Consider the following 83960-nt stretch of genomic DNA (forward strand, 5'->3'; position numbering starts at 1 on the left):
CCGTATTCGCGGGTAAACCCGCTCCTACGCCAATGCGCAGACCGTCGTAGGAGCGGGTTTACCCGCGAAAGGGCCTGCAGCCCTCACACAGCAACCAGCGCTTTCAACGCCCCATCCAGGTCCTCGACCAGGTCACGGTAATCCTCGATACCTACCGACAACCGCAGCAGGTTCTCGCTGATCCCCATCACCCCTTTCTGCTCCGGGCTCAGCGAGCAGTGCGACATGCTCCAGGAATGGTTGATCATGCTCTCCACCCCGCCCAGCGAGTCGGCCAGGACAAAGATCTGCAGCGCCTCCACCAGGCGATTGAGCGCGGCGCGGTCGCCTTTCACTTTCATCGCCACCACCGCCCCGCCACTGCGCATCTGGCGTTTGCACAGCTCATGCTGAGGGTGGCTTTCCAGCCCTGGGTAATACACCTGCTCGACCTGCGCGTGACCTTCCAGGAAGCGTGCCACCTGCAGGGCATTGCCGCACTGGCGCTCCATGCGCACATCCAGGGTCTTCAGACCGCGCAGGGCCAGGTAGCAGTCGAACGGCCCCTGCACCGCACCAATCGCCATGCTGATACGGCGCAGACGTGCCAGCAACGCATCGTTGGCCGCCACCACCACACCGCCGGTGAGGTCGGAGTGGCCACCGATGTACTTGCTGGCCGAGTGCATCACCAGGTCCACACCCAGGGTGATCGGACGCTGGTTCCACGGCGAGCAGAAGGTGTTGTCGATGCAGGTGAGGATGCCCTTGGCCTTGGCCAGGTCGCACACCGCCTTGATGTCGACCAGGTGCAGCAACGGGTTGGTCGGCGACTCGATCCAGATCAGCTGGGTTTGCGGCGTGATCGCAGCCGCTACGGCCTCAAGGTCGTTGAGATCGACATAGGTGGTGGTCAGCCCCGAGGTGCGGCTGCGGTAATCTTCCATGATGCGGAACGTGCCACCGTACACGCCGTTCATCACCACCACGTGGGCATCCTTGGGCAGCAGCTCAAGCACGGTTGCGGTGGCATTGACCCCCGAGGCGCAGGCCACAGCGCCCACGCCTTCTTCCAAGGCCGCGACACAGGTTTCGTAGGCATGCCGGGTGGGGTTGCCGACGCGGCTGTAGGAATATTCCGGTTTATCGTCCAGGCTGCGCTTGGTGAACGAACTGGCGGTGACGATGGCCGGAAAAATGGCGTTATCGGCAACGCTGAACTGCTCGCCGGCGTGAATGGTACGGGTGGCGAAATTGCGCGGCTTGTCGGACATGGTCAGGCCCATTGGCAGAATGAAAGCTGCAACTATCGCACAACCCAAATCGTCTGGCCTTGGGGTAATCTGTGAAATATTTTTCTGCACGGCCAGCGCACGATATGGACAGTTTCGACCAGCACATTCTTACCCTGCTACAGCGTGATGCCTCGATCTCGCTGAAGGACCTGGCCGAGGCCGTCAACCTGTCCACCACACCGTGCTGGAAGCGGGTCAAGCGCCTGGAGGAAGATGGCTATATCCTCGGCCGTGTCGCCCTGCTGGACCCCGAACGGCTGGGGTTGGGGCTTACCGTGTTCGTCCAGCTCAAGACCCAGCGCCACGACAGCGCCTGGCTGGAGCAGTTTGCCGCGACCGTGACCGGGTTCGAGGAAGTGATGGAGTGCTACCGCATGTCCGGGGACTGGGACTACATGCTGCGGGTGGTGGTGGGCGATATCGCAGCGTATGACCGGTTCTACAAAAAGCTGATTACCCGTACCGATGGGCTATCGAACATCACCTCCAGTTTTGCCATGGAGCAAATGAAATACACCACGGCTTACCCGGTGCATCGCGCCTGACCGGTGCTGGATGCTTCGCGGACAAACCCGCAGGATCACCTCAACCTCAAGCGCTGAGGGGTCCCGTAGGAGCGGGTTCACCCGCGAAGAGGCCAGCACAGGCACCCCATCAATCCGAGGCCAACACCGCCGCAATGCGGTTCCCCGCCTTGGCTTTCTCAACCTTGATCGCCACAAATTTCGAGGTCGGGGTGTAGGTGCCCTCGCCATAACTTTCCAGCGGTACCAACGGGTTGGTTTCCGGGTAATACGCCGCCGCCTGTCCCTCGGGCACGTCATACGCCACCAGGCGGAAGCCCGACACCCGCCGCTCCACGCCATCCTCCCACAGCGACACCAGGTCCACCTGCTCACCCGGCTCGAAGCCCAGGCGACGGATGTCGGCCTCATTGACGAACACCACTTCACGCAGGCCGAACACCCCCCGGTAGCGGTCGTCCAGGCCATACAGGGTGGTGTTGTACTGGTCATGCGAGCGCAGGGTCTGCAGGATCAGGTCGGGTTTGTCACCCCGGGCCAGCACCTTGGCATTGACCAACTCCTCGGGCAGCGCGTGGGGCATGAACCGGGCCTTGCCCGTGGCCGTTCGGAAGTTGCGATCGGCGGCGGTATTACCCAGGTGGAAACCGCCCGGCTGCTGCAAGCGCTCATTGAAGCTGGCGAAACCAGGGATAACGTCTGCGATCATCTGACGAATACGGCTGTAGTCGGCCACCGCAAACTCCCAGTCTATCGGCTGGTTGCCCAGCGTAGCCTTGGCCATGCCGGCGATGATCCAGGGTTCCGAGCGCATATGCGGCGAGCGCGGGCGCAACTGGCCGTTGGAGATGTGCACCATGCTGAAGGTGTCCTCCACGGTCACGCCTTGCGGCCCTTCGGCCTGCAGGTCGATTTCGGTACGGCCCAGGCACGGCAGGATCAGCGCATCGCGGCCGGTGACCAGATGCGAGCGGTTGAGCTTGGTGGAAATCTGCACGGTCAACGCGCAATTCTGCAGCGCCGCGTGGGTGCGCGCGGTGTCCGGGGTGGCTTGGGCAAAGTTGCCGCCCAAGCCGATGAACACCTTGGCCCGCCCCTCTTCCATGGCTTTGATCGCCAACACCGCGTTGTGCCCATGGGTACGCGGCACACTGAACTGGAAGCGTTTTTCGATGGCATCGAGCAGCGCCGCCGACGGCTTCTCGTCGATACCCATGGTACGGTCACCCTGCACGTTGCTGTGGCCACGCACCGGCGACAGGCCTGCGCCGGGTTTGCCGACGTTGCCGCGCAGCAGCTGCAGGTTGACGATTTCCTGCACGGTCGGCACCGAATGGCGATGCTGGGTGACGCCCATGGCCCAGCACATGATGACCCGCTCGGCCTTGCGATACATGCGTGCGGCCAGCTCGATCTCGGCCAGGGTCAAGCCCGACTGCTTGACGATGTGCTCCCAGGACGTGGCGTCCACCGCCGCCAGGTAATCGTCGACGCCGCTGGTGTGCTCGGCGATGAAGGCATGGTCGAACACCGCCGGCTCGCCCTTGGCCTGCGCCTCGCGCTCCCATTGCAACAAGTACTTGGCAATACCGCGCATTGCCGCCATGTCCCCACCCAAGGCCGGGCGGAAGTAGGCGCTGGAGGTCGGCTCGGAGCCGTTGCTGAGCATTTCGAACGGGTGCTGCGGGTGCTGGAAGCGCTCGAGGCCACGCTCTTTCAACGGGTTGAAGCAGACTACCTGGGCACCACGCTTGACCGCTTCCCGCAGGGGTTCGAGCATGCGCGGGTGGTTGGTGCCGGGGTTCTGGCCGATGACGAAGATCGCGTCGGCCAGCTCCAGGTCGTGGAACACCACGGTGCCCTTGCCCACCCCAAGGGTTTCCGACATACCCGCGCCGCTGGCTTCGTGGCACATGTTCGAGCAATCAGGGAAGTTGTTGGTGCCGTAAGCGCGCACGAACAGCTGGTAGAGGAACGCCGCCTCGTTGCTGGCCCGGCCCGAGGTGTAGAACTCGGCCTCATCTGGCGACTCAAGCGCACGCAGATGCCTGGCGACCAGCTCGAAGGCCTCCTGCCAGGTGGTTTCGACATAGTGGTCGGTGGCGGCGTCGTAACGCATCGGGTGGGTGAGGCGGCCCTGGTATTCCAGCCAGTAGTCGGTCTGTTCCTTCAGCGCGCTGACGCTGTACCTGGCGAAGAATGCCGGGTCCACCGAACGGCCAGTGGCTTCCCAGTTGACCGCCTTGGCGCCGTTTTCGCAGAACTTGACCATGTCGCTTTCCGGCGACTCGCCCCAGGCACAGCCGGGGCAGTCGAAGCCGCCGTTCTGGTTGGTCTTGAGCATGGCCCGCAGGTTCTTGAAGGCGTTGTCGCTGCCCAGCCAGCTCTTGGTCACGCTTTTCAGCGCCCCCCAGCCGGCGGCGGCGCCCTTGTAGTCCCTGATGTGTTCGTCCTGGCTCATGCGATGAATCCTCACGCTTCGATGCTTTTTTCCAGCCTATGGAGCGTGGGGAGGCCGCGTCCAATCGAAAGATCTTACGGCGTGATAAGCGGTTTCGATCAGGGGCCGCCAGATGCCATACCAAGCGATAGAGGCCATCGATCAACCGGTCAGGCAAAGCAATTTGACGGCCCTGCGGCCAGGTTATAGCTTGGAGTCATGTCCCAACCCATTCGAGTGCGAACGTGGAACAGAACAGCCGGGCCCTGATCGACGGCTTCAACCGGAAAATCGACTACCTGCGGATGTCGGTCACCGACCGTTGTGACTTCCGTTGCGTGTACTGCATGGCCGAAGACATGCAGTTTCTGCCGCGCCAGCAAATCCTCAGCCTCGAAGAACTGTTCCAGGTGGCCGAACGCTTCGTCGCTCTGGGCACCCGCAAGATCCGCCTGACGGGTGGCGAGCCACTGGTACGCCAGGGCATCGTCGACCTGTGCGGGCGCATCGCCGCCCTGCCCGGCCTGCGCGAGCTGTGCCTGACCAGCAACGGCTCGCAACTCGGGCGCCTGGCTCAGCCGCTGTTCGACGCCGGGGTGACACGTCTGAATATCAGCCTGGATAGCCTGGATGCCGACCGTTTCAAGCAACTGACCCGCACCGGCGACCTTACCCAGGTAATCGCCGGTATCGACGCCGCACGCCAGGCGGGTTTCAAACGCACCAAACTCAACTGCGTGGTCCTCAAAGGCCGCAACGACCATGAACTGGTCGATCTGGTGCGCTTTGCCATCGAACGCGAGCTGGACATCACCTTCATCGAGGAAATGCCGCTGGGGGTGATAAGCGAGCATGAACGTGGCGAATCGTTCTGCTCCAGCGATGAAGTACGGGCACGCCTGGCCGAGCAGTTCACGCTGATCGAATCGACCGAATCGTCCATGGGGCCGGCCCGTTACTGGCGCCTGGCCGAAGCCGCGAATACGCGGGTCGGCTTCATTTCACCGCACAGCCACAACTTCTGCGCCACCTGCAACCGCGTGCGCCTTACCGTCGAAGGCCGCCTGCTGCTGTGCCTGGGCAACGAACACTCGGTAGACCTCAAGCACGTGCTGCGCGCCCACCCTGGCAACCCCGAACGCCTGGAAAAGGCCATTCGCGACTCGCTGCACCTCAAGCCCTATCGCCATCATTTCGAAGTCGGTGGCGATGTGCAGATCCTGCGCTTCATGAACATGACCGGCGGCTGAGCAGCCGTCTCTGGATTTCCATGATCGTCCCCCCCTCCACCGATGTGTTGCGCGTGTTGTTCACCCTCAAGGGGTCGATCGTCAAACGCATTGCCCTGCGTTGCCTGATGGTGACACTGCTAGCCGCGCTGATCGTGCTGGTCGAGCGGCATTACCCGGCGTATTTCTACCCGGTCAGCGCCACGCCGTTCACCTTGCTGGGCCTGTCGTTGTCGATCTTCATGAGCTTTCGCAACAACGCGTGCTATGACCGTTGGTGGGAGGGGCGCAAGGCCTGGGGCAAACTGATTATCGAAACCCGCTCGTTCGTGCGGGAAAGCGTGGCGATTGCCGACGAAACACTGCGCACCGAACTGCTGCGCAACTTGTGTGGTTTCGCTCATGCACTCAATGCCCGGCTGCGTAACGAGGACGAACGGGCAGCTGCCAGACCGTGGCTGGCCCAGGCCGATGCGATCAGCCCGCACAATGTGTGCGACGGCATCCTGCGTGAAATCGGTGGACACTGTTCACGGTTGGCCGCGCAGCAACAGATCAGCGAATGGCGCTACAACCTGCTGGAACAACGTCTGGTGGGCCTGACCGAAGTGCAGGCCACCTGCGAGCGGATCAAGGGCACGCCTTTGCCGTTTCCCTACACCCTGCTGCTGCACCGTACCATCTACATTTTCTGCCTGCTGCTGCCGTTTGCCCTGGCCGAGCCGCTGGGCTGGCTTGCACCGCTGTTCACCACCATCGTGGGGTACACGTTCTTCGGGCTGGATGCGATCGGCAACGAGCTGGAAGACCCGTTCGGGCGCGATGAGAACGATCTGCCGACCGATGCCATGGTGCGGACGGTGGAGCGCGATGTGCTGGCCGGATTGGGGGAGCAGCAACTGCCTCCCGCCTTGTTGCCGGTGGGGTATGTGTTGAGCTGACCGTGGGTGGTTGCCTGTTCTGGCCTCTTCGCGGGTAAACCCGCTCCTACATCGGCAACAGGTGTTTGACGAAGTTGCATGGCCGGTGCCGTGCATCCAGCTGCTCGGCCAGAATCCCTTCCCAAGCGGCGCGGCAGGCCCCAGTCGAGCCCGGCAGGCAACACACCAACGTGCGGTTGGACAACCCGGCCAACGCCCGGCTCTGCACGGTCGAGCTGCCAATATCGAGAATCGACAATGCCCGGAACAACTCGCCAAACCCATCGATACGCTTGTCCAGCAGGCACTCGACCGCTTCGGGTGTGCTGTCGCGCCCGGTAAAGCCGGTACCGCCGGTGATCAGCACCACCTGCACCTGTTCATCAGCAATCCAGCTGGCCACCTGAGCGCGGATCTTGTACAGGTCGTCCTTGAGCAGCGCTCGCGCCACCAGCCGGTGACCGACCTCGACCGAGCGGTTGGCCAGCAGCTCGCCGGAAGTATCGTTGTCGTAGGTACGGGTGTCGCTGACAGTCAGCACGGCGATGTTCAGCGGTACGAAGACCGCATCAAGTTGGACGCGCACAATGAAGCTCCTTGAAGGGCATTTTCACCACGCTAGAGGCATAGCCCCAGGTGCGTCCAATCGATATGGCGTACCGGCCGATCAATGACATCTATCGCAGACGTGGGTTATGGTCTGCACAATCAGACGCCAGGCACTTCCATGGACATCAAGCAGCTCAAGTTCCTCATCGCACTCGACCAGACCCGCCACTTCGGCCAGGCGGCGGCGCTGTGCCATATCACCCAGCCGACGCTGTCCATGCGCCTGCGCAACCTGGAGGATGAGCTGGACCTGGTGCTGGTCAAGCGTGGCCAGCGCTTCGAAGGCTTCACCGAGGCCGGCGAGCGCATCCTGGCCTGGGCCCGCACCCTGCTCGCGGCCCACGACGGCCTGCAGGCCGAGGCTGCAAGTTGCCGTGGCCAAGTGGTCGGCAGCCTGCGCCTGGGCACGGTGCCGCTGGCCAGCTTCAATCCCATGCACCTGCTGCTGCCCCTGCGCGAAAAATACCCCGAACTGCACTTTCAGCTTAGCTCGCTGAGTTCGGAACAGGTCCTCGACGGCCTGAGCCGCAACCAGCTCGACCTGGGTATCTGCTACCTGGACCAGGTCAACACCAGCTTCTTCGAAGTGATCGAACTCGGCACCACCACCATGGGCCTGCTGCACGACACGCGGCACTTCCAGTTCGCCAGCGACCGACTGCGCTGGGACGAGCTCGGCGACATTCCGCTGGGGCTGCTGAGCAAAGGCATGCACTACCGCCAGTCGCTGGACCTGAGCTTCCGTAGCCGTGGTCTTGAACCCAATGCGGTGCTTGAGAGCGACTCGAGCTTCCAGCTTATCCAGGCCATCAACACCGGCATATGCTGCGCGATCATGCCATTGGACTGCGGCCTGGAAGACCTCAGCGAGCACCTGCGAATCCTGCCGGTGGCCGACGCCGCCATCCTTAGCCCGGTCGGGCTGCTGCTGCGCCGTAGCGAGCCGCGCTCGGCGATTGCCGAGCAATGCTTTGCCGAGGCGCGTGGGCTGTTTCAGGCCACCTGATTGGCGGTAGCCTGGCGGTACTGGCGCGGCGTGAAGCCGGTCAGTTGCTTGAACTGGCGGCTGAAGGCGCTGTGATCGGTGTAGCCGCAGCGCATCGCCACTTCAGTGATCGGCAGCTCCGAATGCAGCAGTCGGTGGGCGTGCTCCAGGCGTGCCTTGTGGATCATCTGCCGGGGCGTGAGGTGGAACACGCGCTTGCAGTAGCGCTCCAACTGAGCCACGGAGATACCAGCGATGCGGGTCAGCTCGCCCATGCTGATCGGCTGATGAAAATGCCGGCGGATGTGCTCGTCCACCGCAGCCAGGCGCTGATAGGCGGGGTGGCTGTCAGCGGCTGACTGCAAGTCGACCGAGATGCCGACCAGGCCGATGATTTCGCCAGCAGGGTTGTACAGCGGGCGCTTGTGGGTCAGGCACCAGCCGGGCTCACGGCTGCCGTAGAGGTGCAGCTCCAACTGGTCCTCCAGCACCAGGCCTTCCTTGAGAACACGTCGATCCTGCTCGGTATAACCGGGGCCAAACTGTGCCGGAAACACCTCGGCGCTGGTCTTGCCCAGCAGCGGTTGCAGGCGCTTGAGGCCACAGCGCTGGACCAGTGTGTTGTTGGCCAACGCATAGCGGGCGGCAGAATCCTTGATGAAGATCGCGGCGTTGGGGATGGCGTCGAGCATCGGCAGCAACAGCGATACACCGGCGAGCAGGGCCTCAAGGGTGGCGGGGCGGTGCTGGTCCAGGGACTGGTAGAGGGTTGCGGCGTCGGTCATCTGTCGGTTCTCTGCTGGCTGGGCCGGCCTCTTCGCGGGTGAACCCGCTCCTACAGGGCCCCCACAGATTTCGAATTCTACGCCGTACCTGTAGGAGCGGGTTCACCCGCGAAAGGGCCGACACTAGCACTGCATCTCTCAAACCCTTATCCGGTATGGCTTTGAGCCTATCCCCCCGCTTTGCGCCTTACCACTTTTTTTCTGCAACTGTGCCGATTTCGTCATCCCCTCTGCAGAAAACCATCAAGAACCGCCGCCCCGACCAGTTCACTCTATGCCCCACGCAAGCCGCCCAAGTCCTACAAGAGCGCGGCCCCAAAAGCCGCATCTCGTGACATCAGACCTGCCTATCCAATAACCAACAAAAAGGCGAACCCATGTCAGGCAAATTCAAAAAACAGTTATCACTGCTGGACCTCACCTTCATCGGCCTAGGCGCCATCTTCGGCTCCGGTTGGCTGTTTGCCGCCAGCCATGTCTCGGCCATCGCCGGCCCGGCCGGCATCCTCTCCTGGTTCCTGGGCGGGTTCGCCGTACTGTTGCTGGGCATCGTCTACTGCGAGCTGGGCGCCGCCTTGCCCCGCGCCGGTGGCGTGGTGCGCTACCCGGTGTACTCGCACGGCCCGCTGTTGGGCTACCTGATGGGCTTCATCACCCTGATCGCCTTTTCCAGCCTGATCGCCATCGAAGTAGTCGCCTCACGCCAATACGCCGCCGCCTGGTTTCCCGGGCTGACCAAGGCCGGCTCCAGCGACCCGACCGTGCTCGGCTGGCTGGTGCAGTTCGCCTTGCTGGGGCTGTTCTTCTTCCTCAACTACCGCAGCGTGAAAACCTTCGCCAAGGCCAACAACCTGGTCAGCGTGTTCAAGTTCATCGTGCCGCTGCTGGTGATCGGCGTACTGTTCACCTTCTTCAAACCGGAAAACTTCGAGGTCCAGGGCTTTGCCCCGTTCGGTCTGTCCGGGGTGGAAATGGCGGTATCCGCCGGTGGCATCATCTTCGCCTACCTGGGCCTGACGCCGATCATTTCGGTGGCCAGCGAGGTGAAGAACCCACAACGCACCATCCCCATTGCACTGATCTTGTCGGTACTGCTGTCCACCGCCATCTACGCGCTGCTGCAACTGGCTTTCCTTGGCAGCGTGCCGACCGAAATGCTGGCCAACGGCTGGGCCAGCGTGACCAAGGAATTGGCCCTGCCCTACCGTGACATCGCCCTGGCCCTGGGTGTGGGCTGGCTCGCCTACCTGGTGGTGGCCGACGCAGTGATCTCGCCAAGCGGCTGCGGCAACATCTACATGAACGCCACCCCGCGCGTGATCTATGGCTGGGCGCAGACCGGCACCTTCTTCAAGTACTTCACCCGCATCGATGCAGAGTCCGGCATCCCGCGCCCGGCCCTGTGGCTGACATTTGGCCTGTCGGTGTTCTGGACCCTGCCGTTCCCATCGTGGGAAGCGCTGATCAACGTGGTGTCCGCTGCCCTGGTGCTGAGCTACGCCGTGGCCCCGGTCAGCGTCGCCGCCCTGCGCCGCAATGCACCACACATGCCGCGTCCGTTCCGGGTCAAGGGCATGGCCGTGCTCGGCCCGCTGTCGTTCATCATCGCTGCCCTGATCGTGTACTGGTCTGGCTGGAAAACCGTGTCGTGGCTGCTGGCCCTGCAGATCGTGATGTTCGTGCTGTACCTGCTGTGCAGCCGTTTCGTACCCACCCAACACCTTTCGCTGGCCCAGCAAGTTCGCTCGTCGGCGTGGCTGATCGGGTTCTATGCGGTGACCATCCTGCTGTCGTGGCTGGGCAGCTTCGGCGGCCTGGGGGTAATCGGCCACCCGCTCGACACCGTGGTCGTGGCCGCCTGCGCGCTGGGCATCTACTACTGGGGCGCCGCTACAGGCGTGCCTGCCCACCTGGTACGCCTGGAAGGCGACGACGAAAGCGAAGCCTGCGCTGAAACCTCTAACGGCCGCCCTGTTGCCGTCGCTTCCTGATCTTTTACGCAAGGGACAAGCCCATGAAACAGATTCACGTCATCGACTCCCACACTGGCGGCGAACCGACCCGCCTGGTGATGAAGGGCTTTCCGCAACTGCACGGCCGCAGCATGGCCGAACAGCGCGACGAACTGCGCGAACTGCACGACCGGTGGCGCCGCGCCTGCCTGCTGGAGCCACGCGGCAACGATGTGCTGGTTGGCGCACTGTACTGCCCGCCAGTGTCGGCCGATGCCACCTGCGGGGTGATCTTCTTCAACAACGCCGGTTACCTGAACATGTGCGGCCACGGCACCATCGGCCTGGTCGCCTCGCTACAGCACCTGGGCCTGATCACGCCGGGTGTGCACAAGATCGACACCCCGGTCGGCCAGGTCAGCGCCACCTTGCATGAAGATGGCGCCATCACCGTCGCCAACGTGCCCTCCTACCGCTACCGCCAGCATGTGGCGGTGGACGTGCCCGGCCATGGCGTGGTGCGCGGCGACATCGCCTGGGGCGGCAACTGGTTTTTCCTTGTGTCCGAACACGGCCAGAGGATCGAGCTGGATAACCGCGAAGTGCTGACCGAGTACACCTGGGCCATGCTCAAGGCCCTGGAAGCCCAGGGCGTCACCGGCGAAAACGGCGCGCCCATCGACCACATCGAGCTGTTCGCCGACGACTCCAAAGCCGACAGCCGCAACTTCGTGATGTGCCCCGGCAAGGCCTACGACCGCTCCCCATGCGGCACAGGCACCAGCGCCAAGCTGGCCTGCCTGGCTGCCGACGGCAAGCTAGCCGAAGGCCAGACCTGGGTGCAGGCCAGCATCACCGGCAGCCAGTTCCATGGCCGCTACGTGCGCGACGGCGAACGCATTCGCCCGTTCATCACCGGCCGCGCCTATATGACCGCCGACAGCACCCTGCTGATCGACGAACAAGACCCGTTCGCCTGGGGCATCTGACCCCGGTCTTTTCCCGACTGAACTTTGCCAGGAGTGACAACAATGAATGACAACATCTTCACCGGCACCATGCCCGCCCTGATGACCCCGTGCACCGCCGAGCGCAAACCGGACTTCGACGCCTTGGTGCGCAAGGGCCGCGAGCTGATCGAGGCCGGCATGAGCGCGGTGGTGTACTGCGGTTCGATGGGTGATTGGCCGCTGCTGACCGAGGCCGAGCGCCAGGAAGGCGTGGCGCGCCTGGTGGCGGCCGGCATCCCGACCATCGTCGGAACGGGCGCGGTGAACACCCGTGAGGCGGTTTCGCATGCTGCACACGCCGCCAAGGTTGGCGCCGCCGGCCTAATGGTCATCCCCCGCGTGCTCAGCCGCGGTGCTTCGCTGATCGCCCAGAAGCACCATTTCTCGGCCATCCTCGCTGCCGCACCGAAACTGCCGGCGGTGATCTACAACAGCCCTTACTACGGCTTTGCCACCCGCGCCGACCTGTTCTTCGAACTGCGCAGCGAGTTCCCCAACCTGATCGGCTTCAAGGAGTTCGGCGGTGGCGCCGACCTGCGCTACGCCGCCGAACACATTACCTCCAAGGATGACGATGTCACCCTGATGGTCGGCGTCGACACCCAGGTGGTGCATGGCTTCGTCAACTGCAACGCCACCGGCGCCATCACCGGCATCGGCAACGCGCTGCCGCGCGAAGTGCTGCAACTGGTGAGCCTGAGCAAACAGGCCGCCAAAGGCGACGCCCGTGCCCGCCGCCTGGCGCGCGAGCTGGAAGCGGCGCTGGCGGTGCTGTCGTCGTTCGATGAGGGCTGCGACCTGGTGCTGTATTACAAGCACTTGATGGTGCTGAACGGCGACACCGAGTACAGCCTGCACTTCAACGAGACCGACGTCCTGACCGACGCTCAGCGCAACTATGCCGAACAGCAGTACGCGCTGTTCCGCAGCTGGTACGCCAGCTGGTCGGCTGAGCAGAACATCGCCTGAGCAGCCACTGCTCTACCTGTGGGAGCGGGCGTGCCCGCTCCTACAGGGGGCGTAATCCCCCCCATGCATCTGCATTAGATTTCCAAGGAGGCTCCATGACCCTCACAGGCAACCTGCTGATCGGCCAGAGGCCGGTAACCGGCAGCCGCGAAGCCATCCGTGCCATCGACCCAACCACCGGTCAGGCTCTGGAACCGACCTACCTCGGCGGCACAGGCGAACACGTGGCCCAGGCCTGCGCGCTGGCCTGGGCGGCATTCGATACCTACCGCGAAACTTCGCTCGAACAACGAGCAGAGTTCCTTGAAGCCATCGCCATACAGATCGAGGCCCTAGGCGATGCCCTGATCGACCGCGCCGTGGCCGAAACCGGACTGCCCATGGCGCGCATTCAGGGCGAGCGTGGTCGTACCTGCACCCAGCTACGCACCTTTGCCCGTGTGGTGCGGGCCGGCGAATGGCTGGACGTGCGGGTCGACAGCGCCCTGCCTGAGCGCCAGCCCCTCCCCCGCGCTGATTTGCGCCAGCGCCAGGTGGCCCTGGGGCCAGTCGCCGTGTTCGGCGCCAGCAATTTCCCGCTGGCCTTCTCGGTGGCCGGTGGTGACACCGCGTCGGCACTGGCCGCTGGCTGCCCCGTGGTGGTCAAGGCACACAGTGCCCACCCCGGCACCAGTGAGCTGGTCGGCCAGGCAGTGGCTCAAGCAGTGAAGCAGTGCGGCTTACCGGAGGGTGTGTTCTCGCTGCTTTATGGCTCCGGCCGCGAAGTGGGCATTGCCCTGGTCAGCGACCCACGTATCAAGGCCGTTGGTTTCACCGGCTCGCGCAGCGGTGGCATGGCGTTGTGCCAAGCCGCCCAGGCGCGCCCGGAGCCCATCCCGGTGTATGCCGAAATGAGTTCAATCAACCCAGTGTTCCTGTTCGACGCCGCCCTGCAAGCCCGTGCCGAAGCACTGGCACAAGGTTTCGTCGCCTCGCTGACTCAGGGCGCTGGCCAGTTCTGCACCAACCCCGGTCTGGTAATCGCCCGGCAGGGGCCGGCATTGCAGCGGTTCATCACTGCAGCCGCCGGGTACGTGCAGCAGGCCTCCGCCCAAACCATGCTCACCCCCGGCATTTTCAGTGCCTACCAGGCCGGTATCGCAGCCCTGGCAGACAACCCCTGTGCCCAGGCCATCGCCAGTGGCCAAACCGGTCAGGGCCCCAACCAGTGCCAGGCACAGTTGTTCGTAACCCAGGCCGAAGCGTTTCTCGCCGACCCGGCGTTGCAGGCTGAAGTGTTCGGTGCAGCGTCGCTGGTCGTTGCCTGCACCGACGATGAGCAGGTCCGCCAGGTAGCCGAACAGCTGGAAGGTCAGCTGACCGCCACCCTGCAACTGGACGAGGCCGACATCGACAGCGCTCGCGCCCTGCTCCCCACCCTTGAGCGCAAGGCCGGGCGTATTCTGGTCAATGGCTGGCCGACCGGCGTCGAGGTGTGCGATGCCATGGTCCACGGCGGGCCGTTCCCGGCCACTTCCGATGCACGCACCACCTCGGTGGGTACGGCGGCGATCCTGCGATTCCTGCGCCCGGTTTGCTATCAGGACGTCCCCGATGCGCTGCTGCCGCAGGCATTGAAACACGGCAACCCGCTGCAGCTGCGGCGCCTGCTTGATGGTAAACGGGAAGACTGAGCATGGTCGAAACCGCTGAAACCGATATCGCCGTGGTGGGCGCCGGCATTGTCGGCGTCGCCTGTGCCCTGCAACTGGCCCGCCAGGGCCATCGGGTAACGCTGGTCGACCGCCAGGCGCCCGGCCTCGGCGCGTCCTTCGGCAATGCCGGGCACCTGGCAACCGAGCAAGTGTTCCCGATTGCCGACCTGTCGATCCTCAAGCGCCTGCCGCGCATGCTGCTCGATCCGATGGGCCCGCTGCGCCTGGACTGGAAATACCTGCCCAAGGCCATGCCGTGGTTCACGCGGCTGCTGCTCAACCTGCGCCCGGCGCCGTTCCAGCGCAGCGTGGCTGGCATCCGCACATTGAACGAAGGCAGCCTGGGCGCCTGGCACCGGCTGTTGAGCTCGATCGGACGCAGCGAATTGTTTCAAGAGGATGGTTCGTTGCTGGTGTTCGAGAAACCTGAGTCACGCCAGGCGCTGGAGGCGTTGCGCACACGCATGCAACAGCAGGCGGTGCCGGTGGACTTCTGGTCCGCCGAAACCGTGCGCGAAGCGGCGCCGCAGCTCAGTCCGTCACTGTTGGGCGGACTGTTCTTTCCACGCACCGGGCACTTCATCGACCCTTATCGGGTGGTGTGCGAATTGTTCGAAGCGGCCAAGGCCAGCGGGGTACGCTTTGTCCAGGCGCAGGTCGATGGCGGGCAGCTACACAGTGCCGGCGTGAGCCTTGCCAGCGACCAAGGCATGCTCAATGCCCGCCAGGTACTTGTCAGCTGTGGTGCGCACTCTGCGAAACTGACCGCCGCGCTGACAGGCAAGCGGGTGCCGCTGGATACAGAACGCGGCTACCACCTGATGTTGCCAGGTGAGCACCAACGCCTGCCGTTTGCCGTCACCTCGCTTGAGCGCAAGTTCATCATGACGCCCATGGCCGAAGGCTTGCGCCTGGCTGGCACTGTGGAGTTTGCCGGGCTTCAGGCACCGCCGAGCATGCAGCGGGCTTGGCAGTTGCACCGGTTGAGCAAGGGGTTGTTCCGTCACGACTTGAGCGTCGAAGGGGCAACGCCGTGGATGGGTTTCAGGCCTTCGTTGCCAGACTCATTGCCAGTAATCGACAGGGTGTGCAATGGGCGGGTGCTGTTGGCGTTTGGGCATCAGCACCTGGGGTTGACCCAGGCGGCGGTGACGGCGGAATGGGTGGGGCGGTTGGCTGAGCAGGCTGGTGGGCCTGAGATGAGTGCATACCGACTGGATCGGTTTTAGCCTTTACCGGCCTCTTCGCGGGCAAGCCCGCTCCCACAGAGAGGGTGCAGCATCTGACACCTGTGGTGTCTCTGTGGGGACGGGCTTGCCCGCGAATGGGCTGCAAAGCAGCCCCTCCAAGCCTCAGCGGTAACGCTCGAGCCAGTGCGCATACGGTGCCGGCAAGGTCCAGGACGCTTTTTCCACCCCCAGCTCCTTGGCCGCAAAGTAAGCCCAGTGCGGGTCGGCCAGGTGCGCGCGCCCTACCGAAACCAGATCCAGCTGGTTGGCCTGCAATGCGGCCTCCGCCAACTGCGGCGTACCAAAGCCCCACGCCGACGTCACGGGCAGCTTCGCTTCGCGGCGCACGCGCTCGGCAATCGGCCCCATGAACGCTGGCCCCCAGGGGATGTTGGTGTCGGGAATGGTGAAGCCGACACTCACGCTCAGCAGGTCGAGCCCACCGGCCTTGAAGCGGCGGGCCAGTTCGATCGACTCTTCCAGGGTCTGCTCATCGCGGCCATCGTATTCCAACACACCAAAGCGCGCGGTCAGCGGCAGGTTCTCCGGCCATACTTCGCGCACGGCGGCGAGTGTTTCCAGCAGGAAGCGGCTGCGGTTGTCGAAGCTGCCGCCATAGGCATCGGTGCGCTTGTTGGAGTGCTCGGAGAAGAAGCTCTGGCCCAGGTAGCCATGGGCAAAGTGCAGTTCTATCCACTCGAAGCCGGCATCACGCGCACGGCGGGCGGCATCGACGAAGTCCTGCTTGACCCGGGCGATATCGTCCAGCGTCATTTCCCGTGGCACCTTCGGCAGGTGCGCGCCAAAGGCAATGGCAGACGGGGCAATGGTCTCCCAGCCACGTGCATCGTCGGCGGCAATGTGGTCGTCACCCTCCCACGGGCGGTTGGCGCTGGCCTTGCGCCCGGCGTGGGCGATCTGGATGCCCGGCACGGAACCGGCAGCCTTGATGGCCTGCACCACCGGTACGAACGCCTGAGCGTGGGCATCGCTCCAGATACCAGCACAACCGGGCGTGATACGCCCTTCCGGCGCCACAGCAGTGGCTTCGACCACCAGCAAGCCCGCACCACCACGGGCCAGCCCGGCCAGGTGCACATGGTGCCAGTCGTTGATCATGCCGTCTTCGGCCATGTATTGGCACATTGGCGGAATGGCAATGCGGTTACGCAGGGTGACGTCTTTGAGGGTGTAGGGTTCGAACAGTGCGGACATGGGAAACTCCGGGCTCATTTGATTACTGTTGTTCGATCATAATCGAACTATGGCAATTAATGAAACCCCCGTTATCATGTCAACCATGCGAGCCTATAAACATCCCAACCCCGAAGACCTTATCCTTGAACGCCTGCTCTATGCGCTCAGCGACCCCGTGCGCCTGGAAATCGTCCGTCACCTGGCCGGCGTGGCCGAGGCCAGCTGTGGCGAGCTGGACGGAGGCCGGCCGAAGTCGAGCATGTCCCACCACTTCCGTGTGTTGCGTGATGCAGGGCTGGTGCAAACCCGCAATGTGGGGACTACCCATATGAATTCGCTGCGTAGCGAGATGCTGGATAAGCGGTTCCCGGGGTTGCTGGAGTGCATACTGCGCCAGCAGTGATACCTGTGCAGGCCTCTTCGCGGGTGAACCCGCTCCTACCAGGGATGGCGATAAGCCCGAGGGTTGCGCTGTGCTTGGCAAAAAAAAGCCACGAGGTCTCCCCCGTGGCTAGTTTCACAACAATGGCCGATTACAGCGCCATGTCGTTCTCGGGCTTGCTCTCAACCGGGTCGCTCGCCGCGCCACCGAACTCAACGCTGGCGTCGATCACCGGCGGTTTCCCCAGCTGCAGCACTTCAGCGGTGTAGTTCCACTCTTTCTGGGTGGCCGCTGCCGAATCGTTCAGCTTGGTGCCGTAGCTGGGCACGATTTCCTTGATCTTGGCCTGCCACTCTGGGGTAGCGACCTTCTCCTTGAACACCGTTTCCAGCACGTGCAGCATGATCGGCGCAGCAGTCGAAGCACCCGGCGAGGCACCCAGCAGGCCAGCGATGGTGCGGTCTTCGGACGCCACCACTTCAGTGCCCAGCTTCAGCACGCCGCCCTTCTCGGCATCACGCTTGATGATCTGCACACGCTGACCGGCCTGCCACAGGCGCCATTCTTCTTTCTTGGCGTTCGGGAAGTAGGCGCGCAGGGCTTCGAAGCGATCATCGTCAGACAGCATCAGCTGGCCCGCGAGGTACTCGACCAGTGGGTACTGGTCGATACCGACTTTGGTCATCGGCCACACGTTGTGGGTGGTGGTGCTGCTCAGCAGGTCCAGGTACGAGCCATTCTTCAGGAACTTGGTCGAGAAGGTGGCGAACGGGCCAAACAGGATCACGCGCTTGCCATCCAGCACACGGGTGTCCAGGTGCGGGACCGACATGGGTGGCGCACCGGTCGAGGCGATACCATAGGCCTTGGCCATGTGCTGCATGGCCACGGTCGGGTTCTCGGTCACCAGGAACGAACCGCCCACCGGGAAGCCTGCGTATTCCTTGGCTTCCGGAATACCCGACTTCTGCAGCAGCTTCAGCGCGCCGCCGCCGGCACCGATGAACAGGAACTTGGCGTCGGTGGCCGACTCGGTACCGTCCTTCAGGTTCTTGTATTCGACGTGCCAGGAGCCGTCCTTGTTGCGGGTGATGTCCTGCACTTCGCTGGACAGCTTCAGGTCGAAGCCTTTCTGGGTCTGCAGGTGGCCAACGAACTGGCGGGTGATCTCACCAAAGTTGACGTCGGTACCGATTGGCGTCCAGGTCACGGCCAGCTTCTGCTTCGGGTCGCGGCCTTCCATCATCAGCGGGACCCACTTGGCGATCTGCGCGTGGTCCTCGGAGTACTGCATCGGGCGGAACAGCGGGCTGGTCTGCAGTGCGTCGTAGCGTTTCTTGAGGAACTTGATGTTGTCATCGCCCCACACGAAGCTCATGTGCGGGGTGGTGTTGATGAACGAGTGCGGGTTCTTCAGTACGCCCTGGCGTACCTGCCACGACCAGAACTGGCGGGAAATCTGGAAGGCTTCGTTGATTTCGATGGCCTTGGAGATGTTGACGTTGCCGTCTTTGTCTTCCGGGGTGTAGTTCAGCTCGGCCAACGCGGAGTGGCCGGTACCGGCGTTGTTCCAGCCGTTGGAGCTTTCTTCGGCCACGCCATCCAGGCGCTCGACCATTTCCATCGACCAGCTTGGCTCCAGCTCGTGCAGCCACACGGCCAGGGTCGAACTCATGATGCCGCCGCCGACCAGCAGCACGTCTACTTTCTTGGTTTCTGCAGCGTGCGCTTGCATGACGCTTGCAGCGACCGCCAGACCCAGCAAGGTCTTGCCAGCTTTCTTGAACATTGATCATTTCCAGTCAGGAGAACAGAGTGAGGGCCTGTGGCTGGCCCCGGTAAAGCGTGTTCTTCAGCGCAGGCTTGTTGTTGATCATTGTTCAGCAGCCAGAGAACCAGAAAACGACTCGGCCTTTGGTCGAATTGACCGACAAGGCTGAATCGTTTTTCCGATTGTATCTGAAATGCCAGCACAAACAAATTGCAGGCCGGGGCGTCAAGGCGACCGGTTGCCCCAGCGGCAGAATGTCACGCTAAAAACAAAAACCCCCGACCATGTACATGACCGGGGGCCTTGGATCACGCCGCACGCGTCGCGATCAGGGTACCGCCAAGATTACTGCTGCTGAGGCAGTTTATCGATCGGGCCGCAGCCACCGATGATCTTGGAGATGGAAACCGAAGGGTGGAACAGGTAGTCGTAGGTGCAGTTTTTCGGTTGGTTGTAAACTTGGCCAGTGCAACCCGACAGCAGGGCAACACCCGATACGACAGCAACGGCTACGGTGGCCTTGAACAGCTTTTTCATTACTCAGTCCTTTAAATGAATCATCTTCGACCATCGTCTGATGGCGGCCGAATGATACAGAACCCAGGCAATGGATCCAAGTCACAAAGTGCAATGACTCGTTGCAGGCGAGCAACAAAAAGCCCAGCTGCGTAGGGCCCTTTAGAGTGCGAAACGAAGGCCATGAATATGGCGCCTATCACCAGCCCCCTTCAAAGCGCCGCCCTATGAACAGCCCAATCCCGACACCCAGTGCAATAATTGACAGAGTTACCATTTTCAACCCTGACCCTCCATCTTCGCTGGCAAAGACGCCGAATGCCCCGCCCGCCAATACCAGCGCCAGCCATTTTTTGCCGGTGTACAGGAAAGTTCGTTCGAACTTCATTTCACGCATCCCTTCGTGACAACACCGAGAATTTTTCACGCACCGGGCTTGGATGCCAACCCGCTTTTCTAGCGGCCATTTTTGGCAGCCGACGATTTAGCGCTGTGACAACTTCGCAGTGTTCTATCAACGAATGCTCGGCGTCCTGCTCGTGCGGCGCAGAACCATGTCGAGACAGCCTTCTTGCAATTGCAGATGTAGGCACATTCACCGGCGGATCTGCGCACTTTTTACTTCCGAACCTTCATACCGACTCAAGGTCACCCAGCACACTTCCAGGCGGGCGCACTCCCCGTGCATGAGCGACCTTGAGTCACGATGAGGCTCAACTTGCTTACATATCAAATGCTGACGGCAGAACGATCATGTCCCGAATGGTCACGTTGCGCGGGCGGGTGAGCATATACATCACCGCATCCGCGATGTCGTCGGGCTCGATCAGGCTGCCGCTCTCCTTGGCCTTGCGCAGGTTTTCTTCCGGCCAATCGGCCAGCAGGGCGCTGCTGACCGGGCCAGGCGAAACCGCCCCCACGCGGATACCATGGTGCTTTACCTGCCGCCGCACAGTCTGCACAAAGCCATTGACCGCCCACTTGGAGGCCGAGTACACCGGTTCCCAGGGCACCGGGAAATGGCCCGCCACCGAACCGGTCACCACAATGTCACCCTGGCCGCGATCGATCATGTGCGGCAGCACATCATGCACGTTCCTGACCACGGCATTGATATTGAGATTCAGCATGCGGTCGATGGCTGCCACGTCGTTTTCAACGAACTCCCCGCCCACATAGCATCCAGCATTGGCGTGCAGGATATCGAGCTGGCCGGCAACTGCCAGGATGCCCGGCATCAGGGTCGCGCAGCTGTCAGGGACGAGCAGATCGATCACCAACGGGATGGCAGCCTCACCCAACTGCTCACAGGCCTTGGCAAGCAATTGCTCGTCACGGTCAACCATAACCACCCTGGCCCCTGCTGCCACCATCGCCGTGGCGGTTGCCAGGCCTATTCCGGATGCAGCACCGGTCACGGCCGCCACTTTACCCTGCAGGTGCATTCCCATCAGGCATCTCCCCGCGCCCGCTCAAGGGCGCTGTTGTCATTATTATGTAGACGTTTACATGCAGCATCACATGCGTGCCGCCATATCTGATGCCAGGGTGCATAACGATGTCAACGTCTACATTTGCATCGAAATATGTAGGCACGTCTGGCCTGCGGGGTCAGAGCAGCAACTGGCCTTCGATTATCTGGCTCTGTGGTGACAGCGAAGGGTCATCTATCTGGTCCAGCAACATGTTGATTGCTCCAATCCCCAGTTTCGCGCTGCTATGGCTGATGCAAGGGATAGGTTGGCCGTAGATTTCGGCATAGCGCACCTGGTCAATGCTGAACAGCGCAATGTCGTCGCGGCTCAAGCCCAATTCGCGCATTGCCTGCAGCGCGCCCAGGGTCATCAGCGCGTTCAGGCCGAAAATGACATCGGGCCACTTGCCGCTCTGCAGGTAGTTGCGCACCGCGTCCCGGGCCGGCGCCTGGACGAAGTCGCCGTGCACAACCTCCAGAACGGTCGGTTCTGGCCACTGTTCCAGTGCCCGACGGATCCCGGCAAGGCGCGACAAGGAGATGTTGGAGCGTTGCGGCCCGGCCACTACCAGCAGCCGGCGCAAGCCCTGTGCAAGCAGCGCCCGAGCGCCCTGGTAACCACTTTGCTCGTTGTCCAGGTACACGCCGGCGAATGGGGCGCCAGTCAGCTGACGGTCGATCTGCACCACCGGGATCGACGACATCAGCAGCTTGGGCAGGTAGCTTGGCTGGTAGGTATCATCATCGCTGATAGCCGACAGGATCAGCCCCGCCACCTGATAGCTGAGCAGCGTATCGATCGCCCGCGCCTCCAGCTCTTCGGAGCCATCGGTATCGAACAACATCAAGGTGTAGTCGCGCTTCTTCGCCTCGCGCGTGATCGCCTTGATGATTTCACCGTAAAACGGGTTCTCCAGGCTCGCCGTCACCAGGCCGACCAACCGGCTTTCACGGTTCTTGAGGTTGCGGGCAAAGGCATTCGGCACGTAGTTGAGCTCGCGAGCCACTTTCAGTATCTGCTCTAACGTCTCCTTCTTGACCTTCTCCGGTTGGTTGAGCGCACGCGAGACCGTGACGGTGGTCATGTTCACACGCTTGGCGATGTCGGTGATGGTGGCTTTGACTGGTCTGGTCATGAACGCTCGGAAGGTGGCGAAGGCGCGGGTACGTTGATGACCGGATTTTCGCCGATTCGGGGCCAACCGACAAATCGCAGCAGATTGTAGGAGAAAAGATGCTGTGTTAGCTTCATGAATGTAAACGTTAACATTGCACTGCCCAACACTTGATCAGCCTGTCATTGCACAAGATCCGGCTGATCTGCTTTTGCAATGCTGACGAGCACCAAAACCCAACAGACCAACAACAAGGGTGTACGTATGGATTACGTGATCGGTGTCGACATCGGCACGCAGAGTACCAAGGCACTGCTGATGTCAACGCAGGGGGAAGTGCAGGCACAGGCATCAGCCAGCTATCAGGTGGAGCAGCCCCGCCCGTTGTGGGCACAGCAATGGCCACACGTGTGGCTGGATGCGGTGTACGACACGGTGGCCGCCAGCGTCCGCCGAAGCCAGGTGCCGGCAGCCCGGGTCAAGGCCATTTGCATCAGCAGCCTCTACGGTGGCTCGGGCATCCCGGTAGACGCTGATATCGAGCCTCTGCACCCCTGCCTGATCTGGATGGACCGGCGGGCTATCGCCGAGGCCGAATGGGTGCGCAGGCACCTGGACGTCGAGCAACTGGCGCGCATCACCGGCAACGGCGTTGACAGCTATTACGGCTACACGAAGATGCTCTGGATCAAGCGCAACCTGCCAGAGGTCTGGAGCAGGACCCGCTACTTGCTGCCTCCCAACAGCTATGTGCAATACCATCTGACCGGAGAACTGGCGGTGGACCACAGTTCTGCAGGCAATATCGGCGGCATTTATGACCTGGCGGCACGCGACTGGTCGCCTGACATGATGGAAGCACTGGGCATCGACCCCGCGCTCATGCCACAACGCCTGGTGGCGCCCGGGCAAATCATCGGCCACCTGCTTCCGGCGGCAGCGCAGCGGTTGGGGCTGCTGCCTGGCACGGCGGTGGTCGCTGGCGGTGTCGATGCGGCGATGGCAACACTGGCAGCCGGGGTGGTTGCCCCGGGCAACCATGTGGCGATGCTGGGCACCAGCATGTGCTGGGGCTTTATCAAACAGCACAGCGATGCAAGCCCTGGCCTGATCAACATGCCTTATGTGCACGAAACCGCCACCACCACCTACAGCTTTGGCGGCGCAATTACTGCAGGCGCTGCAATCAGCTGGTTCCGTGAGCAGTTCTGTACCGAGGAAAAGCAGGCGGCGGCCCTGGCACCCGGCGTCGAGGTGCACCAGTTGATCGAACGGGAGGCTGCCAAGACTCCCGCAGGTGCAGAAGGCCTGCTGTTCTTGCCGTACCTCATGGGCGAGCGCACCCCCATCTGGGACGCCAGGGCTTCGGGTGCCTATGTCGGCCTGTCGCTGTTCCATCACAAGGCCCATCTGTACCGCGCGGTACTCGAAGGCCTGGCCTTTGCATTGCGCCACAACATGCAACAAGGCGGTGATGCAGGGTGCAACCTTGACCCGCAACTGATCGTGGTAGGCGGTGGCACGGCCTCGGACCTGTGGATGCAAATCATCGCCGATGTTACCGGGTATGACGTGTTCACCATCGAAGAGCAAGTGGAAGCACCTTTAGGCGGCGCCGTCCTCGCGGCCATGGCAATAGGCGCGGTCGAAAATGTCGAGGTCATCCGCCAGTGGCGCACCCTGCGCCTGCGGGCCCGACCAGACCCTGCGAACACAGCCTTGTATGACCAGATGTTTGCCCATTACTGCGCTTCCTATGACGCATTGAAACCGATCATGCATCGCCTGGCCGACCTGGCAAGGCAGCAGCCAGCAACTGCGCCTGCCACCCTGTCACGCACCGCCCAGCCACTTGCCGACTGAGATCAATCACAAGAGAGATGCCAACATGTCCACATGGCTTAGCCAGCTGAAGCAACACAGCACAGTGGTCGCCGACACCGGCGATGTCCAGGCGGTACGCCGTTTCGCGCCGCAGGATGCCACCACTAACCCTTCATTGGTGCTCAAGGCCATGAAGTCGGGCCAGTACGACACCTTGCTCGAAGACCTGTGCACCACTGCCGTCGCCTCCGGCTTGCCCACGCCGGAGGCGATCGAATATGTCTGCGACCGCCTGGTGGTAGCCTTGGGCTGCAGCTTGATGCAGTACGTCCCAGGCCGGGTATCGAGTGAGGTAGATGCAAGACTGTCGTTCGACACACAGGCAAGCATGATGAAAGCCCGGCGGTTGACCGCACTGTATGAGGCCGCCGGCGTCTCACGCGACCGCATCCTGATAAAGCTGGCGGCAACCTGGGAAGGTATCCGCGCGGCGGCTGAACTGGAGCGCGAGGGTATTCAGTGCAATCTGACGCTGATCTTCAGCCTGGCCCAGGCCCGCTCGTGTGCGGAAGCCGGGGTGTTCCTGATTTCGCCATTCGTGGGCCGGGTACTGGATTGGCATCGCCAGGCCCTGCCTGAAACAACGTTTGTGCCAGCACAGGAGCCGGGGGTCGGGTTGGTCATGGCCTGTCAGCACTTCATGCGCCGCCACGGTTACGCCACATCGGTGATGGCGGCGAGCTTTCGCAACGTGGGTGAAATCGTTGCGCTGGCAGGATGCGATCGGCTGACGATCAGCCCGGCACTGCTTGAGGAGCTGGCTGCCACCGAGGGTAGTCTACCGGTTGCCCTCGTCGAAAACGCAGAATGCGAGACGCCGCCAGCACCACTGAGCGAGGCTGATTTTCGCTGGCAAATGAATGAGGATGCGATGGCGACCGAAAAGCTGGCTGAAGGGATACGCGGCTTCACCCACGATCAGCGGGCGCTGGAGGCACTTGTTGGGCAACGTTTCGGGGGATGAGGACGGGTGCTCACCCAGTTGCCTGAGCCAACCTGACAGCGGGGCTATGCCCTCGGCAATGTACGGTCGCCGAGGGCTTTGCTCATCAGCCATCAACCGTCAATTGGTTTCCAGCTGATACGCCTTGCTCACGAACAACGCCGCAAACAGGCTCTTGCCTTCCTTGAAGGTGTACTGCTCTTCGAACTTGCCTTCCTCGACCAACTTCTGCCCGATGGCACATTCCGAGTCACTGTGGTTCTTGCCCTTGGAGCCAAAATCACTGCTCCACGATGACAGCCCAACCTCCTGGCAGAAAGCTGCGAACTTCGCCTTGGGGACTTGCTGCTGGTAATCGCTGAAAGCCTCTTTCAGCGGTTTGAAGCCGCTGTAGCTCACCGAGTAGTTCTCGACCTTTGCCTTGCGCGCAAAACCACTCACTGTTTCGGCCAATACCGACTGGCCGGTGTAAGGGCTGTATGCCCCGATCAGCATGGCACTGAGCGCACTCTTGAGCTGGGTTTCGACATCGTCCAGCTCCGGCAGCGACTGGAAGTCGGCCTTGCGCACGATCTCACCTACCTTGGAGCCATCGTTACGGTGGGTCACGACAAACGCCATCGAGCCTTCACCGTCACTGGAGCGCTTGATGGTGAAGTCCAGGTCAACCGTGGTGCCAAAATCGCCCGTACTGCTGACCAGAAACGCGCCAGTCACCGGCTGGCGGACCGCCATGTTGGCCCCCCAGGCGAACCCCGACTCAGTGGCCCGGCCATTGGCGGTCAGCTCTGCACGCGGCTGGATCTCGTCGCTGACATCAGCCACCAGAACCACTTCGGCGCCCTTGCTGGCAACGAAGGGGTTGGCCATCTGCATGCCGAGCAGCTGGATGTGAATGGTACCGTCCTTGCTGTCACCGTCGTGAGACAGCTTCAACGCATCGGCTTTCAGGTATATGCCAGCAACATTGCGGCTGACGTTGAGCTGGTACTTGGCCCAACCCGCCAGGCCTTCTTCCGTCGAACTGCCGCGGACCGACTCCATCAAGCCCGACAGGCCGCGCATGAACTGTTGGGCGCCGTTGGTCTGCGCCGCAGTTACACGAATCTCAGGCTCGGCGACGGTCAGGTTGCCCGAGAACGCCGAGTAGGAAATGTCACCCTCAGAGAGTACATCCTCAAGGAAGTAACGCTCCTTGAAGTCGTCGTAGTAGGCCAGCGCAGCCTTCTTGCCCGAGCTGGAGACCATTGCATAACCACCGCCGAGCACCAGCACCGCCGCGGCCACACCGCCAATCAGCAGCTGCTTCTTGTTCATCTGTTTGATCATGGTGTTTGCCTCACTGGACCATCGCGGAAGCGTTGTTCCAGTCGTTCACGTACTTTTGGGAGACCTCGGGGGTCCAGCTGAAATCGATACCGGCGTTGGGGAATTCCTTGGCCAGTACGGCACCGAACGACACGCGGTCAGCACAGTGGTCCTGCTTGCAAGCCTCGGGCTCACCCACGCTGTAGGCCCGGTAGGTAGGCACGGCACGGCCATCGTCCAGCGGGTAGTACGGCGTGGCGTTGGCCACCTGGGTCACGTACCAGCCTTCGCTGTATTCCTCGTCCGCAACCAGACGGCCCTTGCTCGGGAAGTCGATGGTGTAGAAGTCGCCCTGCGTGCCGGTAACGTGCACCATCATCGGCGTCACGCTGGCCGAGGTCGCAGGGTTTTGCTGCTCCAATGGCGAAGCGAAGCGCACCTTGATGCCGGCCATTTGTGCCAGGGCCTCGGTTTCACGCCCCTTGAAGTCGCTCATGCCGTCCTGCAGCTGCTGGTAACGCTCCAGTACACGGGTATGCACACGGGCCAGTTCCTGTTGGCGCTGACGCTCTTCACGCACCCGCCGCTGCTCACGCTGAACCGCCCAGTTCGTACCCTCGCGCACATCGAAGAACAGGCCCTGACGGTTGATGCCGATGCGGTTGCGGGTAATTTTCTGCGCGTCATTGCCCCAGATGTTGTTCGAGATCGCCGACAGGTCCTTGACGATGAACAGGGTGGCCACATCCGTGGTGGTCGGCGAGGTGGTCTTGATCAGGTCGAAGATTTCCAGCGCAGCTTCCTTGTACTTGGCCGCGTCCAGTGCAAACGACTCGTCCGGGGTGACCACCACGTAGTACGGGTCGCTGCCGAACGGGCGCAGTACGCCGTAGCTGGAACGGCTGAAGGTCAGGTACACCTTCATCTGCCGGCCGGGGATTTCGCCCACCAGGAACACGGCTTGGTCAGCTTGCGCGGTGAGGTAGGAAACAGCCTTGTTCTTCACCGCAGGCTCGAGTTTCTTGATGAAGATCAGGCCGCTCGGGTGCGCGTAGACGCGGTTCCAGTTATCACCCCGGTAGGTGCCCACGGCCTTCCAACTGATTTTTTCGAAGCTGCCTTCGCCAAAGCCGGAGGCCGGGCACGGCATGGCCGGGGTGGTGCCGAACGACAGCGTGTCGCCATCGCCGATGATCGACTTGCTGAGCACCCATTTGCAGCCGGCGCCGTCCGTTACCTGCATCAGGTTGCGGTTTTCCAGGACCACCGAGCGGCCGAAGTCCGAGGTGGGGGCTGCTGCTACTGCTGTGGCAGGTGCCGGGACAGGCGGCACAACAGGGGCTGGTGCCGGGGCTTCGGCGGCCGGCGCAGGGGCCGGTTCTGCAGCTACGGCTGGGGCAGGCGCGGGAGCCGGGGCAGCTTCTGCTTTCGCGGGTGCGGCTTCAACTACCGCCGGGGCTGGCTCAGCAGCAGGGGCTGAAGCCGCTGCAGCAGCAACCGGTGCTTCTGGCTGCACAGGTGCCGGCACTGGCGCAGGTGCTGCAACCGGCGCAGGGGCAACTGCAGCAGGCGCGGCCGCCAGGGTGACCAGCCCCAGGTTGCTGGCATTGCCCGAGCCGCTGGCGTACAGGTTGCCCTTGGCATCGACCGCCTTCCAGCTCACCTTGGCGGTCGAGCAGTCCTTGGCGAACACGAACGGCAGCTTGGTCAGCAGGCCCGACAGCAGTTCCTGGTTATCCCAGGCCGGGCGGGTAATGGTCAGGTCGACCTGGGGCTTGCACCAGGTGGTGGCATCCCCAGGCACTTCGACCTTGATGTTGTCTTTCTTGGAAAAGGCCAGCTCATGGGCGAACGCCTGCGGTACCAGACCACAAGCGCCGATCACTGCCAGCGCGAGCGCGTGCTTTTTCATGGAGTTCCTCAGATCAGTTCCCAGGTGCCATTGGCTTGTTTGCAGAAGGTGTTCTGCTCTTGCTCAGTCTTGCCGCTTTGCGATTTCAGGCTGACGGTGACCGGGCGGCAGGCCGCTTCGGCGGCAACTGTCTGGGTCGGCAGCGACTGCACCGAGTCCAGGTCGAAGCCTTGGGTTTCCTTGCTGGCAGCAACGTCCAGCTCGTCCAGGTTGACGGCTGGCGTTACGCGCTTGGCGACCGCTTGCGCCTTGGGCTCGACGTAGTTCTTGTGCACGTAGCCCACAGTCACGCCCTTGCGCCCGACCAGGATCCAGTCACCGGTGGAGCCCACGGCAGTGAATTCGGTGTGGTTCTTCAGGCTGCCGACCTTCTCGCCAGTCTGATTGGGCGCGGCGCGCACATTGAGGTTGTCGCTGGTGGTCACATACGGCTCGTTGATCAGCTTCATCGACGGCACCGCCTGGATCTTCGGCGCGCGCTTGACCTCAACCTGCTTGGTCTTGGTGTACTCCTTGCCCGGCACGATCTGCGCGGTGGCGCCCGAATGGTCGGACTTCCAGGTCACCGGCTGGGCGCTGGCGGTGGTCTGCTGCTGGCTCAGCACCTCCTGGGTGCGCAGCGCCAGGGCCTGCTGGTCCTTCTCGTCCAGCATGTGGCCGATACGGTTGCCCATGTAGGCACCGATGCCACCTGCGATCAGGGCTGCGGCGATCTTGCCGTTACCACTGCCCATGGTCGAGCCGATGGCCACACCGGCCAGGCCACCGATCACGGTGCCCGCTTGCTCTTTGCTGATCCCGAGCTGTGCACAGGCCGTGGTAGAGGCGATGGCGACCGCCAGAAGGGACGCGACGAATTTCTTACGCAAGTGGAGCACTCCATTTTCGGTGGGGCGCACAGCCGCGTACCGCAGCCAATGGTTGGCGGCAGCATTCGAGTTTGTGCGGGGTTTTCAGAAAGTGTGCAGCACTGGCCGCAGACGACAATTCAGCCGTCCAGCGAGGGGCGCAGGGGGAGACCAGTACGGCGCAAAGCATCCAACGAATCCATGTCAGGAAGAGTTCATCGCCCAGCGCGCGTAATCATTACGGCGTGTGGCCTGGGCGTGAGTGGCGTATCAGAGGGCCGCATTGTAGCCCAAGGTGCCATTGGCAGTTCAAGACAAAATGTTGCAGGAAGCCTGTCTGATTGATTAGTAGAAATCCGTCCTACAACTTGTACTCAGAATTATCCCCTTCCTTGTAGGGCGTTTCCCAAACATACTGCCAACCCGCTCAAACGGTTGCGACGGATTCGGTCGCGCTCTAGTCTCGGCTCGTCGTTGTGAAATCAGCGACCGGCTTTGACAGGCCGACTACTCAAGTCTCCGTTGCAGCGCTTAATGGCAGCTGTGCATGGGGCACATTCGTGTGCGCCGGGTCCTTGGGTACCGGTCTGTCAACCCATGTATAGCTGCCTCCATTCGTTTGACAGCGTTGCCAGGCGGCTCCACTACCCAAGGAGCTTACATGCGCAAGACAGTCCCCGATCCACCCTACTCCCCCCATTCCACCCAGATCCTGCAAGACACCCTGGTCCAGTCTTCAGAGTATGTGCTCTGCGCCCTGTCCGTGGCCCGCCAATCCGTGCAACTCAAACCTACCGCCCACAGCTCGATCGTGATGCAGGCCGTGATCCATGAAATGGAAGCGGTACAGGGGCTGGTCGAGTCGGCGTTGATGCAGTTGCAGATGCGGCCGCATTTACCCACAGAGCCTTACACCTTGCATTAGCAGGTCAGGCCTCTTCGCGGGCACGCCCGCTCCCACAGGGTCATCACAGCCGTCACGCACTGCACAGTACCTGTGGGAGCGGGCGAGCCCGCGAAGAGGCCAGCCCAGGCAACCCAGAATCCAGGGAAACAAAACAATGCCCACCGACAACACACCAGAACCCACCACAGTCGGCAAGACCTGCTTCTACCAAGGCGAAAACAACACCCACCCGCTGTTCCGCATCGAACCCGGCATCCCCTGCCAGGACGCCCGCGAACAGGCTTCCGAACTGATGGGTTACGTGCGCGACCTGATCATCACCGGCCTGATGGACGGCGACCAGAAACTGATCTGGGCCTCGCATTACCTGAGCGCAATGGCCAAGGCGCTGTTGGATGATGCTGAGTTGGGGATGATGAAAAAGTAAGTACGAGGAAGCCCTGGAAACGCAAAATATCCCGGGGCTTCACCGATTGCATCATGTCGCAAGCGCACCTAAGCGAGCCCCCACGCTGACAGCTGGAGTGCGACATTCTCTACCGCCATGTAGTCCATTTCCCAAACGCTCAGCAAACCCGCGCTATCCGTTGCCAGCGCTCCGCTCGCGCCCTAGCCTCATCACGTCGCGGCCAAACCAAGCGCCGACGATGGGAGGCGAACATCGCTGCAGGCGTATACACCCGTTGCGTAATGGGCAACCCACTCCGTTTATAGAGCCGCAGGCCCACTCGGCCGCTCACTCATCGACAAGGAGTAGCCAGTAGGCTACATTCAATGCATGCCGAATCAGATAGACACAACGTCTGAATTTGACGATTGGCTAGATGGCCTAAAAGATCCAATTGGCAGAGGTGCTGTTTCCTTGAGGATTGCCCGAGCAGAAAACGATTGCTTCGGTGATATCGAATCCGTTGGCGAGGGTATCAGTGAGATGCGCGTATTTGTAGGCCCCGGATATCGAATCTACTTCGTTCGAACGGGCGCAATCCGCTACCTGATGCTCTACGGTAGCGATAAAACAGATCAACGCAGAGCCATCAAACGAGCAAAGGAAATTTTTGATGCTTTAAGAGGTAAAAAATGATGAGCAAAAAAATTTCGCCGCAAGACATGCCAATCCTTGATCTGGATTTGAGCAAAACAAAACGCTTCGAGGCCTCCCGGTTTCTCGACAGCCCGGAAACCATCGCGGCATTTCTGGCAGAGGCAATGAAGGCTAATGACGCTCAAACCCTGATGCATGCATTGGGTGAAGTGGCAAAAGCCAAGGGCGTGAATCAGTTTGCGCAAGACGCAGGGGTCAATCGAGAGTCTCTTTATAAAACGCTGAAGGGCGGAGAAAAGACCCGATTCGCTACTATTCAAAAACTGATGGTTGCCTTAGGTGTAGAGCTCACGGTCAGGCCGCTCGAGAAGCTTCCGGGCTCTTGATTTAACCGCTCGGGCAATTAGCATGCTGGCTGTAAATCTTTGCCTTCCATAACGAAAAAGCCCCCGGAAGCTTTCGCTTCCAGGGGCTTGATCTTGTATGGCGGAGAGATAGGGATTTGAACCCTAGGTACTGTTGCCAGTACAACGGATTTCGAATCCGTCCCGTTCGACCACTCCGGCATCTCTCCAATGCCGCGCATCATACCAGCGTTCTTTTAAAACGCAAATCTTTTTTTCAAAAAAACCGCGTGGTATCAGGCGCTTGCGTGAACGCGCCGCTTACAGCGGCACGCCCAGGCGCTTGGCAACTTCTTCGTAGGCTTCGATCACGTCGCCCAGGCCCTGACGGAAGCGGTCCTTGTCCATCTTCTTACGGGTTTCTTTGTCCCACAGGCGGCAGCCGTCCGGGCTGAACTCGTCGCCCAGCACGATCTGGCCGTGGAATACGCCGAACTCCAGCTTGAAGTCGACCAGCAGCAGGCCGGCGTCATCGAACAGCTTGCTCAGCACTTCGTTGACCTTCAACGACAGCTTCTTCATTTCCACCAGTTGCTCGGCGGTGCCCCAGCCGAACGCGACAACGTGAGATTCGTTGATGAAGGGGTCGCCCTTCTCGTCGTTCTTCAGGAACAGCTCGAAGGTGGACGGCTCCAGCTTGATGCCCTCCTCCACGCCCAGGCGCTTGACCAGGCTGCCGGCAGCGTAGTTGCGCACCACGCACTCGACCGGGATCATGTCCAGCTTCTTCACCAGGCACTCGTTGTCGCCCAGCAGCTTGTCGAACTGGGTCGGCACGCCGGCTTCTTCCAGTTTCTGCATGATGAAGGCGTTGAACTTGTTGTTCACCATGCCTTTGCGGTCGAGTTGTTCGATACGCTTGCCGTCGAACGCCGACGTGTCGTTACGGAACAGCAGGATCAAGCGGTCGGCGTCGTCGGTCTTGTAAACCGATTTGGCCTTGCCGCGGTAAAGTTCTTCGCGTTTTTCCATGATTGGGCTCCGCTTGCTTGAGGTGTTGGGCTAGGCGATTTCGCGCCAGTCGAGCCCGTGTTCCTGATTCGCCACCTGGAGCCAGTCCGGGTCGCACCCAAGGGTGTCGACGAAGCACTGGCGGGCCAAGTGTGGCAGGTTGTTCTTGCTGCTGAGGTGGGCCAGCACCAGGTGTTGCAGGTTGTTCCAGCCCAACTCTTGCACCAGGCGCGCGGCCTGGTGGTTGTTCAAATGCCCTTGCATGCCACCCACCCGCCGCTTCAAGAAGGCCGGATAGTGACCGCGCGCCAGCAGGTCGCGGCAGTGGTTGGCCTCGATCAGCAGTGCATCCAGGCCCTGGTAACGCTCCAACAGCAGCGCGTCGTACGAGCCCAGGTCAGTAAGCATGCCAAAACGCCGCTGACCATCGCTCACCACGTACTGCAATGGCTCGTAAGCATCGTGCTCGACCCGCGCTGCGGTCACTTCCAGGCTGCCGATGCGCAGGCTTTGGCCACAAGCGAGAAAACCGGCCACCTCGACCGGCTTGCGCATGCCGCGCAAGGTCCCTTGGCTGAGGTAGACCGGTACATTGTAGCGCCGTGACAGCAAGCCGACCCCATGCACGTGGTCGGCATGTTCGTGGGTGACCAGTACCGCACTGAGCTGGGCCGCCGACACACCGAGCAGCGCCAGGCGCCGCTCGGTTTCGCGCAGGGAAAAACCGCAATCGACCAGGATGAACGTGTCACCACTGGCGATCAGCGTGCCGTTCCCTTGGCTGCCGCTTCCGAGTACCGCGAAGCGCACTTAGCCCAGGTGGTCCTGAATGGCGCTCAGCACGCGGCGGGCGACATCGGCCGGAGCCACGGTGTTGATGTTCTTCTCGACCGTGACCTGCACGGTCTCACCCACCTTGCTCAGGCGAACCTGGTAACGCTCGGCACGGGCTTCACGCTCTTCCTTGGTCGGCTCGCTGCCGAACAGGCGGCTGAAGAAGCCAGGCTGGTTCTGCTTGTCGTCAGGCTTCTCGGACAGGTTGATGTAGTACAGGCCCAGGCTGCGGTTGATGTCTTCAACACGCCATTCGCCACCCTGCTCCAGGGCACGGCCCACGCCAGACCAGGCGCGGTCCAGGTCGGAGCCCAGATACAGTACCGGGTTGCCGCTGCCGTCTTCGCTCAGGCTGACGCGGCTGGGTGCGTCGAAATCGCGCGCGGCCAGCAGCGACACCGAACCACCCTTCTCGGCGCTGCGGTTCATGCTGGCAAGCATTTCATCGACCAGCAGGGCATCGGTGCCGGTATTGCTGGAGGTGGACGGGAACGCAGGATCGGCAGTGCTGCCCGCCGGGCGCTCGACGCTGACCACATACACTTCGGAGGTGTTGCGCTGCACGCCAGGCTCCATGCGCACACGCACACGCACCTCGCTGTCACCGCTGCTGGCAGTGCTGGCCAGACGCTGGCCAAGCGATGCCGACAGCTCATCGAAACGCTGCCAGGTGGTATTGAACTCACCTGTCTGCGGACGCTCTTCAGCAATGCGGAAGCCGTTGTCCTCGAAGAACTGCCGGGCTACCGGCCACACTTCGGCTGGCGAATGCTGGGCCAGTACCCAACGGCTGCTGCCACTGCGCTGCAGGCTGTAGTCGGTGAGCTGGGCGGCACCGCCGGTCAGCGGTTGCGGGCGCGGCACTTCGAACTCACCCGCGACGTTATCGTCAGCGACGTTACGCGGAATCGGCAGCAGCGGGTCAAGGCGCTTGACGTTGCTGGCGTCCGGCGGCAGTTGCATCGGCGCGGTCGGGTGGGCCTGCAGGTAGTCACTGCCGCGGTCGCGGAAATAGCCATCCTCGCCCCACAGCCAGCCACACCCGCTGGTGCTGGAGATAATCAGGGCAAGGGCGGAAAGACCAGCCAGTCGCTTCATGCGGTGTACTTCCTCTTAAACCAGTACGCCGGACTGGCGCAAGGCAGTACGGACTTTTTCGTGGCAGCCTTCGCTCAGCCAGGTCAGGGGCAGGCGAATACCTTTTTGCATCAGGCCCATTTCGACGAGCGCCCATTTCACCGGGATCGGGTTGGACTCGCAGAACAGGTCTTTGTGCAGCGGCATGAGTTTTTCGTTGATTGCGCGGGCCTTCTCGGCATTGCCCTCAAGGGCGGCCTCGCACAGGTCGGCCATTTCGCGCGGAGCGACGTTGGCAGTGACGGAGATGTTGCCCTTGCCCCCCATCAGGATCAGCTCGACGGCAGTCGGATCGTCGCCGGACATGACGATGAAGTCCTTGCTGACGCCATCGAGGATGGCCTTGGCGCGGGCCAGGTCGCCCGTGGCTTCCTTGATGCCGATGATGTTCGGCACGGTCGACAGGCGGATCACGGTCTCGGCCTGCATGTCGCAGGACGTGCGGCCGGGAACGTTGTAGAGGATCTGCGGGATGTCGACGGCTTCGGCAATGTGCTTGAAGTGCTGGTACAGGCCTTCTTGCGTCGGCTTGTTGTAGTACGGCACTACCAGCAGGCAGGCGTCGGCGCCAGCGTTCTTGGCGTTCTGGGTCAGGTGCACGGCTTCGGCGGTGGAGTTGGCACCGGTGCCGGCGATGACCGGAATCGGCTTCTTGCTGTGCTTGACGCGCTCGACCACATGCTTGATGACCAGGATGTGTTCTTCGACATCCAGCGTGGCGGACTCACCGGTGGTGCCGACAGCGACGATCGCATGGGTGCCGTTTTCCAGGTGGAAGTCTACAAGTTTGTCGAGGCTAGCCCAATCAAGACGCCCTTGTGCATCCATGGGTGTGACCAATGCCACCATACTGCCCGCAATCATGTAACTGCTCCTGCCGGAAAAAGAGAGCGGTAATGGTACTGGGGGCATCGACCTTGCACAAGCGAAGCAGGCGGGTGGAGCATTCCCCTCGGCGGCTTATTTCGCTACCCTTGGCCCTTTGATCGGTGCAGCGCGGCCCGCCGGGCCGTCGACCTTGCTCCCCGCCAGCGTCCAAGACCTCGCATGCGAGCCCCGGGCCCTGCCGACAGGAGGCTTTTGCCCGTCCTGTGCCGACCGCTCATCGCTTTAGGAATGCTGCATGTCCACCCCCACCGTCCGCGAACAATTCCTTGTCATCAGTGCCCTGGGCCCGAACCCCATGGAGCTGGCCAACGTCCTCAGCCGCGCTGCCTTCGAAAACCGCTGCGCGGTGGTCACCTCGCGCCTGAGCCGCCACGGCGAGACCAGCGCTCTGGTGCTGCAGGTTGGCGGCAGCTGGGACGCCCTGGCACGTCTCGAATCCACCCTGCCAGGCCTGGGCAAGAAACACGGCCTGACGCTCGACGTGGTCCGCAGCGCCGACCAGGAAGTGCGCCCGCAGGCCCTTCCGTATGTGGCCTACGTCAGCGCTGCCTACCGCCCCGACATCATCAACGAGCTGTGCCAGTTCTTCCTCGACCACCGCGTCGAGCTGGAAGCCATGACCTGCGACACCTACCTGGCGCCGCAAACCGGTAGCAGCATGCTCAACGCCCAGTTCACCGTGATTCTGCCGGCCGGCACGCAGATCAGCTGGCTACGCGACCAGTTCCTGGACTTTGCCGATGCCCTGAACCTCGACGCACTGATCGAGCCATGGCGTCCACAGAACCCAATGTAAGGAAACCGATCATGGCTGTAGCACTCGACCAACCTGTTGCCGACTTCCAGGCCCAGGCCACCAGCGGGCAAACCGTCAGCCTTGCCGAACTCAAGGGCCAGCAGGTGGTGGTGTACTTCTACCCCAAGGACAGCACACCAGGCTGCACCACCGAGGGCCAGGGCTTCCGCGACCAGCACGATGCCTTCACCGCAGCCAACACCGTGGTATTCGGTGTATCGCGCGATGGCATCAAGTCCCACGAGAACTTCAAGGCCAAGCAAGGCTTCCCGTTCGAACTGATCAGCGACAAGGACGAGGCCCTGTGCCAGCTGTTCGATGTGATCAAGCTGAAGAAGCTGTATGGCAAGGAGTACATGGGCGTTGACCGCAGCACCTTCCTGATCGACAAGGACGGTGTGCTGCGCCAGGAATGGCGCGGGGTGAAGGTGCCCGGGCATGTGGATGCAGTTCTGGCTGCTGCTCAGACCTTGAACAAGGCTTGAAATTGAATGGGGCTGCCTTGCAGCCCTTCGCGGGCACGCCCGCTCCCACAGGAATTGTGCAGGGCCCAGTGGGAGCGGGCATGCCCGCGAAGGGCCGCAGAGCGGCCCCAATTACATTCAAAGCATCGGTGAAACGCTAGGCTCCTGCTTGGGCCACGCATCCAGCACGGCCTTGATCAGCGTCGCCAGCGGGATGGCGAAAAATATCCCCCAGAACCCCCATAGCCCGCCAAACAGCAGCACTGCACAAATAATCGCCACCGGGTGCAGGCTCACCGCTTCAGAGAACAGCAGCGGCACCAGCACATTGCCATCCAGCGCCTGGATGATCGCGTACACCGTCATCAGGTAGATGAACTGGTCGCCCCAGCCCCACTGGAACAGCGCAATCAAGGTGACCGGCACAGTCACGACCACCGCGCCCACGTAGGGCACCACCACCGACAGCCCCACCAGCAAGGCCAGTAGCGCTGCGTAATTGAGCCCCAGGCTGATGAAGGCAATGTAAGTGGCAATGCCGCAGATCAAGATCTCGATGCCCTTGCCGCGGATGTAGTTGGCGATCTGCCGGTTCATCTCGCTGCCCACCCGGCTCAGCAAGGTGCGCTGGCGCGGCAGGTAGCCGCTGACCCAGCGGCCAATGAGTTCGCGATCCTTCAGGAAGAAGAACACCAGAATCGGCACCAGCACCAGATAGATCATGGCATTGACCAGCAGTGGCAGGCTGGACAGCGAGAAGGTCAGCGCCCATTGACCAAACTTGCCAATTTCACCGCGCACCGACTCGATGGCGTGCAACACCTGCTCGTCCGACACCAGGTGCGGATACCGCTCCGGCAGCAGCAGCAACAACGACTGCCACTTGCCGAGCATCCCCGGCAGCTCGTTGAACAGCGTAATCAGCTGGTGCCACAGCAGCGGCACCAGCACCAGCATGAACACCGCCAGCGCCCCCATGAACAGGGCGAACACCAGCATCACTGCCAGCCGTGTTGGTACCCGCACGCGCTCCAGCGCGTTGACCAGCCCCTGCATCAGAAACGCCAGCACCATGCCCGCCAGCACCGGCGCGAGCATGCCGCCCAGGGTGAGCACTGCGGTAAACGCCAGGAACAACAGGACCGCCAGCACCACCGCTTCCTCATCGGAGAAGTAGCGCTGCACCCAGTCGCGAAAGACTTTGAACATTGACGATCCTTGGAAAAGACTCAGGCCTTGCGCAGCCAGTAAGTGTAGGTACCGGCCTCGGCCGTTTCATGCAGCAGGGTATGACCGGCCAACTGGGCGAAAGTGCGGAAGTCGCGCTGCGAGCCTGCGTCAGTGGCGATGACCTTGAGCACCGCACCACTGGCCAGGCGATTGAGCTCCATCTTGGCCTTGAGCAGTGGCAAAGGGCAATTCAGCCCGCTGGCGTCCAGTTCGGCGTCGCAGGTCAGGGTGTTACTCATCGCAGGGTCTCCAAAGGCATTGCCAGGCTGCTTCCTGGCATGGCTGGCTAGGATAGCGCCACTGGTCGTCAACGTGTGAGCCCGCTACAGTAGGTATCTTTGATCCGACGCGAGCTTCATGCATGAATCTACTGCGCCCTACCCTGCTGACGCTGGCCTGCCTGATGGCCCTTCCCGGCCATGCTGACGACCTGCCATCACTGGGTGATGCCAGTTCTGCGATCGTCTCGCCGCAACAGGAGCACCAACTGGGCCGTGCCTGGCTCAGCCTGCTGCGCGGCCAGGTCAATCAGCTCAACGACCCTCAGCTCAAGGACTACGTCGAAACCAGCGTTTACAAGCTGGCCGAAACCAGCCAACTGCAGGACCGGCGCCTGGAGTTCATCCTGATCGACAGCCGCGAGCTCAACGCCTTCGCCGCCCCGGGTGGCATTGTCGGGGTCAACGGTGGTCTGTTCCTCAACGCCCAGACCGAGGGCGAATATGCCTCGGTGCTGGCCCACGAACTGGCGCACTTGTCGCAACGCCACTTCGCGCGGGGTGTCGAGGCTCAGCAGCGCATGCAGCTGCCGATGATGGCGGCGCTGCTGGCCGGCATCGTGCTGGCCGCAGGTGGCGCCGGCGATGCGGGCATCGGCATGATTGCCGGCACCCAGGCAGCGGCCATTCAGGAGCAACGGCGCTTCTCGCGCCAGAACGAACAGGAAGCCGACCGCATCGGTATCCAGAACCTGGAAAAGGCCGGCTACGATCCACGCAACATGCCGACCATGTTCGAGCGCCTGGCACGCCAGTACCGGTATGACGCCAAACCGCCGGAATTCCTGCTGACCCACCCGGTGACCGAATCACGTATTGCCGACACCCGTAACCGCGCCGACCAGGCGCCCAAGGGTGGCATTGAAGACAGCATGCGCTACCAACTGATCCGCGCCCGGGTGGCACTGATCTACGAGGGCACACCGGGGCTTGCCGCCAAACGCTTCCGTGCCCAACTGGACGAAGACCCAAAGCTGGACGCTGCACGTTATGGCCTGGCCTTGGCGCAGATCAAGGGTGGGCGATTGAACGAGGCGCGTGAAATGCTCAAGCCGCTGCTGGCCAAGGCGCCCAACGACATCACCTACAACCTGGCACAGATCGACCTGGACATCACCAACAACCGCCTGGCCGACGCCCAGCAGCGGGCCGAGCGGATGCAGGGGCTGTACCCGGGCAACTACCCGTTGAAACAGGTACGTGCCGACCTGCTGGTGAAACAGAACAAGCCGGCCGAGGCCGAGAAGGTGTTGAACGAGCTGGTCAAGAGCCGCCCGGATGACCCGGATGTGTGGTACGACATGGCCGAGGTGCGTGGCTTGTCGGGCAATACCATTGGCTTGCACCGGGCGCGGGCCGAGTACTTCACGCTGGTCGGCGACTTTGACCAGGCAATCCAGCAGCTGGATTACGCCAAGCGTCGGGCAGGCGGTAACTTCCCGCTGGCCTCACAGATTGACCAGCGCCAGCGCGAGATCATGGAGCAGCGGCGCATGGTTCAGGAAATGATGGGGCGCTGAAGGCGATTCGCGGGCAAGCCCGCTCCCACAGGTACTCCAGCGCCTTGGTAAACGGTGCAATATCTGTGGGAGCGGGCGAGCCCGCGAAGAGTATGACGCGGTCTGGCGTCAGGCATTACCAGACAGCTTCAGCCGCGCCGCCTGGGTAAAGTCCAGCATGCGATTAAGCGGCTTGATCGCCTTGGGCACCAGCGCCGGGTCAACGAAAATCTCGTTGGTGCCGTTACGCAGGCAATCCAGCACCCGCTCCAGGGTGTTCATCGCCATCCACGGGCAGTGCGCGCAACTGCGGCATGCCGCGCCGTTGCCGGCGGTGGGGGCTTCGACGAATTCCTTATCCGGGCACAGCTGCTGCATCTTGTAGAAGATGCCGCGGTCGGTGGCGACGATGAAGGTTTTGTTCGGCAGGGTCTGGGCAGCCTTGATCAGCTGGCTGGTGGAGCCCACCGCGTCGGCCAACTCGATCACCGCTTCCGGCGACTCGGGGTGCACCAGGATCGCAGCATCCGGGTACAGCGCCTTCATGTCGGCCAATTGGCGCGACTTGAACTCCTCGTGAACGATGCAGGCACCGTCCCACAGCAGCATGTCGGCACCGGTTTGCTTCTGGATGTAACGGCCCAGGTGCTGGTCCGGGCCCCAGATGATGGTTTCGCCGTTGTCCATCAGGCTTTCGACAATTTCCAGCGCGCAGCTCGAGGTCACTACCCAGTCGGCGCGTGCCTTCACCGCTGCGGACGTGTTGGCGTAGACCACCACGGTGCGCTCAGGGTGCTGGTCGCAGAAGGCCGAGAACTCTTCTACCGGGCAGCCCAGGTCGAGCGAGCAGGTGGCCTCCAGGGTCGGCATTAGCACGCGCTTTTCCGGGGTGAGGATTTTTGCCGTCTCGCCCATGAAGCGCACACCGGCCACGATGACCGTTTCGGCCGGGTGGTTCTTGCCGAAACGGGCCATTTCCAAAGAGTCGGATACACAGCCGCCGGTTTCTTCAGCCAGTGCCTGGATGACCGGGTCGCAGTAATAGTGGGCAACCAGCACCGCATTCTGGGCTTTGAGCTCGGCAGCGATGGCCGCACGGAATTCGGCCTCCTGCTCGGCTGTCAGCGGGTTGGGCTGCTTGGCGTCGAGGTGGGCCTGAACCAAAAGGCGTTCGGAAATCTGGGTCATGATCGCTGGACCTGCAGGCGCGCTTGCGCGTCAAATCGAGTGTATCACCCGGCCCTGGCAGATCGGCTAAGGGTGCCGGACGGCACACTGACCGCCACGGCCCTCTGCGGGCGCGGATTATTATCGGAGGCCGAAGGCTACAGACAATCCAGCGATTACTAAAGTGGTTTTTGTGTTGCCTGTACTGGCCTCTTCGCGGGTAAACCCGCACCAACACTGTGAAATCCTTGTAGGAGCGGGTTCACCCGCGAAGAGGCCGCAACAGGAGAAACCATCACCCCTGCGGCGACAGGGCCGCCAGATGCGCCGCCATGAACATGGCAAATTCTTCCACGGTCATTTTTCGGCCATTGAAATCGACCATGCCCTCGGCATAGTGCAGGCTGCTGACCACATCATCGCCCTGCAAGGTGGCCATGCCGCTCTGCAGCGCCATCATGCCGACCATCTCCCCCGCCTGGCTCGACTGCATGGCAATGGCTTGGGCATCGGTCTGGCCATCCAGCAAGGCTTGCAAGGTCGCCAGGTCACCGATCATCGGCTTGGACAGCGACAGCTTGCCTTTCACCTCAGTGATGATCTGCTTGCTCAGCTGGTCCGGCGGCAGGTCGAAGCTGGTCGGCGCGGCAAGGTCCATCGACAGGTTGAAGCGGCTCTCGCCATTGGCGGTCTTGAACGACAGGTTTTCCACCGCCAGCTTGGGCTTGGCGGCCAGCAATTTCTGCAAGTCACCCTGGAAGCGGGCCTTTTCGGCATCGTCCATCTGGATCTGCGGCACCGGCTGGCCAGCAGCACTGGCGGCCTCGAACTCCGGCAAGTGCGACTGGTACCACTTCGACAATGCCTGCAGCGCCGGGGCGTTGACAGACGTCACGCTCACCGCCATCTGCGCCTTGCCTACCGCGCGGCCATCCCAGCTGATGTCGCCGACCTTGTACTCCGCGCGGCCACCCACGGTGTCCGCGCCCTCGAGGGTTTGCAAGGCCTTCTGCTCCAGCCCCTTGATCAGCAGCACCTGCTGTCTGGGCCCAAGTGTGACCTTGGTTTCAGCCAACGCCAGATCGACGTTACCCACATAGATGGCATCGTGCGCGGTGGCTGCGAGGTTACCGCCAAACTTCAGCCCTTTGAGCTCGAACGTGGCCGGCGGCTGGTCGTCTTGCACCCTTTTAATCACGAGACTGTCGGCCTGGCCGTGGAACGTCGAGGCCTTGCCCTCCTTGTCCCCGCTGACTTCGAACTGCATGCCCGAGAAGTCCAGGCTGTTGCCATCCGCTTCATCCAACTTGAGCGGCGCCAGCTGAACCTGGCTGACCACACTGCCGCTGTAACCCAGGCTGGTCTGCGCACTGATCGGGGCCTTTTCACCCGCAGCGGCGAACCATGGCGCGACGGCCTCATCCTTCTGCAGCGTGCTGTTGCTGACCGCCATTACCGGCATCAGCTTCAGCGCCCTGACCCTGGACCAGGGAAACGGGCCGTGCTCGATCTGGTCGGTCACGCCCACGTCAAAATTAATCACTTCGCCCTCACCCACGTTGATGTCGCGAGCCTTGAGCCGGTACTGGGCAGTACTGCTGAAGAGATGCTGCTCCAGCGACACACGCTCGATGCTCATGCTACCACCGGTACTGACCAGGGCCTTTCTGAGTTCGGCGTTGCTGCGTGCAAGGGCGTTGTCCAGCTCTGCAGGCAGCTGCTTGCCGGTGTACCAGGCGCCTGCGGTAGTTGCGACGGCAATGGCGATAGCCAGGCCGGAAAGGATGCCAACTGATTTCTTCATGAATAGAACCGATTGCTGTCCGTAAGGGCTTCGAAGGCGGCCAGAGGCCACGCAGAAAACGAAGAGTACCACCCCCGATTGGACCGAGCGCTGGCCCAGGTCGAGAAATGCCATTTTTCGGACACGTCTGACACCGAGGCAAGCAAGCAAAGGATTCGTTAATTTTTACGAACACGCCAGTTGATCATAATCGCAAATAAACGCGCAAAAACCGAACAAAACCCGTATTTAATCGATAAATATTTCAATTTAGCAACATCTTGTCATGTTTAACTTGACACCCACCTACCCATCGTTTTTTATTTTCACCACTCTGCGCGCCTCGCGCCTCCCGCCGCTCCAACATAAAAGGTGAACAATATGGAGCCCATCCGCTCGCCCTTGCCGCATGCGCAATACACCGTGCCCGTCGTTTACGCCCAGCAGCAGGAGCCATGCCAGCATGCAGCCTGACCAGAGCGCTTCCGGCAACGGCCAACTCCGCAAAACCCTGCGCCTCTGGCACGTGATCATCATCGGCCTGGCCTACCTGACCCCGATGACCGTGTTCGACACCTTCGGCATCGTCAGCGGGATTACCGCCGGCCACGTACCCAGCGCCTACATTCTGGCGCTGGCCGGCATCCTGTTCACCGCCGTAAGCTATGGCACCCTGGTAAAGCGCTTTCCGCAGTCGGGTTCGGCCTACACCTACACCCAACGCGCAATCAACCCGCATGTGGGCTTCCTGGTCGGCTGGTCTTCGCTACTGGACTACCTGCTGCTGCCAATGGTCAACGCACTGCTGGCCAAGCTTTACCTTTCAGCCATGTTCCCGGAAGTGCCGGAGTGGATGTGGGTGGCCGGCTTCGTCACCCTGATCAGCCTGATCAATATGCGCAGCGTGAACCTGGTGGCGCACTTCAACCTGCTGTTCGTGGGTGTGCAGGTGGCGATCATCGCCGTGTTCATCTACCTGTGCGTGCGCGGCCTGGACCATGGTGAAGGGCTGGGTACCACCTGGAGCCTGATACCGTTCGCCGACAGCCAGACCCAGTTCAGCGCCCTGGCCGCCGGTGCGACCATCCTGTGCTTCTCGTTCCTGGGCTTTGACGCTGTCACCTGCCTGTCCGAGGAGACCCGCGACCCGGCCAAGACCATCCCCCGGGCGATCTTCCTCACCGCATTGATCGGCGGCGTGGTGTTCATCACTGTGTCGTATTTCATCCAGGCCTACTTCCCGACCATGGCCCGTTTCCACGACCAGGAAGCGGCCCTGCCCGAAATTGCCCTGTACGTTGGCGGCAAGCTATTCCAGTCAATCTTCATCGCCTGCACCGTAATCAACACCATCGCCTCGGGCCTGGCCTCGCAAACCAGCGTGTCGCGCCTGCTGTATGTAATGGGCCGCGACAACGTGATCCCGGCCAGGGTCTTCGCCCGCCTGCATTCGCGCTACAAGACACCCGTGCTGAACATTGCCGTGGTCGGCGTCATTTCGCTGTCGGCGATCTTCTTCGACCTGGTGACTGCCACCTCGATCATCAACTTCGGCGCCCTGGTCGCGTTCAGCTTCGTCAACCTGTCGGTGATCAACCACTGCTACCTGCGTGAAGGCAATCGCAAAGGCCTGTCCAACCAGTTGAAGTACCTGGTACTGCCTACCATCGGCTTCTGCATCATCGTCTCGCTATGGCTGGACCTGAACGCACATTCGCTGATGTTTGGCGGCATCTGGGCTGCGCTCGGGCTGGTCTACCTGGGCTGGCTGACCAAAGCCTTCCGCTCGGCACCACCCAACTATGTCGCCGAATGAACCCTGCTGCCCACAACGCCCGCGCCTGACCGCGGGCGTTGTACTTGACCGATAAGGAAAGCCCTCATGCCGCTGCGTCGCCTCTCCATCCAATGGAAGATCACCCTGCTCGCCGGGCTGTGCCTGCTGGCCATTGTCGCCTTGCTGGTAGCCACCTCGCTGACCCAGGCGCATCGCAGCGCTGCCCTGGTCAACCAGGCCAACACTGCCATGCTTGAAAACAGCGCCCGCCAGCGCCTGCAGGCCCAAGCCGAAACCCAGGCCTTGCGTATCCAGCGCTACTTCATGGACGCCTACCAGTACGGCAATGGGTTTGCCCGCCTGGTGCAAGTGCTGAAGGCCCGTGGTGGTAGCGACCTGCGCGCCGAACTGACCCGCCAGGCGCGTGCCAGCCTGGCCGGCAATCCGGATGTGATCGGTCTGTACCTGGTGTTCCAGCCCAATGCCCTGGACCAGCAGGACAGCCAGTACCTCGGCCAGGACGCCGTGGGCAGCAATGAGAGCGGGCGTTTCTCGCTGTACTGGTCACAACCCAGCCCCGGCACCCTGGAACTTGAAGCCATGCCGGAAACGATGCTCGGTGACAACAGCATTGGCAGCAACGGCGCGGCGAAGAACCGCTGGCTGACCTGCCCGCAGGACACCGCCAGAACCTGCATGCTCGAGCCGTACCTCGACGAGGTCAACGGACGCCAGGTGCTGATGACCAGCATCGCCCTACCATTGCTGGAACACGGCAAGGTCATCGGCGTGGTCGGCATTGACATCGGCCTGGCCAACCTGCAGCAACTGAGTGTGGACGGCCGCCGCGATCTGTTCGACGGCCAGGGCCAGGTGAGCATCGCCACCGCCGCCGGCCTGCTGGCCGGCAACAGTCGCGACGACAGCGCACTCGGCAAGCCCATGGACAAGGCGGTAGCCGACGGGCTGCTGCGCGTGGACCACCCCTTCATGCCCATCCCTGACACAGCCCCGTGGCAGGTATTGCTGGAGTTGCCGGAAAGCGTGCTGCAGGCCCCTGCCGTAGCCCTCAACCAGCGCCTTGATGCCCATAACCAGAACGCCAACCGCATCAGCCTGCTGATAGGCCTTGGCACGGCAATCGCCGGCTTGCTGCTGGTATGGCTGACCGCGCGCGGCGTTAGCCGGCCAATCCTGGCCGTGGCTGCACGCCTGGAAGACATTGCCAGTGGCGAGGGCGACCTTACTCGCCGCCTGGACTACGCCCGCCAGGATGAACTGGGCCAGCTCACCAGCTGGTTCAACCGCTTCCTCGACAAGTTGCAACCGACTATTGCCCAGGTCAAAGGGTCGCTGCAGGAGGCACGCGACACCGCCGACCAATCGGCCGCCATTGCCAGCCAGACCAGCAACGGCATGCAGCAACAGCACCGCGAAATCGAACAGGTGGCCACAGCGGCCAACGAAATGAGCGCTACAGCCCTGGATGTCGCCCACAACGCCTCGCAGGCGGCCCAGGCCGCACGTGCTGCGGATCAGGCCAGCCAGGAAGGCTTGCAACTGGTGGACAGCACGCGCCAGGGCATCGACCGCCTGGCCGCAGGCATGAACACTGCCATGGACGAGGCGCGCGCACTGGAAGACCGCAGCGGGCAAATCGGCTCGGTGCTTGAAGTGATCCGCACCATTGCCGAGCAAACCAACCTGCTGGCACTGAATGCCGCCATCGAAGCGGCCCGCGCAGGCGAAGCCGGGCGTGGCTTCGCCGTGGTTGCCGATGAGGTCCGCGGCCTGGCCCAGCGCACGCAGGTCTCGGTGGAGGAAATTCGCCAGGTCATCGAAGGCCTTCAACAGGGTACGCAGGACGTGGTCGGGGCCATGCATGCAGGCCAACGCCAGGCCCAGGACAGCGCCGCACGCATGGAGCAGGCATTGCCAGCACTGCAGCGCATTGGCGAGGCGGTGGCGGTTATCAGTGACATGAACCTGCAGATTGCCTCGGCAGCGGAAGAGCAGAGCGCGGTGGCCGAGGAAGTGAACCGTAACGTGGCCGGCATTCGAGACGTGACAGAATCACTGGCCGGGCAGGCCGATGAATCAGCACGCATCAGCCAAGCCCTGAACCGGCTGGCCAACCAGCAGCAAGCGCTAATGGAGCAGTTTCGCGTCTAGCCTGTGAGGGCCTCTTCGCGGGTAAACCCGCTCCTACACGGGATTTGCACTGCTCTTGTAGGCGGCGCCAGCCCCTGTAGGAGCGGGCTTGCCCGCGAAGAGGCCGGTACAGACACCACAGCATCATCGTTTTTACTGAGCACTATTCATGCAAACCGCAACCCGATCCACTTTCTTCGACATCACCAGCGAACAAGGGCTTTTACGCACCTCGATCGCTGCCACCCTGTTCATTGCCACCATCGGCATCGCCTTCGGCCTGGCCTCCGGCTCGTTTTCCATCGTCTTCGACGGCGTCTACTCGTTGGTGGATGCCAGCATGAGCGGGCTGTCGCTGGTGGTGGTCAAGCTGATCACTTCGCACACCACCAGCGTGCAGATGTCGCGCAAGCTGCGCGAACGCTTCACCATGGGTTTCTGGCACCTGGAGCCCATGGTACTGGCGCTCAACGGCATCCTGCTCGGCGGCGTGGCCATCTACGCGCTGATCAACGCCGTCAGCAGCCTGCTGCAAGGCGGGCGCCACCTGGAGTTCGGCATTGCCATGGTCTACGCAATGCTGACGGTGATCACCTGCGTGACCATCGCCGTCGTCGAGGCCCGCGCCAACCGCAAACTGAAGTCAGACTTCGTACGCATGGACGTCAAGGGCTGGGTGATGTCGGCCAGCATCACTGCCGCACTACTGATCGCCTTCTGCTTTGGCTATGCCGTGCAGGGCACTTCGCTTGAATGGGTATCACCGTACATCGACCCGGCGGTGCTGGCGCTGGTGTGCCTGGTGATCGTGCCGTTGCCGATGTCGGTGGTGCGTCAGGCGCTGTCTGAAATCTTCCTGGTCACCCCCGGCGACCTCAAACTGCACGTGGATGAAGTGGCCAAGGCCTTCGTCGCCCGCCACGGCCTGCAGTCTTACCGCGCCTATGTCGCCAAGGTCGGGCGCTCGAGGGAGATTGAGCTGTATTTCATCGTGCCCAAAACCATGGCGGCGAAGACCATCGATGAATGGGATGCCTGGCGCAACGAGATTGGCGACGCGGTAGGCGGCGAAGGGCCGGACCGTTGGCTGACGGTGGTATTTACCGGGGATCCTGAGTGGGCCGAGTAAATCGAGGCGCTTTGCGCCCCAGCATTCCAAAAACGAAAAAGCCCGCGACCATTTCTGATTGCGGGCTTTGACGTACTGAGTATGGTGGGTCGTGTAGGATTCGAACCTACGACCAATTGGTTAAAAGCCAACTGCTCTACCAACTGAGCTAACGACCCGTTGGATGGCGCGTATAATACTGATTTCTAACGAGAAATCAATACCCCATCAAACTTTGTTCAAAAATACCGCGTTGGGTCTTCGATACCGGCTGCCTTGAAGCCATCGGCGCGCAGGCGGCAGCTGTCGCATTTGCCACAGGCGCGGCCGTCATCGTCGGCCTGGTAGCAGGAAACGGTCAGGCTGTAGTCCACACCACGGGCCATACCAGCCTGCACGATCTGAGCCTTGCTCATGTTCTGCAACGGCGCCTGGATGCGGAAGCCCTGCCCTTCTACGCCAGCCTTGGTCGCCAGGTTGGCCATGCGCTCGAAGGCCTCGACGAACTCGGGCCGGCAATCCGGGTAGCCGGAGTAATCCACGGCATTGACGCCAATGAAGATGTCGCGCGCTTCCAGCACTTCTGCCCAACCCAGGGCCAGCGAAAGGAACACAGTATTGCGCGCCGGCACGTAAGTGACCGGAATGCCTTCACCCGGCGCTTCCGGCACGTCGATGCTGCTGTCGGTCAATGCCGAACCGCCGATGCCGTCGAGGTTCAGCCCAATCACCTTGTGCTCGACCACGCCCAGGTCGCGGGCCACGCGGGCAGCGGCGTTCAGCTCGGCACGATGACGCTGGCCGTAGTCAAAGCTCATGGTGTAGCAGCTGTAGCCCTCGGCTTTGGCCATGGCAACCACGGTGGCTGAGTCCAGGCCGCCGGACAACAGGATTACTGCGCGTTTTTCAGTCATGTGTACGTGCTCCTCAATCAACGTCCGGGCTCGTCGTTCCACAGCAGCTTGTGCAGCTGCAGCTGGAAGCGTACGGGCAAGTTGTCAGCAACGATCCAGTCTGCCAGGTCACTGGCGTTCACCTGATGATGGCTGGGTGAGAACAACACCTCACCGGCACGCTCAGCCAGGTTGTACTGGATCAGCTTGGATACCGCCCAGTCATAATCCTCGCGGGAACAGATGACGAACTTGACCTGGTCGTTACGTGTCAGCTGCTCGATGTTCTCGTAGCGGTTACGGTGCGACTCTTCGGAGCCTGGGGTTTTCAGGTCGACCACACGGCTGACGCGGGTGTCGGTGCCGGCAATATCCAGCGCGCCGCTGGTTTCCAGCGACACCTCGTAACCGGCGTCACACAGCCGCTGCAGCAACGGCAAGGCGTTGGGCTGGGCCAGTGGTTCGCCACCGGTGACACAGACGTAGCGCGGCTTGAAGCCGGCCACTTGCTCAAGGATCGAATCAAGGGTGCGTACGGTACCACCACTGAAGGCATAGGCACTGTCGCAGTACTGGCAACGCAGGGGGCAACCGGTGAGGCGCACAAATACCGTGGGCAGCCCGGCCGTTCGCGTCTCACCCTGCAAAGAGTAAAAGACTTCGGTGATGCGTAATGTGTCTTGCATGCTCGCCACGGGCGTGACAGCTAAACAGGCTGTCCGCCTCCGTCAGGCACTGTCGCGGACTCGACATAGCGTTATCCGCAGCAGCGTGTTTACGAAAAAAGGGCAGTGATTCTAACGAAAAAACCCGCGACTGGCGCGGGTTTCTTTCTAGCGGTACAGCGGCAACGCCTAGAGCCTTTGCAGGTCACGCTGGGCCAGTTGAGCGGCAGAGGTGCCGGGGTACTGGGTGATGACCTGCTGCAGGATGCCCTTTACCTTGTCGGTGTGGCCCATACGGCGCTCGACATCAGCCAGTTTGTACAGCGAATCTGGCACCTTGCTGTGCTTTGGGTACTTCTGGCTGACCTGGGCAAAGGCCTGGCTGGCGCCTTGCAGGTCGCCCTTGGCCAGGTTCACCTCACCCAACCAGTATTGGGCATTACCGGCATACTGGCTGTTGGGGTACTTGCGCAGGAAGGCATTGAACGCCTGACTGGCCTTGTCGAAGTCTTTCTGTTTGATCAGGTCGAACGCAGCATCATAGTAGAGCTTTTCTTTCGCCGGATCGCTGGGCTGGCTACTGCCGGCCGGTTGTTGCGCAGCAGCACCTGCTGCGGCATCGGGGGCGGCATTGGACGCACCACCACCGGAGGAATTGTCAGGGGTTGCGGCAGGCGCAGCGCCACTGTTGATGCGACGGTCCAGGTCCTGGTAACGCTCCAGGCTTTCCTGCTTCATGCGCGACACATCGTTTTGCAGCTCTTCGATGATGCCTTGCTGGCGGGAAATCTGATCCTGCATCTGTTGCAGCTGCATGAACAGCTGACCCTGTGCAGAGGCAGGGGCCGAAGCCCCTGACCCGGCATAGGCGCCGCTCGTGCCATAACCCGCAGGCGGATAGCTGCCTGCGTTGTCATCTACTACAGGGACCTCAGCCCAGGCCGCAAGCGGCAGGCTGAGTGCGAGGACGGTTACTACACGGCGGCACATACGCATAAGAACTTACTTACGCAGTTCTACGCGACGGTTTTGAGCCCAGGACTGCTCGTCGTTGCCGGTAGCAACTGGACGCTCTTCGCCGTAGGAAACCAGTTCCAGCTGAGCAGGGGAAACGCCCTGCAGAACCAGGTAGCGCTGAACGGCTTTCGCACGACGCTCACCCAGAGCCATGTTGTACTCGCGGGTGCCGCGCTCGTCGGTGTTACCTTCCAGAACAACACGGTTGCCGTTGGCTTTCAGGTCCTTGGCGTGAACGTCCAGAGCGCGCATGGCTTCTGGCTTCAGGTCCGAGCTGTCGTATTCGAAGTAGAAGGTGGTGATTGCGCGCAGGGCGGCTTCTTCGCTCAGGGAGCCGTCAACAGCGCCAGTGTTGGCACCGTAGCCAGCGTTAGGATCTACAGCAGCGCCTTCGCCTGCGTTGTCACCGCCCTTCGAGGAGCAACCTACAGCTACGGCCATGGCCAGGGCCAGCGCAGCAAATTTACCAAACTTCAGCATTTCCATCGTGAAACTCCTAATGAAACCCCAGTGTGTTAAGCAAAACGTATACGCCGCAATCAGTTCAGGTAAGGGGACCAGGACGGTTCTCTGACTTCGCCTTGAGCGGTAGGAAGTGGGAGCCTCACGCGGCCATTAAGCGACACGAGCATCAAGACTCCCCGGCCCTGCTGGCGGGTGGCGTAGATTAGCATGGTGCCGTTTGGCGCAACAGTGGGAGACTCATCAAGACTTGTTTCAGACAGAATCTTTACACTTCCGCGCTGCAAGTCCTGTGCCGCCACTTTGAAGTTGGTAAAACCTTGTTGGCGATGAATCATTACCAGGGTCTTTTCGTCCGCCGAAAGTTTCGGGTTGGCGTTGTAGTTACCCACGAACGTTACGCGCTCGGCACCACCACCACTGACCGACTGTTTATAAATCTGCGGTTTGCCGCCACGGTCGGAAGTGAAGTAAAGGGTGTTGCCATCTTTGCCCCAGAACGGCTCGGTATTGATACCCGGGCCTGCAGTAACACGGCTGATCTGGCGCGAAGCCATATTCATCACGTAGATGTCCGGGTTGCCGTCCTTGGACAGCACGAACGCCAGGCGCGAACCGTCCGGCGACCAGGCTGGCGCGCCGTTCAGGCCCTCGAAGTTGGTGACCTGCTCGCGACGGCCAGTATCGATGTTCTGCACGAAGATACGTGGGCGCTTCTGCTCGAACGAAACGTAGGCGATACGCTTTCCATCCGGCGCAAAGCGCGGCGACAGGATCGGCTCACGCGATTGCAGCAGGGTCACCGCACGCGCTCCGTCATAGTCCGAACGCTGGAGGGTGTAGCGGGTGTTGTTGGTGGAGAAACGCTCGGCCGTCACGTACAGCATGCGCGTAGAGAACGCGCCCTTGATGCCGGTGAGCTTCTCGAACGACTGGTCCGCAATGTAGTGCGCCATGTCGCGCAACTGGTCGGTGCTGCCCGCTACGCTGCCGGTCAGCACTTGCTGCTCGGTGGCGACGTTGAACAGCGCGTACTGCACCTGCAGGCGACCGCCGGACGGCACGATGCTGCCGACCATTACGTACTGGGCTCCCAGCGCTTTCCAGTCACGGAAGATCACTTCGCTGGCCTGCGACGGCTGGCTGATCATGTTCTGCCGCGGAATTGGCGAGTAGTAGCCAGAGTTGCGCAGGTCGTTGCCGATGATGTCGGCGATGTCTTCCGGCAGCACGCTGCCGCCCTGCAGACCGAACGGCACTACCGCGATGGGCGTAGCCCGGTCGCTGCCGCTGGTGACCAGGATGTTCTTTTCCTCTGCCACCGCCATGCCTGCCACGCAGCACAGCATGACCAGCAGTCCTCTCAGACGTTTAATCACAACGCTAGATCCTCAGGTGTAAATGTCATCTTGAACGAACGATAACGGTTGAAATCGCTCGGCTTCATACCCTGCATCTCGGTCAGACGACCAATGTTCTTGACCGCAGCCACTGCCGAACTGTCGTACGGGCCGTCACCACTGGAACGGGCCACGCTGACACTGGTAATGGTACCGTCCGGCAACATGCTGACCTGCAGGGTCACCGTCATGCCCTTGCGCGCGGAAGGCGGACGCGCCCAGCCCTCGGCCGCGCGCATACGAATCAGGTCGTCGAAGTCGCCAGCCACCTGATCGCCCTGCTCGTCGGCCAGTGCCTGCTGCCGCTCGGTGGTGTCAGACAACAGCTCGGCCAAGGCCTGGGCTTTCTTGTCTTCTGCCGCCTTGCGGGCCGCTTCCTGTGCCTTTTTCTTCTGGGCGTCTGCAGCGGCCTTCTTCTTGGCCTCTTCAGCTGCCTTCTTCTTCGCATCCTCGGCCGCCGCTTTCTTCTTGGCGTCCTCGGCTGCTTTCTTCTTGGCCTCTTCGGCTGCCTTCTTCCTGGCGTCCTCGGCGGCTTGTTTCTTCGCCTCTTCAGCGGCCTTTTTCTTGGCCTCTTCTTCGGCTTTTTTCTTGGCGATGTCGGCCTGCTGCTTCTCGGCGGCTTTCTTCGCCTCATCGGCCTTCTTGGCTTCGGCGGCTTTCTTCGCCTCGGCAGCCTTGGCAGCTTCAGCGGCCTCGGCTTTTTTCGCTTCAGCCGCCTCGCGAGCCTCTTCGGCCTTTTGAGCAGCGTCGGCCTTCTTTTGTTCCGCGGCCTTCACGGCCTCTTGCTCGACCTTCTTCTGTTCCAATTGCTCGACTTCGGTCTGGCGCGAAGCGGTTTTCTTCGCCTCCCCGGCAATTTTCTGATTGGTCTGGGTGGTCGCCTGGCTCTTGGACTTGAGCTGATACAGGGTAGCCTGAACAATCGGCTTGGATGGCGGCAGCTCAGGCGTCATGGCAAAACTGACGAACAGCAGGGCGAACACCAGCACATGCAGGCCGATGGCCCAGACACTGGGCCAGAAGTAGCTTTCCGAGGCGGATGGCTCTCGCTGTTGCATCAGGGCGCCTCGGTAATCAGGCCAACGTTACCGACACCGGCCTTCTGCAACCCGCCCATGGCACCCATGACCGCGCCATAGTCGACAGCCTTGTCGCCACGAATGAACACCTGGGTCTGCTTGCCCTGGTCACGGCCGGCAGCAATGATCTTGGTGACGGCGTCGGTCATGGCCGGCAAGGTCATGGCCTTGTCCATCTGCTTGTCGGTATCGACTTCACTGCCGAGGTTCCAGTAATAGGTTTTATCGGCCTTGATGGAGATGGTGAGGATCTGGACGTTGTTGTCCTGCGGCAAGGCTTCGCTGGAAACCTTGGGCAGGTCGACCTTCACGCCCTGGTTGAGCATGGGCGCCGTCACCATGAAGATGACCAGCAGCACCAGCATCACGTCGATGTAGGGCACCACGTTCATCTCGGCGACGGGCTTGCGTTTGTGGCGAACTCGGGCCATGGGCTTCTACCTGATTACTCTTCGCTGGTGTGCACTTTGCGGTGCAGGATCGCCTGGAACTCGTCGGCGAAGGTGTAGTAACGGCCGATCAGCACTTCACTGCGCGCGGCGAAACGGTTGTAGGCAATGACAGCCGGGATTGCCGCGAACAGGCCGATGGCGGTAGCGATCAGCGCTTCGGCGATGCCCGGAGCAACGGTGGCCAGGGTGGCCTGCTGGGCGCTGGCCAGGCCACGGAAGGAGTTCATGATGCCCCATACAGTGCCGAACAGACCGATGTACGGGCTGGTCGAACCGACTGTGGCCAGGAACGGCAGGCTCTGCTCGAGTTTTTCTTCCTCGCGCGAAATGGCAACGCGCATGGCACGACCAACACCTTCCATGACGGCATCCGGGTCAACACCCGGCTGCTGGCGCAGGCGCGAGAACTCTTTGAAACCGGCACGGAACACCTGCTCCACGCCGGAGTCCGGGTCTGGGTTGCTGCCTGCCTGGCGGTACAGCTTGGACAGGTCGATGCCCGACCAGAAGCGCTCTTCGAAGGCATCCAGCGCACGACGACCGGCGCGCAGCATGGTGCTGCGCTGGAAGATCATGATCCATGAGGTGACCGAGGCGGCCACCAGGGTCAGCATTACCAGCTGTACCACCACGCTGGCATTGCTGACCAGACTCCACATGGAGGTATGGTCGACGACGTTAGCTTCCACGCTTATTCTCCTGCATTCGATTGATTACCCGAGCCGTCCGCCGCAAAGGCGTCGCGCAGCTGGGGGGGTATGGCTCGGGGTTTGAAAGTGTCGGCGCGCACGGCGGCCACCAGGAACTGCCCTTCGCAAAGCAGCGTTTCATCCTTTTCCCGCCACACCTGCTGTACGAAACGCAGGCTGGCGCGATTGAGTTCAAGTACTTGCGCGGTCACCCGCAATTCGTCATCAAGCCGCGCCGGCGCGTGATAGCGCGCTTCGCTGGAGTGGACCACGAACAGCAGGTTGTCTTCAGCCAGCTGCGACTGGGAAAAGCCCAGGTGCCGCAGGCGTTCGGTGCGCGCGCGCTCCATGAATTTCAGGTAGTTGACGTAATACACCACGCCGCCCGCATCGGTATCTTCGTAATAGACGCGACACCGATGTGCGAACGGTTCGAGCTGATTTTGCGCGCGCATACTCTAGTGCTTACTCCTCAGCTTGCCAATCCGCTATGGCAACTGTTTTTCTTCATTAATGTCTTATTGCCAGCGCACCAAAGGCATGCCAGCGGTAGGACCACAAAAAGTCGCTTTTGATCTGTCATTCATCGCCTGGCTCGGAAAAATCGCCCCCCTCCCCCAAGCGCCCGGGGATATTCAGCCCAAAGTGCAGGTAGGCATGCCGGGTGACCACGCGGCCGCGCGGTGTGCGCATGATGTAGCCCTGCTGGATGAGGTACGGCTCAAGCACATCCTCGATGGTATGACGCTCTTCACTGATGGCCGCAGCCAGGTTGTCCACACCCACCGGGCCGCCATCGAACTTCTCGATCATGGTCAGCAGCAGGCGACGGTCCGAATGGTCGAAGCCACGCTCGTCGACGTCCAGCAGGTTCAGCGCCATGTCAGCCACGGCCTTGGTGATCTGGCCCTTGCCGCGCACCTCGGCGTAGTCACGCACGCGGCGCAGCAGCCGGTTGGCGATGCGCGGCGTGCCACGGGCACGGCGGGCAATCTCGTAGGCGCCCTGGTCCTCGATGGCCAGGCCAAGGATGTTGGCCGAGCGGCTGACGATGGTACTCAGATCCTTGTCGTTGTAGAACTCCAGGCGCTGGACGATACCGAAGCGGTCACGCAGCGGGTTGGTCAGCATGCCGGCACGGGTAGTAGCCCCCACCAGGGTGAAAGGTGGCAGATCAAGCTTGATGGAACGGGCGGCCGGGCCTTCGCCGATCATGATGTCGAGCTGGAAGTCCTCCATGGCCGGGTACAGCACTTCTTCGACAACAGGCGACAGCCGGTGGATTTCATCGATGAACAGCACGTCGTGCGGCTCGAGGTTGGTCAGCATGGCTGCCAGGTCGCCGGGGCGCTCGAGAATCGGCCCCGAAGTGCTCTTCACCGACACCCCCATTTCATGGGCGATGATGTTGGCCAAGGTGGTCTTGCCCAGGCCGGGCGGGCCGAAGATCAGCGTGTGGTCAAGCGACTCGCCGCGGCCACGGGCGGCCTGGATGAACAGCGCCATTTGCTCGCGCACCACTGGCTGGCCGATGTACTCGTCCAGGCTCAGCGGGCGAATCGCACGGTCCTGGACTTCTTCGCGGTCGCGGCCACTGGCGGCAATCAGGCGGTCGGCTTCGATCACTTGGTAATCATCCCTTTCAGGCTGCGGCGGATCAGCTCTTCACTGCTCAGGCCGGCCTTGTCCTTGATCGCGGCGATGGCCTTGCTGGCTTCCTGCGGCTTGTAGCCCAGCGAGACCAGAGCACTGACTGCATCGGCCTCGGCACTGGACTCGCTGGCGACCGGTAAAGGCCCATCGGAGACCAGGGTGAACATGGCCGGCGAGGTTTCCCAGGCTTTGAAACGGTCCTTGAGCTCGACCAGCAAGCGCTCGGCGGTTTTCTTGCCGACGCCTGGCACGCGCACCAGGGCTGAGGTGTCCTGGGCCTGCACGCAGCGCACCAGCTCATCCACTTCCAGCCCGGACATCAGCGCCAGGGCCAGCTTCGGCCCTACGCCGTTCAGGCGGATCAGCTCGCGGAACAACTCGCGCTCGCGTTTTTCGGCAAAGCCGTAGAGCAAGTGGGCATCTTCGCGCACGACCAGATGGGTATGCACCGTGACGGGTTCCCCCACTTTGGGCAGACGGTACAGCGTGGTCATGGGGACTTCCAGTTCGTAACCCACGCCGTTGACGTCGATAATCAGGTGAGGCGGTTGTTTTTCCGCCAGGGTGCCGCGCAAACGTCCAATCACGTTCCGATCCTTCCTCTCGGGGAGCCGGTCAAAGACCGCTCAACCCTATCAGCAAATGCAGCAGGTGAACGTATCACCCGAACAAAATGTGTATCAGCGCATGAAGCGCTTACAGACGCAAGCGCCCGCCGCGTCGCCGCGCGGTGGTCAAGCCATGCGGCACCAGACTGGAGCGGGTGTGTGCGTGGCACAGCGCGATGGCCAAGGCATCGGAAGCGTCAATCTGCGGCTTTTGCGTCAATTTCAGCAGGTGCATGACCATCATCATCACCTGCTCCTTGTTGGCACCACCTGTGCCGGCCACGGCCTGCTTGACCTGGGTGGCGCTGTACTCGGCGATTTCCAGGCCAGCCTCGGCGGCGGCGACGATAGCCGCGCCCCGCGCCTGGCCAAGCTTGAGCGCCGAATCGGCGTTGCGGGCCATGAACACCCGTTCGATGCCCATGGTCACCGGGCCGTGCTGGGCAATGATTTCACTGACACCACGAAAAACAATCTGCAGCCGCTCGTGCAGCTCACCGCTGCCGGTGCGGATGCAGCCCGACGCCACGTACTCGCAACCACGGGCGGTCTGGCGTACCACGCCATAGCCGGTGATGCGCGAGCCAGGGTCGATACCTAGAATCAGAGTCATAAAGCCCGTCGAAAAAATGATGCATCTCTACAAACTGCGCCGGCCCTTTCGCGGGTAAACCCGCTCCTACAGGTACTGCACCACATTTGAAATGGGCTTAATACCTGTAGGAGCGGGTTTACCCGCGAAAGGGCCGGCACAGGCGCTATCAAACGCTCAGCGTTGGCACAAAATGCCAAATCACCTTAGCCGAGGTTTTCCATGATCTCGTCGGAAATCTGGGCATTGGAATAGACGTTCTGCACGTCGTCCAGGTCTTCGAGCATGTCGATCAACTTGAGCACCTTTTCGGCACCGTCCTGGTCGAGCTCGGCGCTGGTGGTCGGCTGCATGACGATTTCCGCGTCAGCGGCCTTGAAGCCAGCCTCTTCCAGGGCGTTACGCACGGCATAGAAGCTGTTGAACGAAGTGAATACGTCGAACGAGCCATCGTCGTTGGCCACCACGTCGTCGGCATCGGCCTCCATAGCCGCTTCCATCAACGCGTCCTCTTCCACGCCCGGGGCAAAGCTGATCTGGCCTTTGCGCTCGAACAGGTAAGCCACCGAGCCGTCAGTACCCAGGTTGCCGCCACACTTGGTGAAGGCATGACGCACGGCGGCAGCGGTACGGTTGCGGTTGTCGGTCATGGCTTCGACCATGATCGCCACGCCACCCGGGCCGTAACCCTCGTAGCTGAGCTCTTCGACGTTGTCGCTTTCGTTGGTGCCGGCACCACGGGCCACGGCGCGATCGATGATGTCGCGGCTCATGTTGGCGCCCAGGGCCTTGTCCAACGCCAGGCGCAGGCGCGGGTTGGATGCCGGATCAGGGCCACCCTGCTTGGCAGCGACCGTCAGTTCACGGATCCACTTGGTGAAGACCTTGCCTCTTTTGGCATCCTGGCGCTCTTTGCGGTGCTTGATGTTCGCCCACTTGGAATGACCAGCCATAACGACTCCGAATCCTTTGAATCACAAACAGCCCCGCCCCATGACGGGGCGGGACGGGAAAATACCTGCGTCGAAACGCAAAGGCGCATCCATGTGGATGCGCCCGGGGACTGCTTACTCGACCTTGGTCTGTTCGCGCAGTCGGATGTGCAGTTCGCGCAGGGCCTTGGCGTCGACCAGGCCGGGGGCCTGGGTCATGACGCATGCGGCGCTCTGGGTTTTCGGGAACGCGATCACTTCACGGATCGACTGGGCGCCGGTCATCAGCATGACCAGACGGTCCAGACCGAACGCCAGGCCACCGTGAGGCGGCGCCCCGAACTTCAGAGCGTCGAGCAGGAAGCCAAACTTCTCTTCCTGCTCTTCTGCCCCGATACCCAACAGGCGGAATACCGCCTGTTGCATCTCTTTACGGTGGATACGGATCGAACCGCCACCCAGCTCGGTACCATTCAGAACCATGTCGTAGGCACGGGACAGGGCGGTGGCCGGGCTGGCCTCGAGCTCTTCCGGGGTGCACTTCGGCGCGGTGAACGGGTGGTGCAGAGCAGTGAAGCTGCCGTCTTCGTTCTCTTCGAACATCGGGAAGTCGACGACCCACATCGGCGCCCACTCGCAGGTCAGCAGCTCGAAGTCGTGACCCAGGCGAATACGCAGCGCGCCCAGGGCTTCGCTGACCACCTTGAACTTGTCGGCACCGAAGAACACGATGTCACCGTCTACGGCGCCAACGCGATCGAGGATGTTGTTGAGGTTGGCCTCAGGGATGTTCTTGACGATCGGCGACTGCAGGCCTTCGACGCCCTTGGCGCGCTCGTTGACCTTGATGTAGGCCAGACCCTTGGCACCGTAGATACCGACGAACTTGGTGTACTCGTCGATTTTGCTGCGCGGCATGCTGGCGCCGCCTGGCAGACGCAGGGCAGTAACGCGGCACTTCGGATCGTTGGCCGGGCCGGCGAACACTTTGAAGTCGACATCCTTCAACTGGTCGGCAACGTCGACCAGTTCCAGCGGAATACGCAGGTCTGGCTTGTCGGAGCCGTAGCGGCGCATGGCCTCTTCGAAGGTCATGTGCGGGAACTCACCGAATTCCAGGTCGAGCACTTCCTTGAACAGCTTGCGGATCATGCTTTCGGTCAGGCCCATGATCTCGCTTTCATCGAGGAAACTGGTCTCGATGTCGATCTGGGTGAATTCCGGCTGGCGATCGGCACGCAGGTCTTCGTCACGGAAGCACTTGGCGATCTGGTAGTAGCGGTCGAAGCCGGCGACCATCAGCAACTGCTTGAACAGCTGGGGCGACTGCGGCAGGGCGAAGAAGCTACCGGCATGGGTACGGCTTGGCACCAGGTAGTCGCGCGCGCCTTCCGGAGTGGCACGGGTGAGGATCGGCGTTTCGACATCGAGGAAGCCGTTGTCGTCCATGAAGCGACGGATGCTGCTGGTGATGCGCGAACGCAGGCGCAGCTTTTCAGCCATTTCCGGGCGACGCAGGTCGATGAAGCGGTAGCGCAGGCGGGTTTCCTCGCCGACGTCGGAGTACTCGTTCAGCGGGAACGGCGGGGTTTCCGCCTCGTTGAGCACAGTCAGCTGGTAGCCGAGGATCTCGATGGCACCGGAGGCCATGTTGGCATTCACCGCACCTTCAGGGCGCTTGCGGACCTTGCCGGTGATCTGTACGACATATTCGCTGCGCACGCGGTCTGCGGCGGCGAAGGTTTCGGCGCGATCCGGGTCGAACACGACCTGGGCCATGCCTTCGCGGTCACGGATGTCGAGGAAGATCACCCCGCCGTGGTCGCGGCGACGATGGACCCAGCCGCAAAGGGTGACTTCCTGGCCGTCCAGGCTCTCGTTCAGTTGGCCGCAATAATGGCTGCGCATCATGATGGTGGTTTCGCTTCTCGTGATTCGTGTATTCGGTGGAGGCCTTGGCCGCCCGGAGGGCTAATACTGCAAGACCCGGTCACAGCATTCAACTCAGTCGGCCTTGTCGCCGCCTGCCAGATTCTTTTTCGCCCCGGTCTTGAAGTCGGTTTCGTACCAACCGTTACCGCTCAGGCGAAAGCCTGGCACCGACAGCAGCTTTTTCAGTGCCGGTGCCTGACAGGCCGGACAATCGATCAGCGGCGCGGCGCTGATCTTCTGCAGCACTTCCATGCGGTGCTCGCAGGACGCACATTGATAGTCATAAAGGGGCATGGGTGTCTCTCGTCAACCATAACGCTGGCTGCCGGGGCAGCAAAAAGCGGGATTATATATGGTTAGCAAGCACTGCGCAGCCCGCCAGGCGATCAGCGCGCACTTGGCGAGTCCTGCAGCCACGCCACGCAGATTACCCGGATCAGCCCGCTGAAGTTGCGCACACCGCCCTGGCGCAGGTGCACTTCACGGTCCACGTAGGACAACACGGCACTGACCGAACAACGGTTGGCGGCGGCGATGCGTTCCAGGATATCCCAGTAGACAGCCTCCAGGCGCAGACAGGTAGAAAAGCCGTTGAGCCGCACGGAACGTGACACCGGCTGCGTCTGCAACATGTCGAAGTCCGCCTTGAACGGGTCAATGCACTGTTTTCCTGGCCAACTGCCCTGGCCAACCATACGCTTGCTCGCTTGCATCATGCGCCACACCTCCTCGTCACAGGTACCAGGTGGCCTATGAAGCGCTGACGGGCGAGCTTAAAGCAGCGGCAAAGTCTTCCTGCACAACATGAGAAACCCGGCCGGACATACCGACCGGGGCTGTTTGCTCGATAAGCCTCAGTTGCCGTCGAGCAGTACCCGCAGCATCCAGGCAGTTTTCTCGTGCACCTGCATACGCTGCGTCAGCAGATCTGCGGTCGGCTCGTCACTGACCTTGTCCACCACAGGGAAAATGCTGCGCGCAGTGCGCACCACGGCCTCCTGCCCCTGAACCAACTGGCGGATCATCTCGTCTGCCGGGGGGACACCTTCCTCCTCCTTGATCGACGAGTGCCGTGCATAGAATGCATACGAACCCGGTGCCGGGAAGCCCAGGGCACGGATGCGCTCGGCGATCGAATCGACTGCCAGCGCCAGTTCGTTGTACTGCTCTTCGAACATCAGGTGCAGGGTTCGGAACGACGGGCCGGTGACGTTCCAGTGAAAGTTATGGGTTTTCAGATACAGCACGTAGGTATCCGACAACAGGCGGGACAACCCATCGACGATGGACTTGCGATCTTCTTCACTGATACCGATATCGATTGCCATGAAGCTCCCCTTTCCATAAGGCTTGAGACTCAAGCGGACTCCGACCACTGTAGCAACACTTGGCGCATGCAGCATGTGACATGGCGCAACACATCGCCCGCTGGGCGGCCTGCGGTTTGAGTAGGCTGCGGCTTTACTGTTAAATAGGCACTGTGCCACCCGTGCGGACTGTCATTGCCGGGTGCATAGGCTGGCCTGCAACGTGTTCGCGCCCTATACCTCATGCGCACCGTGCTGCCAGCTCTTCCTGTGATCGGCCTTATCAACAGTGAGCCAACCCCATGTTCAAGATCGTCCATCTGGTGACGGGCGTGGCAGCTTTGCTGCTATCGCTCATACCCAGCCTGAAAACCGATGCGATACCCTTCCTGCAACAACCCGAAGCGGTCTACCTGGCCCTGCTCGGCCTGCTCAACCTGGTGCTGGCGCCGGTGGTGCCACTGTATCATCGCGGCGCGCGGCAACAACTGCAGCACCTGGCCTGCGCCCTGCTGGTGGTCGCCGTCGTGCTACAGACCCTGACACTCCTGGCCCGCCCGGAAATGGGCAACCTGGCAGCCCTGGTCTGTGCGGCGCTGGCCGTGGCCATGCATCTGGCCGTGGGCTTTGCTCGCAGCCCGCGCAAGGCGCGCAGCAGTCAACACGCGACACAGGACGCCGGCAACCGTGATACCGGCACCGTCAAATGGTTCAACACATCGAAAGGCTTTGGTTTCATTTCCCGCGACTCGGGTGATGACATCTTCGTGCACTTTCGGGCCATCCGCGGTGAGGGCCACCGCATCCTGGTCGAAGGCCAGCGCGTGGAGTTTTCGGTGATGCACCGCGACAAGGGCCTGCAGGCCGAAGACGTGGTTGCGGTAACCCGCCGCTGACCAACGGCTGACCGGCTGACGTTATCAACGGCAAGCCAGGCTCCACAAGGTCCGCGCTGCTCCTGAGGGCAGCATCATACCTGTGGTGGCTGGTTTGCCGGCGATAGCAGCCTGGAAGCACTCAATAATGGGGAGGCGGCGCCTCTTCCCCTTCACTGCCATACTGACCAACCATCTCTTCATGACGCTTGATCAGCTCGGCCATCTGCAATTGCAGACGCTCGATCACCCGCGCTTGCTCCACCACCACGTCATTCAGCGCCTGGATAGCGTCATCCTGAAACGCCTGACGGGTTTCCAGTTCGACCATACGCATTTCCAGTGTCATCTCAGGCCTCTTGGTAACCAGCAAGTTGCAGCCTGCGCAGGCGCTGGCGAACAGCTTGCAGTTGATCATCGGTGTAGCTTACAGGTGCACACTTGCCCCATACCGGAGCCGGCCACGCAGCGTCGTCGCGCTGGCGCACGATCACATGCATGTGCAACTGGCTGACCACGTTGCCCAAGGTAGCCACGTTCATCTTGTCGGCTGCGTAGCTGGCCTTCAGCGCTTCTGCCAACAGGGTGGTTTCCTGCCACAACTGCTGTTGCTCTGCCGCATCCAGCTCGAAAAGCTCACTGATACCAGCGCGCTTGGGCACCAGAATGAACCATGGGTAATTGGCATCCTTGCTCAGCAGCAGCTGGCAAAGCGGAAACTCCCCCAGCACCAGCGAATCCTGCTGCAAACGCGAATCGAGGACGAACACGGCAAATCTCCTTCAGGTAATACCATCCCGCGTCAGGCGGAAAACAGGCCAGCAAGGATACCTTGCACACTCCCGGTAACACAGCGCTACTTTTCGCACCAAAATGAGGCCGCCTGCCCGCCCTCCCCACACCCGCCACCCCACAAACGACGCCGGATGAACAAGTTACGGTAACACCTTGACTCTAAAGGCAGCTTTTTAAATTCTAATGATTCTTGATCGCAAAAGTCACACGAACAGCCTTCGTCCCGCATTTACGGGACTTTCCGACCCTCGGTAGCAGGTTTTGTGAAAATTTCATGAACTGTTGCGAATTTTGAGCACGCTTGTTGCATTCCCTTCACGCCAAGTCGGCACGACATCTGCAGTAGCAGGTGTACGCGACAAATAACAACAGCGACATGGGTTACCAGGGAGTTTCCTCAACCGGAATCGGCAGTTACAGATTCGTTACGGTGACAGGAACAGCGCTGAGGTTATACGGCCCCTGAACCGGGGCGTGATTTGCGACATGGAAATACTTAAAAGCGACACGGTGAAAAAGTTCCGCAAAGAGTGCTTATAGCCATATCGCCAACAACAGTCTGCGTGCTATACATTTTCGCCGACATAACAAGAAAGAGCTGCCCCATATAACTAAAAGACTTGGACGCAGCGGTACTCTTCCTAAAAACCAAAGGAGCAAATCACGATGCGCGTGATGAAGTGGAGCATGATCGCCCTGGCCGTTGCGGCAGGGACCTCGCAGTTGGCAATGGCCTCGGCACAGGACGAGTCCAAAGGTTTCATCGAAGACAGCAAGCTGAACGTCAAGACCCGCATGCTGTATTTCAGCCGTGACTTCCGTAACAACGCGCCTGGCTCCCAGAGCCGCGTTGAAGAAACCGGCCTTGGCTTCCTCGGCACCTTCGAATCGGGCTTCACCCAAGGCACCGTAGGCTTCGGTATCGACGCCATCGGCATGCTGGGCCTCAAGCTGGACAGCGGTAAAGGCCGCGCCGGCACCGGCCTGTTCCCGACAGGTGCCGACGGCCGTTCGCAAGACGACTACTCCGAAGGCGGCGGCGCAGTGAAAATGCGCATTTCCAACACCGTGCTCAAGTTCGGCGACCAGTTCACCGCCCTGCCAGTACTGGCTACCGACGACAGCCGACTGCTGCCGGAAGTGGCTGAAGGCGGCCTGATCACCAGCAACGAAATCGATGGCCTGACCCTGCATGCCGGTCACTTCACCGCGCTCAACGCCCAGGCTCAGACCTATCACGACAGCCTGAACCTGACTGAAGCCAACGTCTTTGGTGGCACCTACGCCATTACCGACAGCCTCAGCACCAGCGTCTACTACTCGCGTGTCGAAGATCACTTCCGCAAGTGGTACGGCAACATCAACTGGGCGCTGCCGATCAGCGACAAGCAAGGCCTGGTGTTCGACTTCAACATCTATGACACCAAGTCGATTGGCAACAACCTGACCGGCGCCTACGTCAGCAAGTCCGACGGCACCAATGAGCTGGACAACATCGCAGCCAGCCTGTCGGGCGCCTACAACATTGGCGCCCACACCTTCACCCTGGCCTACCAGAAAGTCAGCGGCGACGGTGATTACGCGTACGGCGTGGACGGTGGCGGTACCGTCTTCCTGGCCAACTCCGTTGCCCGTTCCGACTTCAACGCCGAAGACGAAAAATCCTGGCAAGCGCGCTACGACCTGAACTTCGCCGAATTCGGTGTACCTGGCCTGACCTTCATGACCCGTTACGTTCGCGGTTCCGGTGCCACCACCCGCACCACCGACAGCGGCAAGGAATGGGAACGCGACATCGACGTCAAGTACGTGATGCAGAGCGGCCCGGCCAAGGACCTGAGCTTCCGCGTGCGTCAGGCCACCTACCGCTCCAGCGACGGTGTGTACTACGGCTCCTCGTCGATCGACGAACTGCGCCTGATCGTGGAGTACCCGCTGAGCATCCTGTAAGCCTGGCTTGCAGTGCCCCGCACCTGAAAAAGCCCGGCAATCACGCCGGGCTTTTTCTTGGCTGACAAGTGTCACGCCCTGGGGCATCCTGTACGCCTTCGTTTCCCCCCCGTACAATGCGGGGCTATTTCAACGTCTTAGGCAATCGACACGGCTAACCATGCGCACCAGTCAATATTTGCTCGCCACCCAGAAAGAAACCCCTGCCGACGCAGTGGTCATCAGCCATCAGCTCATGCTGCGTGCCGGCATGATCCGCAAACTGGCCTCCGGCCTGTACACCTGGCTGCCGATGGGCTTGCGGGTAATGCGCAAGGTCGAAGCCGTGGTGCGTGAGGAAATGAACGCCGCCGGCGCCCTGGAAGTGCTGATGCCGAGCATCCAGCCCGCCGAACTGTGGCAGGAATCCGGTCGCTGGGAGCAATACGGCCCTGAGCTGCTGCGCGTGAAAGACCGCCACCAGCGCGATTTCTGCGTCGGCCCAACCCACGAAGAAGTGATCACCGACCTGGCCCGTAACGAGCTGTCCAGCTATAAACAGCTGCCGCTCAACATGTACCAGATCCAGACCAAGTTCCGTGACGAGATCCGCCCGCGCTTCGGCCTGATGCGTGGCCGCGAGTTCATCATGAAGGACGCCTACTCGTTCCATGCCGACCAGGCTTCCCTGCAGGAAACCTACGATCGCATGCACCAGGCGTACAGCAATGTGTTCACCCGCCTGGGCCTGGACTTCCGCCCTGTGCAGGCCGACACCGGCTCGATCGGTGGCAGCTACTCGCACGAGTTCCACGTACTGGCCGAGTCCGGCGAAGATGACGTGATCTTCAGCGATAGTTCCGACTATGCCGCCAACATCGAGAAAGCCGAGGCCATCCCGCGTGAAACCGTGCGTCCAGCACCTACCGAGGAGCTGCGCCTGGTCGATACCCCGAACGCCAAGACCATCGCCCAGCTGGTGGAGAACCACGGCCTGCCGATCGAAAAGACCGTCAAGACCCTGATCGTGCGCGGCGCCGAAGAGGGCAAGCTGATTGCCCTGATCGTCCGTGGCGACCACGAACTGAACGAAATCAAGGCCACCAAGCTGGAACAGGTTGCCGACCCGCTGGTCATGGCCACCGAAGCCGAGCTGCGCGATGCCATTGGCGCCGGTGCCGGCTCGCTCGGCCCGCTCAACCTGCCACTGGAAATCATCATCGACCGCTCGGTTGCCCTGATGAGCGACTTCGGTATCGGCGCCAACATCGACGACAAGCACTACTTCGGCGTCAACTGGGAGCGCGATCTGCCGGTTCCACAAGTCGCCGACCTGCGTAACGTGGTCGAGGGCGACCCAAGCCCGGACGGCCAAGGCACCCTGGTTATCAAACGCGGCATCGAAGTGGGCCACATCTTCCAGCTGGGCACCAAGTACAGCGAGGCACTGAAGTGCCAGGTGCTGGGCGAGAACGGCAAGCCGGTCGTACTGTCGATGGGTTGCTATGGCATTGGCGTGTCCCGCGTGGTTGCTGCTGCCATCGAGCAGAGCTATGACGACAAAGGCATCATCTGGAACGACGCCCTGGCTCCGTTCCAGATTGCCCTGGTACCGCTGCGCTACGAAACCGACGTGGTCCGCGACGCAACCGACAAGCTGTATGCCGAACTGACTGCCGCCGGCTATGAAGTGCTGCTGGACGACCGCGACAAGAAGACCAGCCCAGGCATCAAGTTTGCCGACATGGAGCTGATCGGCATCCCACACCGCATCGTCGTCAGCGATCGCGGCCTGGCCGAAGGCAACCTGGAGTATAAGCACCGCACCGAGCAGGACGCCCAGACGTTGCCGCTCAATGAAGTGCTGACCTTCCTGCAGGCCCGCGTTCGCCGCTGACAACCATTGCACGAGTGATCATGTTCAAGCGAAGTACCTTTACCCTGGGGGGGGCCGCACTGTGCGGCACCCTGCTCGTCAGCGGCTGCGCCAACCAGATGTCCCAGCGCAGCGACCATGAGGAGCGCGTCGAGCGCAAACTGCTCGAGCACACCCTGCAGATCGATGTCGGCGAGCCGAAGGTGATGGAGCTTCCGCAGCGACGTGTGCGCGTGCACGAGCAAAAGCGCTTCGAAGTCACCGAATTCGAAGTGACCCGTCGCTATGACCGCTACACGCCTTACCAGCCCTGGCGGGAGATCTACGAGATCCCGCTGGGTGCAGTGGCCGTGGTGGCGGGCGTCGGCGCCAATGTGGTCAACGTCTTCGCCCTGGGCAACCTGCCGCAAAGCATCACGCACGACTGGCTCAGTTATGGCGTGGATGGGCTCAACCCGTTCATGAACGTGCCATCCAACGGTCGCGCCCAGCAGAACCTGGCCGGGATCAGCGAAGTGCAAAAAGGCAAGCGCGAGGAATTCACCAGCCTGCCCTGGAGCGAGCGCCTGGTGGAGGTCAAGGCCGGCAAGATGACCCACGAGCTGACCACCGACCGTAACGGCGTGCTGCGCCTGAACCTGCTCGACAGCCCGTTCTCCGAGCAGAACCTCAACCACGTCGGTACCTTGCACCTGCAGGCACATGACGAGGACAATGCGGTACGAGGCGATGCCAGCCTGCTGGTCAGCGCCACCCTGCGCAACAAGCTGCTTGAGGCCCATGAACTGATCTTCGATGACCTCGAAGATGATGAAGTCGGCCAGTGGGTGCACCGGGTCAAGCGCTTGTCCGAGCTGGGCCTTGAAGAGGAAGCCAGTGAAATGGAACAGAGCCTGATCGAGCTGACCCGCAACGATCCGGAACTGCAGCAGGAGTTCTTGCAGTCGCTGACCAAGGCCACTGGCCGGTTGGTGGCCGATCCGGGCGTGCATTAACAGAAGGGGCTGCATTGCAGCCCCTTTCATTTATTAGGCGGGAACAGCTCCAGCTGTTCATGCGCACCCCGCAAGTCACGCAATCGCACCCCTACCCCTAGCAAGCGTACCGGCTTGCCACCACGGGCGAACGCCTGCCCCAGCAACTGCCGATAACTCTCCAGGTCCCGGCCCGCGCCCGCCTGCTCCATGGTGGTCTGGCTGAAGTCATGGAACTTGACCTTGACGAATGGTTTGTCTGGCCGGTAGCTGCTGTCCATGCGGGCGATGCGTTCGTTCAGACTGTCCAGCAGCTCTGGCAGCCGCGCCAGGCAAGTGGCCAGGTCTGGCAGGTCGGCGTCGTAGGTGTTTTCGACACTCACCGACTGGCGTCGGCTGTCGTTATGCACCGCACGCTCATCGATCCCCCGCGCCAGCCCCCACAACCGCTCGCCAAAACTGCCGAACTCGCGCACCAACGCCAGCCGTGACCACTCACGCAAATGCAGGCAGGTTTCGATGCCCAGCCGCGTCAGTTTGTCGGCCGTCACCTTGCCCACCCCATGCAACCTGGCCACTGGCAAGGCGGCAACGAACGCTTCCACTTCATTAGGGGTAATCACGAACAGTCCATTGGGTTTGCGCCAGTCACTGGCGATCTTGGCCAGAAACTTGTTAGGCGCCACACCAGCCGACACGGTGATATGCAGGGTACGGGCAACACGCCGGCGAATGTCCTCGGCGATGCGCGTGGCGCTGCCCGAGTACCACTGGCTTTCGCTTACATCCAGATAGGCTTCGTCCAGCGACAAAGGCTCGATGAGCTCCGTGTAGTCGCGAAAGATCGTGTGGATTTCCCGTGAGGCCTCACGGTAGGCCTCGAAGCGCGGCTTGACGATCAACAGATCGGGGCAGAGCTTCAGCGCATGCCGTGACGACATGGCCGAGCGCACTCCATAGGCACGCGCTTCATAGTTGCAGGTGGCGATTACCCCGCGGTGGTCGGGCGAGCCCCCCACCGCCATGGGCCGGCCGGCCAGGCGCGGGTCGTCACGCATCTCGATCGCAGCGTAAAAACAATCGCAGTCGACGTGAATGATCTTGCGCAAGGACATGGACGACCGTCAGCACTGTAAATTCATACAGATAGTATCGCATGCGCCCTGCTCTGAAACAGCTCACCGGCCTGACTACACGATAATCGGCCTGAAAGCCCCGCCGTGCCTGAGCTGGATACTGTTATCAAGCGCTAAGGGTTTGAACAAAAAAGGTTTTTCCAAAACAATTGCTTGACATCGGAGCGCAAATCCGTAGAATTCGATCTCACAGGCGCGGGATGGAGCAGCCTGGTAGCTCGTCGGGCTCATAACCCGAAGGTCGTCGGTTCAAATCCGGCTCCCGCAACCAGATTCGAGAAAAGGCCACTGTTAACGCAGTGGCCTTTTTCTTTGCCCGCAGAAAAGCTTTTTCGAAAAAGCTCGAGAAATCAATGCCTAGCGCTTGACATATAAACCGTACGCTGTAGAATTCGCCCCACTGACGCGGGATGGAGCAGCCTGGTAGCTCGTCGGGCTCATAACCCGAAGGTCGTCGGTTCAAATCCGGCTCCCGCAACCAGATTCAAGAAAAGGCCACTGTTAACACAGTGGCCTTTTTCTTTGCCTGTTGGTTAGCCTTTTCGAAAAAACATCGACAAATCAAAGCCTAGCGCTTGACATACAACCTACACACTGTAGAATCCGCCCCACTGACGCGGGATGGAGCAGCCTGGTAGCTCGTCGGGCTCATAACCCGAAGGTCGTCGGTTCAAATCCGGCTCCCGCAACCATATTCGTCAGAACAAACCCCGCCTGTGTAAGCAGCGCGGGGTTTGTTGCTTTTTACCCTCCTGACTTTTGCCACCTCGATTTTCCCTTCCCTCATGCCACTCCGCAGGCTTGAGATGTCGCGCCCTGGATGAACTATCTTTAACCCTGCCAAGCCGCTGCAAACGCCTGAGGCCGGAGTACCATTGGATACGTTTTCCTAAGGGACTTTCACTTGGCCGCACCTTTCCCTCACCTCGCGCTGCATGCCCGGGGCAACTCATGACTTCGCACAATCCCGAACCTGCGGTGCCACTCGCTACGGCACTACCCGGTGCTGTGCAGCGTCTGCCCTTACTCGAACGCCTGAGTCGCTACCGCCAGCCCATAGGCCTGATGGTGACCCTGTTATTGTTCACGATGGCCTTGATTGCCTGCCGCCACCTGCTGAACGAACTGGACATCTATGCCTTGCACGATGCCATGCTCAGCGTGCCGACCCAGTCATTGCTGGGCGCCTTGCTGGCAACGGGGGTCGGCTTTGTGATCCTGCTGGGCTACGAGTGGTCGGCCAGCCGCTATGCCGGCGTGAAGCTGCCAGCACGCAGCTTGGTACTGGGCGGCTTCAGCGCCTTTGCCATCGGCAACGCCATCGGCCTGTCGATGCTCTCTGGCGGCTCGGTTCGCTATCGCCTGTACGCACGCCTGGGGCTGGGTGCTGGCGAAGTCGCACGCATGACTGTGTTTGCCAGCCTGTCACTGGGCTGCGCGCTGCCGCCCCTGGCCGCCCTGGCGACATTGAGCAACCTGCCGGCGGCCTCGACAGCTCTCGGGTTGGCGCCCGGCCTGCTGGCAGCTGTCGCCAGCGCCGTGCTGGTGCTGTCTGCCTTGCTGGTCATTGGCTTGTACCGCCGACGCCTGGCCGAGCAACCGTTGTCCGATAACCTGCTCGTTCAACTGGGCCGGCGCACACTTCGCCTGCCCAATGCGCGCCTGGCGGCCCTGCAACTGCTCATTACCGCGCTGGATGTAGGGGCGGCTGCCACCGTGCTCTACCTGTTGCTGCCAGAAGCCCCTCCTTTCGGCGCATTCGTACTGGTATACCTGCTGGCCTTGGCTGCGGGCGTGCTCAGCCACGTACCGGGCGGCGTCGGGGTATTCGAAGCGATCCTGCTGGCGGCCTTTGCCGACCAACTCGGTGCCGCACCGCTGGCCGCTGCCTTGCTGCTGTACCGGCTGATTTATGTGGTATTGCCACTGCTGCTGGCCTGCGTGTTGCTGCTGGCCAATGAAGCCCGGCGCCTGCTGTTTGCACAACAGGCCATCAAGGCCGCTTCGGGTCTGGCCGCACCGGTCCTGTCTATTCTGGTGTTCCTGTCCGGCATGGTGCTGCTGTTTTCCGGTGCCACGCCCGAGATAGACACGCGCCTGGAGCACATGGGCTTCCTGGTGCCACACCGGCTGATCGATGCCTCTCATTTCGGCGCCAGCCTGATCGGTGTGCTATGCCTGCTGCTGGCCCAAGGCCTGCGTCGGCGCCTGTCCGCCGCCTGGCTACTGACCACCGTGCTGTTGCTGGTCGGCGCCCTGCTGTCGCTGTTGAAGGGTTTTGACTGGGAAGAGGCTTGCCTGCTGACCTTTACCGCCGCCCTGCTCGCTCTGTTCCGCCGCTCGTTCTATCGCCCCAGCCGCCTGCTGGAGCTACCCTTCTCGCCGGTGTTCCTGGTGGCCAGCGCCTGTGCAGTAGGCGCATCGGTGTGGCTGCTGCTGTTCGCTTACCAGGATGTCCCTTACAGCCATCAGCTATGGTGGCAGTTCACCCTCGATGCCGACGCACCACGGGGCCTGCGCGCTGCCATGGGCAGTGCCTTGCTGCTGGCTGCCGTGGCTCTGACGTGGCTGCTGCGCACAGCGCCGCCGGTGATCCACCTGCCCGATGAAGAAGAGCTGCAACGCGCCAACCGTATCCTGCAGGCCTCCGACCAGCCAGACGGTGGCTTGGCGCTGACTGGCGACAAGGCGTTGCTGTTCCACCCGCGTGATAACGCGTTCCTCATGTACGCCCGGCGCGGCCGCAGCCTGGTGGCGCTGTACGACCCGATAGGCCCAGCCCAGGAGCGTGCCGAAATGATCTGGCAGTTCCGCGACCTGTGCGACCTGCACCACGCACGGCCAGTGTTCTACCAGGTGCGCGCGGAGAACCTACCGTTCTACATGGACATCGGCCTGACCGCATTGAAGCTGGGTGAAGAAGCCCGGGTCGACTTGCGCCGCTTCGACCTTGAAGCCAAAGGCAAGGAGATGAAAGACCTGCGCTACACCTGGAACCGCGGCGGACGCGATGGCCTGAGCCTGGAGATCCATGAGCCCGGCCACGCCCCGCTGGCTGAGCTGAAGGAAATTTCCGATGCCTGGCTCGGCGGCAAGAGCGTGCGCGAGAAAGGCTTCTCGCTGGGACGCTTCAGCCCGGACTACCTGCAGCACTTCCGCATAGCCCTGATTCGCTTCCAGGGCCGCCCGGTAGCTTTCGCCAACTTGCTGGAGACCCATGGAAACGAGCTGGCCAGCCTCGACCTGATGCGTGCGCACCCCGAAGCGCCAAAGCTGACCATGGAGTTCATGATGATCGGCTTGATCCTGCACTACAAAAGCCATGACTACGGGCGTTTCAGCCTGGGCATGGTGCCGCTTTCCGGCCTGCAACCAAGGCGTGGCGCCCCCTTGACCCAGCGCTTGGGTTCGCTGGTGTTCCGCCGTGGTGAACAGCTTTACAACTTCCAGGGGCTTCGACGCTTCAAGGACAAGTTCCAGCCGGACTGGGAACCCCGCTACATGGCCGTGCCAGCCGGGCTCGACCCGCTGGTGGCGCTGGCCGACACCGCCGCCCTGATTGCAGGCGGCCTGACTGGATTGGTGAAACGCTGATGACCCGACGCTTTTGGCTGTACCTGCTGGTTCCCCTGTTGCTGGCTGCCTTGGGTGGCGCGCTGGCCTTCTGGCTGTGGACGCGCCCGGCCCCCGAGGCACGCCTGGAACAAATGAGCATCAATGACACCAGCATCACCCTTGTTACCCCTGGCGTGCCCCCCAAGGTCCGGGTGGCCATCGGTGTGCCACAGGACCAGGCACTGACGGGCAAGCAACTGCTCGACCTGAGCCAGGCCGGTGAAGCCCAGCTGGTGCAGGTGACTCTGCCCCCTAATGATTGCAGCAAGCAGCAACAGGCCATGGACCAGGCGCTGGCCCAACTGCAGGAAAAACCAACCTTGGTCGCCGGTATCGGCCCCGGTGCCGCTCAGGCCTGGCGTTGGCTGGCAAGCCAGAACGATGACCAGGCGCGGGCCATTTCCGTGGGCTTCACCCTCGAACAGCCTGGCTGCCGGGCACCGCTGCCCAAGTCGGCGGCCCATGGCCACTGGAACGTCGCCTGGAACGACAACCCGGATGACGCCAGCGCCGCCTTCGTGCGCGACCAGGCCAACGCCGAAACCAGCATCAGCGACTACGACATCCACTTGCCACAAGTGCTCAAGGCGCAACTGACCCAAGCCTTGGTCGGCCACGACGGTAACGCACTGGCCATGCCGGTGGTCGAGGTGCCGGCCGGGCAAACGACAGACACGGTCACCTTGTTCCTCTCTGGTGATGGCGGCTGGCGCGACCTGGACCGCGACGTGGCCGGGGAGATGGCCAAGCTGGGTTACCCGGTGGTGGGCATCGACACGCTACGCTACTACTGGCAGCACAAGACCCCGGAACAAAGCGCCGCCGACCTTTCCGAGCTGATGCATCACTACCGGCAGAAGTGGGGTACCAAGCGCTTCGTATTGACCGGCTATTCGTTCGGCGCCGACGTGCTGCCGGCGATCTACAACCGCCTGCCAGTCGAGGACCAGCAGCGTATCGACGCGGTGATGCTGTTAGCCTTCGCGCGCAGTGGCAGCTTCGAGATCGAGGTCGAGGGTTGGCTGGGCAAGGAAGGCCAGGAAGCCCCAACCGGGCCGGAAATGGCCAAGCTGCCAACGTCCAAGGTCGTCTGCGTGTATGGCGTAGAGGAAACAGACGAGAGCGGTTGCACGGAAAACACAGCAGTCGGTGAGCGCCTGAAACTGCCTGGCGGGCACCACTTCGACGAGAACTACCCGGCACTCGCCAAGCGGTTGATTGGCGAGATCGAGACGCGCCAGGGCAAGTCCCGCGTAACTGAGCAGAATTGACAAGCATCAGGGCCGCCCTGCGGCCCTGACAGTGCTGTATGAACCACTCAGATCTCGACCTGCGTTCCCAGCTCGATCACCCGGTTCAACGGCAGGTTGAAGAAGCGCAGGTTGCCGTTGGCATTCTTCAGCAAGAACGCGAACAGGTTGCCCCGCCAGCGCGACATCCCCTCCAGCCGTGACGCGATCACCGTCTCGCGACTAAGGAAGTAGGTGGTGCGCATCGGCGTGAAGTCCAGGCCTTCCAGATGGCACAGCTTCAACGCGGCAGGCACGTCCGGCTCATCCATGAACCCAAAGTGCAGCAACACACGGAAGAATCCGTCGCCATAGGCTTCCACCTCGAAACGCTCATGTTCCGGCACCCGGGGCCGGTCTTCGCTGACCACAGTCAGCAGCACCACCTGGCTGTGCAGCACCTGGTTGTGCAACATGTTGTGCAACAGCGCATGCGGCACGGCATCGGAGCGTGCAGTCAGAAACACTGCCGTACCCTCGACCCGGTGCGGTGGCTGAATACGGATGCTGCTGATGAACAATGGCAATGGCAGCGCACCTTCATCGATGCGCTCGACCAGAATCTGCTTGCCGCGCTTCCAGGTGCTCATCAGCAGGAACAGCACACCGCCGGCCAACACCGGGAAGGCACCACCCTGGGCGATTTTCGGCACGTTGGCGGCGAAAAACAGCCCGTCGACAAACAGGAAGCCGACCAGAATCGGCACTGCGAGCAGCGGCGGCCACTTCCACAGCAGCAGCATCACCGCGGATACCAGAATGGTGGTCATCAGCATGGTACCGGTGACCGCAACCCCATAGGCAGCCGCCAGAGCGCCCGACGACCCGAAGCCGATGACCAACAGCACCACGCCCACCATCAGCGTCCAGTTCACCGCACCAATGTAGATCTGCCCCTGCTCGTCGCTTGAGGTGTGCTGAATGTGCATACGTGGGATGTAGCCCAGCTGGATGGCCTGACGGGTCAGGGAGAAGGCCCCGGAAATCACCGCCTGCGAGGCGATAACCGTGGCCATGGTTGCCAGCCCGACCAAGGGCAGCAGCGCCCAGTCCGGTGCCAGCAGGTAGAACGGGTTTCGCGCGGCCTCCGGGTTTTGCAGCAGCAGTGCACCCTGGCCAAAATAGTTGAGCAGCAGCGCCGGTAGCACCAGGAGGAACCAGGCCCGGGCAATCGGCTTGCGGCCAAAGTGCCCCATGTCGGCGTACAGCGCCTCGGCACCGGTCAGCGCCAGCACGACCGCGCCGAGAATGGCCACGCCGATGCCTGGGTGCACCACGAAGAAGTTGACTGCCCAGCCCGGGTTGAACGCCTTGAGCACTTCCGGGCTCTGCGAGATGCCATGCACACCCAACGCGCCCAGCGCCACGAACCAGGTAACCATGATCGGACCAAACAGCTTGCCGATCTTCTCGGTGCCGTGCCGCTGCACCAGGAACAGTGCCACCAGCACCACCAGCGAAATTGGCACCACCCAATGGTCGATACCGTCGAAGGCCAGGCCTACGCCCTCCACCGCCGACAGCACCGACACCGCCGGGGTGATCATACTGTCACCATAGAACAGCGAAGCGCCGATCAAGCCACAGATCACCATCAGCGTGCGCAGCCGCGGGTAGGCCGCCGTGGCCCGCCGCGCCAGTGCAGTCAGCGCCATGGTGCCGCCCTCACCCTGGTTATCAGCACGCAAGATGAACATCACGTACTTGAACGACACCACCCACAGCAGCGACCACAGGATCAGCGACAGGATCCCCAGCACGCCATCATGGTTGACCGAGACCCCATAGCCGCCGGTAAAGACCTCCTTGAGGGTATACAACGGACTTGTGCCGATATCGCCATAAACCACGCCGACCGCCGCCACGAGCAGGCCCACCGACCGCGACGCCCCCTGCTTCCCCTCGTGCCCGTCCTCAGCGTGACTGCTTGCCTGAACCATCGACCACTCCTGCAAACGGCCCTCACGGCCCTTGGTAATCACTTTGCCACCAGGCCCTTGAGGCACCCCGGCGCAACGGCGCGAAGCATAGCGCAGCGTTCGTCGTATTTCTGCTGGTCAAGCGCCCTTGCGCTCGCTAGAATTGCGCACTTTTTGATCAGAGGCGCCAAAAGCGCCCGTCAAGTTCGCCCCCGATTCCGGCCGGGCGACCTGCATTCAATACCGAGGTTAGTCATGTCCACCACGCCCGCCACCCCCAAGGTAGGTTTCGTAAGCCTGGGTTGCCCAAAAGCCTTGGTCGACTCTGAACGCATCCTGACCCAGCTGCGCATGGAAGGCTATGAAGTCGTGCCCACCTACGAGGACGCCGACGTGGTGGTGGTCAACACCTGCGGCTTCATCGACAGCGCCAAGGCCGAATCGCTGGAAGTGATCGGCGAAGCGATCAAGGAAAACGGCAAGGTCATCGTTACCGGCTGCATGGGCGTCGAGGAAGGCAACATCCGTGACGTGCATCCAAGCGTGCTGTCGGTCACCGGCCCACAGCAGTACGAGCAGGTAGTCAACGCGGTGCACGAAGTGGTGCCGCCGCGTCAGGACCACAACCCGCTGATCGACCTGGTGCCGCCACAGGGCGTCAAGCTGACCCCGCGCCACTATGCCTACCTGAAGATCTCCGAAGGCTGCAACCACAGCTGCAGCTTCTGCATCATCCCGTCGATGCGCGGCAAGCTGGTCAGCCGCCCGGTGGGTGAAGTGCTGAGTGAGGCCGAGCGCCTGGTCAAGGCCGGGGTCAAGGAGATCCTGGTGATTTCCCAGGACACCAGCGCCTACGGCGTCGACGTCAAGTACAAGACCGACTTCTGGAACGGCCGCCCGGTCAAGACCCGCATGCTCGAGCTGTGCGAAGCGCTGAGCAGCTTGGGCGCCTGGGTACGCCTGCACTATGTGTACCCTTACCCGAACGTTGACGACGTGATCCCGCTGATGGCTGCCGGCAAGATCCTGCCGTACCTGGACATCCCGTTCCAGCACGCCAGCCCGAAAGTGCTCAAGTCGATGAAGCGCCCTGCCTTCGAAGACCGCACCCTGGCACGCATCAAGAACTGGCGCGAGCAATGCCCTGAGCTGGTGATCCGCTCCACCTTCATCGTCGGCTTCCCGGGCGAGACCGAGGAAGACTTCCAGTACCTGCTGGACTGGCTGACCGAAGCCCAGCTCGACCGCGTGGGCTGCTTCCAGTACTCGCCGGTAGAAGGCGCCCCGGCCAACGAACTGGGCCTGGAAGAAGTACCGGACGACGTCAAGCAGTCGCGCTGGGACCGTTTCATGGCCCACCAGCAGGCCATCAGTGCTGCCCGCCTGCAATTGCGCATCGGCAAGGAAATCGACGTGCTGATCGACGAAGTTGAAGAACAAGGCTCGGTTGGCCGCAGCTTCTTCGATGCGCCGGAAATCGACGGCAGCGTGTTCATCGATGGCGACCATGGTTTCAAGCCCGGCGACAAAGTGCGTTGCCGTGTGGTGGATGCCGACGAATACGACATGTGGGCTGAACCCATCTAAAACGGCTGAAGCCAGCAAAGCCCCTGCCCCGGCGTTCTCCATTAGGGAATGACCGGCGCAGGGGCTTTTTTGTCAGAACGTGTGAAACAGCATCAGGCCGCCCTCGGCATCCGGGCTGGCATCCGAGAAGCCTTTGACTGCGTAAAGTTGGACTTTCCACTGCGGGTTGAGCTTGTGGGTGAGGAACAGGGTAAGTTCCTTGATCTGCGCCCCGGTCGAGACCACTTTCTGCCGCCAATCGTAGGAGGCGCCGGCCGAAGTACCGACCGCCACCGGCAGGGCAAAACCGAGGCTGGCAAATACCGGGTCGTCGAAATCGCTATCGGGCGGGTCGCCGAATTTCTTCCAACCCAGTGTCGCGAAGCCGGTGACCGGGCCAAAGCCCTTGGTGATGTCGACCTGGGTGGTGTAGTCGTACTGTCCGGTGCCCAGGCACTGGTCTTCGTCGGCGGTGGGGAATTTGACCTTGCCGATCAGGTCCAGCATCAGGCCGCCGTCACTACCATCTAGCAATGCATAGGCGACGCTGGCAACCGTGTCACCCAACCCGCTTTCCACGTCTCGGCAACCACCGGGCAAGGGGTCACCATTGGGGCCGACTTCGGGGTTGGTGATACGCAACCAGGGCACGGTAACCTTGTAGGTCATGGGGCCGTTCTCATACTTGCCGACCACCGGCAAGTACCAGATTTCCGACGTGGTGCCGGTGCCATAGTCGCCACTTGAATAGTCCATGCCAATAGCGGCACTGAAGGTATCAGCCAGCACCGACACACAGGTGCATGAGAGCAAACAGGCGAAAAGAGGGAGCGAGGGTTTCATTTGCACCTCAGTACGCTTTCGGGAAGCATGGTCGGACTTTCCCAGCCTAGTTGGCTAACGCCCGGATCGCTCTGGATGCTCGACTTTTTCCACCTTCTCAACTCTCTCTGGTAACTCCACCTTCTCGACCTTTTCGACCCGTTCAGGTTTTTCGACCTTCTCGACTTTTTCGACCTTCTCGACTTTTTCGACCTTCTCGACCCTCTCGACCTTCTCGACCTTCTCGACCTTCTCGACCTTCTCGACTTTGTCGGGTTTTTCGACTTTGTCGGGTTTTTCGACCTTCTCTACTTTTTCAACCTTCCCGGTTTTTTCGACTTCAACCTTTTCAACCCGATCGGAGCTTCCGCTGTTGCTGCGGGCCGACTGCTCCAAGGTGTCGCGGTGTGCCGACGTTCCCGACTTGTCAACGCTGCCATGGCTACCGGAGCCGTCGACGGCGCTGCGCCCACTGTGGTCATCACTGCTTTCATCGCGTTCGTTGGTCGCATCGCTTGCGCCATGACCGCTGCTGGAACCGCCGGAGCTGCTTTTGTCATGCTCACTACCTTGCCCCGACTGGCTTCTGCCGGGATTGTCTACACGGTCATCCTGGAATTCCACGCGGGTTGCCCGCAGCTCATGAGTACCATTGAGCACCCCGCTCACCCGCACACGTTGATCGAGCGCCAACGCCGTTGGCTGCCTGCCGACAATTACGGTGCCCTGCCCCAACGTCACATTGATACCTGCGACCACCAACTGCCGAGCTTGTGTGCGCTGCACCAGCCCTTCAACCACCGCCTGCTGGACACGGCCATCAAAAGGCAGGCTCGGGTCGGGACGGGTTTGCGCCACTTCAAGCTGGCGCCCGGTCCACTGGCCGCGTACCAGCAATTCACGAGCAGGCGCCACACGGGTACCCAACTTCAGCCCCTGAAGGCTGCCAGTGCGATCAACCGCGCCGATGGCGCTGGCCTCCCTCAACCCCGGTGCCCGTTCGATGCGGGTGGCCACTACTTCTCCCCGGGCATCGCGCAGGCCGCTGACCCTCACGGGCTCACCAGGGCGCAGCCCTTCAGCCACCCGCGCGCCAGCGGCCAACCGCACAGGTTGCCCCATGACCCGCAGGGGGGCCGAGGCATTGGGCAGCGCCGTCAATGGCCCTTCGAAGACGTTGAGGATCGAAATGCGCCCTGCTTGCAGGCCGCGCTGGGTGGCGAATGCCTCCACCGCCACCACCTGCCCGATCGCCAGCTGACCACTGCTGGCAGGTGCGCCGTTTTCACTCACCGGTACGTCCTTGCCATAGTGCACTTCCATGCCATTGACGCAGATCGAGGCGAATCCGGTGATGGTACCGACGATGCCAGTCCCTCCAGTACCGCCCGGGTGCAGGATCGGCGTACCGGTACCGTCCACACCATCCGCCACTGCACCTGTGCCGCCTGTACCCCCAGGGCGTTGCTGGACTGGGGCACCGGTGCCACCGACGCCGCCATTTTCATTGCGCACACCGGTGCCGCCCATGCCGCCGGGAAACTGCAGACTCGCGGCACCGGCCATACCCACTTCGTCACGGCTGACACATACCGGCGCTGCAGCCACCTCGCCCGGGACCATCAGGTTCCACCCGAAAACCAGGGCAAACGTGAAAGCACTGAGGTAGCGCACAAAAAGTGTCATGGCCCGGGTGTCTTCGACGGATCGGAATCGGTAGCTTCAGTGTAGAAATAAAGCCCGACAGTGATGCGCTGACGTTGTTCGATACCGGGCTCATCAACACTCTCCAACTCAGCTGCAAGTCGGCTGAAGGCAAGTAGTGTCTGCATGCCATCCTTGGCTACCACGTCACGCAGATGCTCGACGCTGGCCGGGCTCAAGGCATCGTAGTGCACGCTACGCTCAAAAAACGGCTGGCCTTCGCCGCTGAGGTTATGCACCGCAGCACAGGCATGGTCATGCAGGTTGTGGCCGAAATACGCAGCCTTTTCATCAAAGCCCTTCTGTGGCACAAATGCATGGGCTTCCAGGTGCACGCAATCCTGCTCATCGAGCCGCACGACGCCCAGGCGCAGCCATTCGTCCAGCACCACCCGACCGCGGATATCGGTGCTGACCCTGGCGACCAGGGCATCGAATGAGCAATCGCCACCCACACTGGCTAGCCGTGCAAGCGCCCTCGCCTGGCCGGGCGCCGAGCAGAATGGTGGGGTGTTGGTCCACACATTGACCAGCTGTGCACCTAGCGTGATGTTATCCGGCAGGGTCGTAAGTGCAGTGTCACCCTCATTACGCAGCCGCCGGACATCTTTACGATGTACGCCTGTAAGCAGGCTGATACGGCTGTCGGTTGGCGCAGTGTCGTTCAGGCGAAACTCGCGATGGGCTACATCGACGAACACCTGCTTGAGCAGGTCGGTGAACATCGTGTAGGTGACCCCTTTGCGCAGCATCAGGCGCACCAGCGGGCGCATGACACGCCGCAGCGCACTCAGCATCGACGGGGGTAAAACAGGCGATTGCATTGAGGGCATTCCTTGACAGAGGCACCCAGTATAAAGCGAGGGAATAAATCCCACGCAAACCGCAATCATGTCCCGGCATGGACTAGGAAAAAGCTGTCAGCGCTCATTGGAAATGACGTGACAAAGGCAGGCAGGCCAGAACCTGCTCATACAAAACCCGTCCGCTGGGTTTTGTATGGACCACTTCGGATCAGTACCAATCAGCTTCTGCTGTTGTCATCCCCGGCCTCGCCACCGGCATGAACACCGTGGTCATCACCCGGTTCGCCACCCACATGGTTGCCGTGATCATCACCAGGTTCACCACCAACGTGATTACCGTGATCATCCCCAGGCTCACCGCCGACATGATTACCATGATCGTCACCTGCTTCAGCATGGTTGCTGCTGCGCCCAGCGTTTGAATTGCCGTCGTGGCCACTGCCACTGTTGCCGGCATGGCCACCACCGTCACCGCCGCTGCCGTGGCCACCACTTCCGCTTCCGCTGCCACCATGGCCACCGCCTCCCCCACTTCCACCGCCACCGTGACCACCGCCTCCACCACTTCCGCCGCCACCGTGACCACCGCCTCCACCACTTCCGCCGCCACCGTGACCACCGCCTCCACCACTTCCGCCGCCACCGTGACCACCGCCGCCGCCACTTCCACCGCCACCATGGCCACCACCGCCTCCCCCATGACCGCCACCGCCACCGCCGCCGCCGCCGCCGCCGCCATCTTTAGCGTAAGCACTGGTGCCATGAGAAATCGAGTCAGGGATCAAGGCAATGGACATCGACAACACGCCAGCTACAGCTGCCGCGAGTAACGCCTTCTTGAACAGCAGGTGGATTTGCATAGTCCGTCTCCAGGTCTTCGCCACGAGAACGCCAAATCAGTCAGGAATCCAGTTTCAGATTGAACTTATATTTACGTGGGATTTTTTCCCACGCTTTATTAATAGACCGTCACTCCCCAGGTCTCAAGCGCCAAGCGAACAAGCCGACCGGTGGTTGGCCTGCTATGTTTTCCCTATCGCCCCAGAGGAACGCCGGCATGCCTGCGCTACTGACGCTGCAAACCCCGCGCTTAAGCGACTACAGCGAGCTGGTACAAGTGTGGGAGGATTCGGTACGTGCCACCCACGACTTTCTGCCAGAGGGCTATATCCTGCTGCTGCGCGAACATGTGCTGCGCCGTTATCTCGACGCAGTGATGCTGGTCTGCTGCAAGGACCGCCAGCGCATCTGTGGTTTCGCCGGTGTCGCCAACGGGCGGGTGGACATGCTGTTCGTCGCACCTGGCTACCGTGGCCAAGGGGTAGGCAAGCGCCTGCTGCGCTATGCCATCAGCGAACTGAATGCCGAGTACCTTGACGTCAACGAACAGAACCCGAAAGCGCTGGGCTTCTACCTGCATGAAGGTTTCGAGGTCATCGGCCGTTCGGAAACCGACGGCCTGGGCCAGCCCTATCCTCTGCTGCACATGAGGCTAATGCGTACAGTGACTTGAGGCGGCGCCTGAATGTGCTGCGCTACGTGTCCAAAATGGCGCATCTGACACAGATTCCCATCATCTACCGCTTGCAGGCAGGTACAATGGAGGCCTTTCCCTGCCTTGCGAATTGCCCCATGTCCGAACCCGTCCGCCTGTCCAAACGCCTCATCGAGCAGCTCGGCTGCTCCCGCCGCGAGGCCGAGCAGTACATTGAAGGAGGCTGGGTAACGGTCGATGGCGTGGTGGTCGAGCAACCGCAGTTCAAGGTCGAGCAGCAGCGCGTCGAGCTACTGCCGGGCGCCCGTGCCGAAACCCTGGAACCGGTGACCCTGCTGCTGAACCAGCCAGCCGGCATGGACAGTGAAGTCGCCCGCGCCAGCATGAACATGGGCAGCCTCAGCGAAGCCCACCGCGAAGGCGTGCGCGCCCTGCACGGGCATTTTGCCCGGCAGGCCTGCGTGGCACCGCTGGAGCGTGGCGCCAGCGGCCTGCAGGTGTTTACCCAGGACTGGCGGGTATCCCGCAAGATCGAGGCCGACCTGCGTCGCCTGGAACAGGAGTTCATCATTCAAGTGCGCGGCGAAACCACCCCCCAGGCGCTGGAACGCCTGGCGCGTGGGGCCATGCGCAATGACCGCGAATTGCCTAAGGCCAAGGCCAGCTGGCAGAACGAGACACACCTGCGCATGGTATTGAAAAACCCACAACCAGGGCAGATTTCCGAACTATGCGCCTACCTGCGCCTGGAGCTTTTAGGCATGCGACGCATTCGCCTGGGTGGTGTGTCGATGGGCAAGCTGCCCTTGGCCCAATGGCGCTACCTGGCTACCTCCGAACGTTTCTAAGCAATACGCCGCGCTGGAACGCGCGGCACCTGAACAGGATTCTGCTGCAATGAACCACAACGACGTCCTGCGCAGCCTGCGCTACATGCTCAAGGTGAACGACGCCAAGATGGCCGAGATCATCGGGCTCTCTGGCCTCGAAGTGCATCCTCTGGTGCTGGCCACCTACCTGAAAAAAGAAGAAGAGGAAGGCTTCGTGCGCTGCCCGGAACGGGTAATGGCGCACTTCCTTGATGGCCTGGTGATCTACCGCCGAGGCAAAGACGATAGCCGCCCGCAGCAGCCGATCGAGCTGCCGGTAACCAACAACCTTATCCTCAAGAAGCTGCGTGTGGCCTTTGAGCTCAAGGAAGACGACCTGCACGCGATTCTCAAGTCGGTCAACTTCCCGGTCAGCAAACCTGAGCTCAGCGCGCTGTTCCGCAAGGCGGGCCACGACAACTACCGCCCCTGCGGCGACCAGTTGATGCGCAACTTCCTCAAGGGCCTGACCCTGCGCGTGCGCGGCTGAGTGGCCATGCAGCATACGGTTGTCCCGGTCGGCATCGTCCACTCCTGTTTCAAGGAAAAGTTCGCCATTCCGCGCCAGCCGCAGCTGGCGCCTGCCGCCCGGGGCGTACTCGAACTGTTGCCGCCGTTCGATCAAGGTGACGCGGTCGAGGGCCTGGAGCAGGTCAGCCATGTCTGGCTGCTGTTCCTGTTCCACCAGGCCCTGGAAGAAAAGCCGCGCCTGAAAGTGCGACCACCGCGTCTGGGCGGCAACAAGAGCATGGGGGTGTTCGCCACCCGCGCCACCCACCGGCCCAACGGTATCGGCCAGTCGGTGGTACGCCTGGAGGGCGTGGAGCCCGGGCGCCTGCTGCTGTCCGGGATCGACCTGCTCGACGGCACGCCGGTGCTGGACATCAAGCCGTATGTGCCCTATGCCGACAGCATCGCTGGCGCCAGCAACCAGATGGCCAACGCAGCGCCGGTGGCAATTGCCGTGCACTGGGCCGACAACGCCCTGCTCCAGGCCCGCGAGCATGCGCTGCGCCTGAGCGAGCCGCTGGTGGAACTGATCGAGCAATGCCTGGCGCAGGACCCACGGCCGGCCTACCAGATACCACCGGCCGAGCGGGTGTACGGGGTGAAGTTCTGGGACGTGCAAGTAAGGTGGCATTACCCGCAGCCGGACGTCATCCGGGTGTTGGAAGTGGTACTGGGCTGAGGGCCACGGGCTTCGCCCGTGTTCGCGGGCA

79 protein-coding genes, 5 tRNA genes and 1 pseudogene are annotated in these 83960 nt (G+C 61.7%); 37 read left to right on the forward strand and 48 right to left on the reverse strand.

Annotated features, from left to right (window positions below):
• Positions 1–83: 83 nt before the first annotated feature.
• Positions 84–1265: a PLP-dependent aspartate aminotransferase family protein gene (locus tag ACF8GF_RS05500; RefSeq protein WP_176685825.1), complete on the reverse strand. Its 1182-nt coding sequence runs from the start codon at positions 1263–1265 to the stop codon at positions 84–86.
• A 92-nt stretch (positions 1266–1357) separates the two neighbouring features.
• Here ACF8GF_RS05500 and ACF8GF_RS05505 point away from each other — a divergent pair, with 92 nt between their 5' ends.
• The gene (locus tag ACF8GF_RS05505; protein WP_003254691.1) at positions 1358–1819 is read left to right on the forward strand and encodes an Lrp/AsnC family transcriptional regulator; all 462 of its coding nucleotides are present in this window, start codon (positions 1358–1360) and stop codon (positions 1817–1819) included.
• A 109-nt stretch (positions 1820–1928) separates the two neighbouring features.
• Here the strand turns inward: ACF8GF_RS05505 and ACF8GF_RS05510 are convergent, their stop codons facing one another.
• Positions 1929–4259 carry an FdhF/YdeP family oxidoreductase gene (locus ACF8GF_RS05510; protein ID WP_176685824.1) on the reverse strand — a complete coding sequence of 777 codons (2331 nt, stop codon included), beginning with the start codon at positions 4257–4259 and terminating at the stop codon, positions 1929–1931.
• A 224-nt stretch (positions 4260–4483) separates the two neighbouring features.
• Between ACF8GF_RS05510 and moaA the strand changes: the two genes are divergently transcribed.
• Together moaA and ACF8GF_RS05520 are read left to right on the forward strand one after the other, a co-directional pair.
• On the forward strand, positions 4484–5488 hold the full coding sequence (gene moaA / locus ACF8GF_RS05515) for a GTP 3',8-cyclase MoaA (protein ID WP_392488129.1): 1005 nt from the start codon (positions 4484–4486) through the stop codon (positions 5486–5488).
• Positions 5489–5508: 20 nt separating this feature from the next.
• Entirely contained in the window at positions 5509–6408 is a 900-nt protein-coding gene (locus tag ACF8GF_RS05520) for a bestrophin family protein (RefSeq protein WP_176685822.1), read from the forward strand.
• A 46-nt stretch (positions 6409–6454) separates the two neighbouring features.
• Here the strand turns inward: ACF8GF_RS05520 and moaB are convergent, their stop codons facing one another.
• Positions 6455–6973, reverse strand: coding sequence for a molybdenum cofactor biosynthesis protein B (gene moaB / locus ACF8GF_RS05525; protein ID WP_392488130.1), 519 nt, complete (start codon positions 6971–6973; stop codon positions 6455–6457).
• Positions 6974–7114: 141 nt separating this feature from the next.
• Between moaB and ACF8GF_RS05530 the strand changes: the two genes are divergently transcribed.
• A complete protein-coding gene (locus ACF8GF_RS05530) occupies positions 7115–8002 on the forward strand; it encodes a LysR family transcriptional regulator (protein WP_176685826.1) in 888 nt (295 codons plus the stop codon).
• Here the strand turns inward: ACF8GF_RS05530 and ACF8GF_RS05535 are convergent.
• A complete protein-coding gene (locus tag ACF8GF_RS05535; protein ID WP_392460367.1) occupies positions 7990–8766 on the reverse strand; it encodes a helix-turn-helix domain-containing protein in 777 nt (258 codons plus the stop codon). The genes ACF8GF_RS05530 and ACF8GF_RS05535 overlap by 13 nt on opposite strands.
• Before the next feature lie 377 nt (positions 8767–9143).
• On the opposite strand from ACF8GF_RS05535, the gene ACF8GF_RS05540 reads away from it, so the two are divergent.
• From ACF8GF_RS05540 to ACF8GF_RS05560, 5 genes are all read left to right on the forward strand, one after another.
• Positions 9144–10757, forward strand: coding sequence for an APC family permease (locus ACF8GF_RS05540; protein WP_176685074.1), 1614 nt, complete (start codon positions 9144–9146; stop codon positions 10755–10757).
• Between the two features lie 23 nt (positions 10758–10780).
• Positions 10781–11707 (forward strand): 4-hydroxyproline epimerase, encoded by a 927-nt coding sequence (locus ACF8GF_RS05545; protein WP_209967556.1) that lies wholly within the window; start codon positions 10781–10783, stop codon positions 11705–11707.
• A gap of 42 nt (positions 11708–11749) precedes the next feature.
• The gene (locus ACF8GF_RS05550) at positions 11750–12697 is read left to right on the forward strand and encodes a dihydrodipicolinate synthase family protein (RefSeq protein ID WP_176685076.1); all 948 of its coding nucleotides are present in this window, start codon (positions 11750–11752) and stop codon (positions 12695–12697) included.
• A gap of 95 nt (positions 12698–12792) precedes the next feature.
• Positions 12793–14370 carry an aldehyde dehydrogenase (NADP(+)) gene (locus ACF8GF_RS05555; protein WP_392460368.1) on the forward strand — a complete coding sequence of 526 codons (1578 nt, stop codon included), beginning with the start codon at positions 12793–12795 and terminating at the stop codon, positions 14368–14370.
• 2 nt (positions 14371–14372) lie between these two features.
• Positions 14373–15620, forward strand: a complete 1248-nt coding sequence (locus ACF8GF_RS05560; protein ID WP_392488131.1) for an NAD(P)/FAD-dependent oxidoreductase — start codon at positions 14373–14375, stop codon at positions 15618–15620.
• Positions 15621–15743: 123 nt separating this feature from the next.
• On the opposite strand, the gene xenA is transcribed toward ACF8GF_RS05560, so the two are convergent.
• Positions 15744–16835, reverse strand: a complete 1092-nt coding sequence (gene xenA, locus ACF8GF_RS05565) for a xenobiotic reductase XenA (protein ID WP_010952388.1) — start codon at positions 16833–16835, stop codon at positions 15744–15746.
• 49 nt (positions 16836–16884) lie between these two features.
• Between xenA and ACF8GF_RS05570 the strand changes: the two genes are divergently transcribed.
• On the forward strand, positions 16885–17220 hold the full coding sequence (locus tag ACF8GF_RS05570) for a helix-turn-helix transcriptional regulator (protein WP_021783354.1): 336 nt from the start codon (positions 16885–16887) through the stop codon (positions 17218–17220).
• Positions 17221–17350: 130 nt separating this feature from the next.
• Here the strand turns inward: ACF8GF_RS05570 and mqo are convergent, their stop codons facing one another.
• The 5 genes from mqo to ACF8GF_RS05595 all read right to left on the reverse strand — a co-directional run bounded on the left by mqo (position 17351) and on the right by ACF8GF_RS05595 (position 22096).
• Positions 17351–18988, reverse strand: coding sequence for a malate dehydrogenase (quinone) (gene mqo / locus ACF8GF_RS05575; RefSeq protein WP_176685079.1), 1638 nt, complete (start codon positions 18986–18988; stop codon positions 17351–17353).
• A gap of 327 nt (positions 18989–19315) precedes the next feature.
• Entirely contained in the window at positions 19316–19507 is a 192-nt protein-coding gene (locus ACF8GF_RS05580; protein WP_003254720.1) for a YhfL family protein, read from the reverse strand.
• 178 nt (positions 19508–19685) lie between these two features.
• Positions 19686–19874: a hypothetical protein gene (locus tag ACF8GF_RS05585; protein WP_392488132.1), complete on the reverse strand. Its 189-nt coding sequence runs from the start codon at positions 19872–19874 to the stop codon at positions 19686–19688.
• Positions 19875–20208: 334 nt separating this feature from the next.
• Positions 20209–20937, reverse strand: a complete 729-nt coding sequence (locus ACF8GF_RS05590) for an SDR family oxidoreductase (RefSeq protein ID WP_392488133.1) — start codon at positions 20935–20937, stop codon at positions 20209–20211.
• A 160-nt stretch (positions 20938–21097) separates the two neighbouring features.
• Complete coding sequence (locus ACF8GF_RS05595; RefSeq protein WP_392488134.1) at positions 21098–22096, reverse strand: LacI family DNA-binding transcriptional regulator; 999 nt, start codon at positions 22094–22096, stop codon at positions 21098–21100.
• 243 nt (positions 22097–22339) lie between these two features.
• Between ACF8GF_RS05595 and ACF8GF_RS05600 the strand changes: the two genes are divergently transcribed.
• Both ACF8GF_RS05600 and tal read left to right on the forward strand, forming a co-directional pair.
• Positions 22340–23938, forward strand: coding sequence for an FGGY-family carbohydrate kinase (locus ACF8GF_RS05600; protein WP_392488135.1), 1599 nt, complete (start codon positions 22340–22342; stop codon positions 23936–23938).
• 25 nt (positions 23939–23963) lie between these two features.
• Positions 23964–24923 (forward strand): transaldolase, encoded by a 960-nt coding sequence (gene tal / locus ACF8GF_RS05605; protein WP_392488136.1) that lies wholly within the window; start codon positions 23964–23966, stop codon positions 24921–24923.
• 99 nt (positions 24924–25022) lie between these two features.
• Here the strand turns inward: tal and ACF8GF_RS05610 are convergent, their stop codons facing one another.
• Genes ACF8GF_RS05610 through ACF8GF_RS05620 form a run of 3 tightly spaced genes read right to left on the reverse strand, consistent with a single transcriptional unit; the run spans position 25023 to position 28991 of the window.
• Positions 25023–26231, reverse strand: coding sequence for a hypothetical protein (locus ACF8GF_RS05610; RefSeq protein ID WP_392460375.1), 1209 nt, complete (start codon positions 26229–26231; stop codon positions 25023–25025).
• A 10-nt stretch (positions 26232–26241) separates the two neighbouring features.
• On the reverse strand, positions 26242–28122 hold the full coding sequence (locus tag ACF8GF_RS05615; protein WP_392488137.1) for a hypothetical protein: 1881 nt from the start codon (positions 28120–28122) through the stop codon (positions 26242–26244).
• Positions 28123–28130: 8 nt separating this feature from the next.
• Positions 28131–28991, reverse strand: coding sequence for an SH3 domain-containing protein (locus tag ACF8GF_RS05620; protein ID WP_176685087.1), 861 nt, complete (start codon positions 28989–28991; stop codon positions 28131–28133).
• 640 nt (positions 28992–29631) lie between these two features.
• Between ACF8GF_RS05620 and ACF8GF_RS05625 the strand changes: the two genes are divergently transcribed.
• The 4 genes from ACF8GF_RS05625 (at position 29632) to ACF8GF_RS05640 (ending at position 31308) form a co-directional block, all read left to right on the forward strand.
• The gene (locus ACF8GF_RS05625; RefSeq protein ID WP_108190684.1) at positions 29632–29895 is read left to right on the forward strand and encodes a hypothetical protein; all 264 of its coding nucleotides are present in this window, start codon (positions 29632–29634) and stop codon (positions 29893–29895) included.
• Positions 29896–30031: 136 nt separating this feature from the next.
• Positions 30032–30304 (forward strand): DUF3077 domain-containing protein, encoded by a 273-nt coding sequence (locus tag ACF8GF_RS05630; RefSeq protein WP_021783348.1) that lies wholly within the window; start codon positions 30032–30034, stop codon positions 30302–30304.
• 351 nt (positions 30305–30655) lie between these two features.
• Positions 30656–30961 (forward strand): type II toxin-antitoxin system RelE/ParE family toxin, encoded by a 306-nt coding sequence (locus ACF8GF_RS05635; RefSeq protein WP_041168334.1) that lies wholly within the window; start codon positions 30656–30658, stop codon positions 30959–30961.
• A complete protein-coding gene (locus ACF8GF_RS05640) occupies positions 30958–31308 on the forward strand; it encodes an addiction module antidote protein (protein ID WP_176685088.1) in 351 nt (116 codons plus the stop codon). The genes ACF8GF_RS05635 and ACF8GF_RS05640 overlap by 4 nt, the downstream gene beginning before the upstream one ends.
• Positions 31309–31406: 98 nt before the next feature.
• On the opposite strand, the gene ACF8GF_RS05645 is transcribed toward ACF8GF_RS05640, so the two are convergent.
• The 5 genes from ACF8GF_RS05645 to dapA form a co-directional block, all read right to left on the reverse strand.
• Positions 31407–31496 (reverse strand) — tRNA-Ser (locus ACF8GF_RS05645).
• A 91-nt stretch (positions 31497–31587) separates the two neighbouring features.
• Complete coding sequence (gene purC / locus ACF8GF_RS05650; protein ID WP_003254733.1) at positions 31588–32298, reverse strand: phosphoribosylaminoimidazolesuccinocarboxamide synthase; 711 nt, start codon at positions 32296–32298, stop codon at positions 31588–31590.
• Between the two features lie 30 nt (positions 32299–32328).
• Positions 32329–33087 (reverse strand): MBL fold metallo-hydrolase, encoded by a 759-nt coding sequence (locus tag ACF8GF_RS05655; RefSeq protein ID WP_176685089.1) that lies wholly within the window; start codon positions 33085–33087, stop codon positions 32329–32331.
• Positions 33088–34209 (reverse strand): outer membrane protein assembly factor BamC, encoded by a 1122-nt coding sequence (gene bamC, locus ACF8GF_RS05660; protein WP_209967578.1) that lies wholly within the window; start codon positions 34207–34209, stop codon positions 33088–33090.
• A 15-nt stretch (positions 34210–34224) separates the two neighbouring features.
• Complete coding sequence (gene dapA, locus ACF8GF_RS05665; RefSeq protein WP_176685091.1) at positions 34225–35112, reverse strand: 4-hydroxy-tetrahydrodipicolinate synthase; 888 nt, start codon at positions 35110–35112, stop codon at positions 34225–34227.
• A 259-nt stretch (positions 35113–35371) separates the two neighbouring features.
• On the opposite strand from dapA, the gene ACF8GF_RS05670 reads away from it, so the two are divergent.
• Together ACF8GF_RS05670 and ACF8GF_RS05675 are read left to right on the forward strand one after the other, a co-directional pair.
• Positions 35372–35932 (forward strand): glycine cleavage system protein R, encoded by a 561-nt coding sequence (locus ACF8GF_RS05670; RefSeq protein WP_003254741.1) that lies wholly within the window; start codon positions 35372–35374, stop codon positions 35930–35932.
• An 11-nt stretch (positions 35933–35943) separates the two neighbouring features.
• Complete coding sequence (locus ACF8GF_RS05675; RefSeq protein WP_176685092.1) at positions 35944–36417, forward strand: peroxiredoxin; 474 nt, start codon at positions 35944–35946, stop codon at positions 36415–36417.
• A gap of 117 nt (positions 36418–36534) precedes the next feature.
• Here ACF8GF_RS05675 and ACF8GF_RS05680 read toward each other — a convergent pair whose 3' ends face one another.
• On the reverse strand, positions 36535–37605 hold the full coding sequence (locus ACF8GF_RS05680) for an AI-2E family transporter (RefSeq protein ID WP_021783345.1): 1071 nt from the start codon (positions 37603–37605) through the stop codon (positions 36535–36537).
• Between the two features lie 20 nt (positions 37606–37625).
• Entirely contained in the window at positions 37626–37865 is a 240-nt protein-coding gene (locus tag ACF8GF_RS05685) for a sulfurtransferase TusA family protein (protein WP_021783344.1), read from the reverse strand.
• 122 nt (positions 37866–37987) lie between these two features.
• On the opposite strand from ACF8GF_RS05685, the gene ACF8GF_RS05690 reads away from it, so the two are divergent.
• A complete protein-coding gene (locus ACF8GF_RS05690; RefSeq protein WP_209967580.1) occupies positions 37988–39424 on the forward strand; it encodes a M48 family metalloprotease in 1437 nt (478 codons plus the stop codon).
• 108 nt (positions 39425–39532) lie between these two features.
• Here ACF8GF_RS05690 and nadA read toward each other — a convergent pair whose 3' ends face one another.
• Complete coding sequence (gene nadA, locus ACF8GF_RS05695) at positions 39533–40591, reverse strand: quinolinate synthase NadA (protein WP_392488173.1); 1059 nt, start codon at positions 40589–40591, stop codon at positions 39533–39535.
• 274 nt (positions 40592–40865) lie between these two features.
• Positions 40866–42374, reverse strand: a complete 1509-nt coding sequence (locus ACF8GF_RS05700; protein WP_392488174.1) for a YdgA family protein — start codon at positions 42372–42374, stop codon at positions 40866–40868.
• Positions 42375–42816: 442 nt separating this feature from the next.
• Here ACF8GF_RS05700 and ACF8GF_RS05705 point away from each other — a divergent pair, with 442 nt between their 5' ends.
• The 4 genes and pseudogenes from ACF8GF_RS05705 (at position 42817) to ACF8GF_RS05720 (ending at position 47410) form a co-directional block, all read left to right on the forward strand.
• On the forward strand, positions 42817–44169 hold the full coding sequence (locus tag ACF8GF_RS05705; protein WP_209967584.1) for an APC family permease: 1353 nt from the start codon (positions 42817–42819) through the stop codon (positions 44167–44169).
• A gap of 285 nt (positions 44170–44454) precedes the next feature.
• Positions 44455–45444: pseudogene (locus ACF8GF_RS05710) on the forward strand (HAMP domain-containing protein); the annotation flags it as partial.
• Between the two features lie 102 nt (positions 45445–45546).
• Entirely contained in the window at positions 45547–46302 is a 756-nt protein-coding gene (locus ACF8GF_RS05715; protein ID WP_370688784.1) for a methyl-accepting chemotaxis protein, read from the forward strand.
• Positions 46303–46450: 148 nt separating this feature from the next.
• Positions 46451–47410 carry a cation diffusion facilitator family transporter gene (locus ACF8GF_RS05720; RefSeq protein ID WP_392488175.1) on the forward strand — a complete coding sequence of 320 codons (960 nt, stop codon included), beginning with the start codon at positions 46451–46453 and terminating at the stop codon, positions 47408–47410.
• Between the two features lie 82 nt (positions 47411–47492).
• Here ACF8GF_RS05720 and ACF8GF_RS05725 read toward each other — a convergent pair.
• The 18 genes from ACF8GF_RS05725 to ACF8GF_RS05810 all read right to left on the reverse strand — a co-directional run bounded on the left by ACF8GF_RS05725 (position 47493) and on the right by ACF8GF_RS05810 (position 61091).
• Positions 47493–47568: transfer RNA gene (locus ACF8GF_RS05725), tRNA-Lys, on the reverse strand.
• A 60-nt stretch (positions 47569–47628) separates the two neighbouring features.
• A complete protein-coding gene (queC, locus tag ACF8GF_RS05730; RefSeq protein WP_076403786.1) occupies positions 47629–48321 on the reverse strand; it encodes a 7-cyano-7-deazaguanine synthase QueC in 693 nt (230 codons plus the stop codon).
• The gene (gene queE / locus ACF8GF_RS05735) at positions 48321–48968 is read right to left on the reverse strand and encodes a 7-carboxy-7-deazaguanine synthase QueE (protein WP_003254753.1); all 648 of its coding nucleotides are present in this window, start codon (positions 48966–48968) and stop codon (positions 48321–48323) included. Before queE ends, queC begins: the two co-directional genes overlap by 1 nt.
• A gap of 168 nt (positions 48969–49136) precedes the next feature.
• A complete protein-coding gene (gene ybgF, locus ACF8GF_RS05740) occupies positions 49137–49943 on the reverse strand; it encodes a tol-pal system protein YbgF (protein WP_176685098.1) in 807 nt (268 codons plus the stop codon).
• A gap of 6 nt (positions 49944–49949) precedes the next feature.
• Positions 49950–50450: a peptidoglycan-associated lipoprotein Pal gene (gene pal, locus ACF8GF_RS05745; RefSeq protein WP_003254755.1), complete on the reverse strand. Its 501-nt coding sequence runs from the start codon at positions 50448–50450 to the stop codon at positions 49950–49952.
• A 53-nt stretch (positions 50451–50503) separates the two neighbouring features.
• Positions 50504–51775, reverse strand: a complete 1272-nt coding sequence (tolB, locus tag ACF8GF_RS05750; protein WP_021783335.1) for a Tol-Pal system beta propeller repeat protein TolB — start codon at positions 51773–51775, stop codon at positions 50504–50506.
• Positions 51776–51801: 26 nt separating this feature from the next.
• A complete protein-coding gene (gene tolA, locus ACF8GF_RS05755; RefSeq protein WP_176685099.1) occupies positions 51802–52884 on the reverse strand; it encodes a cell envelope integrity protein TolA in 1083 nt (360 codons plus the stop codon).
• Positions 52884–53336, reverse strand: a complete 453-nt coding sequence (gene tolR, locus ACF8GF_RS05760) for a protein TolR (RefSeq protein ID WP_003254760.1) — start codon at positions 53334–53336, stop codon at positions 52884–52886. Before tolR ends, tolA begins: the two co-directional genes overlap by 1 nt.
• Positions 53337–53350: 14 nt before the next feature.
• Entirely contained in the window at positions 53351–54046 is a 696-nt protein-coding gene (tolQ, locus tag ACF8GF_RS05765; RefSeq protein WP_010952367.1) for a protein TolQ, read from the reverse strand.
• A gap of 2 nt (positions 54047–54048) precedes the next feature.
• Entirely contained in the window at positions 54049–54501 is a 453-nt protein-coding gene (gene ybgC / locus ACF8GF_RS05770; protein ID WP_016711994.1) for a tol-pal system-associated acyl-CoA thioesterase, read from the reverse strand.
• Between the two features lie 124 nt (positions 54502–54625).
• Positions 54626–55672, reverse strand: a complete 1047-nt coding sequence (gene ruvB / locus ACF8GF_RS05775) for a Holliday junction branch migration DNA helicase RuvB (RefSeq protein WP_003254766.1) — start codon at positions 55670–55672, stop codon at positions 54626–54628.
• Positions 55669–56286 carry a Holliday junction branch migration protein RuvA gene (gene ruvA, locus ACF8GF_RS05780; protein ID WP_051099711.1) on the reverse strand — a complete coding sequence of 206 codons (618 nt, stop codon included), beginning with the start codon at positions 56284–56286 and terminating at the stop codon, positions 55669–55671. Before ruvA ends, ruvB begins: the two co-directional genes overlap by 4 nt.
• A gap of 109 nt (positions 56287–56395) precedes the next feature.
• Positions 56396–56920: a crossover junction endodeoxyribonuclease RuvC gene (gene ruvC, locus ACF8GF_RS05785; RefSeq protein WP_010952366.1), complete on the reverse strand. Its 525-nt coding sequence runs from the start codon at positions 56918–56920 to the stop codon at positions 56396–56398.
• Between the two features lie 185 nt (positions 56921–57105).
• Positions 57106–57852, reverse strand: coding sequence for a YebC/PmpR family DNA-binding transcriptional regulator (locus tag ACF8GF_RS05790; RefSeq protein WP_003254770.1), 747 nt, complete (start codon positions 57850–57852; stop codon positions 57106–57108).
• A 114-nt stretch (positions 57853–57966) separates the two neighbouring features.
• Entirely contained in the window at positions 57967–59742 is a 1776-nt protein-coding gene (gene aspS, locus ACF8GF_RS05795; RefSeq protein WP_176685100.1) for an aspartate--tRNA ligase, read from the reverse strand.
• 93 nt (positions 59743–59835) lie between these two features.
• Positions 59836–60057, reverse strand: coding sequence for an FmdB family zinc ribbon protein (locus ACF8GF_RS05800; RefSeq protein ID WP_010952365.1), 222 nt, complete (start codon positions 60055–60057; stop codon positions 59836–59838).
• Between the two features lie 92 nt (positions 60058–60149).
• Positions 60150–60479: a ribbon-helix-helix domain-containing protein gene (locus ACF8GF_RS05805; RefSeq protein ID WP_176685101.1), complete on the reverse strand. Its 330-nt coding sequence runs from the start codon at positions 60477–60479 to the stop codon at positions 60150–60152.
• Positions 60480–60617: 138 nt separating this feature from the next.
• A complete protein-coding gene (locus ACF8GF_RS05810) occupies positions 60618–61091 on the reverse strand; it encodes a Dps family protein (RefSeq protein WP_084854477.1) in 474 nt (157 codons plus the stop codon).
• A 281-nt stretch (positions 61092–61372) separates the two neighbouring features.
• Here ACF8GF_RS05810 and ACF8GF_RS05815 point away from each other — a divergent pair, with 281 nt between their 5' ends.
• Entirely contained in the window at positions 61373–61966 is a 594-nt protein-coding gene (locus ACF8GF_RS05815; protein WP_392461644.1) for a cold shock domain-containing protein membrane protein, read from the forward strand.
• 121 nt (positions 61967–62087) lie between these two features.
• On the opposite strand, the gene ACF8GF_RS05820 is transcribed toward ACF8GF_RS05815, so the two are convergent.
• Entirely contained in the window at positions 62088–62294 is a 207-nt protein-coding gene (locus ACF8GF_RS05820) for a SlyX family protein (protein ID WP_012051473.1), read from the reverse strand.
• 1 nt (position 62295) lies between these two features.
• Entirely contained in the window at positions 62296–62715 is a 420-nt protein-coding gene (locus ACF8GF_RS05825; RefSeq protein WP_392488176.1) for an HIT family protein, read from the reverse strand.
• Between the two features lie 691 nt (positions 62716–63406).
• Between ACF8GF_RS05825 and ACF8GF_RS05830 the strand changes: the two genes are divergently transcribed.
• The 3 genes from ACF8GF_RS05830 (at position 63407) to ACF8GF_RS05840 (ending at position 67540) form a co-directional block, all read left to right on the forward strand.
• Entirely contained in the window at positions 63407–64690 is a 1284-nt protein-coding gene (locus tag ACF8GF_RS05830; protein ID WP_176685104.1) for an OprD family porin, read from the forward strand.
• 160 nt (positions 64691–64850) lie between these two features.
• On the forward strand, positions 64851–66566 hold the full coding sequence (locus tag ACF8GF_RS05835; RefSeq protein ID WP_176685105.1) for a proline--tRNA ligase: 1716 nt from the start codon (positions 64851–64853) through the stop codon (positions 66564–66566).
• Positions 66567–66586: 20 nt separating this feature from the next.
• The gene (locus ACF8GF_RS05840) at positions 66587–67540 is read left to right on the forward strand and encodes a hypothetical protein (RefSeq protein ID WP_392488177.1); all 954 of its coding nucleotides are present in this window, start codon (positions 66587–66589) and stop codon (positions 67538–67540) included.
• A 26-nt stretch (positions 67541–67566) separates the two neighbouring features.
• Here the strand turns inward: ACF8GF_RS05840 and dinB are convergent, their stop codons facing one another.
• The gene (dinB, locus tag ACF8GF_RS05845; protein ID WP_209969904.1) at positions 67567–68628 is read right to left on the reverse strand and encodes a DNA polymerase IV; all 1062 of its coding nucleotides are present in this window, start codon (positions 68626–68628) and stop codon (positions 67567–67569) included.
• Between the two features lie 221 nt (positions 68629–68849).
• Here dinB and ACF8GF_RS05850 point away from each other — a divergent pair.
• From ACF8GF_RS05850 to ACF8GF_RS05870, 5 genes are all read left to right on the forward strand, one after another.
• Positions 68850–68926: transfer RNA gene (locus ACF8GF_RS05850), tRNA-Met, on the forward strand.
• 133 nt (positions 68927–69059) lie between these two features.
• Positions 69060–69136: transfer RNA gene (locus ACF8GF_RS05855), tRNA-Met, on the forward strand.
• Between the two features lie 134 nt (positions 69137–69270).
• A tRNA-Met gene (locus tag ACF8GF_RS05860) sits at positions 69271–69347 on the forward strand.
• Between the two features lie 259 nt (positions 69348–69606).
• Positions 69607–72249 (forward strand): bifunctional lysylphosphatidylglycerol flippase/synthetase MprF, encoded by a 2643-nt coding sequence (gene mprF / locus ACF8GF_RS05865; protein ID WP_176685107.1) that lies wholly within the window; start codon positions 69607–69609, stop codon positions 72247–72249.
• Positions 72249–73541, forward strand: coding sequence for a virulence factor family protein (locus ACF8GF_RS05870; protein WP_176685108.1), 1293 nt, complete (start codon positions 72249–72251; stop codon positions 73539–73541). Before mprF ends, ACF8GF_RS05870 begins: the two co-directional genes overlap by 1 nt.
• A 47-nt stretch (positions 73542–73588) precedes the next feature.
• On the opposite strand, the gene ACF8GF_RS05875 is transcribed toward ACF8GF_RS05870, so the two are convergent.
• Positions 73589–75499 carry a potassium transporter Kup gene (locus tag ACF8GF_RS05875; protein ID WP_392461650.1) on the reverse strand — a complete coding sequence of 637 codons (1911 nt, stop codon included), beginning with the start codon at positions 75497–75499 and terminating at the stop codon, positions 73589–73591.
• A gap of 234 nt (positions 75500–75733) precedes the next feature.
• Between ACF8GF_RS05875 and rimO the strand changes: the two genes are divergently transcribed.
• Positions 75734–77065 (forward strand): 30S ribosomal protein S12 methylthiotransferase RimO, encoded by a 1332-nt coding sequence (gene rimO / locus ACF8GF_RS05880; protein ID WP_392488178.1) that lies wholly within the window; start codon positions 75734–75736, stop codon positions 77063–77065.
• Positions 77066–77137: 72 nt separating this feature from the next.
• On the opposite strand, the gene ACF8GF_RS05885 is transcribed toward rimO, so the two are convergent.
• From ACF8GF_RS05885 to ACF8GF_RS05900, 4 genes are all read right to left on the reverse strand, one after another.
• Positions 77138–77887: a hypothetical protein gene (locus tag ACF8GF_RS05885; protein ID WP_392488179.1), complete on the reverse strand. Its 750-nt coding sequence runs from the start codon at positions 77885–77887 to the stop codon at positions 77138–77140.
• A 54-nt stretch (positions 77888–77941) separates the two neighbouring features.
• On the reverse strand, positions 77942–79552 hold the full coding sequence (locus ACF8GF_RS05890; RefSeq protein ID WP_392488180.1) for a DUF5666 domain-containing protein: 1611 nt from the start codon (positions 79550–79552) through the stop codon (positions 77942–77944).
• Positions 79549–80394 (reverse strand): DUF6502 family protein, encoded by an 846-nt coding sequence (locus ACF8GF_RS05895; RefSeq protein ID WP_392488181.1) that lies wholly within the window; start codon positions 80392–80394, stop codon positions 79549–79551. Before ACF8GF_RS05895 ends, ACF8GF_RS05890 begins: the two co-directional genes overlap by 4 nt.
• 190 nt (positions 80395–80584) lie before the next feature.
• Positions 80585–81139: a hypothetical protein gene (locus ACF8GF_RS05900; RefSeq protein WP_392488182.1), complete on the reverse strand. Its 555-nt coding sequence runs from the start codon at positions 81137–81139 to the stop codon at positions 80585–80587.
• A 294-nt stretch (positions 81140–81433) separates the two neighbouring features.
• On the opposite strand from ACF8GF_RS05900, the gene ACF8GF_RS05905 reads away from it, so the two are divergent.
• The 4 genes from ACF8GF_RS05905 to tsaA all read left to right on the forward strand — a co-directional run bounded on the left by ACF8GF_RS05905 (position 81434) and on the right by tsaA (position 83929).
• Positions 81434–81889, forward strand: coding sequence for a GNAT family N-acetyltransferase (locus tag ACF8GF_RS05905; RefSeq protein ID WP_392488183.1), 456 nt, complete (start codon positions 81434–81436; stop codon positions 81887–81889).
• Between the two features lie 119 nt (positions 81890–82008).
• A complete protein-coding gene (locus ACF8GF_RS05910; RefSeq protein ID WP_339443516.1) occupies positions 82009–82719 on the forward strand; it encodes an rRNA pseudouridine synthase in 711 nt (236 codons plus the stop codon).
• 49 nt (positions 82720–82768) lie between these two features.
• Positions 82769–83230, forward strand: coding sequence for a DUF1456 family protein (locus tag ACF8GF_RS05915; RefSeq protein WP_003254807.1), 462 nt, complete (start codon positions 82769–82771; stop codon positions 83228–83230).
• Between the two features lie 6 nt (positions 83231–83236).
• Positions 83237–83929: a tRNA (N6-threonylcarbamoyladenosine(37)-N6)-methyltransferase TrmO gene (gene tsaA, locus ACF8GF_RS05920; protein ID WP_101196305.1), complete on the forward strand. Its 693-nt coding sequence runs from the start codon at positions 83237–83239 to the stop codon at positions 83927–83929.
• Positions 83930–83960: the final 31 nt, after the last annotated feature.

Origin of the sequence: Pseudomonas sp. yb_5, from assembly GCF_043103865.1 — a bacterium.
Lineage (GTDB): Bacteria > Pseudomonadota > Gammaproteobacteria > Pseudomonadales > Pseudomonadaceae > Aquipseudomonas > Aquipseudomonas putida_Y.

What these genes read in the sequence shown, in the direction of transcription:
- ACF8GF_RS05550 (WP_176685076.1), top strand. Translation starts at nt 11,750, where the DNA reads ATGAATGACAACATCTTCACCGGCACCATGCCCGCCCTGATGACCCCG.
- ACF8GF_RS05820 (WP_012051473.1), bottom strand. Translation starts at nt 62,294, where the DNA reads ATGACACTGGAAATGCGTATGGTCGAACTGGAAACCCGTCAGGCGTTT.
- ACF8GF_RS05840 (WP_392488177.1), top strand. Translation starts at nt 66,587, where the DNA reads ATGTTCAAGCGAAGTACCTTTACCCTGGGGGGGGCCGCACTGTGCGGC.
- ACF8GF_RS05875 (WP_392461650.1), bottom strand. Translation starts at nt 75,499, where the DNA reads ATGGTTCAGGCAAGCAGTCACGCTGAGGACGGGCACGAGGGGAAGCAG.
- pal (WP_003254755.1), bottom strand. Translation starts at nt 50,450, where the DNA reads ATGGAAATGCTGAAGTTTGGTAAATTTGCTGCGCTGGCCCTGGCCATG.
- tolB (WP_021783335.1), bottom strand. Translation starts at nt 51,775, where the DNA reads ATGCTGTGCTGCGTGGCAGGCATGGCGGTGGCAGAGGAAAAGAACATC.
- ACF8GF_RS05700 (WP_392488174.1), bottom strand. Translation starts at nt 42,374, where the DNA reads ATGAAGAAATCAGTTGGCATCCTTTCCGGCCTGGCTATCGCCATTGCC.
- dapA (WP_176685091.1), bottom strand. Translation starts at nt 35,112, where the DNA reads ATGATTGCGGGCAGTATGGTGGCATTGGTCACACCCATGGATGCACAA.
- ACF8GF_RS05555 (WP_392460368.1), top strand. Translation starts at nt 12,793, where the DNA reads ATGACCCTCACAGGCAACCTGCTGATCGGCCAGAGGCCGGTAACCGGC.
- ACF8GF_RS05535 (WP_392460367.1), bottom strand. Translation starts at nt 8,766, where the DNA reads ATGACCGACGCCGCAACCCTCTACCAGTCCCTGGACCAGCACCGCCCC.
- ACF8GF_RS05885 (WP_392488179.1), bottom strand. Translation starts at nt 77,887, where the DNA reads ATGAAACCCTCGCTCCCTCTTTTCGCCTGTTTGCTCTCATGCACCTGT.
- ACF8GF_RS05615 (WP_392488137.1), bottom strand. Translation starts at nt 28,122, where the DNA reads ATGAAAAAGCACGCGCTCGCGCTGGCAGTGATCGGCGCTTGTGGTCTG.
- ACF8GF_RS05545 (WP_209967556.1), top strand. Translation starts at nt 10,781, where the DNA reads ATGAAACAGATTCACGTCATCGACTCCCACACTGGCGGCGAACCGACC.
- ACF8GF_RS05640 (WP_176685088.1), top strand. Translation starts at nt 30,958, where the DNA reads ATGATGAGCAAAAAAATTTCGCCGCAAGACATGCCAATCCTTGATCTG.
- ACF8GF_RS05530 (WP_176685826.1), top strand. Translation starts at nt 7,115, where the DNA reads ATGGACATCAAGCAGCTCAAGTTCCTCATCGCACTCGACCAGACCCGC.
- ACF8GF_RS05500 (WP_176685825.1), bottom strand. Translation starts at nt 1,265, where the DNA reads ATGGGCCTGACCATGTCCGACAAGCCGCGCAATTTCGCCACCCGTACC.
- ACF8GF_RS05895 (WP_392488181.1), bottom strand. Translation starts at nt 80,394, where the DNA reads ATGCAATCGCCTGTTTTACCCCCGTCGATGCTGAGTGCGCTGCGGCGT.
- ACF8GF_RS05720 (WP_392488175.1), top strand. Translation starts at nt 46,451, where the DNA reads ATGCAAACCGCAACCCGATCCACTTTCTTCGACATCACCAGCGAACAA.
- tolR (WP_003254760.1), bottom strand. Translation starts at nt 53,336, where the DNA reads ATGGCCCGAGTTCGCCACAAACGCAAGCCCGTCGCCGAGATGAACGTG.
- ACF8GF_RS05590 (WP_392488133.1), bottom strand. Translation starts at nt 20,937, where the DNA reads ATGGGAATGCACCTGCAGGGTAAAGTGGCGGCCGTGACCGGTGCTGCA.
- queE (WP_003254753.1), bottom strand. Translation starts at nt 48,968, where the DNA reads ATGCAAGACACATTACGCATCACCGAAGTCTTTTACTCTTTGCAGGGT.
- purC (WP_003254733.1), bottom strand. Translation starts at nt 32,298, where the DNA reads ATGGAAAAACGCGAAGAACTTTACCGCGGCAAGGCCAAATCGGTTTAC.
- ACF8GF_RS05870 (WP_176685108.1), top strand. Translation starts at nt 72,249, where the DNA reads ATGACCCGACGCTTTTGGCTGTACCTGCTGGTTCCCCTGTTGCTGGCT.
- ACF8GF_RS05715 (WP_370688784.1), top strand. Translation starts at nt 45,547, where the DNA reads ATGCAGCAACAGCACCGCGAAATCGAACAGGTGGCCACAGCGGCCAAC.
- ACF8GF_RS05680 (WP_021783345.1), bottom strand. Translation starts at nt 37,605, where the DNA reads ATGTTCAAAGTCTTTCGCGACTGGGTGCAGCGCTACTTCTCCGATGAG.
- ACF8GF_RS05900 (WP_392488182.1), bottom strand. Translation starts at nt 81,139, where the DNA reads ATGGCACCAGTGCTTACGCTAAAGATGGCGGCGGCGGCGGCGGCGGCG.
- ACF8GF_RS05835 (WP_176685105.1), top strand. Translation starts at nt 64,851, where the DNA reads ATGCGCACCAGTCAATATTTGCTCGCCACCCAGAAAGAAACCCCTGCC.
- ACF8GF_RS05585 (WP_392488132.1), bottom strand. Translation starts at nt 19,874, where the DNA reads ATGAAGTTCGAACGAACTTTCCTGTACACCGGCAAAAAATGGCTGGCG.
- ACF8GF_RS05505 (WP_003254691.1), top strand. Translation starts at nt 1,358, where the DNA reads ATGGACAGTTTCGACCAGCACATTCTTACCCTGCTACAGCGTGATGCC.
- ACF8GF_RS05790 (WP_003254770.1), bottom strand. Translation starts at nt 57,852, where the DNA reads ATGGCTGGTCATTCCAAGTGGGCGAACATCAAGCACCGCAAAGAGCGC.
- mprF (WP_176685107.1), top strand. Translation starts at nt 69,607, where the DNA reads ATGACTTCGCACAATCCCGAACCTGCGGTGCCACTCGCTACGGCACTA.
- ACF8GF_RS05560 (WP_392488131.1), top strand. Translation starts at nt 14,373, where the DNA reads ATGGTCGAAACCGCTGAAACCGATATCGCCGTGGTGGGCGCCGGCATT.
- ACF8GF_RS05685 (WP_021783344.1), bottom strand. Translation starts at nt 37,865, where the DNA reads ATGAGTAACACCCTGACCTGCGACGCCGAACTGGACGCCAGCGGGCTG.
- ACF8GF_RS05520 (WP_176685822.1), top strand. Translation starts at nt 5,509, where the DNA reads ATGATCGTCCCCCCCTCCACCGATGTGTTGCGCGTGTTGTTCACCCTC.
- ACF8GF_RS05805 (WP_176685101.1), bottom strand. Translation starts at nt 60,479, where the DNA reads ATGATGCAAGCGAGCAAGCGTATGGTTGGCCAGGGCAGTTGGCCAGGA.
- ACF8GF_RS05815 (WP_392461644.1), top strand. Translation starts at nt 61,373, where the DNA reads ATGTTCAAGATCGTCCATCTGGTGACGGGCGTGGCAGCTTTGCTGCTA.
- ybgF (WP_176685098.1), bottom strand. Translation starts at nt 49,943, where the DNA reads ATGCGTATGTGCCGCCGTGTAGTAACCGTCCTCGCACTCAGCCTGCCG.
- nadA (WP_392488173.1), bottom strand. Translation starts at nt 40,591, where the DNA reads ATGACCCAGATTTCCGAACGCCTTTTGGTTCAGGCCCACCTCGACGCC.
- ACF8GF_RS05830 (WP_176685104.1), top strand. Translation starts at nt 63,407, where the DNA reads ATGCGCGTGATGAAGTGGAGCATGATCGCCCTGGCCGTTGCGGCAGGG.
- ACF8GF_RS05690 (WP_209967580.1), top strand. Translation starts at nt 37,988, where the DNA reads ATGAATCTACTGCGCCCTACCCTGCTGACGCTGGCCTGCCTGATGGCC.
- ACF8GF_RS05810 (WP_084854477.1), bottom strand. Translation starts at nt 61,091, where the DNA reads ATGGCAATCGATATCGGTATCAGTGAAGAAGATCGCAAGTCCATCGTC.
- bamC (WP_209967578.1), bottom strand. Translation starts at nt 34,209, where the DNA reads ATGAAGCGACTGGCTGGTCTTTCCGCCCTTGCCCTGATTATCTCCAGC.
- ACF8GF_RS05570 (WP_021783354.1), top strand. Translation starts at nt 16,885, where the DNA reads ATGGCAATTAATGAAACCCCCGTTATCATGTCAACCATGCGAGCCTAT.
- ACF8GF_RS05625 (WP_108190684.1), top strand. Translation starts at nt 29,632, where the DNA reads ATGCGCAAGACAGTCCCCGATCCACCCTACTCCCCCCATTCCACCCAG.
- ACF8GF_RS05595 (WP_392488134.1), bottom strand. Translation starts at nt 22,096, where the DNA reads ATGACCAGACCAGTCAAAGCCACCATCACCGACATCGCCAAGCGTGTG.
- ACF8GF_RS05540 (WP_176685074.1), top strand. Translation starts at nt 9,144, where the DNA reads ATGTCAGGCAAATTCAAAAAACAGTTATCACTGCTGGACCTCACCTTC.
- tolA (WP_176685099.1), bottom strand. Translation starts at nt 52,884, where the DNA reads ATGCAACAGCGAGAGCCATCCGCCTCGGAAAGCTACTTCTGGCCCAGT.
- ruvC (WP_010952366.1), bottom strand. Translation starts at nt 56,920, where the DNA reads ATGACTCTGATTCTAGGTATCGACCCTGGCTCGCGCATCACCGGCTAT.
- ACF8GF_RS05580 (WP_003254720.1), bottom strand. Translation starts at nt 19,507, where the DNA reads ATGAAAAAGCTGTTCAAGGCCACCGTAGCCGTTGCTGTCGTATCGGGT.
- ACF8GF_RS05630 (WP_021783348.1), top strand. Translation starts at nt 30,032, where the DNA reads ATGCCCACCGACAACACACCAGAACCCACCACAGTCGGCAAGACCTGC.
- ACF8GF_RS05600 (WP_392488135.1), top strand. Translation starts at nt 22,340, where the DNA reads ATGGATTACGTGATCGGTGTCGACATCGGCACGCAGAGTACCAAGGCA.
- ybgC (WP_016711994.1), bottom strand. Translation starts at nt 54,501, where the DNA reads ATGCGCGCGCAAAATCAGCTCGAACCGTTCGCACATCGGTGTCGCGTC.
- xenA (WP_010952388.1), bottom strand. Translation starts at nt 16,835, where the DNA reads ATGTCCGCACTGTTCGAACCCTACACCCTCAAAGACGTCACCCTGCGT.
- ACF8GF_RS05890 (WP_392488180.1), bottom strand. Translation starts at nt 79,552, where the DNA reads ATGACACTTTTTGTGCGCTACCTCAGTGCTTTCACGTTTGCCCTGGTT.
- aspS (WP_176685100.1), bottom strand. Translation starts at nt 59,742, where the DNA reads ATGATGCGCAGCCATTATTGCGGCCAACTGAACGAGAGCCTGGACGGC.
- ACF8GF_RS05510 (WP_176685824.1), bottom strand. Translation starts at nt 4,259, where the DNA reads ATGAGCCAGGACGAACACATCAGGGACTACAAGGGCGCCGCCGCCGGC.
- ACF8GF_RS05610 (WP_392460375.1), bottom strand. Translation starts at nt 26,231, where the DNA reads ATGATCAAACAGATGAACAAGAAGCAGCTGCTGATTGGCGGTGTGGCC.
- ACF8GF_RS05905 (WP_392488183.1), top strand. Translation starts at nt 81,434, where the DNA reads ATGCCTGCGCTACTGACGCTGCAAACCCCGCGCTTAAGCGACTACAGC.
- tsaA (WP_101196305.1), top strand. Translation starts at nt 83,237, where the DNA reads ATGCAGCATACGGTTGTCCCGGTCGGCATCGTCCACTCCTGTTTCAAG.
- rimO (WP_392488178.1), top strand. Translation starts at nt 75,734, where the DNA reads ATGTCCACCACGCCCGCCACCCCCAAGGTAGGTTTCGTAAGCCTGGGT.
- ACF8GF_RS05705 (WP_209967584.1), top strand. Translation starts at nt 42,817, where the DNA reads ATGCAGCCTGACCAGAGCGCTTCCGGCAACGGCCAACTCCGCAAAACC.
- ACF8GF_RS05670 (WP_003254741.1), top strand. Translation starts at nt 35,372, where the DNA reads ATGTCCACCCCCACCGTCCGCGAACAATTCCTTGTCATCAGTGCCCTG.
- mqo (WP_176685079.1), bottom strand. Translation starts at nt 18,988, where the DNA reads ATGTTCAAGAAAGCTGGCAAGACCTTGCTGGGTCTGGCGGTCGCTGCA.
- ACF8GF_RS05910 (WP_339443516.1), top strand. Translation starts at nt 82,009, where the DNA reads ATGTCCGAACCCGTCCGCCTGTCCAAACGCCTCATCGAGCAGCTCGGC.
- ACF8GF_RS05915 (WP_003254807.1), top strand. Translation starts at nt 82,769, where the DNA reads ATGAACCACAACGACGTCCTGCGCAGCCTGCGCTACATGCTCAAGGTG.
- tal (WP_392488136.1), top strand. Translation starts at nt 23,964, where the DNA reads ATGTCCACATGGCTTAGCCAGCTGAAGCAACACAGCACAGTGGTCGCC.
- ACF8GF_RS05675 (WP_176685092.1), top strand. Translation starts at nt 35,944, where the DNA reads ATGGCTGTAGCACTCGACCAACCTGTTGCCGACTTCCAGGCCCAGGCC.
- ACF8GF_RS05635 (WP_041168334.1), top strand. Translation starts at nt 30,656, where the DNA reads ATGCCGAATCAGATAGACACAACGTCTGAATTTGACGATTGGCTAGAT.
- ACF8GF_RS05800 (WP_010952365.1), bottom strand. Translation starts at nt 60,057, where the DNA reads ATGCCCCTTTATGACTATCAATGTGCGTCCTGCGAGCACCGCATGGAA.